The following is a 113,826-nucleotide window of genomic DNA, read 5'->3' as shown; positions in this document are numbered from 1 at the left end:
CCCGTGGTCCGGGGCTTCCCGTCCCGCGTGTACGTCCCCAACACCAATTCCGACACCGTCACCGTCATCGACCCCGCGACCTACCGGGTCATCCGCACCATCCCGGTCGGCCGCCAGCCCCAGCACGTCGTACCGTCCTGGGACCTGAAGACCCTCTGGGTCAACAACGACCTCGGCAACAGCCTCACCCCCATCGACCCCAGGACCGGCAAGGCCGGCGAGCCGGTCGACGTGCACGACCCGTACAACCTGTACTTCACGCCCGACGGGAAGTACGCCGTGGTCATGGCCTCCATGGACCGCCGGCTGGTCTTCCGTGACGCTCACACCATGAAGGTGGTCAAGTCCGTCCCGGTCAGCTGCCACGGCGTCAACCACGCCGACTTCTCCACCGACGGCCGCTACTTCATCGTCTCCTGCGAGTTCAGCGGCGAACTGCTGAAGGTCGACACCGCCCGGATGAAGGTCGTGGCCCAGGAGAAACTGCCGTTCCACGGCGCCATGCCGCAGGACGTGAAGATCTCTCCCGACGGCAAGCTGTTCTACATCGCCGACATGATGGCCAACGGCCTGTGGATCCTGGACGGCGACAAGTTCACCCGGCCCCGTTTCCTCGCCACCGGCAAGGGCGCCCACGGCCTCTACATCAGCCGGGACTCGCGTCAGATGTACATCTCCAACCGCGGCGAGGGCACCATCTCGGTCTTCGACTTCACCCGCGACCGCCTCACCAAGAAATGGGACCTGCCCGGCGGCGGCAGCCCCGACATGGGCGGCGTCTCCGCCGACGGCAAGGTCCTGTGGCTGTCCGGCCGCTACAACGCCGAGGTCTACGCCATCGACACCCGCACCGGCACCGAGCTGGCCCGCATCAAGGTCGGCAGCGGCCCCCACGGCCTCGCCGTCTACCCCCAGCCGGGCCGCTACTCCCTCGGTCACACCGGCATCTTCCGCTGACGCCCGCTCAGCGCTCCGGGGCGAGCAGCAGCGCCTCCGCGCCCACCGGGCGGTAACCGGCCGCCAGGAACGCCCGCAGGCTGCGGGCGTTCCCCGGGGTCACCTGCGCCCACAGCGGCTCGGTGACCAGGTGCCGGGCGGCGGTCACCAGCAGCCGGCCCAGCCCCCGGTGGCGTCCGTCCCCGGTGACCTCGACCGACACCTCCAGGCGGCCGGCGACCCCGCGCCCCACGACCAGCACCCCGCCCTCGGCGGTCCAGGCGCGCACCCCGTCCCGGCGCCCCCGGGCGTACCGGATCCGGGGATGGCCGGCGTCCCGGATCTCCCGCAGCGCCAGCGGCGGTCCCCCCGGCAGCGGGGGGCCCACCAGCAGCGCGTCGACCGTCTCGGCCCGCCGCCCCGTCCGGTCCATGAGGGCGGCCAGGAAGCGGGGGTGCATCGGCGCCGCCAGGGGATCGCAGTCCAGGGCGCCCAGTGTCCGTGCCACCCACGCCGGGTCCTCGTCCGTGAAGACGACCGCGTGCGCGGTGAACGACAGCACCCCCGCGTCCCGCGGTGACGCCTGCGGCAGGATTGTCGTACCGCCGTCGGGTGGCGGGAAGACGCCGGCCGCCGCCGCGCCGAGAACGTCCCGCAAGGTCTTCAAGGCCACCCCTTTCGGTCTCCGCCCACCGTACGACCAGACTCGCAGACGCCGGCTGCGGTGAGGGCGCCCGGGTGGTCGCCGCACTCCGCGTTCCCGGGGGCCGTTAATCTGACCAGCGACAGCACGCCGGTACGGCATGTGACACACGAGTAAAAAGGGGCGGATCGGTGGCGGACATCGAGGAAGCACGCAAGCAGTTCCAGCGGATCGACGCGGACGGTGACGGATTCATCACCGCGGCGGAGTTCAAGTCCGCCCTGGCCCAGCAGGGTGACTTCAACGTCACCGAGACGGTGGCGGAGGCCATCATCCGCACCCGTGACCTCAACGGCGACAAGGTGCTGTCGTTCGACGAGTTCTGGGCCTACCTGAGCAAGTGACGCCGGCAGGGGGTGCCCCGTCCCACGGGGACCGGGCACCCCGCTTCCGGGACCCGGGCGGGGAAGACCGTCGTACGGCCGTGAGCGGTCACCCGGTCGCCGCGGCGGTGGAATAGCCCGCCGCCCCGCACGGTTGTCGACCCACACAACGTATGCACGTGCATCGACAACCCCGAAGGGCATGTCATGAAGATCGGCATCATCGGTGCGGGCAACATCGGCGGCAACCTCACCCGGCGGCTCACCGCCCTCGGCCACGACGTCCGCGTGGCCAACTCCCGCGGCCCCGAAACCCTCAAGGACCTGGCGCAGGAGACCGGGGCGACCCCGGTCCGGGCCGAGGAGGCCGCCAGGGACGCCCAGGTGGTCATCGTCACCGTCCCCCTGAAGGCGGTCCCGGACCTGCCCGCCGGCCTGCTGGACGGCGCCGCCGAGGGCGCCGCGGTCATCGACACCGGCAACTACTACCCGCGGCAGCGCGACGGCCGGATCGCCGCCATCGAGGACGAGGGCCTGACCGAGAGCCGCTGGACCGAGCGGCACCTCGGCCACCCGGTGATCAAGGCATTCAACGGCACCTACGCGCAGGACCTCCTGGACCGCGGCCGTCCCGCCGGCGACCCCGAGCGCATGGCCCTCCCGGTCGCCGGCGACGACGAGGACGCCAAGCGGACCGTGCGTGACCTGATCGGCGAGCTGGGCTTCGACACGGTCGACGCGGGCGGCATCGACGACTCCTGGCGCCAGCAGCCCGGCACCCCGGTCTACGGCCTGCGCGCCGGCACCGAGGCCGTGCGCCGGGCCCTGGCCGAGGCGTCCCCCCGGCGCCCGGCGGACTTCCGGGGCTGACGCCCTCGCACGGCCCCTACGGCGTGGCCCAGGCGCGCAGGTCGGCCTCCCGCGCGAACCGGGCCACGTCCTTGTCGTGCGGCTCGCTGGTGTACTGGTGGAACAGCCAGTCGGCCTTGATGCGGGGCTTGCCGGCCGTGACGTAGTCGGCTATCCAGAGCCCGTCGCCCGCGTACGAGGTGGTGTCGACCGTCAGCCAGAAGTGGCGGTTGCAGTAGAGGACGACCCGGTTGTCCGGACGCAGTTCCTTGAGCCGGCGCAGGAAGCGGTCCTTCTCCGCGTTGCTCGCGTGCGTGCCGTCGCCGGTGGTCTCCCAGTCGACGGCGAGGATGTCGCCCGGCCGGTCGGGGGCGTGCCGGAGGAAGTAGTCGGCCTGGGCGGTGAGGTCGCCGGGCCACAGGAAGTGGTAGAAACCGACGACCAGTCCGGCGTCACGGGCCCGCTTCGTCTGCGCGGCGAGCCGGGGACTGGCGTACGAACGGCCCTCCGTCGCCTTGACGAAGACGAAGGAGAGGCCGTCCGTGGCATAGGAGGAGGACTGGTAGGCGCTGACGTCGATGCCATGGAGCATGCAGGAGTTGTGCCCTGTGCGGCGGTGGCCGGAACCTCAGCCCCGGGTCGTCACCGAACTCAGTACGGCCGGTGGCTTCGCCGACCAGTCCGAGGTGATCAGGCTCGCGTGGTGCTGGGCCAGCAGCGCGAGCCGCGCGGTGACTTCGGCGTCCGTCGGGGTGGTGGAGGAGATGGTGGGGGAGACGTTGTGGGCGTCCGTCGTGATCAGGATGTAGTGGTTCGCGGAGTAGAACGAGGTGTCGTAGCCGTTGTTGACGTAGGTGGCCGCGTCACCGTCGAAGAAGACGAACCAGGGCCGGATCGAGGCGTCGTAGCGGCTGGTGCGCGGGTCACCGGCGGCGGCGCCCAGCACGGCGGGGAAGGCCTGGGCCGCGGAGATGTTCCCGGCCGCGGACAGGTCGCGCAGGTGGTCGCCGTACTCCTCGTCCGTCCAGTAGGTGTCGAACGGGTTGGACTGCTCCACCGTGCCCGGGATCAGTTCGAAGAGGAACTTGCCCCGGAGGGCGTCGCGGGTGGGCCAGGCGTCGGCCTTCGCGGCGGCGTCCAGCGTGCCGTACGTCCCGCCCAGCAGGGCGGCCGGCTTGTACACGCTGCTGCCGAGCTTCTGCGCGACGAGCGTGTCGAACTCGTCCGGTCCGAGGCCGGACCTGTCGTTGAAGCCGACCTTCATCTCGACCTTGACGACGATCGGCGGGTGGTCGGGGTGCAGTTGGTTCCAGGCGGCCATGTTGTCGAGGCAGCTGCCGAGGTCCTGGTTGCGGCTCTTGCCGTACAACTCGGCCGGGGTCTTCGCGGCCTCGCAGTTGTTGTCGTCGCCCAGCGGGTTGCTGTGGCTGACCCGCCAGCGGTGGCTGACCGTGTCCGCGTACACGTCCAGCTCCAGCAGCGAGGCACCCGAGTCCAACGCCTGTGCGAAGTACGTGTACTTGGCCTTGTCGTACGCGTTGTGCGTGCCGACGGCCGTCGTCGCGGAGAACTTGGGCGACGCCGCGTGCGCGTTGCCCGGCGCCATCACCAGCAGAGCGGCGGCTCCCAGCAGCGCCGCCGCCCGTCTCAGTCCGACCATGTGTCAATTCCCCTTCGCAGTCGCCGAGTCGGCGGCAGCGTAGGGGAATGCGGTTACTTCTGGGTAGCCCCTGGGGGAACAGCGGTCAGCACGCGATCGCCACGGTCCAGGGCCGGGCGGCTTCGTCGTCGCTCCCGGTGGGCAGGGCACGGCCGTCCGGGCTGAGAGCGACGGACCTCACCGGAGCCGTATGCCCGGTGATGATCTCGCGGGCCGCATCCGTGAGCAGGTTCTCCCCGTGGCGAGGGTGCGTCCGTCGGGGCTGGACGCCACCGAGTACACCGGTCGGCCGTGGGCCGCGGGACGCCGACGCGGCGGGAGAGCCGCGGCGCCCGGGACCGGTGTCGACGACGTTGCCGGACTTCGCGGTCAGTTGCCGGGACCGGTCTGCCCGTTGCTCGGCCCTGGCTGTCCGCCACTGCCGCGACGCTCCCCCTGCTGCTGCTGCTGCTGCTGCGGCGGCGGCGGCGAGTGCGAGGGCCGGCACGGAGGCCGGGGCGAGCCCCCTACCGCGCCGGAAGAGACGACGCGCTGGTCAGGGCCCGACCGATCAGCACTCGATGATGTTCACGGCCAGGCCGCCCCGCGCCGTCTCCTTGTACTTGACGCTCATGTCGGCGCCGGTTTCCTTCATGGTCTTGATGACCTTGTCCAGGGACACCTTGTGGGAGCCGTCGCCGCGCATCGCCATCTTCGCGGCCGTGACCGCCTTCACCGCGGCCATGCCGTTGCGCTCGATGCACGGGATCTGCACCAGGCCGCCGACCGGGTCGCAGGTCAGGCCCAGGTTGTGCTCCATGCCGATCTCGGCCGCGTTCTCGACCTGCTCGGGGGAGCCGCCGAGCACCTCGGCGAGGGCGCCGGCCGCCATGGAGCAGGCGGAGCCGACCTCGCCCTGGCAGCCGACCTCGGCGCCGGAGATGGAGGCGTTCTCCTTGAAGAGCATGCCGATCGCGCCGGCCGCCAGCAGGAACCGCACGACTCCGTCCTCGTCGGCGCCGGGGACGAAGTTGATGTAGTAGTGCAGGACGGCGGGGATGATGCCGGCCGCGCCGTTGGTCGGGGCGGTGACGACCCGGCCGCCGGCCGCGTTCTCCTCGTTCACGGCCATCGCGTAGAGCGTGATCCACTCCATGGCGTGCGCCAGCGGATCGCCCTCGGCGCGCAGCTGGCGGGCCGAGACGGCCGCGCGGCGGCGGACCTTCAGACCGCCGGGCAGGATGCCCTCGCGGGACATCCCGCGCTGCACGCACTGGCGCATCACCCGCCAGATCTCCAGCAGGCCCTCGCGGATCTCCGCCTCGGTGCGCCAGGCCCGCTCGTTCTCCAGCATCAGCGAGGAGATGGACAGGCCCGTCTCGCTCGTGCGGCGCAGCAGCTCGTCACCGGTGCGGAAGGGGTATTTCAGGACCGTGTCGTCCAGCTTGATGCGGTCCGCGCCCACCGCGTCCTCGTCGACCACGAAGCCGCCGCCGACGGAGTAGTACGTCTTGGAGAGCACCTCGGCGCCGTCGGCGTCGTAGGCCCAGATGGTCATGCCGTTGGCGTGGTAGGGCAGCGCCTTGCGGCGGTGCAGCACCAGGTCGTCGTCGAAGGAGAACGGGATCTCGTGCTCGCCGAGGACGTTCAGCCGTCCCGCCCGCTTGATCGTCTCCACCCGCTCGTCGGCCGTCTCCACGTCCACCGTGCGCGGTGAGGCGCCCTCCAGGCCGAGCAGCACCGCCTTCGGGGTGCCGTGGCCGTGCCCGGTCGCGCCGAGCGAGCCGTACAGCTCGCAGCGCAGGGCCGCGACGGAGCCGAGCAGCTCCTCGTTGCGCAGCCGGCGGGCGAACAGGCCGGCCGCGCGCATCGGGCCGACCGTGTGGGAGCTGGACGGGCCGATGCCGATCGAGAACAGGTCGAAGACCGAGATGGCCACGGATGACTCCTCAATGCGGGGGGTGGTGCGAAAGGCGGTACAGGGTGCGGGCACCGCACACCCGGGGTTCTTCCAGTGTGCGCGGTGCCCGGCGAAAGGGGACTTACTTGTTCAGCCCCGGGTACAGCGGGTGCTTGTCGGCCAGGGCCTTCACCCGGGCCTTGAGCGCCTCGGCGTCGTAGGACGCCTTCAGCGTCTCGGCGATCACGTCGGCGACCTCGGCGAAGTCCTCGGCCGTGAAGCCGCGGGTCGCGAGGGCGGGCGTACCGATCCGCAGGCCGGAGGTGACCATCGGCGGGCGCGGGTCGTCCGGGACGGCGTTGCGGTTGACCGTGATGCCGACCTCGTGGAGCCGGTCCTCGGCCTGCTGCCCGTCCAGCTCCGAGGCGCGCAGGTCCACGAGGATCAGGTGTACGTCGGTGCCGCCGGACAGGACGTTCACGCCGGCCTCGCGGGCGTCCGCCGCCGTCAGCCGCTCGGCGAGGATGCGCGCACCCTCCACCGTACGCCGCTGGCGCTCCGCGAAGTCCGCGGAGGCGGCGACCTTGAAGGAGACCGCCTTGGCCGCGATCACGTGCTCCAGGGGGCCGCCCTGGAAGCCCGGGAAGACGGAGGAGTTCAGCTTCTTCGCGAAGTCCTTCTTCGCGAGGATGATGCCGCCGCGCGGGCCGCCGAGGGTCTTGTGGGTCGTGGAGGTGACCACGTCCGCGTACGGCACCGGGTTCGGGTGCAGACCGGCGGCGACCAGGCCCGCGAAGTGCGCCATGTCGACCCACAGGTACGCCTCGACCTCGTCGGCGATCCGGCGGAACTCGGCGAAGTCCAGCTGGCGCGGGTACGCCGACCAGCCGGCGATGATCACCTTCGGGCGGTGCTCCTTGGCCAGCCGCTCGACCTCGGCCATGTCGACCAGGCCGCTCTCCACGTCCACGTGGTACGCGACCACGTCGAACTGCTTGCCGGAGAAGTTCAGCCGCATCCCGTGGGTCAGGTGGCCGCCGTGCGCCAGGTCCAGGCCGAGGATGGTGTCCCCGGGCCGGGCGAGGGCGAACAGGGCCGCCTGGTTCGCGGAGGCACCGGAGTGGGGCTGCACGTTGGCGTACTCGGCGCCGAACAGCTCCTTGACCCGGTCGATGGCGATCTGCTCGGCGACGTCGACGTGCTCGCAGCCGCCGTAGTAGCGGCGGCCCGGGTAGCCCTCGGCGTACTTGTTGGTCAGGACCGAGCCCTGGGCCTCCATCACCGCGAGCGGCGCGAAGTTCTCGGACGCGATCATCTCCAGCGTGGACTGCTGGCGGTTCAGCTCCGCGTCGACCGCGGCGGCGATCTCCGGGTCCAGCTCGTGGAGGGACGTGTTCAGGACAGTCATGGGGCTACGACTCCTCAGCCGGCGGTGTGGGCGGCGTACTCGTCGGCGGAGAGCAGATCGGCCGGCTCCTCGGTGACACGTACCTTGAACAGCCAGCCGCCCTCGAAGGGCGCGGAGTTCACCAGCGAGGGGTCGTTGACGACGTCCTCGTTGATCTCGGTGATCTCACCGCTGACCGGCGAGTACAGGTCGGAGACCGACTTCGTCGACTCCAGCTCACCGCAGGTCTCGCCCGCCTCGACGGTGGAGCCGACCTCGGGGAGCTGGGCGTAGACCACATCGCCGAGCGCGTTGGCCGCGAACTCGGTGATGCCGACCGTCGCGACGCCGTCCTCGGCGGTCGACAGCCACTCGTGCTCCTTGCTGTAGCGCAGCTGCTGGGGGTTGCTCATGGCCTGGATTCTCCTGTACGCGCGGGAGTGCTGATGAAGGGGGGGACGGTAGGACCTGCTCGTGAGCAGGGGGAATGTGCGCAGGGTCACGTCCGGCGGCGCGGGGCGGGACGCCGGGAGCGCCGCAGCGTTCAGTGTCTACTTCTGGCGCTTGTAGAAGGGCAGCGCCACGACCTCGTACGGCTCGTGGGTGCCCCGGATGTCCACGCCGACGCCCTCGGTGCCCGGCGCCGCGTAGGCCGCGTCGACGTAGGCCATGGCGATCGGCTTGCCCAGGGTGGGGGAGGGGGCACCGGAGGTGACCTCGCCGATCACCTGGCCGCCGGCGACGACGGCGAACCCGGCGCGCGGCACCCGGCGGCCCTCGGCGACCAGGCCGACGAGCACCCGGGGCGCGCTCGCCTCGGCCCGGGAGGCGGCCCCGGCGAGCGCCTCGCGCCCGACGAAGTCCCCCTCCTTCTCGAACTTGACCACCCGGCCGAGCCCGGCGTCGAAGGGGGTGAGCGCGGTGGTCAGCTCGTGCCCGTACAGCGGCATGCCCGCCTCCAGGCGCAGGGTGTCCCGGCAGGACAGGCCGCACGGCACCAGGCCGACGCCCTCGCCGGCCTCGGTCAGCGCCTGCCACAGCCGCACGGCGTGCTCCGGGCGCACGAACAGCTCGAAGCCGTCCTCGCCGGTGTAGCCGGTGCGGGCGATCAGCGCCGGGACGCCGGCGACGGTGCCGGGCAGGCCGGCGTAGTACTTCAGCCCGTCCAGGTCGGCGTCGGTGAGCGACTTCAGGATGCCGGGGGACTGAGGCCCCTGCACCGCGAGCAGCGCGTAGGCGTCCCGGTCGTCGCGGACCTCGGCGTCGAAGCCGGCGGCCCGCTCGGTCAGCGCGTCCAGCACCACCTGGGCGTTGGAGGCGTTGGCCACGACCATGTACTCGGTCTCGGCCAGCCGGTAGACGATGAGGTCGTCCAGGATGCCGCCGTCGGCCCGGCAGATCATGGTGTAGCGGGCGCGGCCGACGCCGACGGAGGCGATGTTGCCGACCAGGGCGAAGTTCAGGAGGGCGGCCGCCCCGGCGCCGGTCACGGTGATCTCGCCCATGTGGGAGAGGTCGAACAGGCCGGCCCGGGTGCGCACCGCGAGGTGCTCGTCGCGCTCGGAGCCGTAGCGCAGGGGCATGTCCCAGCCGGCGAAGTCGGTCATGGTCGCGCCGAGCGCGCGATGCACGGCATCCAGCGCGGTGTGGCGGAGTTCGGTGCTGCTCATCGGTCGGTCGTCTCCCAGGGCATACGGACGGGGCGAGGAACGTTCCTCCCCATCTGTCATCGGAACCTGAGAGGTTCGCCGCGACCGCCACGGGGACGATCACGGCTTGCACCTTGGGTGGGACCACTGGACACAGCGGCCCGCTTTTCAGATGTGCCTCGCCCGCGCGGTAACGGGGCCTGAGAGATTCAAGGGAGGGACTTGCTCCTTCGGCGCCCCAGACGGTCCAAGGGGACCTGGGGACTCTCCCGCGCGGATTCAAGCGGCCGGTATGCAGTTGGCGGGCACATCATCGCACGCGAGCCCGGCTTCTGTAACCGACCTGTGGCACGACCCGCACCGAACCACCGACCACCGGCATTACCTTCTCTTTAACATCGATGGGCAGGACATGACCGAGCCCACAGGGGAGGACATCACGGTGAACAGGACCACGGCGTACGTCACCGCCGCCGCCACCGGCCTCGCGGTGCCCAAGCAGCGCTCCGCCCCCGCCACCGCCCGCGAGCGGCACCCCGCGCGCCCGGTCCCGGTCGTCCGTGACCTGCGCGACCGCGCCGGCCGCAGCCCGCGCGCCCTCGTCTTCGGGCCGCGGGACGTGGTGGTGATCACCGGCCTGCCCGGCAGCGGCAAGTCCACGCTGATGCGCCGCGCGGTCGCCGGCCACCGCGTCGACTCCCAGGACGCCCGCGACCGCTTCGCGGCCCGCCTGCCCCGCCTCCTGCCGTACGCGTTCTACCGCCCCCTGGTCCGCCTCGCGCACTACGCCGGACTGCGCCGCGCGCTGCGCACCGGCGACGGCGTCGTCGTCCACGACTGCGGCACCCAGCCCTGGGTGCGCGGCTGGCTCGCCCGCGAGGCCCGCCGCCGCGGCGGCACCCTGCACCTGCTGGTGCTCGACGTCGCCCCCGAGACCGCCCGCGAGGGCCAGCGGGAGCGCGGCCGGGGCGTCTCCCGCTACGCCTTCCGCCGGCACCGCCGTACCGCCGCCCGGCTGCTGCGCGCGGTCGAGCGGGGTGAACCGCCCGCGGGCTGCGGCTCGGCGCTGCTGCTGGACCGGCCCGCCGCGGACACCCTGCACCGCGTGGACTTCGCCGCCCCTGACCCCGCTGACGCGGCGCGGGATCCCCGGCGGAGCCGCGATGTCACAGCCACCCGATAGCCTTCGCTCTCACAGCAGTGGTTCCCAGCAGGCGGTAGGCAGATGGACTTCCCGGCGGACCTTCCCGCGGACTTCCCGGCACAGACACACCCCCACCCGCACGGCGGTTGGCCCGGCAACGAACTGGAGGAGGTGCTCTCGGCCTCCCTCGGCGTCCCCACGGCGGGCGGCCGGATCATCGAGGTCCTCGGCCGCAGTTTCCTGTGGATCCCGCTGCCGGCCGGCGGCGGCCCGGACAGCGGCCCGCTGGACCTGCCCACACTCGACATCGAGGGCCAGGTGTACGTGCCGGTGTTCAGCTCCGAGGAGCAGTTCCGCCAGGCGGCCGGCTCCCACATGTCGTACACCGTCGCCCCCGCCGTGGAGTTCGCCCGGGGCCTGCCGCCGCAGGCGGGCCTGGCCGTGAACCCGGGCGGTGTGGTCGGCATCCCGCTGCCGCCCGAGGCCGTGGCCGAACTGTGCCGGGTGGGCCGCACCCCGCTCGACGGCCCCGGCAGCGGTGGCCGGGTCCGCCTCTTCGAGCCCGACTGGCAGGACGACCCGGTCGACTTCCTCTCCGCCGCCTCCGCCGAGTTCGCGGACACCGGCGTGGTGGTGACCGCCCGCCGCTGCCTGGCCGCCGTCGAGACGGCCGAACCGGTGATGTTCGTCGGCGTGGAACTCTCCCGGTGGGAGGGCGACCTGCGCACCGTGCCCCTGGAGGCCCTGGGCCGGGCACTCGGCAGGGTCCCGGTGAGGTGGCCGGTCAATCTGATCCTCATGGACGTCACCGACGACCCGGTGGCCGACTGGCTGAAGACGAACGTCCGCCCCTTCTACCGGTTCGGCCACTAGCGGCCGGGCCACCGGAGCGCGGAGCCGGGGCCGGCACGCCGGGACGCGAGACCGGGTCCCGGCACCCGGTGGTGCCCGCCGGGCGCGGCGCGCCACCGCCCGGCCGCCCCCGGCGAACGGCCACGAGGTACCGGGCCACCGGGCGCTTAAGCTGTCCCCCAACGCGGGGCACTCCACGAGAAGGGGCGGTAAGACAGGTGAGCGCGAGCCCGAGCGGCAGCGTCGAGCACATGCTGCGCCAGGTCACGCCTGGACGTTACGACGCCTACGAGGCCCTGCTGCGCGCCCTCGCCGCCCCCTCCTCCGGCCAGGTCTGGATGTTCCTGTGGCACGGCCAGGCCGGCTCCCCGGACGCCCAGTACGGCGACATGGAGGTCGACGGCTTCCACTACGCCCCCTGCGTCACCTCCGCCCAGGAGCTGTCGGCCAGTGGCTGGAACCGCTCCTACGAGGTGGTGGACGGCGTCGACGTGGCCCGCACCCTCTACCCCGACCACTACGGCCTGTGGCTCAATCCGCACGCCCCGGGCGGCGGCGTCGGCATCCCCTGGCTCGACCTGCGCCGCATCGCCACCGGCCTGGACCGCCAGCCCGCCGGCCCCCTGCGCCTGTCGGAACCCGGCATCGAGATCCCGCAGTTCTACGCCCTGCTCGCGCAGAACGCGCACCGCACCCCCGCGCTGCGCTCGCTGCGCCGCGCCTGGGTGCAGCCCGCGCTCGGGGCGCCGTACCTCGCCCTCGGCCTGGAGGTGTACGACACCTCCCCGGCGGCGGTCGACTCGGTGCGCGCGATGATGCAGCAGTCGGTCGGCGCGGTCCCGGAGGGGCTGCCGGTCTCGACGGTCGTGATGACCGACGGCTACGACCCGGTGGTCATGTGGATGCGGGCCAACGCGCGTCCCTTCTACGATCGCGAGGCGCACGCCGCCGCCCCGCCGCCCCGGCCCCCGCTCCAGGTTCCGCCGGCGACCGGCTACGGCTACCCGCCCGCGCACGGCGGCTACTGACCAACAGGCGGACATGTCAAGGGGTTTGAGCAGCACCACGCTGCCCGCGTGAACGAGCCTCTTCTGCGCGCGTAGACATCGCCGGTACGTCCCGTTCCGGGCGAATATGCCGTTCTGCCCCAACTGGCCCACGTCCGGGGGTCGTTACCCACTGTTCGGATAACGGAATCCCCTGCACTGCATCACGGTTGCGCATACTTTCGCCGCCAGCTCTGGCGGGTGATCACAGCGACGCTGAAGACTCGCGACTCAGACGCGAGGCCGAGGCCTCGCGCTCGATGGCAAGTCGACAAAGCCGCAATCCGCGGCAGGCGCAGGCCGGTCACCACCGGCGAGAGGGGTCGCTCACCGTGACCGCACCGATCGAGACCACCGGAGCGGCAGCCGAGGCACAGCCGGAGGCTGTGCTGGAGGGTGTCGGAAAGGGGCAGATCGAGGGTCGTTCCCTGGGCCAGATCGCCTGGACCCGGTTCAAGAGGGACAAGGTCGCCGTCGCGGGCGGCGTCATCGTGGTCCTGCTGATCCTCCTCGCGATTCTCTCGCGCCCCCTCCAGGCCGTGTTCGGGCTCGACCCCAACGCCTTCCACCAGGACCTGATCACCCCCGACACCTCGCTGCCCAAGGGCAGTTGGGGCGGCATGAGCCTGGACCACCCGCTCGGTGTGGACCCGAAGTTCGGCCGTGACATCGCCACCCGAGTCCTGGAGGGCTCCTGGGTGTCGCTGGTGGTCGCCTTCGGCGCCACCGTCCTGTCGAACGTGATCGGCGCGGTCCTCGGTGTCGTGGCGGGCTACTACGGCGGGCGGGTCGACTCGATCATCAGCCGGCTGATGGACACCTTCCTCGCCTTCCCCCTCCTGCTCTTCGCGATCGCCATCTCCGCCACCCTCCAGGGCGGCGCCTTCGGCCTCAACGGGCTGCCGCTCCACCTGGGCGTGCTCATCTTCGTCATCGGCTTCTTCAACTGGCCCTACCTGGGCCGGATCGTGCGCGGCCAGACGCTGGCCCTGCGGGAGCGCGAGTTCGTGGACGCATCCCGCGGCATGGGCGCAAAGGCCCCGTACATCCTGTTCCGCGAGCTGATGCCCAACCTGGTCGGCCCGATCATCGTCTACTCGACGCTGCTCATCCCGACCAACATCCTCTTCGAGGCGTCCCTGAGCTTCCTCGGCGTCGGCATCCAGCCCCCGCAGGCGTCCTGGGGCGGCATGCTCCGTGAGGCGGTCACCTACTACCAGGTCGACCCCCAGTTCATGATCGTCCCCGGGCTCGCCATCTTCGTCACCGTCCTCGCGTTCAACCTGCTCGGCGACGGTCTCCGCGATGCTCTCGATCCGCGCAGCCGCTGACGCCTGCTGCGAAGAGCCTGAAAGTTTGTCAACAATGGAGGGGAAAGCGCCCATCATGCGAAGGTCAGCGCTGGCCGCGATCGCGGCCATCGGCTCCGCCAGCCTGCTTCTTGCGGGTTGCAGCAAGGCCGATGACAACAAGAACGACAACGGCACCAAGTCGGCCGGGGCCAACGCCGCGACCAAGGGCGTCGTCAACGCGTCCGACAAGAAGGGCGGCACGCTCACCTACGAGCTGTCCGACGTGCCGGACTCCTTCGACCCCGGCAACACGTACTACGCGTACATGTACAACCTCAGCCGGCTGTACGCCCGCCCGCTGATGACCTTCCAGCCGGGCGCCGGCCAGAAGGGCAACACCCTCGTCCCGGACCTCGCGGCGAGCAAGGGCGTGCCGAGCGACGGCGGCAAGACCTGGACGTACAAGCTGCGTGCGGGCCTGAAGTACGAGGACGGCTCGCCGATCACCTCGAAGGACGTCAAGTACGCCGTCGAGCGCTCCAACTTCGCGCGTGACGTGCTCTCCCTCGGCCCGAACTACTTCCAGCAGTTCATGGCCGGCGGCGACAAGTACAAGGGCCCGTACAAGGACAAGAGCGCCAAGGGCCTGTCCTCCATCCAGACGCCGGACGACACCACCATCGTCTTCCACCTGAAGCAGGCCTTCCAGGAGTTCGACTACCTGGTCGCCGCCCCGCAGACGGCCCCGGTGCCGCAGGCGAAGGACACGGGCGTCGACTACATCAAGCACATCGTCTCCTCGGGCTCGTACAAGTTCCAGAGCTACCAGGACGGCCGGCAGGCCGTGCTGGTGCGCAACCCGAACTGGGACCCGAAGACGGACCCGCTGCGCAAGCAGCTGCCGGACAAGATCGTCGTCAAGCTGAAGGTCAACGCGGAGACGATCGACCAGGACGTCCTCGCCGGCGACGCGATCGACCTGGCCGGCACCGGTGTCCAGGCCTCCACCCAGGCCAAGGTCCTCACCGACGCCGACAAGAAGGCCAACACGGACAACACCTACGGTGGCCGTCTCGTGTACCTGGCGATCAACACCAAGGTCGCGCCGTTCGACAAGCCCGAGTGCCGCAAGGCCGTGCAGTACGCGATCGACAAGGTCTCGGTGCAGACCGCCGAGGGCGGCCCGATCCGCGGTGACGTCGCCTCCACCGTGCTGCCGCCGGACATCCCGGGCTACGAGAAGTCGGACGTCTACGCCAGCCAGGGCAACAAGGGTGACGCCGCCAAGGCCAAGCAGCAGCTGAAGGCCTGCGGCAAGTCGTCGATCACGACGAACATCGCCGCGCGTTCCGACCGCCAGCCGGAGATCGACGCCGCCACGGCGATCATCGCCTCGCTGAAGAAGGTCGGCATCAACGCCTCCCTGAAGCAGTACCCCTCGGGCAAGTACTTCACCGACTACGTGGGTGTGCCGAAGTTCTCGGAGAAGCAGAACCTCGGCCTGATCATGATGCAGTGGGGTGCCGACTGGCCCTCCGGCTACGGCTTCCTCCAGCAGATCCTGAACGGCAAGGCGATCAGCCAGTCGGGTAACACGAACCTGTCGCAGTACGACAGCAAGTCCGTCAACGAGCTGCTGGGCAAGGCGATCGGCACGCAGGACCTCAACCAGCGCAACAGCATCTACACGCAGATCGACAAGAAGACCATGGACGACGCCGTCCTGGTCCCGCTGACCTACTTCAAGGTCCTGCTGGGCCGCCCGCAGAACTACACCAACCTGGTCTCCACTGCGGCCTTCAGCGGTCAGTACGACTACCTCAACATCGGCGTCGCGTCGAAGTAGCAGCCCCGGAAGGCAGGTGAAGGCATTGGTGCCCGCGGGCTTCGCGGCCCGCGGGCACCAGCGCCGGTCCCCGTGATCTCGTACATCCTCCGCCGGACGTTCGCGGCAGTGATCCTGCTGCTGGTCGTCTCCGCGGTCACCTTCGCCATCTTCTTCCTGCTGCCACGGCTCGTGGGCCAGACAGCGGACCAGCTGGCGCAGCAGTACATCGGCAAGAGCCCGTCGCCGGCGGACATCGCCGCCGTCAAGCACAACCTCGGTCTGGACCAGCCTGTCTACGTCCAGTACTGGCACTTCATCAAGGGGATCGTGGCCGGCGCCTCCTACGACCTCGGCCCCACCACGGTGCACTGCGACGCGCCCTGCTTCGGTTACTCCTTCAAGAACCACCAGGCGGTCTGGCCGGAGCTCACCTCACGCCTTCCGATCACCCTCTCGCTGGCCGCGGGTGCCGCCGTACTGTGGCTGGTCTCCGGCGTGGTGGCCGGTGTCGTCTCCGCGCTGAAGCCGCGCTCGGTACTCGACCGGGGCTTCATGGGCATCGCGCTCGCCGGCGTCTCGCTGCCCATGTTCTTCACCGGCAACCTGGCCATCCTGCTCTTCGAGTACCAGTGGCCGATCTTCGGCAAGAGCTACGTCCCGTTCACCGAGAACCCCTCGCAGTGGGCCAACACCCTTTTCCCCGCGTGGTGTTCCCTCGCCCTGCTGTACTCCGCCATCTACGCGCGGCTCACCCGCTCGGGCATGCTGGAGACGATGAACGAGGACTTCATCCGCACGGCCCGCGCCAAGGGCCTGCGCGAGCGCAACGTCGTCGTCCGGCACGGACTGCGCGCCGCTCTCACGCCGATCATCACGGTGTTCGGCATGGACATCGGTCTGCTGCTCGGCGGCGCCGTGATCACCGAGAGCGTCTTCTCGCTGCCCGGCATCGGCCAGTACGCGGTGCAGGGCATCACCGACAACGACCTGCCCAAGATCCTCGGCGTGACCCTGCTCGCCGCCTTCTTCGTCGTGATCGCAAATCTCCTGGTGGACGTGCTGTACGCCGCCGCCGACCCGCGGGTGAGGCTCTCGTGACCGAACTCTCCAAGACCGGCGCCGCCGTGGGCGAGCCCACGACCGCCGGCAAGGCGCCCGAAGCCTTCCTCGAGGTCCGCGACCTCAAGGTGCACTTCCCGACCGACGACGGCCTGGTCAAGTCCGTCGACGGGCTCAGCTTCTCGCTGGAGAAGGGCCAGACCCTCGCCATCGTCGGGGAGTCCGGCTCCGGCAAGTCGGTCACCTCGCTCGCCGTCATGGGCCTGCACCGGCTCGGCGCGCGCGGCAAGAACGTCCAGATGTCCGGCGAGATCTGGCTGGACGGCAAGGAACTGGTCTCCGCCGCCCCGGACGAGGTGCGCAAGCTCCGCGGCCGGGAGATGGCGATGATCTTCCAGGACCCGCTGTCCGCGATGCACCCGTACTACAAGGTCGGCGACCAGATCGTCGAGGCCTACCGGGTGCACCACGACGTCAGCAGGAAGGTCGCCCGCAAGCGCGCGATCGAGATGCTCGACCGCGTCGGCATCCCCGAGCCCGCCAAGCGCGTCGACGGCTACCCGCACGAGTTCTCCGGCGGTATGCGCCAGCGCGCCATGATCGCCATGGCGCTGGTGAACAACCCTGAGCTGCTCATCGCGGACGAGCCGACCACCGCCCTCGACGTGACCGTCCAGGCGCAGATCCTCGACCTGATCCGCGACCTCCAGAAGGAGTTCGGCTCCGCGGTCATCATGATCACCCACGACCTGGGTGTGGTCGCCGAGATCGCCGACGACGTCCTCGTGATGTACGGGGGCCGGTGCATCGAACGCGGTCCCGCCGACGAGGTCTTCGAGCAGCCGCAGCACCCCTACACCTGGGGCCTGCTCGGCTCGATGCCCCGCATCGACCGCGAGACCTCCGAACGGCTCATCCCGGTCAAGGGCCAGCCGCCGAGCCTCATCAACATCCCCTCGGGCTGCGCCTTCAACCCGCGCTGCCCGTACGCGGACATCCCCAAGGGGAACGTCACCCGCACGGTGCGCCCCGAGCTGGAACAGGTGGACGCCGGGCACTGGTCCGCCTGCCACCTGTCGGCCGAGGACCGCCAGCGGATCTGGACCGAAGAGATTGCGCCGAAGCTGTGAGTGAGACCAAGAAGACGGACGAGGCCGAGGCCGTGATCCCGCAGCAGGCGACGGCCCCCGAGGACCGTGACGTGCTGCTCAGGGTCGAGGGGCTGACCAAGCACTTCCCGATCAAGAAGGGCATCCTCCAGCGTCAGGTCGGCGCGGTGAAGGCCGTCGACGGCATCGACTTCGAGGTGCGCAAGGGCGAGACCCTCGGCGTGGTCGGTGAGTCGGGCTGCGGCAAGTCGACCATGGGCCGGGTCATCACCCGGCTGCAGGACCCGACCGGCGGGAAGATCACCTTCGAGGGCCGGGACATCACGCGGCTGGGCACCGGGCAGATGCGCCCGCTGCGCCGCGACATCCAGATGATCTTCCAGGACCCGTACGGCTCCCTGAATCCCCGGCACACCATCGGCTCCATCGTCTCCGCGCCGTTCCGGCTGCAGGGCGTGGAGCCCGAGGGCGGGGTGAAGAAGGAGGTGCAGCGGCTCCTCGAACTGGTCGGCCTCAGCCCCGAGCACTACAACCGCTACCCGCACGAGTTCTCCGGCGGTCAGCGCCAGCGCATCGGCATCGCCCGCGCGCTCGCCCTGAAGCCCAAGCTGGTGGTGGCCGACGAGCCGGTCTCCGCCCTGGACGTGTCGATCCAGGCGCAGGTCGTCAACCTCATGGACGACCTCCAGCAGGAACTCGGTCTCACCTATGTGATCATCGCCCACGACCTCTCCGTGGTCCGGCACGTCTCGGACCGCATCGCGGTGATGTACCTCGGCAAGATCGTCGAACTCGCCGACCGCAACTCGCTGTACGAGGCGCCGATGCACCCGTACACCAAGGCGCTGATGTCGGCGGTGCCGGTCCCGGACCCCAAGCGCCGGGGCCAGAAGACGGAGCGCATCCTGCTCCGCGGCGACGTCCCGTCGCCGATCGCCCCGCCCTCCGGCTGCCGGTTCCACACCCGCTGCTGGAAGGCGACGCAGATCTGCAAGACGACCGAGCCGCAGCTCGTGGAGCTGAGGCCGGGTCAGCGGGTCGCCTGCCACCACCCGGAGAACTTCGCCGACCAGGCACCGCAGGACACGGTCCTGCTGTCGTCGGCGGTGGCCTCCGCCGGTGCGGGGGGCAAGGAGCCGGTGTCCGAGGTGGCCGCCGGGAAGACGGCGGCGCCGGAGACGGCCGAGGCGACGGAGACGGCGGAGACCTCGGCGGCACCGGAAGCGGTGGCCGCGTCCGAGGCGGCCGGAGGCGCCGGCGCGCACACCGGACCGGGCGCGAAGACGTCGACCACGGAGCCGTCGGCGACCGAAAAGGCCGCGGCGGAGAAGGCTTCGTCCGAGGAGCCGGTGGCGGAGAAGGCTTCGGCTCAGGAGCCGGTGGCGGAGGAGCCCTCTGCCGAGGTGCCTGCTGTCGAGGAGCCCTCGGCGGAGAAGGCCACGGCGGAGAAGCCCTCGGCCACGGAGTCGGTGGCCGGCAAGGCTTCGTCCGAGGAGCCGGTGGCCGAGAAGGCTTCGGCTCAGGAGCCGGTGGCGGAGGAGCCCTCTGCCGAGGTGCCTGCCGTCGAGGAGCCCTCGGCGGAGACCCCTGCGGAGAAGCCCGCTGTCGTCAAGCCCGTGGCGGACAAGCCCGCGGCCGCGAAGCCCGTGGTGGACAAGCCCGCGGCCACGAAGCCCGTGGCCGGCAACGGTGCCGGTGGCGACTCCGCGGAGGTTTCCGACGAGTAGCACGTGACGACTGGGCAAAGTCATGTACATGCCCGGACGGGAGAGCGCAGAGTCGTCCGTGTCAGGCCACTGACCGGCACATGCTCGAAAGGGACGACTCATGGCACTCTCCCGTTCGGCACGTCTGGGGGCCCTCGCCACCGCGGCGGCCTCCTTCCTCGTCATCGCCGCCTCGGCCGCCCCCACCCAGGGCGCCCCCGGCGTCGGCGACTCCTACTTCCCGCGGCTCGGCAACGGCGGCTTCGACGCCCGCCACTACGACCTCGACGTCGCCTACACCCCCGGTACCGGCCGCCTCGACGGCCGCACGACCCTCACCGCCCGCGCCACCCGCACCCTCTCCTCCTTCGACCTCGACCTCCAGCAGCTGGAGATCGCACGCATCGAGGTCGACGGCAGGAGGGCCGAGTTCACGCGCGACGGCGACGAGGTCACCGTCACCCCGCGGCACAGCCTGCGCGAGGGGACGGACTTCCGGGTCACCGTCACCTACGGCGGGGTGCCGCAGGCCCTCGGCGGCCCCATCGTCTTCGGCTCCCGGTACGGCTGGATGAAGACGGACGACGGCGTCTTCGTCGCCTGTGAGCCCAACGCCGCCTCCACCTGGTTCCCGTCCAGCGACCACCCTTCCGACAAGGCCACCTACGACATCCGGATCAAGGCGCCCGAGGGTCTGACGGCCGTCTCCAACGGCCGGCTGGTGTCGACGTACGACTGGGGCGGCTCGACGTACACCCACTGGCGCGAGTCGAGGCCCATGGCGACCTACCTCGCCACCGCCACCATCGGGAAGTTCGACGTGCGCACCGGGCGGACCCCCGGAGGCATCCCGATCTACGTCGCCGTCGACCCCGTGCTGAAGAACGGCAACAGCGTCGACGTGTACGCCGTCACGTCCGCCGCCACCGACTACTGGTCGCAGGTCTTCGGGCCGTACCCCTTCGAGGAGACCGGCGCGATCGTGGACGACATGCCCGAGGCGGGGTTCTCGCTGGAGGTGCAGAGCAAGCCCGCCTACTCGGCCGTGCGCAGCGAGACGACCATCGTGCACGAGCTGGCCCACCAGTGGTTCGGCGACTCGGTGAGCGTGGCGCGGTGGAAGGACATCTGGCTCAACGAGGGGTTCGCCACCTACGCCCAGTGGCTGTGGGCGGAGCACCAGGGCACCCGCACCGCCCACGACTCCTTCCTCGCCGCCTACAACGCCCGCCCCGCCGACTCCGCCTTCTGGCAGATCGAGGTGGCCGACCCGCAGCGGGACACGATGTTCGCCTCCGCCGTCTACCAGCGCGGCGCGATGGCGCTCCAGGCCCTGCGCGAGCGGATCGGCGACACCGCCTTCTTCCGGCTGCTGCCCGCCTGGACGGCGCTGCACCGGTACGGCAACGCGGACACCGCCGGCTTCGTCCGCCTCGCCGAGCGCGTCAGCGGACAGCAGCTGGACGACCTGTTCGACACCTGGCTGTTCACCACAGGGAAACCCGCCCTGTGAGCCTGGCTTTGTAAGGTTCCAGCTCGCCGACAGGTGAGAATGGCAGGGTGCAGCTCCAGCAACTCTTCAGTCCCTCCGTCCAGCACACGCTCGATGTGATCGGCATCTTCGTGTTCGCGATCTCCGGCGCGCTGCTGGCCGTCCGGAAGAACTTCGACGTCTTCGGCATCGCCGTCCTCGCCGAGGTCACCGCGCTGGGCGGGGGGATGATCCGTGACCTGGTCATCGGGGCCGTGCCCCCGGCCGCCTTCACGGACCTCGGGTACTTCCTGACGCCCCTGTTCGCCACGCTCGTCGTCTTCTTCCTGCATCCGCACGTCGAGCGCATCCAGTCCGCGGTGCTCGTCTTCGACGCGGCCGGCCTCGGCCTGTTCTGCGTCAGCGGTACGACGAAGGCGTACAGCTACGGGCTCGGCCTGACCGCGTCGGCCACGCTGGGCCTGGCCACCGCCGTGGGCGGCGGCGTGCTGCGGGACGTGCTGGCCAACGAGGTTCCCTCGCTGCTGCGCTGGGACCGCGACCTGTACGCGGTCCCGGCGATCGTCGGCGCCACCATGGTCGTGCTGTGCATCCGCTACGGCGCCCTCACCCCGTTCACCAGCGGACTGGCGGTCGTCACCGCCTTCGTGCTGCGTCTGCTCGCGATGCGCTTCCACTGGCGAGCGCCGCGTGCGTGGAACCGCCGTTCGACGGTGGCCGAGGAGTAGAACCGGCGAGGGACCCGTCCTGCCCGCCGGCGCGGTTCTGGCCCATCTGGAGGGTCAGCCAGCGGAAGGCCGCGGGGACCTGCGGACGCCACAGCGCCATCGTGTGGCCGCCCGCGCTGCGCGGCAGGAACACCACGTGCACGGTGGTCGGCGCCTTGGCGGCGGACGCCAGGGCCTCGCCCGCCTGGTAGCCGTCGCCGGACTCGCCGGAGAGGTAGAGCGCGACGGGCGGTGGCGCGGCCGCCCTCCTGAGCAGCAGGTAGGGGTTGTTCGCGGCGCGCAGGGCCGGGGTCTGGGCGGCGAGGGAACTGCGTTCGCCGATCGGGTCGTTGTAGCCGGACATGCTCACCGCGGCCCGGTACCGGCCGGGGTGGGCCACCGCCAGTTTGACCGCGCAGTGCGCGCCCGCCGAGTACCCGGCCACCGCCCAGCCCCGGGGCGCGGGCTGGGCCCGGAAGTTGTCCGTGACCATCTTCGGCACGTCGACGCTGAGCCAGCTGTCGGCGTTGACCTGGCCCGGGACGTTGGCGCAGCCGGTGTCCACGCCGGCCAGCAGGTTGGTGCGCGGGGCGACCAGGATGAACGGGGCCACCTGGCCGCTGCGCATCAGCGGCAGCAGCTGCTCATGGGTCCGCATCGACCCGAACCAGGCCTTGGCGGACCCGGGGTAGCCCGGCAGCAGCTCGACCACCGGGAACCGTTTGTGACGGTAGGCGGGGTCGTGGTACTGCGGCGGCAGCCAGACGTACACCTCGGCGTTCACACCGGAGACCCGGCCCCGCAGCTGGGTGACGCGTACTCCGCCGGCCGCGCGCATGCCGGGCCCGTCGGCGGCCCGGAAGGTCTGCCTGACCCGGGGCAGCCGTTTCACGGCGATGCCGCCGGTGCCGTCCCGGCCGAGGTCGGCGGCCTCCTGCACGTGGTTGCCGGTGCCGAGCAGGTCCGCCCAGTTGTCGTACAGGTTGTTCTGGTTGTTGACCAGTACGAAGACCAGGGTGACGGCCGTACCTTGGGCGAACAGCAGCATGAGGACCCGGGCCGCGGCCCGCAGAGGCCGGGGCCCGCGCATCCGCGACCACAGGACGAGCGGCAGTACGAGGGCGACCACCGACAGCACGAGGGTGGTGTAGAGGAACGGAGTCCCGGTGAGGCTCATGTCCCCATAGAGGGGATTCACCGGCCGGGGGTTGTGGACGTGTCCGGACACTTACCGAGAAATTGCCGGAAGCTCACTCGGAGGCCGGAATTCTTACCCTGGGCCGGGTCGCGTCATCAGCCCGCAACACGAAAAGCTACCGCTTAGTAGTTTGCTGTTGTACCGTTTCTCCATGCCAGAAGCGACTTCCGCCCCGGCCAGGCGCGCCGTGATCGGCGACAGCGAGTTCGACCGCGACACCGCGGTCACCCGGCGCGAGCCCGGCGTCTACGACGTCGACCTCTCGGCCGGCTGGACCATCATCAACGCCGTCAACGGCGGCTATCTGCTGGCCGTGCTCGGCCGGGCCCTCGCGGACACCCTCCCGCATCCGGACCCGTTCACCATCACCGCGCACTACCTGACCGCCTCGCAGCCAGGGCCGGCGGTCGTCCGCACCGGAACCGTCCGCACCGGCCGCACCCTCTCCACCGGCCAGGCCTCGCTCTTCCAGTACGACGACGAGGGCGCCGAGGTCGAACGCATCCGCGTCCTGGCCTCCTACGGCGACCTCGCCACCCTCCCCGACGACGTGCGCACGACGGCCACCCCGCCCGCGATCCCGCCGCTGGAGCGGTGTTTCGGCCCGGACGACGCGCCGGCGCCCGTCCCGGGCAGCTCCGCGATCGCCGACCGCCTGATGCTCAAGCTGGACCCCGGCACCCTCGGCTGGGCGCTCGGCGCGCCCTCCGGCAGGGGCGAGATGCGCGCCTGGTTCGGCCTCGCCGACGGCCGCGACGCCGACCCGTTGTCGCTGCTCCTCGCGGTGGACGCCCTCCCGCCCACCGCCTTCGAGATCGGCCTGCGGGGCTGGGTCCCCACGGTGGAACTCACCGTCCACGTCCGCCACCGTCCGGCCCCCGGACCGCTGCGGGTCGCGATCACCACCCGCAACCTGGCCGGCGGTTTCCTGGAGGAGGACGCCGAGGTGTGGGACAGCGAGGACCGTCTGGTCGCCCAGTCGCGCCAGCTGGCCCGCGCCAGACTCGGCTGAGCGGCGCGGAAGCGGGGTGAGGGGCGGCTCCCGGGCCGCCCCTCACGCGTGTGCGCCGAGAAGGGCGGAGCGCCGCGTGCGCGGGGCCGGGGGGAGGGGCGTACCCGCCGGGCGGCTCAGGCGAGCCAGTGGCCGCGGCCGATGGTGATGAGCCGCAGCTGGCGGGTCGCCAGCTGGGTCACCCGCTCGCGCTCCTCCTCGGGAGCCTCCAGCGCCTCCAGGAAGAGGGAGGCGGTGATGAGCATCTGGTCGACGTAGAGGTGCGCGAGCATCAGCAGGTCGTCGTCGCTCCAGCCCGCCGCCTCCGGGTCCCCGGCCAGCTCGGCCTTCACCTCCTCGGCGAACCGCAGCAGCTGGTCCCGGATGGCCTCGCGCACCGGCTGCACCCCGCCGTGCCGTTCCCGGGCGATGAAGCGGACGTGCGCCGGGTACGCCGCGACATGGCAGGCGATCAGCTCGACGGCGCGCGTGATGCGTTCCTCGCTGTCGCCCGTCGTGGACACCGTTGTCCGCACCATCGGATGCAGGCTTCCCAGCGCCTCGTCGACCAGGGCCACACCGAGGTCGGCGGTCGAGCGGAAGTGCCGGTAGAAGGCGGTCGGCGCGACGCCGACGGCCCGGGTGACCTCGCGCAGGCCCAGGCTGCTCAGGCTCTGCTCCTCCAGCAGCGCGAGCGCCGCGTCGAGGAACGCCTGCCGGGTCTTCTGCTTCTGGGCCTGCCGGATGCCGAGGGTGTGACTCATGTCATCCAGTTAACAACTGTTCTCCGGAATTGGAAAGGCGTCGGAGGCGCTAGACTCGAAGTCAGTGAACAACTGTTACTACAACTGTTCACCCAAACTTCACACCGGTCGAACACACCGGCCGCACACGAGGTATTCCTGAGGGGGGATCCGATCCCATGCTGTTCCTCGTCGCCGCTCTCATGCTGTTCGGTGTCGTCCTGGGCACCGTGGCCCACGCGCCGCTGACCGTCACCGCCGCCCTGGCCGCCGTCATCGTCGTCTGGCTCGCCGTCTTCGCGCTCCGCGAGCGCCACGGCCGCCGCCGTCAGCCCTCGGCCAACTGACCGGCCGTGAGGACACCGGGGCCCCGCGGGCACCGGAACCGGCAGGACCGACGGAGCCACGCAGACACCAGGACCGCCAGGATCACCAGGAGTTGACACCCATGCACCTCACCGCACCGGTCGTGCCCCGCACCGACACCCGCCCGCGCATGCGCGACGCCGACGGCATGGCCGTGGCGTCCTTCGTCCTCGGCCTCCTCGGCCTGCTCGTCCTCAACCTCTTCCTCGGGCCGGTCGCCGTCGTCCTCGCCGCGGTCGCCCTGTGGCGCGGCACGAGCCGCCCGGGCCGCGCCTGCCTGGGCCTGGCCCTCGGCGTCGCCGACCTCGCCGTCCTGGTGGCGGCCATGGAGATGTCCGGCACGGTGTCCTGGAGCCTGTGAGGCACCGGACGCCGCCCCGCGCGGCCGGAGCCGGCCGTGGGGGGCACGTAGAATCGGCGTCACGATGGCATACCTCGACCACGCGGCCACGACGCCGATGCTCCCGGAGGCGGCAGAGGCACTGACCGCCCAGCTGAGCATCACCGGCAACGCGTCCGCCCTGCACGCCTCCGGGCGCCGGGCCCGCCGCACGGTCGAGGAATCCCGGGAGGCCCTGGCGGAAGCGCTGGGGGCCCGCCCCAGCGAGGTCGTCCTCACGTCCGGCGGCACCGAGGCCGACAACCTGGCCGTCAAGGGCCTGTACTGGTCGCGCCGCGCCGCCGAACCGGCCCGCACCCGGGTCCTGGCCAGCCCGGTCGAGCACCACGCCGTGCTCGACGCCGTGCACTGGCTCGGCGAGCACGAGGGCGCGACGGTCGAGTACCTTCCCGTCGACTCCCACGGCCGCGTCCACCCCGAGGTCCTGCGCGAGGCCATGGCCCGCAACCCCGACGACGTCGCCCTGGCCACCGTCATGTGGGCCAACAACGAGATCGGCACCCTCATGCCGGTTCGCGAACTCGCGGACGTGGCCGCCGAGTTCGGCGTTCCGCTGCATGCCGACGCGGTCCAGGCCTTCGGCCAGGTCCCGGTCGGCTTCGAGGCCTCCGGTCTCGCCGCGATGACGGTGTCCGGCCACAAGATCGGCGGCCCGTACGGCATCGGCGCCCTGATCCTCGGCCGCGAGCACACCCCCGTGCCCGTCCTGCACGGCGGCGGCCAGGAGCGCCACGTCCGCTCGGGCACGCTCGACGTCCCGGCCGTCGCCTCCTTCGCCGTGGCCGGCCGGCTCGCAGCCGGGCGGCAGGAGCGGTTCGCCCGCGAGATCGGCGCCCTGCGCGACCGGCTGGTCGACGCCGTCCTCACGGCCGTACCGGACGCGCTCCTCGGCGGCGACCCCGCCCCCGGGGGCCGCCTGCCGGCCAACGCGCACTTCACCTTCCCCGGCTGCGAGGGTGACTCCCTGCTGCTCCTGCTGGACGCCCAGGGCATCGAATGCTCCACCGGCTCCGCCTGCACCGCGGGCGTCGCCCAGCCCAGTCACGTCCTCCTCGCCATCGGCACCGATCCGGACCTGGCCCGCGGCACCCTGCGCTTCTCCCTCGGCCACACCTCCACCGAGGCCGACGTCGAGGCGGTGGCCGAGGCGATCGGCCCCGCGGTGGAACGGGCCCGGGCGGCTGGGCTCACCTAGCCGCGGGCGCCCACCCGGTCCCGGGGCTCACCCGGCCGCCGGGGGCCCGGGACGTGCGGCGCGGACCAGGCGCAGATAGCGTTCCCAGTCCCAGAACCGGCCCGGATCCGTGTGGTCCGTGCCCGGCACCTCCGCGTGCCCCACGATGTGCGCACGGTCGGCGGGTATGCCGTAGCGCCGGCATATCGCCGCCGTCAGCCCTGCCGAGGCCGTGTACAGGGCGTCCGTGAAGGACGAGGCGTCTTCCACGAACCCCTCGTGCTCGATGCCGACGCTGCGCTCGTTGTACTCCCGGTTGCCCGCGTGGAAGGCGACGTCCAGCTCCCGGACCAGCTGGGTGACCCGTCCGTCCCGGCGCACGACGTAGTGCGCCGCCGCCCCGTGCGCCGGGTCCTGGAAGACCTTCACCGCCGAGGCGTAGCCGCCCTGGGTGACATGGACGACCACCCGGTCCACGGAGTAGTCGTCCGGCCGGTCCGCCCGCCGGTAGTTCGCCGGGGAGGCCGCCACCCAGCGCGCGCCCCGGAAGTCCACCGCGCCCGCCACCCGGGACCGCTCCACCCCGGGCAGCCGCCACCACAGCCGCGCCAGCTCCTCCCGGGCCAGCACTGCCGTGCCCAGCGCCGCCGCGGCCCCGCCGGCCAGCAGGGCCCGCCGCCCCAGCCGCCGGTCCGAGTCGCCCGTCCCCGTCGCCATCGTCACCCCCTCGTCGCCCCTGCCGTCCTCAACGGCTGCCCGGCCCATCCGGTTCCCACGTCCCCGTACCCTGGAAGGGCTATGACTGACACCCCGCAGCGCACCCGCCCCCTCCGCGTCCTCGCCGCCATGTCCGGCGGGGTCGACTCCGCCGTCGCCGCCGCGCGCGCCGCGGAAGCCGGCCACGACGTCACCGGCGTCCACCTCGCGCTCTCCGCGAACCCGCAGTCCTTCCGTACCGGCGCGCGGGGCTGTTGCACCATCGAGGACTCGCGCGACGCCCGGCGCGCCGCCGACGTCATCGGCATCCCGTTCTACGTCTGGGACCTCGCCGACCGCTTCCGCGAGGACGTCGTCGAGGACTTCGTCGCCGAGTACGAGGCCGGCCGCACCCCGAACCCGTGCCTGCGCTGCAACGAGAAGATCAAGTTCGCCGCGCTCCTGGACAAGGCGCTGGCCCTCGGCTTCGACGCCGTCTGCACCGGCCACTACGCCAAGGTGATCGTGCGCGAGGACGGCTCCCGCGAACTGCACCGCGCCTCCGACATGGCGAAGGACCAGTCGTACGTGCTGGGCGTGCTGGACGAGAAGCAGCTCGCCCACGCGCTGTTCCCGCTCGGCGACACGGTCACCACCAAGGAGGAGATCCGCGCGGAGGCCGAGCGCCGGGGCCTGGCCGTCGCCAAGAAGCCCGACTCGCACGACATCTGCTTCATCGCCGACGGCGACACACAGGGCTTCCTGGCCGGCCGGCTCGGCAGGGCCGAGGGCGACATCGTGGACGAGTCCGGCACCCGGCTGGGCACGCACGAGGGCGCGTACGGCTTCACCATCGGCCAGCGCAAGGGACTCAGGATCGGCACCCCGGCCGCCGACGGCAAGCCCCGCTACGTCCTGGACATCTCCCCGGTGACCAACACCGTCACGGTCGGCCCGGCCGAGGCCCTGGACGTCACCGCCCTCACCGCGATCAGGCCCCGCTGGTGCGGCACCGCGCCCACCGCCGCGGGAACCTACACCGCGCAGCTGCGCGCCCACGGCGGAGAGACCGAGGTGACCGCCGAACCGGTCGACGGCGAGCTGCGCGTCATCTTCACCGAGCCGGTCCGCGGGGTCGCCCCCGGTCAGGCGATCGTGCTGTACGACGGCACGCGCGTGGTGGGTTCGGCGACGATCGCGGCCACCACGCGCGCGTCGGCGGCGGTCTGAGCCCGCCCACCGCGTCCGTCCCCGGCCGTGCGGGCCCCTCCCGCACGGCCCCGGCACCGGCCGGTCAGGACACCTCGGCGTCGTAGAAGCAGAAGTGGTCCTTGATCTCGGCGACACCCGGCTTCGGGTCCGGGTACCCCCAGACGAGGTCGGGCGCGTCCGGCAGGGACCAGTACGACGCCGTGCCCTTGAAGGGGCAGACGGTGTGCGTGTCGGAGGGAGTCAGCAGGTCCAGGCGCACGTCCTCGGCGGGGACGTAGTACCGCACCGGACAGCCCGTCTCCCGCAGCTCCAGCGAGCGGTCGGACTCGGCGAGCACCAGGCCGTCGCGCTCCACGCGCACGTGCCGCCCGCTCTTCTCGATAGTGATCGTGTGTCCTCGGGTCATACCGGGTCAGCACCGCGCGGGCCGCGCTTCTTCCCGCCCGGGCCGGTCACCGTACGGTAGGAGCCATGAACATCTGCGTCTTCCTGTCCGCCGCCGACCTCGACGAGCGGTACACCCGCCCCGCGCGCGCGTTCGCCGAACTGATCGGAAGGGCCGGCCACACCCTGGTGTGGGGCGGTTCGGACGTCGGCCTGATGAAGGTGGTCGCCGACGGTGTGCACGAGGCGGGCGGCAGGCTGCTGGGCGTCTCCGTGGAGTTCCTGGCGAACAAGGCGCGGCCCGGCGCCGACGAGATGGTCATCGCCGCCGACCTCGCCGAGCGCAAGAAGCTGCTGCTGGAGAAGGCCGACGCCGTGGTGATCATGGTGGGCGGCACCGGCACGCTCGACGAGGCCACCGAGATCCTGGAGCTGAAGAAGCACGGCCGCACCGACAAGCCGGTCGTGCTGCTGAACACCGCGGGCTTCTACGACGGGCTCCGGCAGCAGTTCCTGCGCATGGAGGCCGAGGGCTTCCTGCCCCGCCCGCTGTCCGAGCTGGTCTTCTTCGCCGACGAGCCCGCCGCGGCGCTCGCACACCTCCAGTCCGCGACATGACCGGCTGCCGCCGCGGGGTCCGGTGCCCGCTGATGCGAGCATGGCGGGCATGGCTACTCATGTGATCACCGGAGCCGGTTCCGGCATCGGCGCGGCCGTGGCCCGCCGGCTGCACGCGCGCGGGGACGACCTCGTGCTGCACGCGCGCGACGCGGGCCGCGCCAGGGAACTGGCCGCGGAGTTCCCCGGCGCCGCCACCCTCGTCGGCGACCTCGCGGACCCGGACCGGCTGTCCTGGGCGTTCTCCCACCAGACACTCCCGGGCAGCGTGGACTCCCTGCTGCACATCGCCGGCGTCGTCGACCTCGGTGACGTCGGCGAGCTGACCCCGAAGTCCTGGCACCACCAGCTCAATGTCAATCTGATCGCCCCCGCCGAGCTGACCCGGCACTTCCTGCCGCAGCTTCGGGCGGCCCGCGGCCATGTGATCTTCGTCAACTCCGGCTCCGGGCTGAACGCCCACGCCGGCTGGTCCGCGTACGCCGCCTCCAAGCACGGACTGAAGGCGCTCGCCGACTCCCTGCGCCAGGAGGAGCACGCGGCCGGTGTCCGGGTCACCTCCGTCTACCCCGGCCGCACCGCCAGCCCCATGCAGGCCAAGGTCCACCAGCAGCAGGGCGAGGAGTACGACCCGGCCCGGTGGATCGATCCCGAGTCGGTCGCCACGACGATCCTGATGGCCCTGGACCTGCCGCGGGACGCGGAGGTCAACGACCTGACGGTACGACCGGGGCGCTGATCCCGGCCGCCGGGTTCCGTAGGCTGCCCCGGTGAGCGAAAACAGCGTGTTCAGGTTCGGTGGCGCCACCGGTGTCGGGTCCCTGCCCGGTGGCGATGCCCGGGAGGCCGCCAGGACCGCCACCGGGTCCTTCGAGGACTTCCCCTTCCTTGCCGAGCTGCCCGCGCGCGGACCCGGCGCCGACATGATCGGCCGTACCGCCGGCATGCTGGTCGAGCTGTACGCGCGCGTGGAGCCCAGCGGCTGGCGGATCGGCGACCGGCCGGGCCGGGACACCCGGCGGGCCCGGTCCTGGCTCGGCGAGGACCTCGACGCCGTCGAGGAGTTCACGCAGGGCTACGAGGGCGATCTGAAGGTGCAGGCCGTCGGGCCCTGGACGCTGGCCGCGGCCCTGGAGCTGAGGAGCGGCGAGGCCGCCCTGGCGGACCCCGGCGCGTGCCGGGACCTCGCGGCCTCGCTCGCCGAGGGACTGCGCCTGCACCTGGACGAGGTGCGGCGCCGCGTCCCCGGCGCCCGGATCGTCCTCCAGCTCGACGAGCCCTCCCTGACCGACGTGCTGCGCGGACAGGTGCGGACCGCCAGCGGCTACCGCACGCACCGCGCGGTGGACCGGCAGGTCGTGGAGGCCACGCTCCGGGACGTCGTCGCGGTGAACGGCGCCGGGCCCGTGGTCGTGCACTCCTGCGCCCCGGACGTGCCGTTCGCGCTGCTGCGGCGGGCCGGCGCGGCAGCCGTCTCCTTCGATCTCGCGCTCCTCACCGAGCGTGACGACGAGGTGATCGGCGAGGCCGTCGAGGGCGGGACCCGGCTGTTCGCCGGTGTCGTGCCGGGCACGGACGGCCCATTGTCGGACCCTGCCGGTAGCGTCATGGGTGTCAGGACGCTGTGGCGCAGGCTGGGGCTGCATCCGGGGCTGCTCGCGGAGGCGGTCACGGTGACCCCGGCGTGCGGTCTGGCGGGCGCCTCCCCGGGCTACGCACGCCAGGCGCTCGCCCACTGCGCCCAGGCGGCGAGATCCCTCGCGGACAACCCAGAGTAACGGGAGGACAACACGGTGGCCGGCGACAAGCAGGCGGAGACGACGGCGGTGCCCGCCGAGGCCCGCGAGAGGCACGTGCGGCTGGCGGAGCAGATCGAGGAGCACCGCTTCCGGTACTACGTGAAGGACGCTCCGGTCATCAGCGACGCGGAGTTCGACACGCTCCTGAAGACTCTGGAGGCCCTGGAGGAGGAGTATCCGGAGCTGCGCAGCCCGGACTCGCCGACCCAGAAGGTCGCCGGGGCGTACGAGACGGAGTTCACCGCGGTCGAGCACCGCGAGCGGATGCTCTCGCTCGACAACACCTTCAACGACGACGAGCTGGCCGCCTGGGCCGACCGCATCGCCAGGGAACTGGGCGGCCAGGCCTACCACTTCCTGTGCGAACTGAAGGTGGACGGCCTCGCGGTCAACCTCACCTACGAGAAGGGCCGGCTCACGCGCGCGGCCACCCGGGGCGACGGCCGCACCGGCGAGGACATCACCCCGAACGTCCGGACGATCGCGGAGATCCCGGACCGCCTCGCAGGCGACCGGGTGCCGGACGTGGTGGAGATCCGCGGCGAGGTCTACTTCCCGATGGAGAAGTTCCTCGAACTGAACGAACGCCTCGTCGCGGCCGGCGACAAGCCCTTCGCCAACCCGCGCAACGCCGCCGCCGGTTCGCTGCGCCAGAAGAATCCACGGGTCACCGCCACCCGCCCGCTGCACATGGTCGTCCACGGCATCGGCGCCCTGGAGGGCTACACCGGCATGACCCGGCTCTCACAGGCCTACGAGCTGCTGAAGAGCTGGGGACTGCCCACCTCCCCGCACAACCGCGTGGTCGACGACCTGGACGGCGTACGGGAGTTCATCACCTACTACGGCGAGAACCGCCACTCCGTCGAGCACGAGATCGACGGGGTCGTGGTCAAGCTGGACGAGCTGCGCCTGCAGGGGCGGCTCGGCTCCACCGCGCGGGCCCCCCGCTGGGCGATCGCCTACAAGTACGCGCCCGAAGAGGTCAACACCAAGCTCATCGACATCAAGGTGGGCGTCGGCCGTACCGGCCGCGTCACGCCGTACGCCCAGGTCGAGCCGGTCACGGTCGCGGGCAGCGAGGTGGAGTTCGCGACCCTGCACAACCAGGAGGTCGTCCGGGCCAAGGGCGTCCGCATCGGCGACACGGTCGTCATCCGCAAGGCCGGTGACGTCATCCCGGAGATCCTCGGCCCGGTCTACGACCTCCGGGACGGCACCGAGACGGAGTTCGTGATGCCGGGCGAGTGCCCGGAGTGCGGCACGCCGTTGCGGCCCATGAAGGAGGGCGACATCGACCTCCGCTGCCCCAACGCCCGTGCGTGCCCGGCCCAGTTGCGGGGCCGCGTCTCCTACCTCGCCGGTCGTGAGTGCCTGGACATCGAGCACTTCGGCGAGGTGGCCGCCGCCGCGCTCACCCGCCCGCTGGAGCCGGCCGACCCGCCGCTGGTGGACGAGGGCGACCTGTTCGACCTGACGGTGGAGAAGCTGCTGCCCATCAAGGCCCACGTCCTCGATCCCGCCAGCGGGCTGCCCAAGCGCGATCCCAGGACGGGGGAGGAGAAGGTCGTCACGGTCTTCGCCAACCAGAAGGGGGAGCCGAAGAAGAACACCCTGGCGCTGCTGGCCAACATCGAAGCCGCCAAGTCCCGTCCGCTGGCCCGCTTCCTGAACGGACTGTCCATCCGGCACGTCGGCCCGGTGGCCGCGCAGGCCCTCGCGCGCGAGTTCCGCTCCCTCGAGCGCATCGAGCAGGCGACCGAGGCGGAGCTGGCGGCCACCGACGGCGTCGGGCCGATCATCGCCGCCGCGCTCAAGGAGTGGTTCGCCGAGGACTGGCACCGAGAGATCGTCCGCAAGTGGAAGGCCGCCGGAGTCCCCTTGGAGGACCGGTCGTCCGGCGAGGACGAGGGGCCGCGCCCGCTGGCGGGGCTCACGGTCGTCGTCACCGGCACGCTGGAGAGCCACACCCGGGACGGCGCCAAGGAGGCGCTCCAGAGCCGGGGTGCGAAAGTGGTCGGTTCGGTGTCGAAGAAGACCTCGTTCGTCGTTGTGGGTGACAACCCCGGTTCGAAATACGACAAGGCCGTACAGGCGAAGGTTCCGATCCTCGACGAGGGCGGTTTCGGCGTCCTTCTGGAGCAGGGGCCCGAAGCGGCGGCCGAAGTCGCGCTTCCGACCGAGGAGTAGCGGTTGAAGGCCACCCGATCGGCGCATACCAGTTGCATACGGGTGGCCCGGGCGCATTCGGGCAACCGTCGAAGACCGCTGCCCGTGGAAGCCTTCCGCGGCCTACTGTTGAGGTGCGCGCCTGCCGTGCCCAGCTGCGGCTGGGGCATCCCCGTGCTCCGAAGAGGCCCGGGGAGGGTTTCTTCGGCGCGGAGCTGCTGATGGTTGTCGGGCATCGGACCGCGTGGCGTGGGCACCGCCGGCTGTGAGAGGGACGGGAATGGAACCGACCGAGAGCGCCGCCCCGGACGCACGGCTGCGCCTGCGCCGCCGCGCGGGCGCGTGGCGGGGAATCCGGTGGAGCGGGCCGGCCGGCGGACGGACGGGCGGGCAGCCGCGCCCGGCCGGAGTGGGCCCCGCCGCCGAGGCACACGCCCCGCTGAACCGGGCCATGGAGTCCGCTTCCGGCCTGTCCGGCGCCGGCACCGAACGGCACCCGTCCTGGCCGGCGCTGCCCGCGGCCGTCGTCGCCGCCGCCGGCCTCGTCCTGGGAGCAGGCTTCTACCGCGCCTACGCCGGTCACCGCGCCCTCTTCCCCTGCGGCACGCTCGGCTGGGCGCTGGCCCTGCTCACCGGCGTCATCGTCGGCCACCTCGTCATGCTGGGCCGCGCCCGCTGGTCGGGCGGCACCGGATCGGGCGCCGCCCTCACCCTCGCCGTCCTGCTGCTGTACGGCTGGGTGCCCGCCGGTCTGGTCAGCCTCACCGTGGTCGTCCTGGTCGGCATCGCCCGCCGGCACCGCTGGCGGCAGGGCGTCCTGCACGGCGCGGTCGACATCCTCGGCATCGGCGCCGGCGCCCTGCTGCTCGGCGCGTTCGGCCGGGTCCCGAGCGTCGAGCAGCCCTGGCGGCCCGGCACCTGGACCGCCGCGACGGCTCCCCAGGTCGTCCTGGTCGCGTGCGCCTATCTCGCCGTCAGCCGCGGCCTGCTGTGGTACCTCCAGGCCCCGCGCGGCGGCGGGGTGCCCACCGTCGCCCGCACCGCCCTGGTCAGACATGGTCTGGTCGCCGTCGCCCTGCTCGGCATCGCGCCCCTGCTCTGCGTCGTCGCCGACGCCCGGCCGGTCCTGCTCCCGCTGTTCGCCATCCCCCTCGTCGCCCTGGACTCCACGCTGTGGATGGCCCGCGCCCGCGCCGAGGAACAGCTGCGCGACCCGCTGACCGGACTGCCCAACCGGCAGTGGCTGCTGGAGCGGATCTGGACCGCCCTCGACGACGCCGAGCGCATCGGTGCCCGCGCCGCCCTCATGCTGATCGACCTCGACCGTTTCCGGTCGGTGAACGACACCCTGGGACATCTCGCCGGGGACCGGCTGCTGCTCCAGATAGCCGACCGGTTGCGCCTCGCCCTGCCGCGCGGCGCCGAGGCCGCCCGCCTCGGTGGTGACGAGTTCGCCGTCTTACTGCCCGTCGCCGACTCCACCACGTCGGCCACGCGCGTCGCCCGCGGCCTCGTCGCCGCCCTCAGCTCCCCGCTGGACCTCGACGGCCTCACCCTCGTCCTGGAGGCCAGTGCGGGTGTCGCCGTCTTCCCCGACCACGCCCTCGACGCCGAAGGACTGCTGCGCCGGGCCGATGTGGCGATGTACCAGGCGAAGCGGGACCGTACGGGCGTCGAGGTGTACGAGTCCAAGCGGGACTCCAACACCCCCGACCGCCTCGGCCTGCTGGGCGATCTGCGCCGCGCCCTGGACGCGCGCGAGGTGCAGCTGCACTACCAGCCCAAGGTCCGCTTCGACGGACAGGTCGCCGGCCTGGAGGCGCTGGTCCGCTGGGTGCATCCCGAGCGCGGCAAGGTCCCGCCGGACGAGTTCATAGCGATAGCCGAGTCCTCCGGCCTGATGCCGCATCTGACGGAGTACGTCCTCGACACCGCTCTCGCGCAGGTCGCCCGGTGGCGTGCGCAGGGGCTGCGGGTCCCGGTCGCCGTCAACGTCTCCCCGCGCGACGTCCACACCCCCGGATTCGCCGGATCGGTCGCCGCGCGACTCGCCCGGCACGGGGTCCCCGCCGGCGCGCTCCAGCTGGAGATCACGGAACACGTCCTGCTGGAGGACCCGCAGCGGGCCGCCGACACCCTTGCCGGCCTCACCGCGCACGGCGTGAAGATGTCCCTCGACGACTTCGGCACCGGTTACTCCTCGCTGGTGCACCTGCGCCGGCTGCCGGTCAGCGAGCTGAAGATCGACCGCTCCTTCGTGGCCCGGCTGGCCGTCGACGCCGAGGACGCCGAGATCGTGCGCTGCACCGTCGACCTCGCCCATTCGCTGGGTCTCCTCGTCGTCGCCGAGGGCGTGGAGGACGACGAGACGTGGGAGCGGCTGCGGGACCTGGGCTGCGACGCGGTGCAGGGATGGCTGGTCGCCGCGGCGATGCCCCCGGACGAGGCCACCGCCTGGCTGCTGGCCCGCGGCACCCGCGGCTGGCAGCGGCCGCGCGCCGCGCTGCCCGCCGCCGAGTAGCCTTCGCCTTCCCGGAAGCGGCCGTATCCGGGACGGGCGCGGCGCCGGTGCGGACGGTGTCACGGCAAACCGTTTCACGGGCACCCGGGCCCGCCCCATAGGATTGGCCCCAAACCACACACTCTCACCCAGAGGATCGCTGCATGCCTGGCATCACGCGCGAGGAGGTCGCCCACCTCGCCCGGCTGGCGCGTCTGGAGCTGAAGCCCGAAGAACTCGACCACTTCGCGGGACAGCTGGACGACATCATCGGCGCGGTCGCCCGCGTCAGCGAGGTCGCCGACCAAGACGTACCGCCGACCTCGCACCCGCTGCCGCTGACGAACGTCATGCGGCCGGACGAGGTCCGTCCCTCGCTCACCCCCGAGCAGGCGCTCTCCGGCGCCCCGGCCCAGGAGCAGCAGCGTTTCAAGGTGCCGCAGATCCTGGGGGAGGACTAAACCGTCATGACGGACAGCAACATCATCAAGCTCACGGCAGCCGAGATCGCCGCGAAGATCGCCTCCGGCGAGCTGACGGCCGTCGAGGTGACCGAGGCGCACCTCGCCCGGATCGAGGCCGTGGACGAGAAGGTCCACGCCTTCCTCCACGTCGACCGCGAGGGTGCCCTCGCCCAGGCCCGCGCCGTGGACGACAAGCGCGCCCGGGGCGAGAAGCTCGGCCCCCTGGCCGGCGTACCGCTCGCCCTGAAGGACATCTTCACCACCGAGGGCGTGCCCACGACCGTCGGCTCGAAGATCCTCGAAGGCTGGATCCCGCCGTACGACGCGACGCTCACCAAGCGGCTGAAGGCCGCCGACGTCGTCATCCTCGGCAAGACCAACATGGACGAGTTCGCCATGGGCTCCTCCACGGAGAACAGCGCGTACGGCCCCACCGGCAACCCCTGGGACCTCACCAGGATCCCCGGTGGCTCCGGCGGCGGCTCCAGCGCCGCCCTCGCCGCCTTCCAGGCGCCCCTGGCCATCGGCACCGACACCGGCGGCTCCATCCGCCAGCCGGCCTCCGTCACCGGCACGGTCGGCGTGAAGCCGACGTACGGCGCGGTCTCCCGGTACGGCATGGTCGCCTTCTCCTCCTCCCTGGACCAGGGCGGCCCCTGCGCCCGTACGGTCCTGGACGCGGCTCTGCTGCACGAGGTGATCGCCGGGCACGACCCGCTCGACTCCACCTCGATCGACGCCCCGGTCCCGCCGGTCGTCGAGGCGGCCCGCAACGGCAGTGTCGCGGGCATGCGCGTCGGCGTGGTCAAGCAGTTCCGCGGCGAGGGCTACCAGGCCGGCGTCATCCAGCGCTTCGACGAGTCGGTCGAGCTGCTCAAGGAGCTGGGCGCCGAGATCGTCGAGCTGGACTGCCCGTCCTTCGACCTCGCCCTGTCGGCGTACTACCTGATCGCGCCCTCCGAGTGCTCCTCCAACCTCGCCCGTTTCGACGGCCTGCGCTACGGCGCCCGGACCGGCGACGACGGCACGCACTCCGCCGAGGAGGTCACCTCCCTCACCCGTGAGGCGGGCTTCGGCCCCGAGGTCAAGCGCCGCATCATGCTCGGCACGTACGCCCTGTCGAGCGGCTACTACGACGCGTACTACGGCTCGGCGCAGAAGGTCCGCACGCTCATCACGCGGGACTTCGAGAAGGCGTTCGAGCGGGTCGACGTGATCGTCTCCCCGACGACCCCGACCACCGCCTTCCCGATCGGCGAGCGCGCCGACGACCCGATGGCGATGTACCTCGCGGACCTGTGCACCATCCCGACCAACCTGGCGGGCAACGCGGCCATGTCCCTGCCGTGCGGTCTCGCCCCGGAGGACAACCTCCCGGTGGGACTCCAGATCATCGCCCCCGCGATGCGGGACGACCGGCTCTACAAGGTCGGCGCCGCCGTCGAGGCGGCCTTCGTGGAAAAGTGGGGGCACCCGCTGCTCGAGGAGGCTCCGTCGCTGTGAGTGCACTGACCAAGGCCAAGGGCTTCAAGAAGTCCAGGTCCGGTACCTACCTGTCCATGGCCGGGACCGCGTTCGGCGCGTTCGGTGTGGCCAAGCGTCTGAAGAAGGCCCGCGCCGAGCAGGACACGCTGGTCCTGATCGACGCCACCGTGTCCGCCGTCGCGATCGTCACCGGCCTCGCCATCCTCTACCGCGAGCTGAAGCGGCTGGGCGACGACGACGTCCTGCTGGGCTGAGAGGGAAGTTTTCACCGTGACCACCACGACCGACCTGGTGTCGTACGAGGACGCGCTGGCGTCGTACGACCCCGTCATGGGCCTCGAGGTCCATGTCGAGCTCGGCACCAAGACGAAGATGTTCTGCGGGTGCTCGACCGAGCTGGGCGCCGAGCCCAACTCGCAGACATGCCCCGTCTGCCTCGGCCTGCCCGGCGCGCTCCCGGTCGTCAACGCGACCGGCGTCGAGTCCGCGATCAGGATCGGTCTCGCGCTGAACTGCGAGATCGCCGAGTGGTGCCGTTTCGCCCGGAAGAACTACTTCTATCCGGACATGCCGAAGAACTTCCAGACCTCCCAGTACGACGAGCCGATCGCCTTCAACGGCTACCTCGACGTGCAGTTGGAGGACGGCGAGACCTTCCGCGTGGAGATCGAGCGCGCCCACATGGAGGAGGACACCGGCAAGTCCACCCACGTGGGCGGCGCGACCGGCCGCATCCACGGCGCCTCGCACTCGCTGCTCGACTACAACCGCGCCGGCATCCCGCTCATCGAGATCGTCACCAAGCCGATCGAGGGCGCCGGTGAGCGCGCCCCCGAGGTGGCGAAGGCGTACGTCCGTGAGCTGCGCGAGGTCATCAGGGCGCTCGGCGTCTCCGAGGCCCGCATGGAGATGGGCCAGATGCGCTGCGACGTGAACCTCTCGCTGCGCCCGCACGGCCGCGAGAAGTTCGGCACGCGCAGCGAGACGAAGAACGTCAACTCGCTGCGCTCCGTCGAGCGCGCGGCCCGCTTCGAGATCCAGCGGCACGCGGCGGTGCTGTCGTCCGGCGGCACGATCGTGCAGGAGACCCGCCACTTCCACGAGGACACCGGGTCCACGACCTCGGGCCGCGTGAAGGAGGAGGCCGAGGACTACCGGTACTTCCCGGAGCCCGACCTCGTCCCGGTGGCGCCCTCGCGCGAGTGGGTCGAGGAGATCCGCGCGGCCCTGCCCGAGCTGCCGCTGGTCCGCCGCACCCGGCTGCTCGCCGAGTGGGGCATCTCCGCCACCGACATGCAGGCGATCCTCAACGCCGGCGCGCTGGACCTGATCGTCGACACGATCGACGCGGGTGCCGACGCGGCCTCCGCCCGCAAGTGGTGGATGGGCGAACTGGCGCGCAGCGCCAACGAGTCCGGCACCGCGCTGGACGAGCTGGCGATCACCCCGCAGCAGGTGGCCCGGGTCACCGAGCTGGTCGCGAAGGGTGACCTGAACGACAAGCTGGCCCGCCAGGTCATCGAGGGCGTCCTCGCGGGCGAGGGCGGCCCGGACGAGGTCGTCGACAAGCGCGGGCTGAAGGTCGTCTCCGACGAGGGCGCGCTGACCACCGCCGTGGAGGAGGCCATCGCCGGCAACCCGGGCGTCGCGGACAAGATCCGCGGCGGCAAGGTGGCCGCGGCCGGCGCCCTGGTCGGCGCGGTCATGAAGGCCACGCGCGGCCAGGCCGACGCGGCCCGGGTCAAGGAGCTGATCCTGGAGAAGCTGGGCGTCGAGGGCTGAGCCCCGTCGTCGCACGGCTGACCGCACGGCCCCGGAAGCATCGCTTCCGGGGCCGTCGCCGTCTTCGCACCAGGGAAGGCGACGGTCCTCGGGCCCCGCGCGCGGCCCCGCGTCCGGTCTCCCGGACGGGAGGCGCTACGCTCGCCCGCCATGAGTGGACGCACCAATTCCGGCCCCGTGCCCGCGATGACCGAGCCGGACGACCCGCGGCGGACCGCGGCGGACGGCGGGCAGGGGACCGCTGACGGCGCGCCGGAGGACGTCGAGGACGCCCGGCGGGCCCGCTGGACGGCCACCGGCACCGGAGCCCTGCTGACCCTGGCCGGACTGGCCGCCGCGCTCCTGCGGAGCACCGGCACGGCCCCGGCCCTCGTCCCCGCCGCCTACGCCCTCGGCGCCGCGGTGTGCGCCCTCGCCGCGGCCCTCGGCGCCCGGGGCCGTACCCGCAGGGCCCTGTGGCTGCTGATCGCCGGGACGATGGTCATGGCGCTCGGAGACCAGTTCGACTGACGGACCGGGTGCGACCCGCACGCCCCCGGACGATCATTCTCACCCGCAAGAGCCCTCCACACCGGTCCGTGCCCTCGCCGCCGGGTGCCGTGCCGCCCATGAGAGGCTCTCCGCGGTCTCGACGGAGGAACTGCGGAAGGAGCAGCGCCGCGATGTACGCGACATCCCTGGGTGACGACGGAGCCGAACTGCGACCCCTGGAGGTCTGGCACGCCGGGGAACTCCTCGCCCACATCGACCGCGGGCGGGAGTTCATCGGCCGGCACGTCGGGCTGCCGGACGTGGTGTCCGACCTGGACGGGGCCCGGGCGTGGCTGACGTCGTACGCGGACAAGCGCGGCGCCGACGCCGGCAGCGTGCACGGGATCTGGCTGGACGGAACGCTCGTGGGCGGGCTGCTGTTCCGCGTGTGGGACACCCCGAGCGGCGTCTGCGAGGCCGGCTGCTGGCTGGAGCCGGCGGCGGCCGGGCGCGGCCTGGTCACGCGTGGCCTGCGGGTACTGCTCGACTGGGCCTTCGAGGAGCGCGGCATGCACCGGGTGGAGTGGCACGTGTCCTCCGCCAACGAGCCGAGCATCGGCGTGGCCCGGCGGCTGGGCATGAGCCGCGAGGGCGTGCTCCGCGAGAACTACCCGCACCGCGGTGTGCGCACCAGCACCGAGATCTGGGCCGTGCTGGCACCCGAGTGGCGTGCGGCACGCGCGCGCACCCCGCACAGCGGGTGTTAAGAGACCTCTCAGACAGCGTCCGTACGGTGCCGGGCATGGCAACGAAGACATCGGAAGGCGCCGAGGCCGGCCCCGGGGCGCGCACGGACGACGAGACGACCACGGCGGCGGCCGGAACCGCCGGGCGGGCGCAGACTTCCGGGAACACGCAGGCCGGGGACGCGCCGGCTCCCGGCAGCACGGAGGCCGCGAAGCGGGACGCCGAGGTGCGCGACGCGCAGGAGGAGGGCGCGCACGGGGCGCCGTCCGGGGAGGACGGGCACGGGACCAAGGCCGAGGCCGCCGCTGACCGGGCGCCCTCCGGGGTCGGCCAGGGCGCGGGGGCCGTCGTCTCCGCCGCGCTGGGCCTCGTCTCGCTCAGCGGCGGCTGGATCGGCACCGTCGCCTCCGCCCGCGAGCAGCTCGTCGGCCAGCTGCGGACGTCGTCCGCGGCGAGTGTGTCCCGCCAGCTCAAGGAGGTCTACGGCGACGCCTGGCACACCACCGCCCTGTGGGCCGGTCTGTTCGCCCTGGCCGCGCTGTTCACCGGTGTCGTGGTGCTGGCCCGCCCCGCGTTCGGCGTCCCCGGCCGCCCGCAGGCCGCCTGGACCAGGTCGGTCGCCTGGGCGGGCGTCTCGCTCGGCGTCATCGGACTGCTCCTGGCCGTCCTGAAGTATTCCGACGCCCTGCTCGGCCTGCCCTCGGCCGGCTGAATCCCGGCGGATCCCCAGGGGCCTTAGGACGACCGTGCGCGCCGCACGGGCGTCCTAAGGCCCCTTACGCGCGCGTGCGGCCCCGCCGGCCGGCCGAAGATGCGGAACTTCCCCGATGTGGCACGCCCCCTGCGGGGACGAGGGTGGAGTCCGTCGCAGAACGCGACGCACGACACCGCCCGCACCGAAGGATCCGCCGTGTACGAGCTGGAACTGCAACGCATCCGGTCCGCAGAACTGCGCCGCCAGGCCCAGCGGGACCGCCTGGCCCGCGAGGTCGTCCGCGCCCGCCGCGCCGCCCGCCACGACGCCCCGGCCGCCGAGTCCCATACCGAGCGGCCCCGCCGGACCCGGCTGCCGCGCACCGCGTGACGACGCGGGCGGAGGGCGACCGCACGGGGGTCGGCCGCCCACGCCCCGCCGGCCCGGGACGTACGGCTGCCCGGTGCGGCAGCGGGCCCCTTCCGGCCACCGGTACGCCTCCTCGGGCCGGCGGTACGGCTCATGGGACGGCCGGTACGGCTGCTGCGACCGCTGCCGGGACCGCCGGTACGACTCCCCGGGCTGCCGGTGCGTCCTTTTCGCCCACCGGTACGCCGCCTCCCCCTGCCGGTACGACCATCGCATCGGGGGTGTGGAAAACCGGTGCCCGGCCGCACCGGCCCCGTGCGATGCTCGGGCCCGTGGAGACCTGGTTCGTCAGTCCCGTGTTCGTCGGCCGCACCGACGAGCTGGGCACGCTGCAAGACGCGCTCGCCCGTGCCGCCGAGGCCGAGCCGCAGGCGCTGCTGCTCGGCGGTGAGGCGGGCGTCGGCAAGACCCGCCTCGTCGAGGAGTTCGCCACGGCCGCCGCCCGCCGTCATGCCGTCGTCGCCGTCGGCGGCTGCGTGGAGGTCGGTGCCGACGGACTGCCGTTCGCTCCCTTCTCCACCGCGCTGCGCGCCCTGAGAGACGCCCTGCCCGAGGAGTTCGCCGCCGCGGCGGCGGGCCAGGAGGAGGAGCTGGCCCGGTTGCTGCCCGACCTCGGCGAGGCCGGTGCCGGCCGTCACGACGAGCAGGGCATGGCCCGCCTGTTCGAGCTGACCGCCCGGCTGCTGGAGCGGGTCGCCGCCGCACACACCGTCGTGCTCGTCCTTGAGGACCTGCACTGGGCCGACGCCTCCACCCGCCACCTCCTCGCCTACCTCTTCCGCACCCTGCGCGCCGGCCGGCTCCTGGTCCTCGCCACCTACCGCTCCGACGACATCCACCGCCGCCACCCGCTGCGCCCCCTGCTCGCCGAGCTTGACCGGCTGCGCACCGTCCGCCGTATCGAGCTGGCCCGCTTCACCCGCGACGAGGCCTGCCGTCAGATCGCCGGCATCCTCGCCGCCGAACCCGACCCCGCCCAGGTCGACGAGATCTACGACCGCTCCGACGGCAACGCCTTCTTCATCGAGGAACTCGCCGTCGCCGGCCGCCAGGGCGGCTGCGCCGGCCTCACCGACTCCCTGCGCGATCTGCTGCTGGTCCGGGTCGAGGCCCTGCCCGAGAGCGCCCAGCGGGTCACCCGCGTCGTCGCCGAGGGCGGCTCCACGGTGGAGTACCGGCTGATCGCCGCCGTGGTCCAGCTCTCCGAGGACGACCTCATCGAGGCGCTGCGGGCCGCCGTCGGCGCCAACATCCTCACCGTCACCCGGGCCGGCGACGGCTACCGCTTCCGGCACTCCCTGGTCCGCGAGGCCGTCGCCGACGACCTGCTGCCCGGCGAACGCTCCCGGCTCAACCGCCGTTACGCCGAGGCCCTGGAGGCCGACCCCGGGCTCGTCCCGGCCGACGCCCGGGTGATGCGCCTGGCCAGTTACTGGTACCACGCGCGCGACGCCGCGAAGGCCCTGCCCGCCGTCCTCGCCGCATCCGTCGTGGCCCGTCGCCGGCACGCCTACACCGAGCAGCTGGGCCTGCTGGAGCGGGCGATGGAGCTGTGGGACGGCGCCCCGCGGGAAGTGCGCCGAGCCCTGCGCCCCGTCGACTGCACCGAGGCGTACCCTCCGTGCGGCTGCGACCCGGCCACCACCCCCCTGCGCTATCTCGACCTGATGGCCGAGGCCGCCGTGGCCGGCCGCTTCGGCGGCGAGCGGGAACGCGCCCTGAAGATAACCAAGCGGGCCCTGAGTCTCCTGGACGACGAGCCGGACCCCCTGCGCGCCGCCTGGTTCTGGGTGCAGCGCTCCCGGCTCGTGCAGGCCCAGGCACGCGGCGACGGCCGGCACGAACTGGCCACCGCGCAGGACCTGGTACGCGGTCTGCCGCCGTCCGAGGTGCACGCCGAGGTGCTGGCGGTCGCCGCCAACTGGTCGATGCAGCACCGGCCCGGCCCCGAGGCGTTCGCCGCCGCCGAGCGGGCCGTGGAGTACGCGCGGATGGTGGGCGCCCGTGAGACCGAACTGCACGCCCGCCTCACCCTGGGCGGCCTGATCGTCGACTCCGGCGATCCCGAGACCGGCCTGGCGCAGATGCGGCAGGTCCTGCGGGAGACCCGGGCGGAGGGCATGCACCCGGTCGCTGGCCGCGCCTACGTCAACCTGCCGTCCGCGTTGCAGAGCATCGGCCGGGACCGGGAGGCCGCCCCCCTGCTGCGCGAGGGCGTCGACTTCTGCCGGCGGTACGGGCTGCTGGACTCCGAGGCCTGGGTGTGGGGCAACCTGTCCGACGCGCTGTACTCGCTCGGCCGCTGGACGGAGGCCGCCGAGGCCGCCGCCCACGCGACCCGGGTCGGTCACAGCGCCAAGCCCCGGGGCGCGGGTGCCCTGCGTCTGGCCCACCTCGCCCTGGCCCGGGGTGACCTCGCCGAAACAGCCCGGCAGCACGCCGCCGCCCGCGCCCGGTACGGCACCCACGACCCGATTCCCCAGCAGTCGCTGCCGCTGGCCCGGATCACCGTCGGTCTCGCCGCCGCGGAGGGCCGTCTCGCCGACGCCCGCGCCGCGCTGCTCCAGGCCCTGGACGCCGGCCTGCCGCCCGGCACCCACCGCTACGGATGGCCGCTGCTGCTGGCCGCCGCCACCGCCGAGGCCGACGCCCGCTCCCTGCCCGCCGCCCAGCCCGGCCGCGCCGAGTTCCTCGACCGCCTCTCTACGGCCGTGGGCACGCTCACCACCGGCGTCCCCCTCTGGCAGGCCTACGGCCGGTGGACCCGCGCCGAACTGCTGCGCGCGCGGGGCCGGGACACCGCCGGCACCTGGTCGCCGGTCGTCGCCGCCTTCGAGTGCCTGGACCGCCCCTACGACCTCGGCCGGGTCCGCCACCGTCTCGCCGGGGCGCTGCTGGCCGAGGGCGGCGAGGACGAGCGCGACCGCGCGGTGGAGCTGCTCCGGCTGGCCGCGGCGGTCGCCGCCCACCTGGACGCCCGTCCGCTGGCCGACGCCGTCGCCCGGCTCGCCCAGCGCGCCCGCCTCAGCCTGACGCGGGCGCCCCGGCAGGACGCCGTCCCGGCCGACCCGGTCGCGGCACTCGGCCTCACCAGCCGGGAGCGGGACGTCCTCGGCCTGGTCGCGGCCGGCCGCACCAACCGCCAGATCGCGCAGGAGCTGTTCATCTCCCCGAAGACCGCGAGCGTCCACGTCTCCCACATCCTCGGCAAGCTCGGTGTCTCGGGCCGGGGCGAGGCGGCGGCGGTGGCGCACCGGCTGGGACTGTTCGCCACCGAGCCCCTGGCCGCCGAGGCGCGGGGCTGAGACCTGTGCCGGAGATGACCGGCAGAGAGGGGGAGCCGTGTTCGAGGCCTTCGACGACCTGTTCGCACCCGGCCGCAAGCACACCCGGGACGAACAGAACCGGCTCGCGCTGACCCGCGAGGAAGCCGGCGACAACGACCCCGGCCGAGGCCCCATAGACCTCACGTCCGGAAAGGCACTCATACGCCTGCCCGAGCCCAAACCGACGGGGCCCAAACCGGCGGGGCCGGAAGCGGCGGGGCCGGAAGCGGCCGAGCCGTCCGCCTGACCCGACCGCCGAGCCGCGGCCCGCCACGGCCCTCGGCCCGCCGAGCCGCAGCCCTCCGCCCTCCGACTCGCCGCCCCCGCCCGCCGGAACAGCGCCGGACGAGCAGTGACCGGGCTGGTGGGGGCTACCGGACCCGGGCCTCCAGCAGGCGGTCGTCGCCCTTCTTCGGGGTGCCGCGGCCGTCCGTGTTGCTCGTCATCAGCCAGATCCGGTCGCCGCCCGCCGGCACCACCGTACGAAGGCGGCCGTAGACGCCCGTGAGGAACGCCTGGGGGGCGGCCGACGCCGTCGTGCCGCGCAGCGGGACCCGCCACAGCCGCTGGCCCTTCAGGGCCGCCATCCAGACCACCCCGCCGACGGCGGCGATGCCGCTGGGGGAGGCGTCGTCGGTGTGCCACTGGGCGACCGGGTCGAGGAACCCCGGCTTGGCGGACCTGCCCTCGGCGACGGGCCAGCCGTAGTCGCCGCCGGGCCTGATCGCGTTCAGCTCGTCCCAGGTGTCCTGGCCGAACTCGGAGGCGAACAGACGCTGTCGGCGGTCCCAGGCCAGGCCCTGGACGTTGCGGTGGCCGTAGGAGTACACCACGGAGCCGGGGAATGGGTTGCCGGGCGCCGGTTCGCCGTCCGGGGTCATGCGCAGGATCTTTCCGCCCAGGGACTTCTTGTCCTGTGCCAGGCCCCGCCGCCCGCTCTCGCCGGTGCCCGCGTACAGCATGCCGTCCGGGCCGAAGGCGATCCGGCCGCCGTTGTGGATGAAGCCCTTGGGGATGCCCTTGAACACCGTGTCCGGAGCGCCGAGTTGTTCACCGGCCGGCCTCCGCTCGTCGTAGCGCATGCGGACGACGCGGTTGTCCGAGGCCGACGTGAAGTACGCGTAGATCATGCGGTCCGCGGCGTAGTCGGGGGAGAGGGCGATGCCCAGCAGGCCGCCCTCGCCGGCCGGCGCGACCCCGGAGACCGTGCCCAGTTCCGTCTTCCGGCCCGTCCGCCGGTCGATCCGGAGGATCGTGCCCTCGTCACGGGAGGAGACCAGCAGATCGCCGCCGGGCAGCGGCGCCAGTCCCCATGGGGTCTTCAGGCCCTCGGCCACCGTGCGCAGTACCTTCACCGAGCCCTTGGCCGGGGGCGCGGGGAAGGCGGTTCGCGGCGAGGAGGCACCGGGCGCCGCGCCCGTCGCCGTACGTCCGTCGCCCGGCGTCGGCCCGGCTCCGCCGGCGGAGCAGCCGGCTGCCAGCAGGAGGGAGGCCGCGGCCAGCACGGCCGTCACAGCTCGACGTTGCACGATCATGGTCCCTTCGACACGGCGGTCCGGCGGCACGCTCTCCCTCTCTGCCCGCCCGCGCCCTCCCGGGTTCCCGCTCCCCGGTGGCCCATGGCGGGAACGTCAGTCCCACGACTCCTGTGCCGGCGGCAGCCGGGACACCTCCGCCAGGTCCTCCCCGGTCAGCCGCAGTCCGCCCGCCGCCGCGTTCTCCGCCGCCCAGCGTTCCCGCTTGGTGCCCGGCAGGGCGATCACATGGCGGCCCTGCGCCAGCACCCAGGCCAGGGCCACCTGGGCCGGGGTGACGTCGTCGCCGTACCGGCGGGCGATCCGGCGCAGGCCCGCGACGATCGGCTGGTTCGCCGCCATCATCTCGGCCGTGAACCGGGGGTGACGGGCCCGTACGTCATCCGGTTCGAAACCCTGCCCCGGCGTGAGCGTGCCGGTCAGGAAGCCGTTGCCGAGCGGCATCGCCGCCAGCAGGCCCACGCCGCGCGCCTCGCACCACGGCAGCAGCGCCTGAAGCGCCTGCGGCGACCACACCGACAGCTCCGCCTGCACCGCGCTCACCGGGAACACCTGCTGCACCCGCCGCAACTGCCGCAGCGTGGTGTCGTACAGCCCGGCACCGGGGCGGCGCCCGCCGCGCACCCCCATCGCGCACAGGCCCAGCGCCCGTACCTTCCCGGCGCGCACCAGGTCCGCCATCGCGCCCCAGGTCTCCTCGACGGGCACCTCGGGGTCGGCGCGGTGCAGCTGGTACAGGTCGATCACGTCCGTCTGCAACCGCCGCAGCGAGGCGTCGCAGGCCCGCTTCACATAGCCGGGACGGCCGTTGGCCACGAGGTGCTGGTCGCCCACCAGCAGGCCCGCTTTCGTGGACACGAACGCGTCCCGGCGCCGCTCCTTGAGCGCCCGGCCCAGCAGCAGCTCGTTGGTGAACGGGCCGTACATGTCCGCGGTGTCCAGGAGGTCGCAGCCCAGGTCGAGCGCCCGGTGCACGGTTCTGAGCGACTCGTCGCCCCGCCGCCGGGATCCGCTGTACGCCCAGCTCATCGGCATGCACCCGAGTCCGACGGCCCCCACCGCGAGTGCCCCCGCGCCGATCGTCCTGCGCTCCACCTGCTCGTGACCCTCCCTCTGCCCGGCCACCAACCTAACCTCTGCACGCGCGCGTGCCTGACATAGCCTCCTGGCATGACTTCAGACGTGTGGCTGCCCCTTCCGCCCGACGGGATCGAGGGGCTTCCCGAGGGGCCCCGGTACCTGTACTGGGACGGGGGCGAGGACGGTGAGCAGCCGTTTCCCGGCGACCCGGCCCGGTGCGCGGTGTACGTGGTGCCGTACATGAGGCCGTATCCCGTCAGGGTCCGCCCGCTGGCGCAGCTGACCGGCGTCCGGGTCATCCAGACGCTCACCGCCGGCGTCGACGACATCACCGCCCGGCTGGCGGACATCGCGCCGGGCGTCCAGTTGTGCAACGCGCGCGGTGTGCACGAGACGAGCACGGCCGAACTGGCCCTCACGCTGACCCTTGCCGCGCTGCGCGGCATCCCCGGCTTCGTCCGCGCCCAGCAGCGGGAGCGTTGGGAGAGCGGCTTCCACCCCGCGCTCGCCGACAGGAACGTCCTCATCGTCGGCTACGGATCCATCGGTGCCGCCGTCGAGGACCGGCTCGCGCCCTTCGAGGTCGCGCGGGTGGCGCGCGTCGCGCGCTCCCAGCGCACCACGGCGCGCGGTCCCGTGCACCCGATCACCGATCTGCCCTCGCTGCTGCCGGACGCGGATGTCGTGATCCTCTGCACCCCGCTCACGGAGGCCACCCGGGGGCTCGTCAACGCCGGTTTCCTCGCCCGGATGAAGGACGGCGCGCTGCTCGTGAACGTCGCGCGCGGACCCGTCGTCGACACGGAGGCCCTGCTCGCGGAGGTGGAGACGGGCCGGATCAGCGCCGCCCTGGACGTGACCGACCCCGAGCCGCTGCCGCCGGGCCATCCGCTGTGGCAGGCGCCGGGCGTGCTGATCAGCCCGCATGTGGGCGGCCCGTCCTCGGCCTTCCTGCCGCGCGCCCGGCGGCTGCTCGCCGACCAGTTGACCCGGTTCGTGAACCACCGGCCGCTGCGGAACGTGATCCTTACGACGGGGGACGGCAGCGCGGGATCAACCGGGCGGTAACCCGCTTCCGGCACCCTCCGCAACCTTTCGGACGCGGGCTGTACCGGCATATCCGCTGGTCGTCACGGAGCGTAGAGGAACTATGTCCCTGAGTGACGATCCTGGTGTATCGTCCCGACAGGGGCTGCGCCGCTGACCGTTCGGCGCGGGGGATGGACATTTCAGATTTGTGAGGGGGGCGACGGGCGATGCACGGCCTATGGACCAACGATCCGACGCGGCGGGGCCGTCGACGGCGACCCTGGCGGACGGCCTCGCGCAGGCGCGGCCACCACACCCACCACACGTACCAGCAGTGCCGGCCCGGCGGCCGTCGCAGGCACGCCCGTCCGGCGCACCGGGACCGTCGGGACCCGGGGACGACGCTCACCGGGAGGCCCCGGTGAGCGCCCCGCCCTCGGTGACGAGCACCCGGGACGAAGCCGTGCGCGCACCGCACCCGTACCAGCCGCCGCCCCGGCGGCCGGCCCCCGGTGAGAGTGCCCGCCTGGTGGAGCAGCTCGTTCTCGCCCTGGTCTGCGCGGCCTATGCCGTCGGCGCCGCGTCCGGCTGGGGCACGAAGGCGGCCGCGGACGTCATGGGCGACTTCGGGCTCAGCGCGGCGGCCGGCACCGCCGCCGTCTCCTGCTTCCTCTACGCCCGCGGCCCGCGCGTGCGCTTCCGGTCCGCCTGGCTGCTGTTCGCCCTCTCCGCGACGATGACGGCACTGGGCAACGCCGTCTGGGGGTGGTACGAGGTCGTCCTGGACGTGGACGTGCCCAGCCCCAGCTACGCCGACCTGTTCTTCCTGTGCTTCGCGCCGCCCGCCATCGTGGGTCTGCTGGTCCTCGCCAAGCGGCCTGCCAGCCGGGCGGGCTGGATCTGTCTGGGCCTGGACGCCTGGCTGATCGGCGGCTCCCTGCTCACCCTCTCGTGGAGCCTCGCGCTCGCCCAGACGGCCAGGTTCGACGGTTCGAGCGTGTCCCACGCCGCGCTGTCGCTGGCGTACCCGCTGCTGGACATCGCGCTCGTCAGCATGGTCCTCGCGCTGCACTTCCGCCGCGCCCCGGGCAACCGTACGGCGGTGAACACCGCGATCGGCGCGCTCGCCCTGACCGTCATGTGCGACGCGCTGTTCACCTCGCCGCTGCTGCACAGCAGCTACCGCTCGGGACAGCTGCTGGACGCCGGCTGGTTCGCCGGCTCCCTGCTGCTGGCGTACGCGCCCTGGGCCACCCCCCGGCGGCCGTCCGGCGGCCCGGGGACGCGCGTGCCGGACGGACACACGCGCGTGGTCCACGAGCACGTCCCCGGGCAGCGTGGCGCGGCCCACCACCCGGTGTCCCCGCCCGCCCCGGGCGGCGAGCACTGCCGCTATCCGGCCGGCCGGCCGATCACCGGCTCCCTCGCCGCGCTCACCCCGTACCTCGCCGCCGCCGTCTGCACCCTGGGCATCCTGTACAACGTCCTGAACGGCCGCAGGCCCGACCACGTCGTGCTGATCACCGCGGGCTGCGTGGTGCTGGCACTCGTCATCCGCCAGGGCATCATGCTGCTGGACAACATCACCCTCACCCAGGAGCTCGCGCAGAAGGAGAACCACTTCCGCTCCCTGGTGCAGGGGTCCAGCGACGTCATCATGATCGCCGCGCCCAACGGCATCCTCCGGTACGTCTCACCGGCCGCCGCCGGGGTGTACGGCCGGCCCGCCGAGGACCTGGTCGGCAGTGAGCTGGCGAGCCTGATCCACCCGGAGGACCTGGGCTGCGTGGTGCACGAGGTGCGCCGCTTCCTCGCCGCCAGCCCGGTCGAGGAGCCGACCACGCGCATCGAGTGCCGGTTCCGGTCGGGCGCCGGCGGCTGGCTCAACGTCGAGTCCACCGTCAACCGGCACCACGGCGGACTGATCTTCAACAGCCGGGACGTGACCGAGCGGGTGCGCCTCCAGGCGCAGTTGCAGCACAACGCCGAGCACGACCCGCTGACCGACCTGCCCAACCGCGCGCTGTTCACCAAGCGGGTCCAGCAGGCCCTGTCCGGCCGCCGCGCCACCGACCGGGGCGCCGCCCTGCGCGGTACGGCGGTGCTCTTCATCGACCTGGACGGCTTCAAGGCCGTCAACGACACGATCGGCCACCAGGCCGGGGACGAGCTGCTGGTGCAGGCCGCCCGCCGGCTCCAGGACGCGGTCCGGCAGGGGGACACCGCCTCCCGGCTGGGCGGCGACGAGTTCGCGGCCCTGATCGTCGGGGACGGCACCAGGGACCGGGCGGCCAGGGAACGGAACATCCTGGAACTGGCCGACCGCCTCCGGTTGACCCTCTCCCAGCCGTACGCCATCGGCGGCAACGATGTCCGGGTCAACGCCTCCATCGGTGTCGCCTTCGCCGAGCCGGGCCTCGGCGCGGGTGAGCTGCTGCGCAACGCCGACCTGGCGATGTACCGCGCGAAATCGGCCGGCAAGGGCCGGGTCGAGCTGTACAGACCGCAGATGCAGCAGGACGTCGTCCGCAAGGCGGAGCTGGCCACCCGGCTGCGCGCCGCGCTGCACGACGGTGAGTTCGCGCTGCTGCACCAGCCGGTGGTGTGCCTCCAGAACGGCAGGATCACGGCGGTCTCCGCGCAGGCGCGCTGGCGCTCCTCGCAGGGGGTGCTGTTCACCCCGGCCGAGTTCCTGCGGGTGGCGGAGGACGGCGACAAGGTGGCCGAGCTGGACCGCTGGGTCCTGCACGAGGCCGTGGAGCGGGCCGCCGAGCGGGCCGGCACCGGGGCCGCCGTCCCGGTCGCCGTCCGGATGAGCGCCCGGCGTCTACTCGACCGCTCCACTCCGCTCGGCTCCGTCGAAGCGCTGCTCACCCGGCACGGGCTGCCGCCCGGGGCGCTGGTCCTGGAGCTGTCCGACACCGACCCGCGGGTCTCCCTGGACGAGCTGGAGCGCCGGCTGACCGCGCTCAGCCGGCTGGGGGTGCGGATCGCGCTGGACGGCCTCGGCAGCGGCTACGCGGCCATCACGGCGCTGCGCAGGCTGCCCGTGGACATCCTCAAGCTCGACCGCGGCCTGGTCGAGGGCGTGGTCGAGTCCGCGCGGCTGCACAAGATCACCAGTGGTCTGCTGCGGATCGCGGGGGACCTCGGGCTCCAGTCGGTCGCCGAGGGCGTGGACCTGCCGGAGCAGGTGGTCGCGCTGCGCGCGATGGGCTGCACGCACGGCCAGGGCATGGCGTTCGCCGGCGCGCTGGACGAGCTCCGCCTGCGCCGGGCGCTCGGTTCCGGTCACTATCCGGTCCCGCACGCCCCCGCGGAACCGGCGTTCGCGGGCGGTGTGCGCGAGCCGTCCGCCGCGCCCGGGAGGTGAACGGCTCCCGGGGCGGGGTACGGAGAGGTACACGGAGGGTGCGGCCGCGGTCCGCGGAGGCGACCGCACCCTCTGTTCACATTCTGAGACTCCCGTCCCACCTACTTGACACGTGGTGCGTGCCGGGGGGAGGGTCAGTGCCATGCGCACCCGAATTCTCGTACTTGGACAGCGCGTCGGCTGAGCTGGGACCCACCGGAGGACGATCCGGAATCCCCAGCGACCACACCCGGCGCGCTCCCCTCGCTTGCCTTGCGGCACGAGGGGTTTTTTGTTGCACGAGCACCGTTCGTGCAGCGCCCGAACTCCGCCCGAACCTCGCAAAAACCCTCAGCATCGAGAAGAGAATGCCGATGACCGAGCAGGCCACCGGGGCCCACCATCCGCAGCCGCGGCCCCGTTCCGGAGGACACTCCGCCCCCGTCGAGCACGTCACGGGTGCGCAGTCCCTCATCCGCTCCCTCGAGGAGGTCGGCGCGGACACGGTGTTCGGCATTCCCGGCGGCGCGATCCTCCCCGCGTACGACCCGCTGATGGACTCCACCCGGGTGCGCCACGTGCTGGTCCGGCACGAGCAGGGCGCCGGCCACGCGGCCACCGGCTACGCGCAGGCCACCGGCCGGGTCGGTGTCTGCATGGCGACCTCGGGACCGGGCGCCACCAACCTGGTCACGCCCATCGCCGACGCGCACATGGACTCGGTGCCGCTCGTGGCGATCACGGGACAGGTCGCCTCCAAGGCGATCGGCACCGACGCCTTCCAGGAGGCGGACATCGTCGGCATCACCATGCCGATCACCAAGCACAACTTCCTCGTCACCAAGGCCGAGGACATCCCGCGGGTCATCGCGCAGGCGTTCCACATCGCCTCCACCGGCCGCCCGGGCCCGGTCCTGGTCGACATCGCCAAGGACGCCCTGCAGGCGAAGACGGTCTTCTCCTGGCCGCCCACCATGGACCTGCCCGGCTACCGCCCGGTGACCAAGCCGCACGCCAAGCAGATCCGCGAGGCGGCCAAGCTGATCACCGCCGCCAGGCGGCCCGTGCTGTACGTCGGCGGCGGTGTCCTCAAGGCCGGGGCCACGGCCGAGCTGAAGGTCCTCGCCGAGCTGACCGGGGCGCCGGTCACCACGACGCTGATGGCGCTCGGCGCGTTCCCCGACAGCCACCCGCTGCACGTGGGCATGCCCGGCATGCACGGCAGCGTCGCCGCGGTCACCGCGCTGCAGAAGGCCGACCTGATCGTGGCCCTGGGCGCCCGCTTCGACGACCGCGTCACCGGCAAGCTGGACAGCTTCGCGCCGTACGCCAAGATCGTCCACGCCGACATCGACCCGGCGGAGATCGGCAAGAACCGCACCGCCGACGTGCCGATCGTCGGTGACGCCCGCGAGGTCATCGCCGACCTGGTCCAGGCGGTCCAGAAGGAGCACAGCGAGGGCCACCAGGGCGACTACACCGCCTGGTGGAGCGACCTGAACCGCTGGCGCGAGACCTACCCGCTCGGCTACGACCTGCCCGAGGACGGCTCGCTCTCCCCGCAGCAGGTGATCGAGCGCATCGGGCAGCTGGCGCCGGAGGGCACGGTCTTCGCCGCGGGCGTCGGCCAGCACCAGATGTGGGCCGCGCACTTCGTCCAGTACGAGCGCCCCGCCACCTGGCTGAACTCCGGCGGCGCCGGCACGATGGGCTACGCGGTCCCGGCCGCCATGGGCGCCAAGGCCGGCGTGCCGGAGCGGACGGTCTGGGCGATCGACGGCGACGGCTGCTTCCAGATGACCAACCAGGAACTGACCACCTGCGCCCTGAACAACATCCCCATCAAGGTCGCCGTCATCAACAACGGCGCCCTCGGGATGGTCCGCCAGTGGCAGACCCTCTTCTACAACCAGCGCTACTCCAACACCGTGCTGCACAGCGGCCCCGACGACATCAACCCGCAGGCCCGGGGCACGCGCGTGCCGGACTTCGTGAAGCTGTCCGAGGCGATGGGCTGCGTGGGGCTGCGCTGCGAGCGCCCCGAGGACCTGGACCGGGTCATCGCGGAGGCGAACGCCATCACCGACCGCCCGGTCGTCGTCGACTTCATCGTCCACGAGGACGCGATGGTCTGGCCGATGGTCGCCGCCGGTACCTCCAACGACGAGATCATGGCCGCCCGGGACGTCCGCCCCGACTTCGGCGACAACGAAGACGACTGAGCGAGAGAGACGTAAGAAGACATGTCCAAGCACACGCTCTCCGTCCTGGTGGAGAACACGCCGGGCATCCTCGCCCGCATCGCCGCCCTGTTCTCCCGCCGCGGCTTCAACATCGACTCGCTCGCGGTCGGTGTCACCGAGCACCCCGACATCTCCCGCATCACCATCGTGGTGGGTGTCGAGGAGCTGCCGCTGGAGCAGGTCACCAAGCAGCTCAACAAGCTCGTCAACGTGCTGAAGATCGTCGAGCTGGAGCCCGGCCAGGCCGTCCAGCGCGAACTGGTCCTGGTGAAGGTCCGCGCCGACAACGAGACCCGGTCCCAGATCGTGGAGATCGTCCAGCTGTTCCGCGCCAAGACCGTGGACGTCTCCCCGGAGGCGGTGACGATCGAGGCCACCGGCTCCGGCGAGAAGCTGTCCGCCATGCTCAAGATGCTGGAGCCGTACGGCATCAAGGAGCTCGTCCAGTCCGGCACGATCGCGATCGGCCGCGGCGCCCGTTCGATCACGGACCGCTCGCTGCGCGCGCTCGACCGGACCGCGTAGGGACCCGGACGGGCGGCCGGCGCGCCACGCCGCCGCCCGTATACCGAGACCCCGAAACTTCTGTCCCGCCCACCGTCATACGGTGGGACGCATCACCCGCACACAAGGAGAGAACCCAAAGTGGCCGAGCTGTTCTACGACGCCGACGCCGACCTGTCCATCATCCAGGGCCGCAAGGTCGCGGTCATCGGCTACGGCAGCCAGGGTCACGCCCACGCGCTGTCGCTCCGTGACTCCGGTGTCGACGTGCGTGTCGGCCTGCACGAGGGCTCGAAGTCCAAGGCCAAGGCCGAGGAGCAGGGCCTGCGCGTGGTGACCCCGGCCGAGGCCGCCGCCGAGGCCGACGTCATCATGATCCTGGTCCCGGATCCCCTCCAGGCCCAGGTCTACGACGAGTCCATCGCCCCGAACCTGAAGGACGGCGACGCGCTGTTCTTCGGCCACGGTCTGAACATCCGCTACGGCTTCATCAAGCCCCCGGCGGGCGTGGACGTCTGCATGGTGGCCCCGAAGGGCCCGGGCCACCTGGTCCGCCGCCAGTACGAGGAGGGCCGCGGCGTGCCCTGCATCGCCGCCGTCGAGCAGGACGCCTCCGGCAACGCCTTCGCCCTCGCGCTGTCCTACGCCAAGGGCATCGGCGGCACCCGCGCCGGCGTCATCAAGACGACCTTCACCGAAGAGACCGAGACCGACCTGTTCGGTGAGCAGGCCGTGCTGTGCGGTGGCACGGCCGCGCTGGTCAAGGCGGGCTTCGAGACCCTGACCGAGGCCGGCTACCAGCCGGAGATCGCCTACTTCGAGTGCCTGCACGAGCTGAAGCTGATCGTGGACCTCATGTACGAGGGCGGCCTGGAGAAGATGCGCTGGTCCATCTCCGAGACCGCCGAGTGGGGGGACTACGTCACCGGTCCGCGCATCATCACCGACGCCACCAAGGCCGAGATGAAGAAGGTCCTCGCCGAGATCCAGGACGGCACCTTCGCCCGCGCCTGGATGGACGAGTACCACGGCGGTCTGAAGAAGTACAACGAGTACAAGCAGCAGGACTCCGAGCACCTGCTGGAGACCACTGGCAAGAAGCTGCGCAAGCTGATGAGCTGGGTGGACGAGGAGGCGTAAGCCTCGGGACAGGGGCCGGGGCGGACGCTCCGGCCCCTGTTGTCCGCCGTGTCCTGCCACGGACGGGTGATCCTTCCGCGGAGGCGCAATCCGGTTCCCGGCACGCCACTAGACTTCTGCACAACACGCGTCAGGCCCACAGCGTCGTGCGTCTTCCGCGGCTAGCCCCCCTCCACCGCCTGCGGCCGTCGGGACGGCCGTCCGCATCGCACCTGTGAGGACTCACGTGAGCTCGTACCCCAGTAAAAAAGCCACGGTACTCATCGCTGAGGAGCTGTCGCCTGCCACCGTCGACGCACTCGGTCCGGACTTCGAGATCAGGCACTGCAACGGAGCGGACCGCTCCGAGCTGCTTCCGGCCATCGCCGACGTGGACGCGATCCTCATCCGTTCGGCCACCAAGGTCGACGCCGAGGCCATCGCCGCCGCGAAGAAACTGAAGGTCGTCGCGCGTGCCGGCGTCGGCCTGGACAACGTCGACGTCTCCGCCGCCACCAAGGCCGGCGTGATGGTCGTCAACGCCCCCACCTCCAACATCGTGACCGCGGCCGAGCTGGCCTGCGGTCTCATCCTCGCGACCGCCCGCAACATCCCGCAGGCCAACACCGCCCTGAAGAACGGCGAGTGGAAGCGCAGCAAGTACACGGGTGTCGAGCTGGCCGAGAAGACGCTGGGTGTCGTGGGCCTGGGCCGCATCGGCGCCCTCGTCGCGCAGCGCATGTCCGCCTTCGGCATGAAGGTCGTCGCCTACGACCCCTACGTGCAGCCCGCGCGGGCCGCGCAGATGGGTGTCAAGGTGCTGTCGCTGGACGAGCTGCTGGAGGTCTCCGACTTCATCACCGTCCACCTGCCCAAGACCCCCGAGACCCTCGGCCTGATCGGCGACGAGGCGCTGCGCAAGGTCAAGCCGAGCGTGCGTGTCGTCAACGCCGCGCGCGGCGGCATCGTCGACGAGGCGGCGCTGTACGCGGCGCTGAAGGAGGGCCGGGTCGCCGGCGCCGGCCTCGACGTGTACGCCAAGGAGCCCTGCACGGACTCCCCGCTGTTCGAGCTGGACCAGGTCGTGTGCACCCCGCACCTCGGCGCCTCCACCGACGAGGCCCAGGAGAAGGCGGGCATCGCGGTGGCCAGGTCGGTGCGGCTCGCGCTCGCCGGTGAGCTGGTGCCGGACGCGGTGAACGTCCAGGGCGGTGTCATCGCCGAGGACGTCAAGCCGGGCCTGCCGCTCGCCGAGCGTCTGGGCCGTATCTTCACCGCGCTGGCCGGCGAGGTCGCCGTCCGCCTCGACGTCGAGGTCTACGGCGAGATCACCCAGCACGACGTGAAGGTGCTGGAGCTGTCCGCGCTCAAGGGTGTCTTCGAGGACGTCGTCGACGAGACGGTGTCGTACGTCAACGCGCCGCTGTTCGCGCAGGAGCGCGGTGTCGAGGTGCGCCTGACCACCAGCTCCGAGTCGGCCGACCACCGCAACGTGGTGACGGTGCGCGGCACGCTGGGCACCGGCGAGGAGGTGTCGGTCTCCGGCACGCTGGCCGGCCCGAAGCACGTACAGAAGATCGTCGCGGTCGGCGAGTACGACGTCGACCTCGCGCTCGCCGACCACATGGTCGTCCTGCGCTACGAGGACCGTCCGGGTGTCGTCGGCACCGTCGGCCGGGTCCTCGGGGAGGCCGGCATCAACATCGCCGGCATGCAGGTCGCGCGTGCGGCGGTGGGCGGCGAGGCGCTGGCGGTGCTCACCGTGGACGACACGGTGGCCCCCGGCGTGCTGGCCGAGCTGGCCGCGGAGATCGGGGCGGCCTCGGCCCGGTCCGTGAACCTGGTCTGAGCACACGACGGACGCCGGGCGGGCCGACTTCCATCGGCCCGCCCGGCGTTCCGCGTATCCGCTACCGGTCGCCGCCGGTCGTCCGCAGGGCCAGTGCGGCGCCGACCGCCGCGAGCGCCAGCAGCACCGCTCCGGCGACCGCCACGCCGTGCATTCCGCCGGTGAACGCCTCCCGGGCGGTGGCGAGCAGGGACGCGCCGGGCCGGCCCGGCAGCCGGGCGGCCGCGGTGAGGGCGCCGCCCAGGGTCTCGCGGGCCTCGGCCGGGGCCGTGTCCGGCATGGCGTGGCGGTAGACGGCCGTCCCGATGGAGCCGAGGACCGCCATGCCGAGCGCCCCGCCGAACTCGGTGCCGGTCTCCAGCAGGGCGGACGCCGTGCCCGCCTGTTCCGCCGGGACGCCGCTCATGGCCAGGTCGGTCAGCTGGGACAGCACCATGACCACGCCGCAGGCGAGGACGCCGGCCGCGGCCAGGACCAGCCACAGGGAGTCGGTGCCGGTGAGGGCGAGCAGGGCGTACCCGGCCGCGCTGACCGCGAAGCCGGCGGTGACGACGTAGCCGCGGTGGACGCCCCGCTGGACGAGCGCGGTGGTCAGGGGCCCGGCGGCCCCGATGAGCACCGACGGGAGCAGGCTCCACAGAGCCGCCGCCAGCGGGCTCTTGCCGAGGACCGACTGGAGGTACTGCGTGGTGAAGATGGCGGAGCCCATCATCCCGAACGCGGACACCAGGGTCAGGACCAGCGACGGGGTGAAACCGCGGCCCCGGAAGAGGGCCGGCGGGACCAGCGGGGAGGCGCCGGTGCGCTGGCGCCGGACGAAGAGCGCCGCGAAGAACAGGCCGGCGACGACCGGGACGACGTAGCGCAGGTGCCAGCCCTCGGACGGGATCTCCTTGAGGCCGTAGACCACCGGCAGTACGGCGGCCATCGACAGGGGCACGCTCGCCAGGTCGAAGCGGCCGGCCCGGTGATTACGCGTCTCCGGCAGCAGGACCGGGCCGAGGACCAGCAGCAGCCCCATCGCGGGCAGGTTGACCAGGAAGACCGAGCCCCACCAGAAGTGCTCGACCAGGACGCCGCTCATCACCGAGCCGAGGGCGACCCCGCCGGTCATCACTCCGGACCACAGGCCGATGGCCTTGGCCCGCTGGGCGGGGTCGGTGAACATCGTGCGCAGCAGGGCCATCGTGGACGGCATGAGGGTCGCGCCGCCGACGCCGAGGAGCGCGCGGGCCGCGATCAGGGTCCCGGCGCTGTTCGCGCAGGCCGCGAGCAGGGAGGCCGCGCCGAAGGCGGCGGCCCCGGTCAGGAGCAGCTTGCGGCTGCCGACGCGGTCGCCGAGCGAGCCCATCGTCATCAGCAGGCCGGCCAGGACGAAGCCGTAGATGTCGAAGATCCACAGTTGCTGGGTGCCGGTGGGGTGCAGGTCGGCGCTGATGGCGGGGGCCGCGAAGTAGAGGACCGACACGTCCATCGAGACCAGCAGCAGCGGCAGCATCAGCACCCCGAGCGCGGTCCACTCGCGGCGTCCGGCGCGGACGGGGGCGCGTTCGGCGCCGACGGGGACGGTGGTGCTCGTCGAGTTCGTCATGCCGAGGAATGTACGGCTGTATTAAACGTCTGTCTAGAACAGTTGTATAAGTCAGTCGTCTAGGACGGATGTATGGATGGCCGTTAGGCTGGCGGACATGGGACACCGTGAGGATCTGCTCGAAGGCGCCAAGCGCTGCCTGCTGGAGAAGGGCTTCGCGCGGACGACGGCGCGCGACATCGTCAAGGAGTCGGGGACGAATCTGGCCTCGATCGGCTACCACTACGGGTCGAAGGACGCGCTCCTCACCCGGGCCTATGTCTCCCTGCTCGAAAGGGTCGGCGAGGGCTTCGGCCCGGGCCTCGGCGGGGAGGCCACCCAGCCCCCGGGATCGCTGGCGCGCTTCCAGGAGATGTGGGCGAGCGTCCTGCGCACCGTCCCCGAGTCACGTGCCATCTGGCTGCTCAGCTTCGAGCTGATGTTCCAGGACGAACGGGTCGCGGAGGTGCGCAAGCTGCTGGCCGAGGCGCAGGAGGAGGGCAGAACAGGGCTCGTGGCACTCTTCAGCGGCGTGCCGGAGACGGAGATCGACCAGGAGACCACGGACAGCGAGGGCCGCCTCTACCAGACCCTTCTCAACGGCCTCATGGTCCAGTGGCTCTTCGACCCCGGTTCGGCGACCACCGCGGAGCAGCTCACCGAGGGGCTCAGGCGCGTCATGCGGCAGGCCGCGCAGCACTGACCCGCGGTCACAGCCGCGCCCGTTTCAACGTCATGTGCAGCAGCAGCCGGTCCTCCCCGTCGTCCAGGTCGAGCCCGGTCAGCTGCTCCACGCGGGACAGGCGGTAGTACAGCGTCTGGCGGTGGATGCCCAGCTCGGCGGCGGTGCGGCCGGCCTGTCCCGCGCAGTCCAGGTAGACCTCCGCGGTGCGGGCCAGCTCCCGGTGGGCGGGGGAGAGCAGCGGGCCGGCCACGGGGTCGTACGCGGCCTCGGGGGGCAGCGCGGTCAGCAGCCGGTACGGCCCGATGCGCCCCCACTCCGCGATCGGCGCGAACCGCGGCTCGGCCAGCGCGGCGCGCGCGGCGGCCCGCGCCTCCTGCCAGACCGTGCCCAGCTCGGCGAGACCGGTGCGGGGCTCGCCGATCCCGGCGGCGCACCGCGCCCCGGCGGCGAACCCGGACACCCGGCCGGCCCCGGCGGCTGCGGCCCCTGCGGTGCCCGCGGTCCCGGCGGGGGCGGCAGGCCCCGGCTGCCGTGCGGCCACGGCGGCGGCCGTACGCGCCCCCGCTCCCCGCGCCTTCGCTCCTCCCGCGCCCTCGGCGTCCCTCAGCAGCCGTGCCGCCGCCGTCAGCGCCGGCGTCGGCACAGCCGTCGTCCGCAGCCGCACCAGCACCGCGAGGGTCAGCCCGGTCAGTCCCCAGGGCAGCGTGCACAGGGCGGTGGCGTGCGGGACCGTACGCGGGGCCGGGGCGTCGTCCGGGTCGGCCGAGGGCCAGGGTGCCACGCAGACCAGCGTGTGCGGGCCGTCCGCGCGGGGGCCCAGGGCGGTGCGCAGGTCGGCCACCGCCATGTCCCGCTGCCAGCCGCGCTCGGCCGTGAGCACCGCCCGCAGCTCCCGGCTCAGCCCCGCCCCGGCCTCCGCCTCGTCGGCGAGCAGCGCCCCGATCCGGTCCGCCACCCGCAGCGCGGCGGCCAGCTGGGCGTCCGTCGGCCCGGGGTCGCCGTCCAGCAGCCAGACGTAGCCGAGGACGACACCCCGATGGCGTACGGGGAGGCAGATCCGGCCGCGGTACACACCGGCCTCCGGGCTCGGCGGGATGCGTACCGGCCCGGTCGCGCGCGTGATGCCGAAGCCCTCGAACCAGGTGCGGACCGCCGCCGTGGAGCGCCGGGTCAGGATCGAACGGGTGCGGACCGGGTCCAGCGCGGACGGGTCCAGCTCGTCGTCGCTGTCGTACGCGCCGAACGCGATCAGCTCGAAGTCGCGGTTCTCCAGGGTCGCCGGAACCCCCAGCAGCTCGGAGATCTCGTCCACCAGCTCCTGGTAGTCACCCATTCTTCCGAAGGATGCGGCATCGGCCTTCACCCGGGCATTCTCCCCCATTCCCCGGCCGCCCTCATACACCTGTCTGAGAACCCGTGCACGGATGCGTGACAGCTGTCGATGGCTCAGGATCGGAGGGATCCATAGGTTTCACGGTGGTTCTCCGTGCCGTACCCGAATCGCCGGGTAGGGCCGTTTCGGTGCTTGTCTGTGGAGGTGCCCCGTGCTGGGTCCCGTGATTCTCGCCGCGTCGCGCAGCGACCGGATGCGTCGTCTGATCTCGGCGGCCCCGGTGACCAAGCAGGTCGTCGACCGGTTCATCCCCGGCGAGACCGTCACCGACATCGTCCCGATCATCGAAGAACTCACGGCCAAGGGCCTGGAGCTGACGATGGACGTCGTCGGCGAGGACATCACCACCCCGGAGCAGGCCGCCGCCGCCCGGGACGCCTACCTGGCGCTGGTCGGCCACCTCGAGCGGCTGGAGCTGGGCGAGAAGGTCGAGATGTCGGTCAAGCTGTCCATGTTCGGCCAAGCGCTGGAGGGCGGCCACGAGCTGGCCCTGGCCAACGTCCGGCCGGTCGTCGAGGCCGCCGCCGCCATCGGGACGACCGTGACGCTCGACGCCGAGGACCACACCACCCTCGACTCGATGTTCGCCATCCATGAGGAGCTGCGGAAGGACTTCCCGCAGACCGGTTGCGTCATCCAGGCCTACCTCTTCCGCACCGAGGCCGACGCCCGCCGCCTCGCGGAGTCCGGCAGCCGCGTGCGCCTGGTGAAGGGCGCCTACAAGGAGCCCGCCGAGGTCGCCTACCAGCAGAAGCACGAGATCGACAAGGCCTACGTGCGCATCCTCAGGACGCTCATGGAGGGCGAGGGCTATCCGATGATCGGGTCCCACGACCCGCGTCTGATCGCCATCGCCCAGGAGCTGGCCCACAAGGCCGGCCGCAAGCTCGACGAGTACGAGTTCCAGATGCTGTACGGCATCCGGGGCGAGGAGCACCTGCGGCTGGCCGCCGAGGGCCACCGCATGCGCGTCTACACCGCCTACGGCACCGACTGGTACGGCTACTTCATGCGCCGCCTCGCCGAGAAGCCCGCCAACCTGCGCTTCTTCCTGCGCTCGATGGTCAGCAAGGGCTGAGCCCGAACACCCGCTCACGTACAAGGAGTTACGGATCTCATGGACGCTGTGACCCAGGTCCCCACCCCCGTCAACGAGCCGGTGCACGGCTACGCCCCCGGCTCGCCCGAGCGCGCCCGCCTGGAGGTCAAGCTCAAGGAGCTGGCCGACAACCCGATCGACCTGCCGATGACCATCGGCGGCGAGAAGCGCATGGGCGGCGGTGAGACCATCCAGGTCGTCCAGCCGCACAACCACAAGGCCGTCATCGGCACCCTGCGCAACGCCACCCAACAGGACGCGCAGGACGCCATCGACGCGGCCCTGGCCGCCGCCCCGGCCTGGCGCGCGATGGCCTTCGACGACCGCGCCGCGATCATCCTGCGCGCCGCCGAGCTGCTGGCCGGCCCCTGGCGCGAGACGATCGCCGCCTCCACCATGCTGGGCCAGTCCAAGACCGCCCAGCAGGCGGAGATCGACAGCCCCTGCGAGCTGGTCGACTTCTGGCGCTTCAACGTGCACTACGCCCGCCAGATCCTCGCCGAGCAGCCTCCGGCGAACTCCCCGGGTGTCTGGAACCGCCTGGACCACCGCCCGCTGGAGGGCTTCGTCTACGCGATCACGCCGTTCAACTTCTCGGCGATCGCGGCGAACCTGCCCACCGCGCCCGCCCTGATGGGCAACGTGGTGCTGTGGAAGCCGTCCCCGACGCAGACCCACGCCGCCGTCCTGCTGATGCAGCTGCTGGAGGAGGCGGGCCTGCCCAAGGGCGTCATCAACCTCGTCACCGGCGACGGCATCGAGGTCTCCAAGGTCGCCCTGGAGCACCGCGACCTCGCCGGCATCCACTTCACCGGTTCGACCAAGACTTTCCAGTACCTGTGGAAGACGGTCGGCAACAACATCGAGAAGTACCGCTCCTACCCGCGCCTGGTCGGCGAGACCGGCGGCAAGGACTTCCTGGTCGCCCACCCGAGCGCCGACCGCGCGATCCTGAAGACCGCCCTGACCCGCGGTGCCTTCGAGTACCAGGGCCAGAAGTGCAGCGCCACCTCCCGCGCCTACATCCCGGCCTCCATCTGGAACTCGGGCTTCAAGGAGGAGTTCGCCGCCGAGGTCGACTACCTGACCATGGGTGACGTCACCGACCTGTCCAACTTCATGGGCGCGGTGATCGACGAGCGGTCCTTCGCCAAGAACAAGGCGGCCATCGACCGCGCCAAGCAGGACCCGACCTGCACCGTCGTGGCCGGCGGCAGCTACGACGACTCGGTCGGCTACTTCGTCCGTCCGACCGTCATCGAGTGCACCGACCCGGAGAACGAGGTCTTCACCACCGAGTACTTCGGCCCGATCCTCGCCGTGCACGTCTACGAGGACGACGCGTACGAGGAGATGCTGACCCAGATGGAGTCGGTGTCGGACTACGCCCTCACGGGTTCGGTCATCGCGGGCGACCGGGCGGCCGCGGCCCACACGATGGAGAGGCTCCGCTTCGCCGCGGGCAACTTCTACATCAACGACAAGTCGACCGGCGCCGTCGTCGGCCAGCAGCCCTTCGGCGGCGGCCGTGCCTCCGGCACCAACGACAAGGCCGGCGCCCCGCAGAACCTGCTGCGCTGGACCCTGACCCGGGCCATCAAGGAGACCCTGGTCCCGCCGACCGACTACGCCTACCCGCACATGGGCTGACGGTCCCACGAGCACGGCCCGGGAGGCCCGACATCTGGTCGGGCCTCCCGGGCCGTTCCCATTCCACGGGTACGGACGCGGTCCGCGCGACCCCGGCAGGGCGATACCGGCCTCGTGCCTCCCCGCCCCCGGCTCGTCCGCACCGCCGAGCCGACCCGGGCCCGGCGCCGTGAGCCCCGTGCCCGCAGCACCCTCACCGCGTACCCCCTGAACACACGAACGCCCAGTTCAGGGCGGGGTGAGTCGGTGCGCCGTCTCAGATAGTAGGAAGTCCGAGTAATGATGCAGACAGACGCGGACGGCTCCCTTAGCGTGGAGGGAGCCGAACGTCTCGCTCCATCCAGCGAATGGCGGTCGTGAGCCGGGCCCCGTGCAGGCAACCCCTGCGGCCATCGTTTCCCGCCCCTTTCCGGGGTCCCCCTCCCACGCCTCCATGAGGCAGCGGGAGGAGCCGTGCCCCCACACCGCCGTACTCCGCGTCTGCCGAAGGAGTCGATTGCCATGGCCGAGACGACCGTCCGCCGCGTCCGCCACGTGCCCCGCACGAGCGAGTCCGACCGCAAGAACGCCGCCGCCGCCCTCCAGCGCGCCCTGGACCGCCGGGACAACGGCGGTGCGACCGGCCACTGAGCCGGCACCGGACCGGGCCACCAGCCGGGAGCCGCACCCGAGCGGGGTGCGGCGCGGCCCTCATCCGCCGCGCCGCACCTCGAAGTGGTCGATCCGCCGCCCGTCGTGCGCCAGCGCCGACACCGCGAGCCGCGGTGCCGCGCCGGCTCGCACCTCCACCGAGAGCAGCGAGAAACCGGTGTAGCGGACCCGCGACCACTCCACCGTCTCCGGCGCGCGGTCCCGCTCCTTCGTCCACGCGAAGGTGCCGACCGGCTCGTGCCGGGTGACGTGTCCCTCGTAGCTGTCCCGGACGCCCGGAGGGAACGCGTACAGGTCCCGCCCGCCGCCGCCCGCGGTGACGTACACCGTGCCGTCCCGGGCCGGGTCGGTGGAGCCACCGACGGGCACGGCCCGGCCCACCCGCCCGCCGCGGACCGCGTCGGTGCGCTCGTAGACGTGGTTGTGCCCGTTGATCACCAGGTCCACCCGGTGCTCGGCGAACAGCGGCAGCCACTGCGCGCGCACGCCCCCGTCGGACGCGTGCTGCGAGGTGGAGTAGGCGCAGTGGTGGAAGAAGACGACCACGAAGTCGATGCCGCCGGCCGCGCGCAGCGAACCCAGGGTCCGGTCCAGCCAGGCCGTCTGCCGGCCGCCGCTGTGCCCGAGGTTGGCGGGGATCTCGTACGACACGTCGTTGGCGTCCAGCGCGACGAAGGCGGCGTTGCCGTAGGTGAACGCGTACGCGCCCGGTGTGCCGTGCGGGTCGAAGCCGTTGTCCGGCAGGGAGAACCGGGCCAGCTGGCCGCCGTAGCCGTCCGGCGAGTACCAGGCCTCCATGTCGTGGTTGCCGGTCGTCACCATCCACGGCACCGACCGGGCGACCGGCTCGTTCTGCTTCAGGAACAGGTCCCAGAAGGCGGGGTCGTAGCCGTCCGACCGCCGCCCGGTCCCGTTGACGTCGGCGTAGCAGAGGTCGCCGGCGTGCAGATGGAACGCGGGCTCCTGGCGCAGCATCAGGTCGTCGCCCGCGTGCGCCGCCCGGCTCACGCCCTGGTCGCCGAACGCCGTGAACACGAACCGCTCCGGGTGCGCGGGTGCCGTGCGGAAGGAGGTGAGGGCCGCGCGGTGCGCGGGCGCGGTGGGCTCCCAGCCGTCGTGGCCGACGCCGTAGTAGTAGGTCGTGCCGGGCACGAGGCCGTCCACGGCCGCGTGGACGTAGTACTGCTCCAGCGCCGGACGCACCCCCGCCACCCCGGGCGTGCGCAGCGGGCGCACCTCGGCCGCCACGCGGGGGCCGAGGCCGTCGGGGCGCAGGCCCAGCCGGACGTACGGCCGGCGCACCGCGGAGCGCACCTGCCAGGCGATCCGCATCTGGGTCCGGGGATCGGCGCCGAAGGCGAGATGCCGGCCGAACGGGCGGGCCGCCGCGCCGTACGCCCGTGGACCCGCCGTGCCGGGGGCGCGCCGGGAGCCGGTGCCGCAGCCGGTCAGCAGGCCGCCCGCCACCGCGCCCGCCGTCACCAGCGTGCGCCGGCGCACCACGCGGTCGCGCAGGTAGGCGTACTGCTCGGCCATGCTCAGCCGTTCCGCGAGCCGCCGCGGGATGCCGACATCGGGAGTGTCCATGGCCGGAACCTTCCACCCGGGCCCGACGCCCGCGCCACCCACGGGTGAACGCCGCCCGGCGGGAGGGCACCGGCCACCCGTCGAGCTGTCCGCATGTCGGACAGGGCGTGTCATCCCCTGGGACGAGGAGTAGGGTGCCCGCATGTCTCGCAGCCTCAATCTCGCAGTGATCCCCGGTGACGGCATCGGCCAGGAGGTCGTGGCCGAGGGTCTGAAGGTCCTCTCCGCCGTCCTGCCGCAGGATGTGAAGCTGGAGACCAAGGAGTACGACTTCGGTGCCCAGCGCTACCACGCCACCGGTGAGACCCTCACCGACGCAGACCTCGACGCGCTGAAGCGGCACGACGCCATCCTGCTCGGCGCCATCGGCGACCCGTCGGTGCCGTCCGGCGTCCTGGAGCGCGGCTTCCTGCTCAAGCTCCGCTTCGCCTTCGACCACCACGTGAACCTGCGTCCGTCGAAACTGCTCCCCGGTGTCGCCACCCCGCTCGCCGGCCAGCCGGAGATCGACTTCGTGGTCGTGCGCGAGGGCACCGAGGGCCCGTACACCGGCAACGGCGGCACCATCCGCAAGGGCACTCCGCACGAGGTCGCCACCGAGGTGTCCGTCAACACCGCCTACGGCGTCGAGCGCGTCGTCCGTGACGCCTTCGCCCGCGCCCAGGCCCGCCCGCGCAAGAAGCTCACGCTGGTCCACAAGAACAACGTGCTGACCTTCGCCGGACACCTGTGGACGAACGTCTTCACCAAGGTGGCCGAGGAGTTCCCCGAGGTCACCACCGACTACATCCACGTCGACGCGGCCACGATCTACCTGGTCACCGACCCGGGCCGGTTCGACGTCATCGTCACCGACAACCTCTTCGGCGACATCATCACCGACCTCGCCGCGGCCGTCTCCGGCGGTATCGGCGTGGCCGCCTCCGGCAACATCAACCCCGGCCGCGAGTTCCCGTCCATGTTCGAGCCCGTCCACGGCTCGGCCCCGGACATCGCCGGCCAGGGCAAGGCGGACCCCACCGCCACCGTCCTGTCCGTCGCCCTGCTGCTGCGCCACCTCGGCTACGACGCCGAGGCGGACCGCATCGACGCGGCGGTCACCGCGGACCTCACCGAGCGGGGCTCCCTGCCCGCCCGCCGCACCTCGGAGATCGGCGACGCGCTCGCCGTACGCGTAGCCGGCTGACCCGCCGCGCTCCACCCAAGCCGCCGGGTCGCTACCGCACCCGGCGGCTTTTCCTGTGCCTCGCCGGGTGCCACCATCAATCCCTGGACCGCTTCACCCCGATTCCGTCGGCCGCCGCTCCCGCGCGATAATCGAACGCGGAGCCGCGATATGAGGGAATGCTCGGACGTCCTAGCACTGACGACCCGCAGTACAGGTGTGAGCGCGGCCCGTCACTACAACCGGTGAAGGACAACCACTCATGACGACGCCCACGATCGAGCTCAAGCCCTCCGCCAGCCCGCTCGCCGCCGCAGAGCGCGAGGCGATCCTGGCCAACCCCGGGTTCGGCCGCCACTTCACCGACCACATGGTGACGATCCGGTGGACCGAGGGGCTCGGCTGGCACGACGCCCAGCTCGTCCCGTACGGCCCGATCTCCCTGGACCCCTCCACCCATGTCCTGCACTACGGGCAGGAGATCTTCGAGGGTCTGAAGGCCTACCGCCAGCCCGACGGCTCGATCGCGCTGTTCCGGCCCGAGGCCAACGCCCGCCGCTTCCGCAACTCCGCCCGCCGCATGGCCATGGCCGAGCTGCCCGAGGAGCTGTTCATCGCGGCGCTGGACGCGCTGCTCACCCAGGACGCCGGCTGGGTCCCGCCGCACGGCGGCGAGGAGGCGCTGTACCTGCGGCCGTTCATGTTCGCCACGGAGGCCGCGCTCGGCGTGCACCCGGCGAACGAGTACCTGTTCATGCTGATCGCCTCCCCGTCCGGCGCCTACTTCGCCGGCGGCGTGAAGCCGGTCACCATCTGGGTCTCGGAGGACCACGTCCGCGCCGTCCCGGGCGGCACCGGCGACGCCAAGACCGGCGGCAACTACGCCGCGTCCCTGCTGCCGCAGGCCGAGGCCGCCGCGCACGGCTGCGACCAGGTCGTCTACCTCGACGCGGTCACCCGCACCAAGGTCGAGGAGAGCGGCAGCATGAACGTCGCCTTCGTCTACGGCGACCGGATCGTCACCCCGTCCCTCACCGGCTCCATCCTGGAGGGCATCACCCGCGACTCCCTCCTCCAGGTCGCCCGCGACCTCGGCTACACCGCCGAGGAGGGCGTGATCACCCTGGAGCAGTGGCGGGCGGACGCTGCCTCCGGCGCGCTCACCGAGGTCTTCGCCTGCGGCACGGCGGCCGTGGTCACCCCGATCGGCCACGCCAAGACGAAGACGGACCAGTGGACCCACGGCGACGGCACGCCCGGCCCGGTCACCCGGCGGCTGCGCGAGGCCCTGCTCGGCATCCAGCGCGGCCTGACCGAGGACGAGCACGGCTGGATGCACCGCATCGGCTGACGCCCACCGCGCACGAGAAGAGGGCCGCCCCGGACGGGTCACCGCCGGGGCGGCCCTCGGTGTTTTGAACGACGCTCGATGTGACCCATACCGCCGTCGGCGGTCGGCCCTTCTCTTCGAACGACCCTACGTTTAGAGTGATGCTCTAATCAGGGAAGCCAAGGAGGTGCCGCGGCGTGAGACTCACCCCGACGGAACGTGACCGGCTGCTGCTCTTCGGAGCCGCCGAGCTGGCCCGGGCCCGCCGGGCGCGCGGCCTCAGGCTCAACGTGCCGGAGGCCACCGCGCTGATCGCGGACACCGTCTGTGAGGCCGCCCGGGACGGCCGGCGGCTCGCCGAGGCCGTCGAGGCGGCCCGGTCGGTGCTCGGCCCCGACGACGTGCTGCCGGGCGTCGCCGACGTCGTCACCGAGGTGATGGTCGAGGCCGTCTTCGACGACGGATCCCGGCTCGCGGTGGTCTCCGACCCCATCGGCGGCGGCCTGGGCGAGCACGCCCCCGGCGCGCTGCTGCCCGGTCCGGAGCACGCCGACCCCGAGCCGGCCGTCCGGCTCCGTGTCACCAACACCGCCACCGTGCCGGTCTCCGTCACCTCCCACTTCCACTTCTTCGAGGCCAATCCGCGCCTCGACTTCGACCGCCGCCTGGCCTACGGCATGCGGCTCGCCGTGCCCGCCGGGTCCTCGGTCCGCTTCGGGCCGGGTCAGAGCGAGGAGGTCGGGCTTCTCCCGATCGGCGGCGAACGGATCGCGATCGGCTTCGCCGGCCTGGTCGACGGGCCGCTGGACGCGCCCGGAGCGCGACAGGAGGCCCTGCGCAGGGCCGCCGCCTGCGGGTATCTCGGAGCCGGAACACAAGGAGGCGTGCGATGAGCCGCTCGAAGGGGCGCGAGGTCAGCCGGTCGGTCCACATCGACCCGCGGGCCTACGCGGCCACCCACGGCCCCCGCGCCGGTGACCGCGTCCGCCTCGGCGACAGCGGGCTCACCGTCCGCGTGGAGTCCGACTCCCAGCGGTACGGCGACGAGTTCCTCGCCGGATTCGGCAAGACCGCCCGCGACGGACTGCACCTGAAGGCCGCCGCCGTCCGGGCGACCTGCGACGTCGTGATCAGCAACGTCGTCGTGATCGACGCGGTGCAGGGCATCCGGAAGGTGTCGATCGGTATCCGCGAGGGGCGGATCTGCGCGATCGGGCGGGCCGGCAACCCGGACACCCTCGACGGTGTGGACGTCGTCGTCGGCACCGGCACCTCGATCGTCTCCGGCGAGGGACTCATCGCCACCGCCGGGGCCGTCGACACCCACGTCCACCTGCTGTCGCCGCGCATCATGGAGGCATCCCTCGCCTCCGGCGTGACCACGATCATCGGGCAGGAGTTCGGCCCGGTGTGGGGCGTCGGGGTCAACTCGCCCTGGGCGCTGCGCCACGCGTTCAACGCCTTCGACGCCTGGCCGGTCAACATCGGCTTCCTCGGCCGGGGTTCGTCCTCCTCGGACGCGCCGCTGGTCGAGGCGCTCGCCGAGGGCGGTGCCTGCGGCTTCAAGGTGCACGAGGACATGGGCGCCCACACCCGGGCGCTGGACACCGCGCTGCGCGTCGCCGAGGAGCACGACGTCCAGGTGGCCCTGCACAGCGACGGGCTGAACGAGTGCCTGTCGGTGGAGGACACCCTGCGCGTGCTGGAGGGCCGCACGATCCACGCCTTCCACATCGAGGGCTGCGGCGGCGGACACGTCCCCAACGTGCTGAAGATGGCCGGTGTCGCGAACGTCATCGGCTCCTCCACCAACCCCACCCTGCCCTTCGGCCGGGACGCGGTCGCCGAGCACTACGGCATGATCGTCTCCGTCCACGACCTCAAGCCCGACCTGCCCGGTGACGCGGCCATGGCCCGCGACCGCATCCGCGCCGGCACGATGGGCGCCGAGGACGTGCTGCACGACCTGGGCGCGATCGGCATCACCTCCTCCGACGCGCAGGGCATGGGCCGGGCCGGGGAGACGGTCCGCCGCACGTTCGCCATGGCCGGCAAGATGAAGGCCGAGCTGGGCCCGCTGGAGGGCGACGGCGACGGCGACGACAACGCCCGCGTCCTGCGCTACATCGCGAAGCTCACCATCAACCCGGCCATCGCGCACGGACTGTCGCACGAGGTCGGCTCGATCGAGGTCGGCAAGCTCGCCGACCTCGTGCTGTGGCGCCCGGAGTACTTCGGCGCCAAGCCGCAGCTGGTCCTCAAGTCCGGCTTCCCGGCGTACGGCGTGACCGGTGACCCCAACGCGGCCACCGACACCTGCGAACCCCTCGTACTGGGGCCGCAGTTCGGCGCGTACGGTGCCACGCCCGCGGACATCTCGGTCGCGTTCGTCGCCCGGGCCGCCGCCGAGGGGGGCGAGGACCTCATGCCCACCCGCCGCAGGAGGGTCGCCGTGCGCGGCACCCGCGGCATCGGCCCCGCCGACCTGCGTCTCAACGCCCGCACCGGGGCGGTCGACGTCGACCAGCGCACCGGCCTGGTCACCCTCGACGGTGACCCGCTGCGCTCGGAACCCGCCGACTCCGTCTCGCTCAACCGCCTCTACTTCCTCTAGGACCCCGGGACCTCACATGACCACCCCCGCCGCCGACGGCTTCCGCATGCCCGCCGAGTGGACCCCGCACGAGCGCACCTGGATGGCGTGGCCGGGCCCCAACCCCACCTTCGACGATCCCGAGGGCCTCGCGGCCTCCCGGATGGCCTGGGCGTCCGTGGCACGCGCCGTCCGCCGCTTCGAGCCGGTCACGGTCGTGTGCGGGCCCGGCCGGTCCGCGGAGGCGCGGGCGCTGCTCGGCCCCGGCATCGACACCGTCGAGCGGGACCTGGACGACGCCTGGATGCGGGACGTCGGGCCCACCTTCCTCACCGACGACCGGGGCGGACTGGCCGCCGTGGACTGGACGTTCAACGGCTGGGGCGCGCAGGAGTGGGCCCGCTGGGAGCACGACGCGAAGATCGGCGCGTACGTCGCCGGCCTGGCCGGCGCGCGGACGTACGCCTCGAAGCTGGTCAACGAGGGCGGGGCGATCCATGTCGACGGCGAGGGCACCGTGCTGCTCACCGAGACCGTGCAGCTCGGCCCCGAGCGCAACCCGCACTGGTCGCGCCAGGAGGTCGAGGCGGAGATCCACGCCCACCTCGGCACCCGCAAGGCGATCTGGCTGCCGCGCGGCCTGACCGGCGACTACCCTCCCCACGGCTTCGGCACCCTCGGCCACGTCGACATCGTCGCCGCGTTCGCCCGCCCCGGGGTCGTGGTCGCCCACCACCAGCCGGACCCGGCCCACCCCGACCACGAGGTCACCAAGGAGGTCATCGGCCTGCTGCGGTCGGCGACCGACGCCCGGGGCCGCCGTCTGGAGGTCGTGGAGGTGCCCGCCCCTGCCGTCCTGGAGGCCGACGGCCACTGGGCCGACTACTCCTACATCAACCACTACCTGTGCAACGGCGGCCTGGTGCTGTGCGGTTTCGACGACCCGCGCGACGAGATCGCCGCCGGGATCTTCCGCCGGCTCTTCCCCGAGCGGACGGTGACCCTGGTCGACGCCCGCACGATCTTCGCCGGCGGCGGCGGCATCCACTGCATCACCCAGCAGCAGCCGAGGACCCGGTGACGGCCGGCGTCGGGTAGAACGTACGGGTGAACGTCCAGGTGTGCGCGGCCCGCGGCCGCCGTCCCAGCCCGCCGCCGCGCCCGCGGCGGCCCGAACGCCCGTCGCGCGGTGTGCGGCAGGCCCCCGGCGGCCTCCGGCCCGCCCCCCGCGCCGCCGGGGCGCCCACGGCGCCGCCGTCCGCCGGCCGCCGCGGGGCCCGCGCGCGACGGGTCCGGCCCGGTGCCGTACGGACGGTCCCGGCATGAGCACGCCCCCCGCACCCCGCCGCCGCACCCCGGCCCCGCCCCGCGAGGACGTCCTCGCCGCGGCCATGGACATGATCGCCGAGCGCGGTCTGGAGAAGCTCACCATGGCCGCGCTCGGCCGCGAGGTCGGCATGAGCAGCGGGCACCTGCTCTACTACTTCCGCTCCAAGGACGAGCTGCTCCTGCGGACCCTGGAGTGGAGCGAGGGCCAGCTCGGCGCCGAGCGCGGCCGGCTGCTGACCCGGTCCGCGCCGGCCCTGGACCGCCTGGCCGCCTACGTCGACCTGTACGTCCCCGACGGCCACCGCGACCCGCACTGGACGCTCTGGCTGGAGGTCTGGAACCGCTCGCAGAACGCCGACGACGACGCCCGCGCCCGGCAGGCCGCCATCGAGGGCGCCTGGCACCGCGACCTGGTCGCCCTGGTCGCCGAGGGCATCTCGCGCGGCGAGTTCCGTCCGGTCGACGCGGACCGCTTCGCGGCCCGGCTGCGGGCGCTCCTCGACGGGTTCTCCATCCACGTGGCGATCGGGCTGCGCGGCACCGACCGGGACCAGGTGCTCGCGCACGTACGGGAGTTCGTCGCCGGCACGCTTCTCGCCGGCGGCTCCTGAAGGAATCGTTCCCATGGCCGCCGGGCAGGTAAGGGCGCATGGGACGACAACACTGGAAGAAGATCTGGGTCGGCTCGGCGGGCAACATGGTCGAGTGGTTCGACTGGTTCGTGTACGCGAGCTTCGCCCCGTACTTCGCGGGCGCCTTCTTCCCCAGCGGCAACCCGACCGCGCAGCTGATGAACACCGCCGGCATCTTCGCCGTCGGGTTCTTCATGCGCCCCGTGGGCGGCTGGCTGCTGGGCAGGGTCGGTGACCGCAAGGGCCGCAAGGCGGCGCTCACCCTGACCGTGACACTCATGTCGGCCTCGGCCGTCCTGATCGCCGTCGCCCCCACCTACGGGGTCGCCGGCTACGGCGGCGCCCTCGTCCTGCTCGTCGCCCGCCTGCTCCAGGGCCTGTCGGTCGGCGGCGAGTACGCGGCCAGCGCCACCTATCTGACCGAGGCGTCGGATCCGCGCAGGCGCGGCTTCGCCTCCAGCTTCCAGTACGTGTCCATGACCGCCGGCCAGATCGCCGGTCTCGGCCTGCTGATCCTGCTCCAGCGCACCCTGTCCGACGACGCCCTGCACGACTACGGCTGGCGCATCCCGTTCGCCGTCGGCGCTCTCGGCGCGGCCGTCGTCTTCTACCTGCGCCGCAGCATGCTGGAGACCGAGGTCTACGAGGAGGACACCTCCCGCTCCGGGGAGCGCGGCACCCTGCGCGCCCTGTGGCGGCACCGGCGGGAGGCGTTCCTGGTCGTCGCCCTGACGATGGGCGGCACGGTGGCGTACTACACGTACACCACCTACCTCACCAAGTACCTGTCCAACTCGGCGGGCCTGTCCAAGGAGACCGCGACCCTGGTCTCGTTCACCGCGCTGATCGTCTTCGCCTGCCTCCAGCCGCTCGCCGGCGCCCTGTCCGACCGCATCGGCCGCCGCCCGCTGCTGATCACCTTCGCGGTGGGCTCCACGGTCCTGACGGTCCCGGTCATGGCGCTGCTCCGGCACGTCCACGGCTACTGGTCCGCCCTCGACCTCGCCCTGCTCGCGCTGACCGTGGTCACCGGCTACACCTCCATCAACGCCTGTGTGAAGGCCGAGCTGTTCCCGACCGGCGTGCGCGCGCTCGGCGTCGCCCTGCCCTACGCCCTCGCCAGCGCCCTCTTCGGCGGCACTGCCGAGTACGTCGCCCTGTGGTTCAAGAAGGCCGGTGCCGAGTCCGGCTTCTCCTGGTACGTGGCCGGCTGCGCAGCCGTGTCCCTGGTGGTCTACGTCACCATGCGCGAGACGAAGGACCTGGACCTGGCCCGGGTCGAGGCCGCCGAGGACGCGGGGGAGTCCAGCTTGACGCCCGCATCCTGAGACGGCCGGTGAGCCGGGGGCCGCGCTGTGCCAAACTGCCCCCGTGTTCTCGTTCGCCGTGATTATGGGCAGCAGGCGCGCCGGTCCGCAGTGACCACCTCGTACGACCAGGTGCGGGTGGCCACCGTCGTCCTCGACCCGCGCGCATACCTCTCGCACCCGCGAGGGGTTTTTTCGTTTTCCGGCCCACCCGCAGCCGGCGGCGGAGCGCGAGGGACCATGGGAGGAACGGTGGAGCCGGTCATTCCGGTAAAGACCGAAGATCCACAACAGGAGCCTTGAGATAATGACCGAGACGGCTACCAGCAGGCTCGACGACTCGTTCCACGTCTTCGACACCACGCTGCGCGACGGCGCGCAGCGCGAGGGCATCAACCTCACCGTCGCGGACAAGCTCGCGATCGCCCGGCACCTGGACGACTTCGGCGTGGGCTTCATCGAGGGCGGCTGGCCCGGCGCGAACCCCCGCGACACCGAGTTCTTCGCCCGGGCCCGGGAGGAGATCGACTTCCGGCACGCCCAGCTGGTCGCCTTCGGCGCCACCCGCCGCGCCGGCGCCACGGCCGCCGAGGACCCGCAGGTGAACGCGTTGCTCGACTCCGGCGCCCCGGTGATCACCCTGGTCGCCAAGTCGCACGACCGGCACGTGGAACTGGCGCTGCGCACGACCCTGGACGAGAACCTGGCGATGGTGCGCGACACCGTGTCGTACCTGCGCGGCCAGGGCCGCCGTGTCTTCGTCGACTGCGAGCACTTCTTCGACGGCTACCGTGCCAACCCGGAGTACGCGAAGGCGGTCGTCCGTACGGCCGCCGAGGCCGGCGCCGACGTCGTCATCCTCTGCGACACCAACGGCGGCATGCTCCCCGCCCAGGTCCACGCGGTCGTCGCCACCGTCCTCGCCGACACCGGCGCCCGGCTCGGCATCCACGCCCAGGACGACACCGGCTGCGCGGTCGCCAACACCCTCGCCGCCGTCGACGCGGGCGTCACCCACGTCCAGTGCACGGCCAACGGCTACGGCGAGCGCGTCGGCAACGCCAACCTGTTCCCGGTCGTCGCGGCCCTGGAACTGAAGTACGGCAAGCAGGTGCTGCCCGAGGGCAAGCTTCGTGAGACGACCCGCATCTCCCACGCCATCGCCGAGGTCGTCAACCTCACGCCGTCCACCCATCAGCCCTACGTCGGCGTCTCGGCGTTCGCGCACAAGGCCGGCCTGCACGCCTCCGCCATCAAGGTCGACCCGGACCTGTACCAGCACATCGACCCCGAACAGGTCGGCAACACCATGCGCATGCTGGTCTCCGACATGGCGGGCCGCGCCTCGATCGAGCTCAAGGGCAGGGAACTCGGCATCGACCTGGGCGGCGACCGGGAACTGGTCGGCCGGGTGGTCGAGCGCGTCAAGGAACGCGAACTCAGGGGCTACACCTACGAGGCCGCGGACGCCTCGTTCGAGCTGCTGCTGCGCGCCGAGGTCGAGGGCAGGCCGCTGAAGTACTTCGACGTCGAGTCCTGGCGCGCGATCGTCGAGGACCGGCCCGACGGCACCCACGCCAACGAGGCCACGGTCAAGCTGTGGGCCAAGAGCGAGCGGATCGTCGCCACGGCCGAGGGCAACGGCCCGGTCAACGCCCTCGACCGCGCGCTGCGGGTCGGGCTGGAGCGGATCTATCCCCAGCTCGCCCGGCTGGAGCTGGTCGACTACAAGGTCCGCATCCTGGAGGGCAAGCACGGCACCCAGTCCACCACCCGCGTCCTGATCTCCACGTCCGACGGCTCGGGCGAGTGGTCCACGGTCGGCGTGGCCGAGAACGTCATCGCCGCCTCCTGGCAGGCGCTGGAGGACGCGTACACGTACGGCCTGCTGCGGGCGGCCGTGGAACCGGCGGAGTAGCAACCGCGCCCGCCCGCTCCGGGGATCGCCACGGCGCCGCTCCGGGGATCGCTACGGTGCCCGCCAGATGTTGTCGAAGGCGATGTTCTCGATGCGGCGCCGTTCGCGCACGGCCTCCAGTTCCGTCACCGCGTCGCCGACCGCGGCCAGCACGGTGATGACCGCCTCGTCGCCGGGCTCGTCACCGGCCGGCCGGTCGTCCTGGATGCCCAGGGCCGTGGCGAGGCCGGTGAGGACCGGGTCGCGGGACTCCCAGCGGTCGCCGGCGTGGCGGCGGGCCGCGGTGTCGGCGGGCGCGGCGGCCCCGGCACGGCGCGGCAGCCAGCGGTTGCCGCGCCTGCCGTCCAGCTGCCCCGCGGCCTCCAGGGTGTCGTGGTAGGCCACGGCCAGGCCCTCTCCCCGCCGCCACAGCCAGTCCGCGACCGTCTCGTGCGGCCCCTCCCGGACGAGAGCCGCCCCCGCCTCGTCCAGCATCCGGTCGCCCGTGGTCAGCACCGGCCCCGGGACGATGCGCTCGCCGTCCAGGGTCAGTGCCCGGACGCCGAGCAGGTCGATCAGCTCCGCCCCGGCGAGCGCGAGCGACAGGTCACCCTGCTCGACCGGGTGCTCGCCGGGGACGTCCAGCGTGACGAGGAAGAGATCCTGCGGTGTGGTCATACCCCCACGATGGTCCGCGGGCGGCCGATTCGCAGCACGGCACACCGTCCGCGTCCGGCAAAGGTCCCCGTCACCTCAGTGTCCACTTCTGGTTCGCGGCTCCGGTGCACGACCAGATCTGGATCCGGGCCCCGCTCGCCGGCGAGTTGTCCGTGACGTCGAGGCACTTGCCGGCCGCCGTGTTCACCACGTCGCCCGTGGCCGCGTCGTACGACCACCGCTGGGCGCCGGTGCCGTTGCAGTCGTACAGCTGGACCTTGGCTCCGTCGGCCGTCGAAGCCGACGTCACGTCCAGGCACTTGCCGAGCGCCTGCACCGCCCCGTCGGCCGTCAGCGTCCACTGCTGGGCGGCGGAGCCGTTGCAGTCGTAGAGCTGCACCGCGGTGCCGTTGGCGGCCGAACCGCCTGCCACGTCCAGGCACTTGCCGGCGAGCCCGGTGAAGGCCCCGCTCCGGCCGCCGCCGCCGGACTGGGTGCCGGACCAGGTGAAGGTCGCCGAGGTGCGGCCGGGCAGCGAGTAGGTGGCGTGCTGGGAGCCCCAGTTCACCGTCACCGTGCGGGCCGACGAGGAGCCGTTGTAGGCGATCAGCGCCTTGCTGCCGTCGGGGTTGCGCCAGGCCACGTTGGGCACCGCGGTGGAGGCGGTGGAGGCGATCCGCTGGGCGCCGGGGCGGACGAACTTCGTGAGGTGGCCCATGGTGTAGTACTCGACGGTGTAGTCGACGGACCCGCTCGCGCCGTCCCCGTTGTGCACGGTGATCAGCCCCGTGCAGGTGCCGCAGCCGCCGTTGTGCGGGCCCATGTTCTGGTCCACGGCGAGCGACCACTTGGTGACCGACTTCGCCCAGTTGCGGGTGTAGTCGATGATGTTGGTCATGTCCTCGCGCTGCTGGTCGGCGATCCAGGTGCCGCCGGAGTGCTCGGTGCCGAAGGCGTCCAGGGTGGGGTACTGGTCGTGCACGGCCGCCTGCTTGGTGACGTCGCCGCCGTAGCCGTGCCAGGCGATGCCGCCGAAGTTGGGGTGGTTGCGCACGGCCGGGTCGTTCACGGTCTGGGCGGCGTAGGAGTCGTAGACGTCCCAGTTCCAGTCGTGGGCCAGCACCTTCGTGGTGAGGCCGGCCGCCTGGAGCTTCGGCAGCAGTTCGTTCTTGGTGAAGTAGGTGAGGCCGTCGGCGTTCCAGCTCATCGACGGGTAGCCGGAGCAGCAGGTCGGCTCGTTCTGCGCGGTGACGTACGAGACGTTGACGCCCTGGTCGCGGTAGCCCTGGAGGTACTTCACGAAGTACGAGGCGTACGCCCCGTAGTCCTCGGCCTTGAGCCAGCCGCCGTTGAGCGAGCCGCTGTCCTTCATCCAGGCCGGCGCCGTCCACGGGGAGGCCATCACGGTCAGCGACGGGTTCAGCTGGAGGGCCTGTCGGGTGAGCGGGACGACGTCGGCCAGGTCGTGGGCGAGGGTGAACTTCGCCAGCGCCGGGTCGCTCTGCCCGGCGGGCACGTCGTCGTAGGTGTAGCCGTAGCGGGCGAGGTCGGAGGCGCCCATCGGGTTGCGCAGGAACGACAGGCCGATGCCGTCGGTGGGGGAGAACAGCTTGCGCATGGTTGCGTCCCGGGTCGCCTGGGACAGTGCTCCGCTGCTGTTCATGAGCCAGGCCGCGGTGTCCGTGAACGAGGCGCCGCCGCCGGTGAAGGTCTGGTAGCGGGTGTTCTCGTCCACGGTGATGTTCTCGCCGGCGCCGCCCGTCCCGGACTGGAAGGCGAACGGGGTCTGGGGCGCCAGGCCGCGGACGACGTGCCGTCCTCCGGAGTCGTCGGTGGTGGTGAGCCAGGCCGTGACCTGTTCACCGGCGGCGTGCGCGGGGGGCACGGCGGCGGTGACGCCGGCGGCGGAGAGCAGTCCGGCGAGCAGCAGCCGGACGGTGCGGGGGGTTCTCCTCATGGTGCGTCGCTCTTCCTGTAGGGGGCGAAGGAGCTGACGGGCCGTCTTGACGGGGTTGGGGGCCCCTAGTTAACTCACGGCGTGATCTAAGTCCTGAGTGAACCAGAGAGCCGAGGGAAGGTAAATGCGAAGAACCGCCCTGCTCGCTTCCGCCGCACTCCTTGCCGGTCTGCTGCCCTGGGCGACCGCGCACGCCGCGGACGCACCAGCTCCCGTCCCCGTCGACCGCTTCGAGGGCGAGGTCCCCTTCGCCTCCCAGCCCGCCGAGGGCATCTTCACCTGGGGCGGCGACGCCGACGACCCACCCGCCCTCCGGCTCACCGGCCGCGCCGACGCCCCCGAGGGCGGCAAGGTCCTCACCGGCACCTACGACATCAGCGGCTACGGAGGCTTCACCCACGACTTCGCCGCCACCGCGCCCGCCCACGACTGGTCCGCCCACCGGGGCATCCGCTTGTGGTGGGACGGCCGGAACAACGGCAAGAAGATCGTCTTCGAGATCAAGGACGGCGGCGCCGGCGGCGAGGCCTCCGAACTCTGGAACACCTCCTTCACCGACGACTTCACCGGCTGGAAGCAGATCGAGCTTCCCTTCACCGACTTCGCCTACCGCACCGACTACCAGCCCGTCGGCGGCATCGACCACGTCCTCGGCCTCAAGGAGATGTGGGGCTACGCCGTCACCCTCCCGCCCGGCGCCAAGGGCGACTTCGCCCTGGACGACGTAAAGTTGTACGGCACGGCCGACCCGTCGCTGAACGCCGCCGTCACCACCGACGCACCCCTCTACCCGGTCAGGGAGGGCGGGACGGCCAGGGTGAAGGTCACCGTGGCCACCACCGGCTCCCAGCCCCTCACCGCCCCGGTCACCGTCGCCTACGCCACCGCCGGCGGCACCGCGGACCCCGGCGGCGACTACACGCCCGTCTCCGGCACCCTCACCTTCCCGGCCGGCACCGCGTCCGGTACCGCGCGGACCGTCGAGGTGCCCACCCGCCGGGACCGGACGGCCGAACCCGCCGAGACCGTCCCCCTGAGGCTCACCGTCACCGGCGCCAAGGCCCCCGCCGAGACCCCGCAGATCGTCCTCGACGCCCACGGACTTCCCTACCTGGACGCGAGGTTGCCGGTGAAGAGGCGGGTGAAGGACCTGCTGAGCCGCATGTCCCTGGCCGAGAAGGCCGGCCAGATGACCCAGGCCGAGCGCGGCGCGGTGGGCCGGGGGAGCGACATCACCGCCTACGCCCTCGGCTCCCTGCTCTCCGGCGGCGGCTCCACGCCCACGCCCAACACCCCCGATGCCTGGGCCCGGATGATCGACGGCTTCCAGCTCCGCGCGCAGGCCACCCGCTTCCAGATCCCGCTGATCTACGGCGTCGACGCCGTGCACGGGCACAACAACCTGTCCGGCGCCACGGTCATGCCGCACAACATCGGCATCGGCGCGACCCGTGACCCGGAACTCGCCGAACGGACCGGCTCGGTGACGGCCGCCGAGGTCCGCGCCACCGGCGTCCCCTGGGACTTCGCACCCTGCCTGTGCGTGAGCCGCGACGAACGCTGGGGCCGCGCCTACGAGTCCTTCGGTGAGGACCCGGCCCTCGTCGAGTCCATGGAGACCGTCATCCAGGGCCTCCAGGGCCGCGCCGACGGACGGGACCTGAAGCGCGACGACAAGGTCCTCGCCACGGCCAAGCACTTCGTGGCCGACGGCGGCACCGCGTACGGCTCCTCGACCACGGGCACGTACACCATCGACCAGGGCGTCACCCATGTCACCCGCGAGCAGCTGGCGGACATCCACCTGGCGCCGTACCGCACGGCCGTCGACCGGGGCGTCGGCACGGTCATGCCGTCGTACTCCTCCCTGGACATCGCCGGTGACGGCAAGGGCGCGGTGAAGATGCACGCCCGCGGCGACATGATCAACGGTGTGCTCAAGGACCGGCTGGGCTTCGACGGCTTCGTCATCAGCGACTGGAACGCCATCGACCAGCTCCCCGGCGACTACGCGTCCCACGTCCGCACGTCCGTCGACGCGGGCCTGGACATGATGATGGTGCCGTACGGCTACAAGGACTTCACCGCCACGCTCACCGACCAGGTGCGGGCGGGCCGGATCGGCGAGGCCCGGATCGACGACGCCGTCTCCCGCATCCTCACCCAGAAGTTCCGCCTCGGCCTCTTCGAGCACCCGTACGCCGACACGAGCGGCGCCGCGCGGATCGGCTCGCCCGCACACCGCGAGGTCGCCCGCCGGGCCGCCGCCGAGTCGCAGGTGCTGCTGAAGAACGCGGGCGGCCTGCTGCCGCTGAAGAAGTCGCAGAAGGTGTACGTCGCCGGGTCCAACGCCGACGACATCGGCAACCAGACCGGCGGCTGGACCCTCACCTGGCAGGGCGCCTCCGGGAACACCGTGCCCGGCACGACCATCCTCCAGGGCCTGCGCGCGGCGGGCGGGGACGTCACCTACTCCAAGGACGCCTCCGCCCCGACCGGCGGCTACGACGCCGGTGTGGTCGTCGTCGGCGAGACCCCGTACGCGGAGGGTGTCGGCGACGTCGGCAACGGCCACGACCTGCGGCTGTCCGCCGCCGACCAGGCCGCCGTGGACAAGGTCTGCGCGGCCATGAAGTGCGCGGTGCTGATCGTCTCGGGCCGCCCGCAGCTCCTCGGCGACCGGCTGGAGGGGATCGACGCCCTGGTCGCCTCCTGGCTGCCCGGCACCGAGGGCGAGGGCGTCGCCGACGTCCTCTACGGCCGCCGCCCCTTCACCGGGCAGCTCCCCGTCACCTGGCCGAAGTCGGAGGCGCAGCTGCCGATCAACGTCGGTGACGCGTCGTACGACCCGCAGTACCCCTACGGCTGGGGCCTGACCACCCTCACCCGGGTCCCGAAGGGTTCCGCGGCCACCCTGCGCTCCCTCGCCGCCCGGGCGGCGGCGGCCGAACGCCACGGCGACGACCGGGCCGGCCGCACCCTGGTCGACACGGCGCGGCTGCTCGTCCAGCGCGAGGCGGACGGCCATGTCACCGAGGCCGTGGCCAAGCCCTTCGCCGACGCCGACCACCTGCTCCTGACCGGCAGGTACGGGAAGGCGGTGGAGAAACTGGCGGAGGCCTACCGCGCCGCCTGAGGCCACAGCGGTACGAATGAACGGTGCGGGGGAGGCCCCGGGGACTTTCGGGGTACTTTCGGAGTATGAAGGCCGTGCTGCGGACCCGGAGTCTCCCCGCCCTGCTGCTGGCCGTCCTGGCCCTGATGGCGGCGACCGCGTTCGCGCCCGCGGCCAGGGCGGACAGCAGCGTCTCCACCATCGCCCGGGCTCTGCGCGAGAGCCCCGTCTACGTCGACCCGGCGGCCAGGGACCAGCTGTCCGCCGCGGACGCCGACACGCTCGCCCGGCGGATCAAGGACGCGGACAAACCCGTGTTCGTCGCCGTCCTCCCGGCCGGCTACCCCACCGCGGACCTCTTCTACCACCTGCGCGCCGCGACCGGGATCACCGGCCTCTACGGCATCCGCCTCGGCGACCGCTTCGACGCCCGCGCCGACGAGAGCGTCATGTCGGTCACGGCCCGGAAGAACCTGGTCGGCAGCGTCCAGGGTGAGGACGCCAAGGCTCAGCTGACCGATTTCACCGACCGCGCCCTGGCCAACATGGGCGGCCACGCCCCGGAGAGCTGGGGTGGCTCGGACGGCGGCGGCGGCGTCTCCGACACGGGGCTGATCACGGCCGGCGTGGTGGTGGTGGCCGGCGGCGCGGGCGCGTACGCGCTGGTCCGCCGCAACCGCCGCCGCCGCGAGGAGGAGCAGCGGGCCGCCCTGGACCGGCTGCGGGTCGTCGTGGACGAGGACATCACCGCCTTCGGCGAGGAACTGGACCGCCTGGACTTCCGGCCCTCCGAACCGGGCGCCGACGACGCGATGCGCGCCGACTACGCGAGCGCCCTGGACGCCTACGAGACCGCGAAACAGCGCATGGCCGCGGCCCGCCGCCCGGAGGACGTCCGGACGGTCACCGAGGCCCTGGAGGACGGCCGCTTCTCCCTCGCCCGGCTGGCCGCCCGCCGCGAGGGCCGCCCCCTGCCGGAACGCCGCCCGCCGTGCTTCTTCGACCCCCGCCACGGCCCCTCGGTCACCGACGCCACCTGGACCCCGCCCGGCGGCGCGCCCCGCCAGGTCCCGGTGTGCGCGGCCGACGCCACCCGGCTGGCCGACGGCCTCGACCCCGCGGTCCGCGAGGTCGACACCGAGTACGGCCGCCGCCCCTATTGGGACGCGGGCCCGGCCTACGGCCCCTGGGCGGGCGGCTACTTCGGCGGCGGCCTGCTGCCCGGCCTCCTCGTCGGCACCGTGCTGGGCGGCATGATGGCCGGCCCCGCGTACGCCGCCGACTACGGCACCGGGTACGGCGACTTCGGCGGTGGCGGGTTCGACGGCGGCGGCTTCCAGGGCGGCGACGTCTCCGGCACCGACTTCGACCCCGGGGACTTCGGCGGCGGCTTCGGTGACGGCGGAGGCGATTTCGGCGGCGGCGGAGACTTCGGCGGCGGTGGCGGTGGCGGCGGGGGCGGAGACTTCGGCGGCGGGTTCTAGGGCAGGCCCTGGCGGGCGGCGCGCCGATCGGGGAGGATCAGGCGTCGATCAGGGGGAGGGATCATGCGTGTCGGGGTCTACCTGGCGCATCCGCGTCCGGGCAGCTTCAACCACGCGGTGTTCGACGCCGTCGTGCGGGAACTGGGCGACCGGGGGTGCGACGTGCTCGCGCACGACCTGTGCGCCGAGGGCTTCGCACCCGTGCTGACCGCCGACGAGACGGAGACGGTCCGGTCGGCCGCCCCCGCCCGTGACGCGCTGGTGGAGCTGCACCGGGCCGAGGTGGCCACCCTCGACGCCCTGGTGCTGGTCCACCCGAACTGGTGGGGCATGCCGCCCGCCGTCCTCACCGGCTGGGTGCAGCGCGTCCTCGTGCCCGGCGTCGCCTACAAGCTGGGCACCGCGGACGGAGAGCCCGCCGGGCTGCTGAGGGCCGGCCGGGCACTCGTCCTGAACACCTCGGACACCCCGGCCGACCGCGAGGACGACGAGTTCGGCGACCCGCTGCAGAGGATCTGGGCGGCGTGCGTCCTGCCGTACGTGGGTGTCGCCGACGTCCGCCGAGTCGTCTTCCGCACGGTCACCGACTCGGCCGACGAGACGCGCGCGTCCTGGCTGTGCCAGGCACGCCGGGAGGCCGCCGCGCTGCTGGTCTGACCGTGTCAGCGGGCGAGGCCGTCCAGGAACTCGCTCCAGGTGGCGGGGGAGAGGGTGAGGACCGGCCCGGCGGGAGCGGCCTTGGAGTCACGGATGTGGACGGCGGCGGGGTGGGCGGCCACCTCGACGCAGTTGCCGCCCTCGCTACTGCTGTAGCTGGACTTGCGCCAGGTGCAGGCGAGTTCGAGACAGTCACCTCCCTGGCTGCCGCTGTAGCTGGACTTGAACCACGCCAATGCTGCGGTGTTCATGACTCTCCTAGCAGTCCGTTCAGCAGGCGCACGCTCTCGTCCGGTGAGAGGGCCTGTGACCGCAGCATTCCATACTGGAGGTGATAGTCGCTGACCTCATCGGGATCGGTGACCAGAAAGCTGGCGCGCTGCACTTCGAGGTAGACCAAGCGCTCGTATTCGGGCGTCTCCAGCAGCACCACGGGTCCGTCGAGGCATGCGTGTGGCGTTCGGTTCTCCGGCATGATCTGGAAGCTCATGTGGACTGGCTTGGTGTACTCCAGAATCTGCCGGATCTGCTCCCGCATCACCTCCGGGCCCCCGACCTCTCGCCGCAGGATGCTCTCCTCCAGGACGAAATGCCCGACGGGAGGCCGTTGCCGCTGCCAGATCAACTGCCGTTCCAGGCGGGCGTTCACCCACTGCTCGGCGGTCTCGCTTCCGAGCGCCGGATAGCGATAGTCGAAGACGGCTCGACAGTAATCCCGGGTCTGAAGGAGTCCTGGAACCACCAGGCTTTGGTACGAGAGGACACTCACCGCCTCCTGCTCATGGTCGACCAACCCTTGCGCGAACTGAACGATCTTCTCCCGCACCGGCAGCTTCTCCAGCAGCACGGTTAACGCCCCACCCGTCTCCAACACCTCGTCGAACTGCTCGGCCCGGTACGGCTGGAGGGCCAGCCGCCCCTGTTCGATGGAGGCCACGGTGTCGACGTGGAGGTGTACGCGCTCGGCCAACGCCTCCTGCGAGAGGCGGGCCTTCTTCCGGTAGTGCGCCACCAGCGCGCCGACCGCCTGCCAGGTACCGACTTTCTTGGGCATGCGTCTGCGATTCCCCCGTGCCGAGCGGAAGTCCTCGTAGTGGAGTCGTAGAGGATGTCTCTACGACCTCACCCGGTGGTCCACCGTAGTCACGCACCGTGACCCTCGTCGCATGAACCAGGAAACCCAACCCCTCGAAACACGCGTCGCGTTCTTCCGGAAGGACCGCAGGTCGGTCGGGTCGGCGCGGCAGTTCACCCGGGCGGTGCTCACGGACTGGCGGCTGCGGCGGCGGGCGGAGGACGTGCTGCTGTGCGTCAGCGAGCTGGCGACCAACGCGCTGCTGCACGGCGTGCCGCCCGGCCGGGGTTTCTCCGTGCGGTTCGACCTCGCGCGGGGCGAGGACCGGTTGCGGATGGAGGTGCACGACAGCGGCCCGGGCATCGTCCGGCTCCGTGAGGCGGACCCGGAGTCGGAGGGCGGCCGGGGACTGCTGCTCGTGGCGGCGCTGGCGGACAAGTGGGGGGTGGGGGAGCGCAATCCGGGCAAGGTCGTGTGGTGCGAGTTCGAGGTGCGGGCCGGTCGCGCCTGAGCCGAGGGCCGCGTGATCCCCGGGCGAGCACTCCGGTCGCCGGGCACGCCGGAGCGCCCGCCCTCTCCTTGGGGGGAGTGGAGGGCGGGCGCGCTCAGGGGGCGAGTGCTCCGAAGTCGGCTGGGCCGCCGGAGGCTCAGGCGTTCTTGATGGCCGAGATGTCGAAGGCCAGCTTGATCTTGTCGGACACCAGGACGCCGCCGGTCTCCAGCGCCGCGTTCCAGGTGAGGCCCCACTCGGAGCGCAGCAGTTCGGTCTTGCCCTCGAAGCCGACGCGCTCGTTGCCGAACGGGTCCGTGGCGGAGCCGTTGAACTCCAGGTCAAGGGTGATCGACTTGGTGACGCCGAGCAGGGAGAGGTCACCGGTGACGCGGTAGTCGTCGCCGCCGAGCGCCTCCGCCTTGGTGGAGCGGAAGGTCATGACCGGGAACTCCTCGATCCGGAAGAAGTCGGCCGACTTCAGGTGGCCGTCGCGGTCGGCGTTGCCGGTGTCGATGCTCTCCATCCGGATGTCGAGCGTGGCGGTGGACCTGGACGGGTCGGCGCCGTCCAGGTGCAGGGTGCCGGTGAAGTCCTGGAAGCCGCCCGTGACGTTGGTGATCATGGCGTGCCGGGCGACGAAGCCGATCGTGCTGTGGCTCGGATCGATCGTGTAGTCGCCGCTCAGCGCGGTGAGGTCGGCGCCGGCGGTGGCCTGCGGAGCGGGGGCGGCGATGGTGGCGGTGGCGGTGGCCTTGCGGCTGAAGATACCCATGACGAGCTCCTTGGTTGAACGTTGAACTAGCTGACGACCCTGAAGATAGACCTATTCTGTTGAGGATTCAACATAATCCCCCGGGTGATCGTCCGGACGCGAAGAGTGATGCCGTACGCCCTCTGGCGCGGTCGCGGAGCGCTCGGGCACCATCTGGCTGCACCACCTGCACAGCCGCCCCCCACGACACACGGCCCACCGCAGGAAGGCAGCCCCATGAAGGTCCGCTCCGCCCTGACCGCGCTCGCCCTGGTCGTCGCCCCCGGCGTCGCCGTCCTCGGCACCGCGACCGACGCGTTCGCCGTCACGAAGATCAGTCAGGCGACCGCCACCCAGATGTTCCGCAGCGCCGGCATCACCTGGTCGTCCTCCGGTAACTGCTCCGACCGGAACAACTCCACCTGTACGTCCTTCGAGCAGCTCAACCTCGCCACCGCCCAGGGCGCCCAGACCCTCAAGGCGGCCAGCGGCTGCGCCCTCAACATCACCGGCGGCACCGAGACCGGCCACGCCTCCGGCACCTACTCGCACTGGAACGGCTACAAGCTCGACTACGGCAAGAACACGTGCGTGACGTCGTACATCAAGAACAACTTCACGTACATCGGACTGCGCGGCGACGGCTATCCGCAGTGGCAGTCCGGCTCCGGAAACGTCTACGCCGACGAGGGCAGCCACTGGGACGCGCTCTACTACAACTGCGGCGGCTGCTGAGCCGGAGAGGGCGGTGACCGGCCCCATGGGCATGACCCGACGCACACTGCTGCTGGCCGCCGCCCTCGCCGCCGCCCCCGCGCCCGGCGCGCGGGCGGCGGCCGGCGACCCGTACGACGCCCTGCGCCGCCGCTGGCTGGCCATCGCGCTCGGCGCGGGCTACGACCCGGGCGCCGAGCCCTACGCCTCCCGGCTGGCGGAACTCGGCGCGCGGGCACGGGACTTCCGGGCCACCATGGCCCCCGCCCCGGCCTCCCTCTGGCCCGGCCACCCCTTCGATCCGCCGTCGGGCATCACCTTCTCCTACGGCCGCCTGTGGACCATGGCCCAGGCCCACGCGCAGGACGGCACCGGCTCCACCGGCGACCCCGGCCTCCTCGCCGACGTGCTCCGCGGCCTCGACCACCTCTCCGCCACCGTCTACCACCCCGGCACCACCCCCTACGGCAACTGGTGGGAGTGGCAGATCGGCAGCCCCCGCCTCCTCATGGACATCACGGCCGCCCTGTACGGCCCGCTCGGCCCGGACCGCGTCGCCGCGGCCTGCGCGGCCGTCGGCCACTTCCTGCCGGACAGCCTGCTCACCGACTACTCCGGCACCTCCACCGGCGCCAACCGCGTCGACCTGTGCCGTTCGGTGGCCCTGCGCGGCCTCCTCGGCCGGGACCCGGGCCGGATCTCCCTCGCCCGGGACGCGCTCTCGCCGGTCTTCCCGTACGTCACCCGGGGCGACGGCCTCTACGCCGACGGCTCCTTCGTCCAGCACACCTCGGTCGCCTACACGGGCACCTACGGGCAGGTCCTGCTCGACGGCCTCGGGCGGTTGCTCGCGTTGCTCGCCGGCTCGGAGTGGGAGGTGACGGACCCGGCCCGGCGGAACGTCCTGGACGCCGTCGAACACGCCTGCGCGCCCCTGATCCACGACGGGCTGGTGATGGACTGCGTCAACGGCCGCGCCATCAGCCGGGGCCGCTCGCGGGGCGACGACCCGGAGGTCGTGCGCAGCGACCACTACCACGGGCACGCCCTGATCGCGGCCGTCGCCCTCCTCGCGGGCGGCGCGGACACGGCCGAACGGGAGCGGTGGCACGGGCTCGTCAGGGGCTGGATCGAGCGCGACACCGTGGTCCCCGTGCTGACCTCGCCCCAGTTCGGCGTCGCCGACCTCGCGCGGCTGCACGCCGTCGCCCAGGCCCCCGGCCCCGCCACCCCCGAACCCCTCGGCCACCGCCTCTTCCCGGCCATGGACCGCGCCGTCCACCGAGCCCCCCGCTTCACCGCCGCCCTCGCCATGGCGAGCGACCGCATCGCGCACTACGAGTGCGGCAACGGCGAGAACCCGCGCGGCTGGCACACCGGCTCCGGCATGCTCTCCTGGTGGCCCCGGGGCGCCGGTGACCAGTACACGGACTGGTACTGGCCCACCGTCGACTGGTACCGGCTGCCCGGCACCACCGTGTCCACCCGGCGGCTCGCCGACCGGGCCGGCGGCGAGTGGGGCGCCCCCCGGCCCGACGTGCGCTGGGTCGGCGGCACCACCGACGGCACGTACGCGGCCGTCGGCCAGCACCTCAAGGGCCTCGGCTCCACCCTGGAGGCCCGAAAGTCCTGGTTCTTCCTGCCCGACGCCGTCGTCTGCCTCGGCGCCGGGATCGACTGCGCCGACGGCGTCCCGGTCGAGACGGTCGTGGACAACCGCAACCTCGGCGAGGGGGGCACCCAGCGCTTCGTACGCGGCCGGAACTGGGCGCACCTCGCGGGCCACGGCGGCTGGGTCCTGCTCGGCGACGGCGAGCTGCGCACCCTGCGCGAGGACCGCACCGGCGCCTGGTCCGACATCAACACCACCGGCGACGACGAGCGGCGCACCCGGCGCTGGCAGACCCTGTGGCTCGACCACGGCACCGACCCGTCCGGTGCCCGGTACGCCTACGTCGTCCTGCCCGGTGCCTCCCGCGCCGGGACCGCCGCCCGGGCCGCCGACCCGCACCGGCTGTCCGTCCTCGCCAACGACACCACCAGCCAGGCCGTCGCCGTACCCCGGCTGGGGCTGACCGCGGCCACCTTCTGGCAGGCCGGTACGGTGGGGGAGCTGACCGTCTCCGCCGGCGCGAGCGTGCTCGTCGTCCGCCGGGGCCGCGCGGCCACCCTCTGCGTCAGCGAGCCGCCCCGCACCGGAGTCCCGCTGGAACTCGTCTGGGACCGTCCGGTGCGTGCCGTCGTACGGGCCGGGGACGGGGTCGAGGTCCTTTCGGCCGACGGCCGTCTGAGGCTCCGTGTCACTCCGGGGATGGCATGTTCCACCCACGAATGTGAGGTGGCTCTCAGGTGATGTCTTTGTGGCACACCTACAACTGTCCGGCCTCCTGAGCAGTCGGAACGGCTGCATGCGGGGATGGTTCTGTTCACTGGTACCAGGAAAACGGGCCGGAGACTGTGCAGAGTCAACGGCTCGCTTTCCTTGGTCTCCTTCGTATGGTCACTACATGACCGTTTTGGAAGAGACGACGGGTGAGCCGACCGGCGAGCCGACGGACGCGCGCGGGCGGGTCGCCGAGCTGCACGAGATTCGTGCGCAGGCCGTCGCCGGCCCCAGCGAGAAGGCGACCGAGGCGCAGCACGCCAAGGGCAAGCTGACGGCGCGGGAGCGGATCGAGCTGCTCCTCGACCCCGGGTCCTTCCAGGAGGTCGAGCAGCTGCGCCGGCACCGGGCGACCGGCTTCGGCCTGGAGGCCAAGAAGCCGTACAGCGACGGTGTCATCACCGGCTGGGGCACGGTGGAGGGCCGTACGGTCTTCGTCTACGCCCACGACTTCCGGATCTTCGGCGGAGCGCTCGGCGAGGCCCACGCCACCAAGATCCACAAGATCATGGACATGGCCATCGCGGCCGGCGCCCCGCTGGTCTCCCTCAACGACGGCGCGGGCGCCCGCATCCAGGAGGGCGTCAGCGCCCTCGCCGGTTACGGCGGCATCTTCCAGCGCAACACCAAGGCGTCCGGCGTCATCCCGCAGATCTCCGTGATGCTCGGCCCGTGCGCGGGCGGCGCGGCCTACAGCCCCGCCCTGACGGACTTCGTCTTCATGGTCCGCGAGACCTCCCAGATGTTCATCACCGGCCCGGACGTCGTCAAGGCGGTGACGGGCGAGGAGATCACCCAGAACGGCCTGGGCGGCGCGGACGTCCACGCGGAGACCTCCGGCGTCTGCCACTTCGCGTACGACGACGAGGAGACCTGCATCGCCGAGGTGCGCTACCTCCTCTCGCTCCTCCCGCAGAACAACCGCGAGAACCCGCCCCGGGTGGACTCCTCCGACCCGCTGGACCGCCGCGGCGACGTCCTGCTCGACCTGGTCCCGGCGGACGGCAACCGGCCGTACGACATGGCCAAGGTCATCGAGGAGATCGTCGACGACGGCGAGTACCTGGAGGTCCACGAGCGCTGGGCCCGCAACATCATCTGCGCCCTCGCCCGTCTCGACGGCCAGGTCGTCGGCATCGTCGCCAACCAGCCCCAGGTGCTGGCGGGCGTCCTGGACATCGAGGCGAGCGAAAAAGCTGCGCGCTTTGTCCAGATGTGTGACGCTTTCAATATCCCGATCGTCACGTTCCTGGACGTCCCCGGGTTCCTCCCCGGTGTCGACCAGGAGCACGGCGGAATCATCCGCCACGGCGCGAAGCTGCTGTACGCCTACTGCAACGCGACCGTGCCGAGGATTTCGCTCATCCTGCGCAAGGCGTACGGAGGTGCCTACATCGTCATGGACTCCCAGTCGATCGGCGCCGACCTCACCTACGCCTGGCCGACGAACGAGATCGCCGTGATGGGCGCGGAAGGCGCGGCCAACGTCATCTTCCGCCGGCAGATCGCCGAGGCCGAGGACCCCGAGGCCATGCGCCAGAAGATGGTCAAGGAGTACAAGGCCGAGCTGATGCACCCCTACTACGCGGCCGAGCGCGGCCTGGTCGACGACGTCATCGACCCCGCGGAGACCCGCGAGGTCCTGATCAGGTCCCTGGCGATGCTGCACACCAAGCACGCCGACCTGCCCTCGCGCAAGCACGGCAACCCCCCGCAGTAACCCAGCGGACCCGCCGCGGCAACCCCGCGGACCTCTCTCTGACGGAGACTGACATCCATGAGCACTCCTGACATCCGCGTCGAGAAGGGCCACGCCGAGCCCGAGGAAGTCGCCGCCATCACGGCCGTCCTCATGGCCCGCGCCGCCGCCCGCCCCGCGCCGTCGGCCACGCACCGAGCCCGTGCCAAGGCGGGCTGGCGCCGCCTGGAACGCGAACCCGGCTTCCACGCCCCGCACAGCTGGCACTGAGCCCGTACGTCCCGAAGGGGGCCCACCCGCCCGGGTGGGCCCCCTTCGGCGTGCCGGGGCCGGGGCGACATGCGGACAAAGGGGGGTGCCCTCTCCGATCCGGAGAGGGCACCCCCCTTGGTCCACCGACCGCGCGGCAGTGCTATCGCAGGCGCGCCATCAGGGCGTGCTCGACCAGGGTGATGAGTGCCGACTTGGCGTCCGCGCGGTGGCGGGCGTCCGTGGTGATGATCGGGGTGTCGGGGCCGATCTGGAGGGCCTCGCGGACCTCGTCCGGCGAGTACGGCTGATTGCCGTCGAAGCCGTTGAGGGCGATGACGAACGGCAGGCCGCTGTTCTCGAAGTAGTCGACCGCGGGGAAGCAGTCGGCGAGGCGCCGGGTGTCCACGAGGACGATCGCGCCGATCGCGCCGCGGACCAGGTCGTCCCACATGAACCAGAAGCGGTCCTGGCCGGGGGTGCCGAACAGGTACAGGATCAGGTCCTGGTCCAGGGTGATACGGCCGAAGTCCATGGCCACCGTGGTGGTGGTCTTGTCCCCGGTGTGGGTCAGGTCGTCGATGCCGGCCGAAGCGGACGTCATGACGGCCTCTGTGCGCAGCGGGTTGATCTCCGAGACGGCGCCGACGAACGTGGTCTTGCCCACGCCGAAGCCGCCCGCCACCACGATCTTCGCGGAGGTGGTGGAGCGGGAAGGACCGCCGCTAGAGCTTGCGAAGTCCACTGAGCACCCTTTCGAGCAGTGTCACGTCTGGCTGGCCACCGGCGTTCTCGTCGCCGCCGGGCTGATGGATGGCGACCAGGCCCGCCTCCGCCAAGTCGGCGACGAGAATCCTGGCCACGCCGAGGGGGATCGTCAGGAGGGCCGAGACCTCGGCCACCGACTTGATCTCCCGGCACAGGTTGCAGATCCGCTGATGCTCGGGCAGCTGGCCCTGCATCTGGTGCGGAGCGGCGGTGGTGTGCACCAGTGCCTCGATGGCGAGCTGGTAGCGCGGGCGGGTCCGGCCGCCGGTCATGGCGTACGGACGCACCAGGGGGTTGTTCGCCGCCGGGGCCGGCTCGGGGCGGCGCTGCGGCTGTACCGGCTGGATGCGCGGGGCCGGGGGCTGGTCGTACGGGGACGGTCCCGGGCCCTGCGGGGCGTACGGCTGCCGGTGGCTGGGAGCGGAGGGGAAGTTGTACCCGTTCGCCGAGCCGTCGCCCTGACCCTGGGCAGGGCCGTACGACCAGTTGCCCGAAGACGAACTGCCTGGGGGTGTTGCCACTTTCTCCTCCTCCTACTGCGCCGGGCGCCCAAAAAAACTGTGGAGCCGCGTCCCGAAACCTTACGGCCCCGGGACACGCAAACGCACCGTCCGATTACTAGTTGAGAAGGCTGCCCTGGAGCTCCGCGCGGAGATCCGGGGTCAGGACCGTGCCCGCGCGGTCCACCAGCAGCGCCATCTCGTACCCGATGAGGCCGATGTCCGCTTCCGGGTGGGCCAGGACCGCGAGCGACGAACCGTCGGAGATGGACATGAGGAACAGGAATCCCCGCTCCATCTCCACAACCGTCTGGTTCACGCTCCCGCCCTCGAAGATGCGCGAGGCACCGGCGGTCAGCGAGGTCAGACCGGAGGCGACGGCAGCGAGCTGGTCGGCGCGGTCACGGGGGAAGCCTTCGGACATCGCCAGAAGGAGTCCGTCGGCGGAGACCACCACCGTGTGGGACACCCCCGGGGTGTTGTCCACGAAGTTGGTGATCAACCAGTTCAGGTTCTGTGCCGCCTGGCTCATCGGGCTCACACTAACGCTCCTGGTTGTAGGTGCTGTCAGGGCCACCGTGCTGATCGGTGGTTGCCTGGCCGTTCGATTCACTGCCTGCGCTGCGTCCGCGCTGGACGCCCCGGCGCAGGTTGCTCAGCCTGCCCCGGACGTCCTCCGGAGCGCGGGAGACCTGTGGGCCGCCCTGGGGGGTGTTCTCGGCGGCGCCCTCGACCAGGTTGGCCTTGGGTACCCGCCGCGGCAGGCCGGAGGCGGTGACCCCGCCCGCCTTGGGCTTGCGGAGCTGGGCGGCCTGCTGCCAGCGCTCGTCGTTCGCCGAGCGCCAGTCGGCGTTACCGCCCACCGCCGGTGCCTTCGAAGCATCGGCCGGTGCGGGAGCGGGCGTCTCCTGCCGCGCCCGCGCCGTGCCGTTCGCGGAGCCGGCGCCCTGCGGGCCGCCCGCGGCACCGCGGCGCGGCAACCCGGCCTCGGTCAGCGGGGGCGCGGCGGCGGAGGCCGTGTCCGGACGGTCGAAGCCTACGTGGTTCCGCTCACTCGCGTCAGCGGCCTGTGGGGCTTCCGCTTCCGGAGCGTACTGGTCCGGGTAGCCGTTCTGGTAGCCGTCCTGCTGCGGCCAGTCGTCCTGGTAGGACGGGGCCTGAGCCGGTTCCGCGTACGCGGACGAGGGCTCGCCGTAGCCGCCGTTCGGGGAGAAGCCGTCGTTCTGCTGCTGCTCGGCTTCCGGCGCGTAGTACTGCTCGTCGTACGGCTTCTCGTACGACCCCGAGTACGTCTCCTGGTACGGCTGTTCCTGGTACGCCTGCGGGGCCTGGTACTGCTGCTGCTCCTGGTACGGCTGCTCCTGGTAGGAGGTCTGCTGCCGTTCCCCGTACGCGGACTCCTCGTACGGCGACTGCTGCGGCTGCTCCCGGTAGGACTGCTGCTGCTGCTGTCCCTCGAAGCGCGGGTCCCCGTAACCGGCTGTGTCCTGCTGCGGCTCGGCGGGACGCTCGTCGGGGGACGGGGTCTCCAGGGCGGCGCGCCGCCCCTCCCGCATCAGGGAGCGGCCGACGGGGTCCAGGTCACGGGCGTCGTCGGGGACCTCGGTGTACCGACTGTCGTCGAAACCGAGTTCGGCGGCGGTACGCAGCTGTTGCTGCTGCTGTTGCGGGGCGAAGCTCTCACCCTGGAACTGCTGTTCCGGGATGATCTGCGAGACGGTGAACTCCTCGCGGTCCAGCGGGACCTCGCCGCCACCACCGTGCGTGATCGCGTCCGGCAGCATGACCAGCGACGTCGTACCGGCCTGTTCGCCGGAGGGACGCAGCTGGACGCGGATGCCGTGCCGGTCGGACAGCCGACCGACCACGAACAGGCCCATGCGCTGGGAGATCGCGGCATCCACGGTCGGGGGGTTGGCCAGCTTGTGGTTGATGTCCGCGAAGTCCTCGGCCGTCAGGCCGATGCCCTTGTCGTGGATCTCGACCATGACGCGGCCGTCGGGCAGCCGGGTCGCCGTGACACGCACCTTGGTCTGCGGGGAGGAGAACGTGGTGGCGTTCTCCAGCAGCTCGGCCAGCAGGTGCACGAGGTCGGTGACCGCGCGGCCGTGGATCTCGGCCTCCGGCACGCCCGACAGCTCGATGCGCTCGTACTGCTCCACCTCGGAGGAGGCGGCGCGCAGCACGTCGACCAGCGGGACCGGCTGGTCCCAGCGGCGGCCGGGCTCCTCGCCGGCGAGGACCAGGAGGTTCTCGCCGTTGCGGCGCATACGGGTCGCGAGGTGGTCCAGCCGGAAGAGGTTCTCCAGCTGGTCCGGGTCGGCCTCGTTGTTCTCCAGGTCGGTGATCAGGGTCAACTGGCCCTCGATCAGCGACTGGTTGCGGCGCGAGAGGTTGGTGAAGATCGCGTTGATGTTGCCCCGCAGCAGCGCCTGCTCGGAGGCGAGCCGCACCGCCTCGCGGTGGACCTGGTCGAAGGCGCGGGCGACCTCGCCGATCTCGTCCTTGGTGGTGATGGGGATCGGCGCCACCCGGGTGTCGACCCGTCCGGGGTCGGTGCGGGACAGCTGGTCGACCAGCATCGGCAGCCGCTGCTCGGCGATGCCGAAGGCGGCGTTGCGCAGCTGGCGCATCGCGCGGCTCATCTGGCGGGCCACCAGGCCGGCCAGGATGAACGCGGCCAGCAGGGCGATGACGACCACGGCACCCGTGATGAACGCCGAGGTCTTGGCGTCGTCGGCGATGCCCGACGCCTCGTTCACGGCCCGGTCCGCCATGGCGGACTCGATCTGGCGGTAGGCCTTGTACTTCAGCGTGTTCAGCGCCCACCAGTTCTCGGCGGTGATACCGCCCTGGGCGAGCCCCTGACGGGTGACCTCGCTGGTGTCCTTCATCGTGGCCAGCGCGCCGACGAACTTGGACGGGTCGGCCGGCGGGGCGACGTACCTCGGGTTGCGCCCCTTGGCCTCCTCGGCCAGCGCGGCGGCGTCCGACTTGATCTTCGTCTCGGCGTCGGTCAGCCGCTGCGCGTCGGCCTCGGTGCCACCACCTATGTACTCCTCCCGGGCGATGCGCTCCAGGTAGGTGTACGAGGACAGGGAGACCCGCTGGGTCGCCAGGTTCGGCGCGTCGGGACCGGGGTTGACCAGCAGATGGGTGCCGATCGACCGCTCCAGCGACAGGGCCGCCTTGGTCAGCGACATCGCGTAGACGGTGCGGCCGTAGGAGGTGATGTTGCCGGTGCCCAGGCCGAGTTCGTTGGCGAACTCCATCAGGGGGTGCGCGAGGGTGACGTACCCCTCCTCCGTCTCCACACCGTGCATCTTGGAGGTGTACGCGGCCTGGCGCAGCGTCGCCAGCTGGGGCTCGGCCTCGCGGAACAGCTTCAGCCGGCGCACCAGGCCCGACGTGCGCGGCATGCTCTTGGTCGCCTCGGTGAACGTGACGGCGGCCTGGTCCGTGGCCTTGCGGGCCGTGTCGACGGTCTGCTTGGCGGCGGCGTCCTTCTTGTGCTGGAGCAGGGGAGCCGCGGAGACGTCCCGCTCGTTCTCCAGGGCGTCGGCGTAACCGAGGGCGGCGCGCACCAGACGGGCGGTGCTCTCGGCGTCACGGGCCTGCTGCCAGGTGTCGATGGAGTTCTTCACCTGGAAGCCGCCCATGACGAGGCCGACCATCACGGGTATGAGCAGGATCGCGTTCAGACGGGTGGGTACCCGCCAGTTCCGCGGGGAGAGACGGCCGCCGCTGGACACGGGAGTGGCCGACGGCTCCGCTCCGGGCGCGGGGGTGGGCGCCGCAGCGCGCGGCGGCGGGGTGAAGTTGCCCCGCGCCGACGGCTCGGGACCGTTCTTGCTTCGCCTCACTCGACCAACAACCTTCCGGCGGTCGGCACCTTCGTCGTGCCGCAGTCTCTCAGAACCCGGTTCGTCATCGACCACTCAGTACGCACTCAGTACGTCTTTGACCATTGGGCAGTTCAGGCATTCCAGCACGTGGACCAGTGCACATCCAAACACTGCAAATTCGGTAGTGGTGCAGTTGTAAACGCAAGATAAAACGGTCATAAAGAGCGAGCCCCGCCAAAAGGCGGGGCGTTCGTGCGCGCAGCGGCACCACGCGACCGCGTCGCGTGGCGGGACCGGACGATTCCTCTGCCGAACTGTTATGAACGCCGGAGCCGACCGTGTCTAAGGCCACAGCCGGCTCCGGAACCTTCACGGCAACTGCCCTGTCGCCCGTCGTGTCCGAGTGCTATCGCAGGCGAGCCATCAGGGCGTGCTCGACCAGGGTGATGAGTGCCGACTTGGCGTCCGCGCGGTGGCGGGCGTCCGTGGTGATGATCGGGGTGTCGGGGCCGATCTGGAGGGCCTCGCGGACCTCGTCCGGCGAGTACGGCTGGCTGCCGTCGAAGCCGTTGAGGGCGATGACGAACGGCAGGCCGCTGTTCTCGAAGTAGTCGACCGCGGGGAAGCAGTCGGCGAGGCGCCGGGTGTCCACGAGGACGATCGCGCCGATCGCGCCGCGGACCAGGTCGTCCCACATGAACCAGAAGCGGTCCTGGCCGGGGGTGCCGAACAGGTACAGGATCAGGTCCTGGTCCAGGGTGATGCGGCCGAAGTCCATGGCCACCGTGGTGGTGGTCTTGTCCCCGGTGTGGGTCAGGTCGTCGATGCCGGCCGAAGCGGACGTCATGACGGCCTCTGTGCGCAGCGGGTTGATCTCCGAGACGGCGCCGACGAACGTGGTCTTGCCCACGCCGAAGCCGCCCGCCACCACGATCTTCGCGGAGGTGGTGGCCCGACCCGTGTCAGAGCTTGCGAAGTCCACTGAGCACCCTTTCGAGCAGCGTCACATCAGGAGCGCCGCCGTTGTTCTCGTCGCCACCCGGCTGATGGATGGCGACCAGGCCGGCCTCGGCGAGGTCGGCGACCAGGATCCGGGCCACTCCGAGCGGCATGGCCAGCAGCGCGGAGACCTCCGCGACCGACTTGACCTCGCGGCACAGGTGGCAGATCCGCTGATGCTCAGGGAGCAGTCCCATGAGCGCTGCCGGATCGGCCGTGGTGCTGATCAGCGCCTCGATGGCCAGCTGATACCGCGGCCGGGTCCGGCCGCCGGTCATCGCGTACGGCCTTACCAGCGGCTGATCGCCCTCATCTCCGTACGGCTCCGCGTACGGATCATGATGAGCGGTGGGCGGGGTCATGAATCCTCCGGGCGGGACAGCAAGTCGGTCAGTCAAGCCGTCTGACGGGGCCGGTGGGGGGATTGTGGCGGCCGGACGGTGTTTTTGTGAGGTGGGTGGTGCTGCGGGCGGTCAGTGAAGCAGACTGCCCTGGAGTTCGGCGCGCAGGTCCGGGGTGAGTACCGCACCCGCGCGGTCGACGAGCAGTGCCATCTCGTAGCCGACGAGGCCGATGTCGCACTCGGGATGGGCCAGAACCGCGAGGGACGACCCGTCCGAGACGGACATCAGGAAGAGGAACCCGCGTTCCATCTCGACGACCGTCTGCGCCACCGTGCCGCCCTCGAAGATCCGGGACGCCCCGGCCGTCAACGAGGTCAGCCCGGACGCGACGGCCGCCAGCTGGTCGGCGCGGTCCCGCGGGAAGCCTTCGGACATCGCCAGCAGAAGGCCGTCGGCGGAGACCACCACTGTGTGGGACACCCCGGGGGTGTTGTCCACGAAGTTGGTGATCAACCAGTTCAGGTTCTGTGCCGCCTGGCTCATCGGACTCAACTAACGCTCCTGCTGGTGAGTGGGGCTCGGGAAGCTGCCGGTCTGGCCGCTGCCGGCCTGACGGCCCTGAGCGATGCCCCGACGAAGATTGGTCAGCCGTCCGCGTACGTCGTCAGGCGCACGCGAGACCTGCGGACCGGCTTGGTGCTGTTGCTGCTGAGCGGTCCCCGGGACGAGGTTCGCCCGGGGCACGCGGCGCGGCAGGCCGGAGGTGGTGATCCCGCCCGCGGCGGGCTGCCGTACGCGCTCGGCCTGCCGGACGAGTTCGTCGTTCGGCGAGGTGCGCCAGGAACCGGTGTTCGAGGCGGACCGCTGGGGAGCCGGGGCGGGTGCCTGCGGCTGCTGCGGCGCGGGCGCGTTCTCCTGCTGCTGGGTGCCGTGGAACCAGTTGGTCTCCAGCGTGTCGTACAGCGGGGTACGGCCGTCACCCGGTCCACTCGCCGGCGGCAGCGCCTCCGGCTCCTGGCGGACCGGACGCTGCTGCGGCTGCTGGCGGGCCGGACGCTGCTGCGGGGCCGGCGGGCGCGGGGCGCCGAACTCGTCCCGGCCGGCCTGCTGCGGGCGCTCGAACTGCCCGGTCTGCGCGGGATTCTGGCGGCCCGGCAGGGCGTGCTGACCGGTGGAGCCACCGTCGTAGCCGCCGTCGAAGCCCTGCGGCGCCTGGGGGGCCTGGGGGGTCTGGGGTGCCTGCGGGGCCGGGAACCGGCCCGCGGGCCGGTCGCCGTCGTCCTGCCGCGCGGGCGCCGCCGACGTGCCGAACACGTCGGAGCGGACGAACGGGTCGGAACCCTGCGGGCTGCCGGCGTCGGGACGCGCGTACCGGCCCGGCTGCTGCGCGGCGTCCGGGCGGCCGAACTGGCCCGTGTGCGCGGCGGAACCGGGGCCGTCGGACAGCTCCGGGCGCGTGTACTCGCCCGTGCCGGACGGACCCGGACCCTGCCGGTCGTCCACGCGCGGCATGGGCGCGGTCTGCGCCGGGTCCTGCTCGTCGTGGCCGCGCGGGGTGTCCAGCGAGGCACGCGACAGCGGGGCCTGGGAGGTGCCCCAGTCGGGCGTACGGCCCTGCTGCGGGGCACCGCCGGGCAGCTCGGCCCGCGGACCGCCGCGCGGCGGCAGCTGGGGCTGGCGGCCCTGGCCGGAGCCGGCGGGCCGCTGCGCGTCACGGCCGCCGAAGGCGTCCTGCTGCGGTCCGCCCGGGTGAGCGGCCTGGAGGCCCTGCGGGCCACCCGGCACCTGACCGCCGAAGGAACCGGCGGCGGGGGGCGTGCCCTGCTCGAACGCCGGCGCGGGCCTGGGGCCCTGCCGGCCCTGCTGGGGACCACCGGCGCCGCCCTGCGGGCCACGCGCTCCGCCCGGCGCGCCGGGACGGCCGCCTTGGCCCACGCCGGGCAGCGCGGCCCGGTGACCCTGGCCGGAACCGACCTGGCCACGCGGGCCGGGGCCGCCACCGAGCAGACCGCCACCGCCAGGGGCGCCACCGAGGGCACCACCGTTGTTGCCGTTCGCCCGCCGGGCCGCGGCCGCGCCGGCGGCTGCCTGCGCGGCGGCCGGACCACCGCTCGACACGGGCGCGCCGGACTTGCCCGGGGCAGGCTTCTTGCCGCCCTGGGCGACGTCCACGGGCAGCATGACCAGCGCGGTCGTACCACCGGAGTCGGAGGGGCGCAGCTGGATGCGGATGCCGTGGCGCTGCGACAGACGGCCGACCACGAACAGACCCATGCGGCGGGAGACGGAGACGTCCACGGTGGGCGGCGCGGCGAGCCGCTCGTTGATGGCCGCGAGGTCCTCGGGGGAGAGGCCGATACCGGTGTCGTGGATCTCGATCAGCACCCGCCCGTCGGGCAGGGCGTGGCCGGTGACCTTGACCTTGGTCTGCGGCGAGGAGAACGACGTCGCGTTCTCCAGCAGCTCGGCGAGCAGGTGGACGAGGTCGTTGACCACGCGGCCGGCCACCTCGGTGGTCGGCACGGAGGCCAGCTCGATGCGCTCGTACTGCTCCACCTCGGACGCGGCGGCACGCAGCACGTCGACCAGCGGCACCGGACGGGTCCAGCGGCGGCCGGGCTCCTCACCCGCGAGGACGAGGAGGTTCTCACCGTTACGGCGCATACGGGTGGCGAGGTGGTCCAGCTTGAACAGCGAGGACAGCTGGTCCGGGTCGGCCTCGCGGGACTCCAGCTCGGAGATGAGCGACAGCTGACGCTGGATCAGGCCCTGGGAGCGGCGCGAGAGGTTGGTGAACATCGCGTTGACGTTGCCCCGCAGCAGCGCCTGCTCGGCGGCGAGGCGGACCGCCTCGCGGTGCACGTCGTCGAAGGCCGCGGCCACCTGGCCGATCTCGTCCCGGGAGTGCACACCGACCGACTCCACGGAGGTGTCGACGTCCTGCGGGTCCGTCTCCGACAGCTGCTTGACCAGCTCGGGCAGCCGGTCCTGGGCGACCCTCGTCGCGGTCTCCTGGAGCCGGCGCAGCGACCGGATCATGGACCGGGCCACGACGAACGCGCCGACCAGCGACACACCGAGCACGAGCAGGATCAGCGCACCGGAGATGATGGCGTCACGCTGGGTCGCGCTCTTCAGCTCGCGGGCCTTCTGCTCCATCTCCTCGAGCAGCGTGTGCTCGATCTTCTTCATCTGCTCGAGCTTGGTCGAGCTGGCGTCCACCCAGTCGCGGTACGAACGCGCCGGCAGCTGCTGGAGGCCGTCCGGGGACTCGAAGGAGCGCTTGGCGTACGTGTCGGCCGTCTTGATCGTCGCGTTGCCGTCGTCGATCGGCTGGAGGAGCTGCTCGGCGTCCTGGTTGGCGTAGATCTTCCGGAAGATCGCCAGCTCGGAGCCCTCGCTCTCGTAGGCCGACTGGCCGTAGAGGCGGTCGTTCTCGGAGAGGTCGCCCTTGGTGGCGGTGGTCGCGGGTAGGGCGGCGGCGATCATGGCCCGCTGCACGGACGCGTACTCCTTGGCGGTGGAGAAGGCCGCCAGGGCGCGGGTGCGCGAGATCATCTCCGGATTGCTGGACGCCTCGGCCATGTCCTGGGAGAGGCCGATCAGCTGGGTGATGAGCCGGTGGTACGACTCGACCGTCTGGGTCGCGTTGTCCTTGGACGCGTACGCCTTGTCGCGGATCTTCGCCAGGTCGTCCAGCTGGTTGGCGAGACCGACGAGCGCGTCACGCACGCCCTGGAGGTTGCCGTCCTTGCTGGCCGCGTCGATCTGCTCGGAGGCGTCCAGGAAGTTGTCGCGGGCCCGGTTGGTCTTCTGCTGGTACGCCTTGACCTGGTAGTCGTTCGTCTTCAGGCCGCCGTGCGACAGGGGACCGGCGGACTGGTCGCGCTCGTCCTGGAGCGCGGCGGCCAGCTCGGTCGCCTGCTTGGTCATGTCCGTCAGCAGCTTCATGTTGTCGAGCTGCTGGATGTCGTTCATGTTCTGGTCGATGCGCAGCGCGCCCAGCGAGGTCGCCGCGACCACGGGCAGGGCGAGCAGCGACACCAGGCGCGTGGAGATGCGCCAGTTGCGCAGCAGCAGGCGTGAACCGGCGGTCGGGGCCTGCGTGGACTTCGCCGCCGGCGCGGGGCTGCCCGCGGAGGCCGCCGTCGTGGCGCCCGAGGAGGCCGGCCCGCCGGGGCGCCCGCCACGCGCACCGCCGTCTCCGGACGGGCCCGGACCCTGGCTGTGGGCGTGCTGGGGCGAGGAGCTGCCCTTCATGGGGCCAGTCCCGTCGTGCGGCTCCGGCTCCGCCGAAGCGCTGCCATCCCTCTTGAAACGTCCCTGCACTAGCGTCGCAACCTCTGGACCAGGCGCCCCTCCGGGTGAACGGAGGGACACGGTGTCGGCGTCGTGGAGAGCGCCCTGAATACGCCCCCCGGGTGGTCTTGAGTGACCGGCGCTGGTTCCCCCCTTGTCCCACCGCCGCTCGGCGCTGCGTAGCGCCCCCTGCACCGGCTCGATCCCGCGGCGGTCCGTGGAATTCCAGCACAGTGCAGGATCTCCAACAAGGGCAGTGGACCGAGCTGTGACCTACGTGACGGGGTGTGAGGGAGGGGTTACCAGCCGTGGGACCGATCTCGGTGCAAACCGGGCGTACCGCTGCGAGTCGCCGCTGGGTACGAGGTGTCCCAGTCGCCATGATCAGGAGCGGAATGATGGCTTCAGGGGGTCAATGTCCGTTTCGCTGAGGCAGGTTGGCGGCCGGAATTGACCGGTTTGCCCGTGAGTTCGTGAGCAAACTCACAGGCGTGTCGTGCGCGGTCGGCGCCTTCGGCGGGGAATCGGATGTTTAGCCTGACGCTTTACAAGAGCGGCCACTCCGACCAGAGGCACAGGACGACAACGGTGAAGACGACGATGATGTTCCGCCCGATTGCCAACCCGCGGCGCACGACCCTGGCACACCTCGACGACGCCGGCGACCTGGCCACGCCCGAGCTGCCGGAGCACACGATCGACCTCCCCGCCCAGACGGCCAACCCCCGGCGCACCGTCCTCATGGAGGTCCCGGCCGGCGCCGGAGCCCCGGCCGGCGCATAGTCGGACAGCATCGCCGGGCGCGGCCGCAGGGATCGCACGACCGATCCCTGCGGCCGCGCTCTGTTCTTTCCCGGCGGACCCCGCCGACCTGCGGGGAAGCCCCCGGAATCGCATTCCTCCGCGCCGGTTCCCGTGGTCGGGAAACGCCCGGCCGGCCGTCGTACCAGCCGAACGCGAGGCCGTCCGACCGGTTAACCTGGGGCGTCAGTACGCCGGTTCTCAGTGAGGGGCGCAAGGATCCCGTGCGCATCGCCAGGTTCTCCATCGACGGGAACGTCGCCTTCGGCGCGGTCGAGGGCGACAAGCAGGACGAACTCGTCCTCGACATCATCAAGGGCATCCCGTTCGCGGACTACGAGCTGTCCGGGACGAAGGTGCCGCTCGCCAAGGTCAGACTGCTCCCGCCGGTCCTGCCCAACAAGGTCGTGGCGTTCGGCCGCAACTACGCCGAGCACGCGCGCGAACTGGGCAACGAGGTGCCCGAGGCGCCGTTCGCCTTCTTCAAGCCCTCCACCTCGGTGATCGGCTCCGGTGACGACATCCAGTACCCGTCGTTCACCGAGGAACTCCACCATGAGGCCGAGCTGGCCGTCGTCATCGGCCGCATGTGCCGCGAGGTGCCGCGCGAGCGCGTCAAGGACGTGATCTTCGGCTACACCTGCGCCAACGACGTCACCGCCCGCGACGTCCAGCGCCGGGAGAAGCAGTGGGCCCGCGCCAAGGGCTTCGACACCTCCTGCCCGCTCGGCCCGTGGGTCGAGACGGACCTCGACCTGGAGCGCGCGAACGACCTGACGATCCAGCTCACGGTCGGTGGCGAACAGCGCCAGCTGGGCCGTACGAGTGACATGCTCCACTCCATCGAGGACCTGGTCGTCAACATCTCCGAGGCGATGACGCTGCTCCCCGGCGACGTCATCCTCACCGGCACCCCGGCGGGGGTCGGCCCCCTCCACGTCGGCGACGAGGTCGCCGTCACCATCGAAGGCATCGGCACTCTCACCAACAAGGTTGTCAAGCGTGGCTAGCGCACCCGGTTCCCCCGTACGCGTCCGTTTCTGTCCCTCGCCCACCGGTAACCCCCACGTGGGTCTGATCCGTACCGCGCTGTTCAACTGGGCGTTCGCGCGGCACCACCAGGGCACCCTGGTCTTCCGCATCGAGGACACCGACGCGGCCCGCGACTCGGAGGAGTCCTACCGGCAGCTGCTCGACGCGATGCGCTGGCTCGGCTTCGACTGGGACGAGGGCCCCGAGGTCGGCGGCCCCCACGAGCCGTACCGCCAGTCGCAGCGCATGGACATCTACCGGGACGTCGCCCGCAAGCTGCTGGACGCCGGCCACGCCTACCACTGCTACTGCTCCCAGGAGGAGCTGGACACCCGCCGCGAGGCCGCCCGCGCCGCCGGCCGGCCCTCCGGCTACGACGGCCACTGCCGCGACCTGAGCGCCGGGCAGGTCGAGGAGTACAAGGCCCAGGGCCGCACCCCGATCGTCCGCTTCCGGATGCCCGACGAGACGATCACCTTCACCGACCTGGTCCGCGGCGAGCTGACCTTCACCCCGGAGAACGTGCCGGACTACGGCATCGTCCGCGCGAACGGCGCGCCGCTGTACACGCTGGTCAACCCGGTCGACGACGCTCTGATGGAGATCACCCACGTCCTGCGCGGCGAGGACCTGCTCTCCTCCACCCCGCGCCAGGTCGCCCTGTACCGGGCGCTCACCGAGCTGGGCATCGCCAAGGGGACCCCCGCCTTCGGCCACCTGCCGTACGTGATGGGCGAGGGCAACAAGAAGCTCTCCAAGCGCGACCCGCAGGCGTCCCTGAACCTCTACCGCGAGCAGGGCTTCCTGCCCGAGGGCCTGCTCAACTACCTGTCGCTGCTGGGCTGGTCGCTCTCCGCGGACAAGGACATCTTCACGATCGACGAGATGGTCGCGGCCTTCGACATCGCCGACGTGAACCCCAACCCGGCGCGCTTCGACCTGAAGAAGTGCGAAGCGATCAACGGCGATCACATCCGCATGCTGGAGGTGAAGGAGTTCACCGAGCGCTGTCGCCCGTGGCTGCGGGCGCCGTTCGCCCCGTGGGCGCCGGAGGACTTCGACGAGGCCAAGTGGCAGGCGATCGCCCCGCACGCCCAGAGCCGGCTGAAGGTCCTCTCCGAGATCACCGCGAACGTCGACTTCCTCTTCCTTCCTGAGCCGGTCTTCGACGAGGCGTCGTGGACGAAGGCGATGAAGGAGGGCTCGGACGCGCTCCTGCGTACGGCCCGCGAGAAGCTGGAGCAGGCGGACTGGACCTCCGCGGAATCCCTCAAGGAGGCCGTCCTTGCCGCCGGTGAGGCGCACGGCCTCAAGCTCGGCAAGGCCCAGGCGCCGGTCCGCGTGGCCGTCACCGGCCGCACCGTCGGCCTGCCGCTCTTCGAGTCCCTGGAGATCCTGGGCCGTGAGCGGACGCTGGCCCGCATCGACGCGGCGCTGGCGAAGCTCGCGTAACCGGGTGGACCACGGCAGGGGCGGCACCCGGAGTACCGGGCGCCGCCCCTGCGTCGTCGGTACGGGTGTCCGGGCCGTCGGTACGGGTGTCCGGGCCGTCGGTACGGGTGTCCGGTGCCCCGGCCGCGGACCCCGCCGCGGAGGCCGGCGCCCAGCGCGTCCCGCCCCGCCGGACTCGCGCCGCTCCTCCGCGCGGATACCCGTTTTGGAGCCCCGTCCACCTTCGGGTAATGTTCTTCCTGCGCCGAGGGGAGCGGGCCGGAAGGCCGGAACCCCACGGAGCACGCTAGAACGAGATCCCCACAGGGGCTTGAGTTCCAGTGGCCTATGGTGTAATTGGCAGCACGACTGATTCTGGTTCAGTTAGTCTTGGTTCGAGTCCAGGTAGGCCAGCTCGCAGAGCTCATCTGCAAAGCCCCCGTTGTGTAGCGGCCTAGCACGCTGCCCTCTCAAGGCAGTAGCGCCGGTTCGAATCCGGTCGGGGGTACTGATCTCGACGATGTCGGGATCGCTAGGGCCCCCGTTGTGTAGCGGCCTAGCACGCCGCCCTCTCAAGGCGGTAGCGCCGGTTCGAATCCGGTCGGGGGTACTGTCTGGTCTAAACCATCATTGGTCTATGGTGTAATTGGCAGCACGGCTGATTCTGGTTCAGTTAGTCTTGGTTCGAGTCCAGGTAGACCAGCTCGGATCTGCGGAAACGTAAGATCCAGGCCCCCGTTGTGTAGCGGCCTAGCACGCCGCCCTCTCAAGGCGGTAGCGCCGGTTCGAATCCGGTCGGGGGTACACACAGGTAAGGCCCTCCACTTCGGTGGGGGGCCTTCGCCGTTTCCGCCCCCCATAACTCCACGCGCGCCATGACGCGGCAGCGATCGGACGTGTCGGTCGGGAAGTCACGCGCGCGGAGAGGTGAGGGTGCTGTCGTGTGCGCCACCGGGCGGCGCAGACGCGGAGCGCGATTCCCACGCCCCCCCGCGCCGGGGACACCGGACGCCGGAACGGCGGCCATGGCGGATGCGGGCCACCGGCGTTCGCGGGTAGAAGGGGATGGGGCACCGTCATGCCCCCCACGTCGGCGGAACAGACGCGCAGAGCACTTCAGGGATGTGATCACGATGGATGTCCGGCACGACGCCCGGCCTGACCCGGCCGCGACGCGGCTGACGCCGGAGCCTGCCGGTCCCGCGGCCACGATCACCGACCTGGAGCGGGAAAAACTCCAGCTGCAGGAGGCCATCGCCTCCCGCGCCCTGATCGACCAGGCGATCGGCGTGGTCGTCGCCCTCGGCGGACTGCACCCAGGGCAGGGCTTCGACGTCCTCCGGGACGTCTCCCAGCACACCAACAGGAAGCTGCGTACGGTCGCCGGTCTCGTCGTCGACCGGGCGAGCGGCGGACCGCTGTCCGACGACGTGCGGCAAGCCCTGGACGGCGCCCTGGCGAGGGCGCGCGCCCGGTCCCGCTGACCGGAGGTCCACCGGTCCGTCCGTTCACGTCGGAGAAGGGCCGCCGCGGCGTCGGGGCCGCCCCTTCCCGGCGGGAGTGGACCGGCCGCTCTCAGCCCGAGCGGCGCAGGGCCTCGGAGAGGCGGCCGGCGGCGTCGATGACCGCCTGGGCGTGCATCCGGCCCGGGTGGCGCGTCAGGCGCTCGATGGGCCCGGAGACGGACACGGCCGCCACCACCCGGTTGGACGGCCCGCGTACCGGCGCGGAGACGGACGCGACCCCCGGCTCGCGCTCGCCGATCGACTGCGCCCAGCCCCGCCGCCGTACGCCCGACAGGGCCGTCGCCGTGAAGCGGGCGCCCTGGAGGCCGCGGTGCAGGCGCTCGGGCTCCTCCCAGGCCATCAGGATCTGCGCCGAGGAGCCGGCCTTCATCGTGAGCGTGGAGCCGACCGGGACGGTGTCCCGCAGACCGGACAGACGCTCCGCCGCGGCCACGCAGATCCGCATCTCACCCTGGCGGCGGTAGAGCTGCGCGCTCTCGCCGGTGACGTCACGGAGGTGGGTGAGCACGGGTCCGGCCGTCGCCAGCAGGCGGTCCTCGCCCGCCGCCGCCGCGAGTTCCGCGAGGCGCGGGCCGAGGATGAACCGGCCCTGCATGTCGCGTGCCACCATGCGGTGGTGTTCCAGGGCCACGGCCAGGCGGTGGGCCGTGGGTCGTGCCAGTCCGGTGGCCCCGACCAGACCCGCGAGGGTGGCCGGACCGGACTCCAGAGCGCTCAGGACGAGGGCCGCCTTGTCCAGAACGCCGACGCCGCTACTGTTGTCCATGCAACGATACTCACGTCTCACTCTGTGAAACGCAAGTTCAATTTTCGGTGGAACGCGCCACCCTGGAATCACACAGCGGCCCGCACACCGACGGGCCCGGCGGTGCACGCCCGGAATCACGACTTCAGGGGCCCGAGAAGGGCAGTCGCCGCTCCTCAAGATCTCTAGTTGGGCCGGTGGATGTTCGCCGGCCGGAGGGAAAGCGATGGGTAGGACACTCGCGGAGAAGGTCTGGGACGACCACGTCGTCCGGCGCGCCGAGGGCGAGCCCGACCTCCTCTACATCGATCTGCACCTGCTGCACGAGGTGACCAGCCCCCAGGCCTTCGACGGGCTCCGCAAGAACGGCCGCCCGGTCCGCCGCCTCGACCTCACCATCGCGACCGAGGACCACAACACCCCGACCCTCGACATCGACAAGCCCATCGCCGACCCGGTCTCCCGCGCCCAGCTGGAGACGCTGCGCAGGAACTGCGCCGAGTTCGGGGTGCGCCTGCACCCGCTGGGCGACATCGAGCAGGGCGTCGTCCACGTCGTCGGCCCGCAGTTGGGCCTGACCCAGCCCGGCACCACCGTGGTCTGCGGCGACTCGCACACCTCCACGCACGGCGCCTTCGGCGCGCTGGCGTTCGGCATCGGCACCTCCCAGGTCGAGCACGTGCTGGCCACCCAGACGCTGCCGCTGGCCCGCCCCAAGACCATGGCCATCACGGTCGACGGCGAGCTGCCCGAGGGCGTCACCGCCAAGGACCTGATCCTGGCGATCATCGCGCGGATCGGCACCGGCGGCGGCCAGGGCTACATCCTGGAGTACCGCGGCTCGGCCATCGAGAAGCTCTCGATGGAGGCCCGGATGACCATCTGCAACATGTCGATCGAGGCCGGCGCCCGCGCGGGCATGATCGCCCCCGACGAGACGACCTTCGCCTACCTCCAGGGCCGCCCGCACGCCCCCGAGGGCGCCGACTGGGACGAGGCCGTCGCCTACTGGAAGACCCTGCGGACGGACGACGACGCGGTCTTCGACGCCGAGGTGGTCATCCGCGCCGACGAGCTGTCGCCGTTCGTCACCTGGGGCACCAACCCCGGCCAGGGCGCGCCGCTTTCGGCGGACGTCCCCGACCCGGCTTCGTACGAAGACGCTTCGGAGCGCGTCGCCGCCGAAAAGGCCCTGGAGTACATGGGGTTGGCGGCCGGACAGCCGCTGCGGACCATCACGGTGGACACCGTCTTCGTAGGTTCCTGCACCAACGGCCGCATCGAGGACCTGCGCGCCGCCGCGGACATCCTGCGGGACCGCAAAGTCGCCGACGGCGTACGGATGCTGGTCGTGCCGGGCTCCGCGCGCGTGGGTCTCCAGGCCGTCTCCGAGGGGCTGGACGTCGTCTTCAAGGAGGCCGGCGCCGAGTGGCGGCACGCGGGCTGCTCGATGTGCCTGGGCATGAACCCCGACCAGCTGGCCCCGGGCGAGCGCTCCGCCTCCACCTCCAACCGCAACTTCGAGGGACGGCAGGGCAAGGGCGGCCGTACCCACCTGGTGTCGCCGCAGGTAGCGGCGGCCACCGCCGTCCTGGGACACCTGGCCTCCCCGGCCGACCTGACCGACGACCGTACGCCCGCTGGAGTCCGATAACCATGGAAGCCTTCACCACCCACACCGGCCGGGCCGTGCCGCTGCGCCGCAGCAACGTCGACACCGACCAGATCATCCCCGCCCACTGGCTCAAGAAGGTGACCCGGGACGGCTTCGAGGACGGGCTGTTCGAGGCCTGGCGCAAGGACCCGGAGTTCATCCTCAACCGCCCCGAGCGGCAGGGCGCCACGGTCCTGGTCGCCGGCCCCGACTTCGGCACCGGCTCCTCCCGTGAGCACGCCGTCTGGGCACTCCAGAACTACGGCTTCAAGGCCGTGATCTCCTCCCGCTTCGCGGACATCTTCCGGGGCAACTCGCTGAAGAACGGCCTGCTCACCGTGGTCCTGGACCAGAAGACCGTGGACGCGCTGTCGGAGCTGACCGAGGCCGACCCCACGGTCGAGGTCACGGTGGACCTCCAGGCCCGTGAGGTGCGCGCCCCGGGTGTCACCGCCCCCTTCGAGCTGGACGAGAACTCCCGCTGGCGGTTGCTGAACGGCCTGGACGACATCTCGATCACGCTCCGGGACGAGCCCGACATCGCCGCCTACGAGGCCGGGCGGCCCGCCTACAAGCCGCGGACGCTCCCGGTCTGATCCGGCGCCGCCCAGGCCCCCGAGCGGGTCGGGTTTCGGCCACCCCAACACCCCGCCTGTACCCCCGATCGCCACGATCGGGGGTACAGCCATGTCTGCACCCGAACGACCCCGCGCATCCCCCCTGGTACACCCAACTTCCCACGTTACGACGGCTGTTGCTCGGGTAGGTGAGTGCTGTGTTCGCGCCCTCCGCAAGTGCCTGCAAAGCCATTTGAGGCGGCAGTTGCCCCCTGCGCAGGCGACAACTCGCCCCAGATGGCACAATCTGTGCATGGGACACGACGGCCAACTCCAGCTCTATGCGGCGGTCGCGAACCAGCTCAAGGAAGCGCACTCGAAGGTGCGCGCACTGCAAGTCCCGGAGGGCGTACGGATGGCGCTGACCCGGAAGCTGCTGGTCATTACGGCCGCGGCCAAGCACGATCTCGCCGACGCGGCAAGGCGGCTCGATCGGTTCACGGCGGACCTCGACGCGGGTCGGATCCCCGGAGAGGACCGCTGAACCGTCCGGGACGGCCGAGTCCGTTGCGGCACAAGGGTGATAAGCCCGTTTCGTGTTTGATTTGCGGTATATATCTGCCTAACGTGCGAAAAAGCTTGAACACTTTCGTTCTGGCGATGTCTCCGAAGGGGAAGACGTGAACAAGGCGCAGCTCGTAGAAGCGATTGCCGACAAGTTGGGCGGCCGCCAGCAGGCCGCCGACGCCGTCGATCATGTCCTGGACGCCATCGTCCGCGCGGTCGTCGCGGGCGAGCGGGTCTCGGTCACCGGCTTCGGCTCCTTCGAGAAGGTGGACCGCCCGGCCCGCTACGCCCGGAACCCGCAGACGGGCGAGCGGGTTCGGGTCAAGAAGACCTCCGTGCCGCGCTTCCGCGCCGGTCAGGGCTTCAAGGACCTGGTGAGCGGCTCGAAGAAGCTTCCCCGCGGCGGCGAGGTGGCCGTCAAGAAGGCGCCCAAGGGCAGCCTGTCCGGCCCGCCTCCCACCATCGCCAAGGCCGCCGGCAAGAAGGCCGCCGCCAAGAAGACCGCGGGTACGGCGAAGAAGACCGCGGGCGCCGCCAAGAAGACGGGTGCGGCGAAGAAGGCCACGGCCACCGCCAAGAAGGCCCCGGCGAAGCAGGCGCCCGCCAAGAAGACCACGGGAGCCGCCAAGACCACCGCGAAGAAGGCCACGGCCAAGAGCGCTCCGGCGAAGAAGGTCACCGCCAAGAAGGCCCCGGCCAAGAAGTCGACGGCCCGCAAGACCACCGCTAAGAAGACCACCGCCCGCAAGGCGACGTCGTAAGGCCGCCGGGGCGACACACGCCGGGCCGGACTCCCCGAGGGAGTCCGGCCCGCGGCGTGTGCAGGGGCAGTTGCAGCGTTGGGGCAGTTACAGCGTGTGAAGGGTCACGAGGGTGATCCGCGCGGCGTCGCCCTCGCCCTCCGTCTCGATCCGCACCCGCTGCCCGGGCCGCAGCAGCCGCAACCCGCCCCGGTCGAACGCCGCCGTGCCGAAGGGCACGGGCGTGCCGTCGTCGAGCAGCACCTGCCCGCTGCGGGTGCCGGGGTCGTACGTGTACGCGGTCGCCTGCATGACAGCCAGCGTAGTGCCTCACGCGGCGCACCGCCGGGCCCCGGGCCCGGCTGCCGGCCGCGGGCCCGTCGTGGCAGCGCACGCGGTTTCCCGCCCCCTCCCGGGATTTGTCAGCACTCCGGGATCAGCAGCCCCGCGGACACGGCCGCCGTATACCGGCCCACCCCCAGCGCCAGTGCCGCGCGCAGATCCGCGCCGGTGTCCACGTCCTGCCGTACCGAATCGACTCCCGTCAGCACGAGTTCCGTCGCGCCCGACGCCCGGTGCCGGGATCGGGAATCGACGCCGAACGCCGGCCGCAATTCCCGGCCCGGCGCAGCGGCGAGCAGTGTGGTGCCCAGTGCCGCCGCATCCGCGAGAAAAGCGCGCGGGAATTGCGCGGCCGACTCCAGTACCCGCGACAGTTCCGGCGGGCGCAACGCCGGCAGATCGGCGTTCAGGGCCGCCACGGCGGCGCGGGGGAGTCCTTCCCGTACGACGGCCGCGCCGTGCGCCAGGGCGGCGTTCAGGCCGCCGCCCGGAGCGTCCGGGACGATCCGCGCCCCCAGCGCCGCCAGCTCCCGGCCGGCCAGGCGGTCGTCCGTGACGACCGCCACATCCGCGACCGCCGCGCAGGCCAGCGCCGCGGCCACCGTGTCCTGCGCGAACGCGAGGGCCAGGCCCGGGCGGACGCCGTCGTCGGCGGTGTCCGCGAGCCTGCTCTTGGCCCGCGTGAGGGGCTTCAGGGGGATGACCAAGGTCCACTGCACCGGCGTACCGTCCCTCTCTTGTCGCGCTCATTGTCACCCGGGGGCCTCGGGCCGCCCGCGTGTCGGGGCGTACGGTGTTCTCGACAGACCGGCGGCCCGGGGCCAGACTTGGGCAGCCCCCGCCGGGATGGCAGTCCTAGAGGAAGGTGTCCTTGTGCCCCGCCGCAGAATCGGCTTCTGGTACCGCTTCGCCGCGGTGCTCTGCAAACCGCCGCTGGTGGTTCTGCTCAAGCGGGACTGGCGTGGAATGGAACACATTCCGGCCGAGGGCGGATTTATCACCGTGGTGAACCACAATTCCCACGTGGACCCCTTCGCCTACGCGCACTATCAGTACAACACCGGGCGGGTTCCGCGATTCCTGGCGAAGAGCGGGCTTTTCCGGAAGGGATTCGTCGGCGCCGCCATGCGCGGCACCGGGCAGATCCCCGTCTACCGCGAGAGCACGGACGCGCTCAGTGCCTTCCGGGCCGCGATCGCCGCCGTCGAACGCGGTGAGTGCGTCGCCTTCTACCCCGAGGGCACCCTCACCCGCGACCCCGACGGCTGGCCCATGACCGGCAAGACCGGAGCCGCCCGCGTGGCCCTCCAGACCAAGTGCCCGGTCATCCCGGTCGCCCAGTGGGGCGCCAACGAACTGCTCCCGCCGTACGCCAGGAAGCCGAACCTCTTCCCGCGCAAGACCCACCACGTACTGGCGGGGCCGGCCGTCGACCTGTCCCGTTTCTACGACAGGGAGATGACCCCGGACGTGCTGAAGGAGGCCACCGAGGTCATCATGGCGGCCGTCACCCGGCAGCTGGAGCTGATCCGCGGCGAGAAGGCGCCCGAGACGCCGTACGACCCGCGCCGTGA

99 protein-coding genes, 5 tRNA genes, 1 pseudogene and 1 riboswitch (2 of these 106 only partly in view) are annotated in these 113,826 nt (G+C 71.9%); of the genes and pseudogenes, 73 read left to right on the top strand and 32 right to left on the bottom strand.

The window, feature by feature from the left end:
* Nucleotides 1-957 carry the 3' portion of a beta-propeller fold lactonase family protein gene (locus ACGFT1_RS19650; RefSeq protein ID WP_373910222.1) on the top strand. Its footprint begins 228 nt before the window's first position, so 957 of the gene's 1,185 nt are visible here — the last part of the coding sequence; its start codon lies off the left edge, out of view; the stop codon is at nt 955-957.
* 7 nt (nt 958-964) lie between these two features.
* On the opposite strand, the gene ACGFT1_RS19645 is transcribed toward ACGFT1_RS19650, so the two are convergent.
* Nucleotides 965-1,603, bottom strand: a complete 639-nt coding sequence (locus ACGFT1_RS19645) for a GNAT family N-acetyltransferase (RefSeq protein ID WP_373910221.1) — start codon at nt 1,601-1,603, stop codon at nt 965-967.
* A gap of 167 nt (nt 1,604-1,770) precedes the next feature.
* Here ACGFT1_RS19645 and ACGFT1_RS19640 point away from each other — a divergent pair, with 167 nt between their 5' ends.
* Together ACGFT1_RS19640 and ACGFT1_RS19635 are read left to right on the top strand one after the other, a co-directional pair.
* Complete coding sequence (locus ACGFT1_RS19640; RefSeq protein ID WP_373910220.1) at nt 1,771-1,983, top strand: EF-hand domain-containing protein; 213 nt, start codon at nt 1,771-1,773, stop codon at nt 1,981-1,983.
* Between the two features lie 186 nt (nt 1,984-2,169).
* Nucleotides 2,170-2,832 carry an NADPH-dependent F420 reductase gene (locus ACGFT1_RS19635; RefSeq protein ID WP_373910219.1) on the top strand — a complete coding sequence of 221 codons (663 nt, stop codon included), beginning with the start codon at nt 2,170-2,172 and terminating at the stop codon, nt 2,830-2,832.
* 16 nt (nt 2,833-2,848) lie between these two features.
* Here ACGFT1_RS19635 and ACGFT1_RS19630 read toward each other — a convergent pair whose 3' ends face one another.
* The 6 genes from ACGFT1_RS19630 to gcvT form a co-directional block, all read right to left on the bottom strand.
* Nucleotides 2,849-3,403, bottom strand: coding sequence for a glycoside hydrolase family 25 protein (locus ACGFT1_RS19630; protein WP_373910218.1), 555 nt, complete (start codon nt 3,401-3,403; stop codon nt 2,849-2,851).
* Between the two features lie 36 nt (nt 3,404-3,439).
* Nucleotides 3,440-4,471 (bottom strand): phosphatidylinositol-specific phospholipase C domain-containing protein, encoded by a 1,032-nt coding sequence (locus ACGFT1_RS19625; RefSeq protein ID WP_373910217.1) that lies wholly within the window; start codon nt 4,469-4,471, stop codon nt 3,440-3,442.
* Nucleotides 4,472-5,021: 550 nt separating this feature from the next.
* Nucleotides 5,022-6,389, bottom strand: coding sequence for an L-serine ammonia-lyase (locus tag ACGFT1_RS19620; protein ID WP_373910216.1), 1,368 nt, complete (start codon nt 6,387-6,389; stop codon nt 5,022-5,024).
* 103 nt (nt 6,390-6,492) lie between these two features.
* Entirely contained in the window at nt 6,493-7,758 is a 1,266-nt protein-coding gene (glyA, locus tag ACGFT1_RS19615; protein WP_373910215.1) for a serine hydroxymethyltransferase, read from the bottom strand.
* Nucleotides 7,759-7,772: 14 nt separating this feature from the next.
* The gene (gene gcvH / locus ACGFT1_RS19610) at nt 7,773-8,150 is read right to left on the bottom strand and encodes a glycine cleavage system protein GcvH (protein ID WP_361997268.1); all 378 of its coding nucleotides are present in this window, start codon (nt 8,148-8,150) and stop codon (nt 7,773-7,775) included.
* Nucleotides 8,151-8,288: 138 nt separating this feature from the next.
* Nucleotides 8,289-9,407: a glycine cleavage system aminomethyltransferase GcvT gene (gene gcvT, locus ACGFT1_RS19605; protein ID WP_373910214.1), complete on the bottom strand. Its 1,119-nt coding sequence runs from the start codon at nt 9,405-9,407 to the stop codon at nt 8,289-8,291.
* A 157-nt stretch (nt 9,408-9,564) separates the two neighbouring features.
* Nucleotides 9,565-9,668, bottom strand: a riboswitch (glycine riboswitch).
* A gap of 160 nt (nt 9,669-9,828) precedes the next feature.
* On the opposite strand from gcvT, the gene ACGFT1_RS19600 reads away from it, so the two are divergent.
* The 10 genes from ACGFT1_RS19600 to ACGFT1_RS19555 all read left to right on the top strand — a co-directional run bounded on the left by ACGFT1_RS19600 (nt 9,829) and on the right by ACGFT1_RS19555 (nt 21,642).
* Nucleotides 9,829-10,569, top strand: a complete 741-nt coding sequence (locus tag ACGFT1_RS19600; RefSeq protein WP_373910443.1) for an AAA family ATPase — start codon at nt 9,829-9,831, stop codon at nt 10,567-10,569.
* Nucleotides 10,570-10,611: 42 nt separating this feature from the next.
* Nucleotides 10,612-11,403 (top strand): enhanced serine sensitivity protein SseB, encoded by a 792-nt coding sequence (locus tag ACGFT1_RS19595; RefSeq protein WP_373910213.1) that lies wholly within the window; start codon nt 10,612-10,614, stop codon nt 11,401-11,403.
* Between the two features lie 230 nt (nt 11,404-11,633).
* Entirely contained in the window at nt 11,634-12,410 is a 777-nt protein-coding gene (locus ACGFT1_RS19590) for an enhanced serine sensitivity protein SseB C-terminal domain-containing protein (protein ID WP_373910442.1), read from the top strand.
* Nucleotides 12,411-12,760: 350 nt separating this feature from the next.
* Nucleotides 12,761-13,759 carry an ABC transporter permease gene (locus ACGFT1_RS19585; protein WP_373910212.1) on the top strand — a complete coding sequence of 333 codons (999 nt, stop codon included), beginning with the start codon at nt 12,761-12,763 and terminating at the stop codon, nt 13,757-13,759.
* 34 nt (nt 13,760-13,793) lie between these two features.
* Nucleotides 13,794-15,566 (top strand): ABC transporter substrate-binding protein, encoded by a 1,773-nt coding sequence (locus ACGFT1_RS19580; RefSeq protein WP_373910211.1) that lies wholly within the window; start codon nt 13,794-13,796, stop codon nt 15,564-15,566.
* Between the two features lie 72 nt (nt 15,567-15,638).
* Nucleotides 15,639-16,646 carry an ABC transporter permease gene (locus ACGFT1_RS19575; RefSeq protein ID WP_373910210.1) on the top strand — a complete coding sequence of 336 codons (1,008 nt, stop codon included), beginning with the start codon at nt 15,639-15,641 and terminating at the stop codon, nt 16,644-16,646.
* Complete coding sequence (locus ACGFT1_RS19570; RefSeq protein WP_373910209.1) at nt 16,643-17,737, top strand: ABC transporter ATP-binding protein; 1,095 nt, start codon at nt 16,643-16,645, stop codon at nt 17,735-17,737. Before ACGFT1_RS19575 ends, ACGFT1_RS19570 begins: the two co-directional genes overlap by 4 nt.
* Nucleotides 17,734-19,443 carry a dipeptide ABC transporter ATP-binding protein gene (locus ACGFT1_RS19565; protein ID WP_373910208.1) on the top strand — a complete coding sequence of 570 codons (1,710 nt, stop codon included), beginning with the start codon at nt 17,734-17,736 and terminating at the stop codon, nt 19,441-19,443. Before ACGFT1_RS19570 ends, ACGFT1_RS19565 begins: the two co-directional genes overlap by 4 nt.
* 100 nt (nt 19,444-19,543) lie before the next feature.
* Entirely contained in the window at nt 19,544-20,935 is a 1,392-nt protein-coding gene (locus ACGFT1_RS19560) for a M1 family metallopeptidase (RefSeq protein WP_373910207.1), read from the top strand.
* 47 nt (nt 20,936-20,982) lie between these two features.
* The gene (locus tag ACGFT1_RS19555; protein ID WP_373910206.1) at nt 20,983-21,642 is read left to right on the top strand and encodes a trimeric intracellular cation channel family protein; all 660 of its coding nucleotides are present in this window, start codon (nt 20,983-20,985) and stop codon (nt 21,640-21,642) included.
* Here the strand turns inward: ACGFT1_RS19555 and ACGFT1_RS19550 are convergent.
* Entirely contained in the window at nt 21,551-22,798 is a 1,248-nt protein-coding gene (locus tag ACGFT1_RS19550) for an alpha/beta hydrolase (protein ID WP_373910205.1), read from the bottom strand. The two genes, ACGFT1_RS19555 and ACGFT1_RS19550, sit on opposite strands and share 92 nt — an antisense overlap.
* Before the next feature lie 172 nt (nt 22,799-22,970).
* On the opposite strand from ACGFT1_RS19550, the gene ACGFT1_RS19545 reads away from it, so the two are divergent.
* Nucleotides 22,971-23,831, top strand: coding sequence for a thioesterase family protein (locus ACGFT1_RS19545; RefSeq protein WP_373910204.1), 861 nt, complete (start codon nt 22,971-22,973; stop codon nt 23,829-23,831).
* Nucleotides 23,832-23,947: 116 nt separating this feature from the next.
* Here the strand turns inward: ACGFT1_RS19545 and ACGFT1_RS19540 are convergent, their stop codons facing one another.
* On the bottom strand, nt 23,948-24,574 hold the full coding sequence (locus ACGFT1_RS19540; RefSeq protein WP_373910203.1) for a TetR family transcriptional regulator: 627 nt from the start codon (nt 24,572-24,574) through the stop codon (nt 23,948-23,950).
* A 158-nt stretch (nt 24,575-24,732) separates the two neighbouring features.
* On the opposite strand from ACGFT1_RS19540, the gene ACGFT1_RS19535 reads away from it, so the two are divergent.
* The 3 genes from ACGFT1_RS19535 (at nt 24,733) to ACGFT1_RS19525 (ending at nt 26,514) form a co-directional block, all read left to right on the top strand.
* Nucleotides 24,733-24,900, top strand: coding sequence for a hypothetical protein (locus ACGFT1_RS19535; RefSeq protein WP_361997240.1), 168 nt, complete (start codon nt 24,733-24,735; stop codon nt 24,898-24,900).
* Nucleotides 24,901-25,001: 101 nt separating this feature from the next.
* On the top strand, nt 25,002-25,280 hold the full coding sequence (locus ACGFT1_RS19530; protein WP_373910202.1) for a DUF4190 domain-containing protein: 279 nt from the start codon (nt 25,002-25,004) through the stop codon (nt 25,278-25,280).
* 64 nt (nt 25,281-25,344) lie between these two features.
* Entirely contained in the window at nt 25,345-26,514 is a 1,170-nt protein-coding gene (locus ACGFT1_RS19525; RefSeq protein ID WP_373910201.1) for a cysteine desulfurase family protein, read from the top strand.
* Nucleotides 26,515-26,541: 27 nt separating this feature from the next.
* On the opposite strand, the gene ACGFT1_RS19520 is transcribed toward ACGFT1_RS19525, so the two are convergent.
* Complete coding sequence (locus ACGFT1_RS19520; RefSeq protein WP_373910200.1) at nt 26,542-27,210, bottom strand: N-acetylmuramoyl-L-alanine amidase; 669 nt, start codon at nt 27,208-27,210, stop codon at nt 26,542-26,544.
* Between the two features lie 81 nt (nt 27,211-27,291).
* Here ACGFT1_RS19520 and mnmA point away from each other — a divergent pair, with 81 nt between their 5' ends.
* Nucleotides 27,292-28,419: a tRNA 2-thiouridine(34) synthase MnmA gene (mnmA, locus tag ACGFT1_RS19515; RefSeq protein WP_373910199.1), complete on the top strand. Its 1,128-nt coding sequence runs from the start codon at nt 27,292-27,294 to the stop codon at nt 28,417-28,419.
* A 64-nt stretch (nt 28,420-28,483) separates the two neighbouring features.
* Here the strand turns inward: mnmA and ACGFT1_RS19510 are convergent, their stop codons facing one another.
* Entirely contained in the window at nt 28,484-28,807 is a 324-nt protein-coding gene (locus tag ACGFT1_RS19510) for a DUF427 domain-containing protein (RefSeq protein WP_373910198.1), read from the bottom strand.
* 65 nt (nt 28,808-28,872) lie between these two features.
* On the opposite strand from ACGFT1_RS19510, the gene ACGFT1_RS19505 reads away from it, so the two are divergent.
* The 15 genes from ACGFT1_RS19505 to ACGFT1_RS19435 all read left to right on the top strand — a co-directional run bounded on the left by ACGFT1_RS19505 (nt 28,873) and on the right by ACGFT1_RS19435 (nt 45,516).
* Complete coding sequence (locus ACGFT1_RS19505) at nt 28,873-29,403, top strand: TIGR00730 family Rossman fold protein (protein ID WP_373910197.1); 531 nt, start codon at nt 28,873-28,875, stop codon at nt 29,401-29,403.
* 40 nt (nt 29,404-29,443) lie between these two features.
* Nucleotides 29,444-30,142 (top strand): SDR family oxidoreductase, encoded by a 699-nt coding sequence (locus ACGFT1_RS19500; protein ID WP_373910196.1) that lies wholly within the window; start codon nt 29,444-29,446, stop codon nt 30,140-30,142.
* A gap of 31 nt (nt 30,143-30,173) precedes the next feature.
* Complete coding sequence (locus ACGFT1_RS19495; RefSeq protein WP_373910195.1) at nt 30,174-31,181, top strand: methionine synthase; 1,008 nt, start codon at nt 30,174-30,176, stop codon at nt 31,179-31,181.
* Between the two features lie 15 nt (nt 31,182-31,196).
* Complete coding sequence (gene ligA, locus ACGFT1_RS19490) at nt 31,197-33,392, top strand: NAD-dependent DNA ligase LigA (RefSeq protein WP_373910194.1); 2,196 nt, start codon at nt 31,197-31,199, stop codon at nt 33,390-33,392.
* Between the two features lie 259 nt (nt 33,393-33,651).
* Nucleotides 33,652-35,892, top strand: coding sequence for a putative bifunctional diguanylate cyclase/phosphodiesterase (locus ACGFT1_RS19485; protein ID WP_373910193.1), 2,241 nt, complete (start codon nt 33,652-33,654; stop codon nt 35,890-35,892).
* A 143-nt stretch (nt 35,893-36,035) separates the two neighbouring features.
* The gene (gatC, locus tag ACGFT1_RS19480) at nt 36,036-36,332 is read left to right on the top strand and encodes an Asp-tRNA(Asn)/Glu-tRNA(Gln) amidotransferase subunit GatC (protein ID WP_031117542.1); all 297 of its coding nucleotides are present in this window, start codon (nt 36,036-36,038) and stop codon (nt 36,330-36,332) included.
* A 6-nt stretch (nt 36,333-36,338) separates the two neighbouring features.
* A complete protein-coding gene (gene gatA / locus ACGFT1_RS19475; RefSeq protein WP_373910192.1) occupies nt 36,339-37,838 on the top strand; it encodes an Asp-tRNA(Asn)/Glu-tRNA(Gln) amidotransferase subunit GatA in 1,500 nt (499 codons plus the stop codon).
* Entirely contained in the window at nt 37,835-38,074 is a 240-nt protein-coding gene (locus ACGFT1_RS19470; protein WP_356824359.1) for a hypothetical protein, read from the top strand. Before gatA ends, ACGFT1_RS19470 begins: the two co-directional genes overlap by 4 nt.
* 16 nt (nt 38,075-38,090) lie before the next feature.
* Nucleotides 38,091-39,602 (top strand): Asp-tRNA(Asn)/Glu-tRNA(Gln) amidotransferase subunit GatB, encoded by a 1,512-nt coding sequence (gatB, locus tag ACGFT1_RS19465; protein WP_373910191.1) that lies wholly within the window; start codon nt 38,091-38,093, stop codon nt 39,600-39,602.
* Between the two features lie 150 nt (nt 39,603-39,752).
* Nucleotides 39,753-40,112 carry a hypothetical protein gene (locus tag ACGFT1_RS19460; RefSeq protein ID WP_373910190.1) on the top strand — a complete coding sequence of 120 codons (360 nt, stop codon included), beginning with the start codon at nt 39,753-39,755 and terminating at the stop codon, nt 40,110-40,112.
* Between the two features lie 152 nt (nt 40,113-40,264).
* Nucleotides 40,265-40,840, top strand: a complete 576-nt coding sequence (locus ACGFT1_RS19455) for a GNAT family N-acetyltransferase (RefSeq protein WP_373910189.1) — start codon at nt 40,265-40,267, stop codon at nt 40,838-40,840.
* A 35-nt stretch (nt 40,841-40,875) separates the two neighbouring features.
* Entirely contained in the window at nt 40,876-41,532 is a 657-nt protein-coding gene (locus tag ACGFT1_RS19450; protein ID WP_373910188.1) for a hypothetical protein, read from the top strand.
* A gap of 198 nt (nt 41,533-41,730) precedes the next feature.
* Nucleotides 41,731-41,904 carry a hypothetical protein gene (locus tag ACGFT1_RS19445; protein ID WP_373910187.1) on the top strand — a complete coding sequence of 58 codons (174 nt, stop codon included), beginning with the start codon at nt 41,731-41,733 and terminating at the stop codon, nt 41,902-41,904.
* Between the two features lie 299 nt (nt 41,905-42,203).
* Entirely contained in the window at nt 42,204-45,248 is a 3,045-nt protein-coding gene (locus ACGFT1_RS19440) for an AAA family ATPase (protein WP_373910186.1), read from the top strand.
* A 37-nt stretch (nt 45,249-45,285) separates the two neighbouring features.
* The gene (locus ACGFT1_RS19435) at nt 45,286-45,516 is read left to right on the top strand and encodes a DUF6191 domain-containing protein (protein ID WP_373910185.1); all 231 of its coding nucleotides are present in this window, start codon (nt 45,286-45,288) and stop codon (nt 45,514-45,516) included.
* Between the two features lie 124 nt (nt 45,517-45,640).
* On the opposite strand, the gene ACGFT1_RS19430 is transcribed toward ACGFT1_RS19435, so the two are convergent.
* Together ACGFT1_RS19430 and ACGFT1_RS19425 are read right to left on the bottom strand one after the other, a co-directional pair.
* Nucleotides 45,641-46,804 (bottom strand): sorbosone dehydrogenase family protein, encoded by a 1,164-nt coding sequence (locus ACGFT1_RS19430; RefSeq protein ID WP_373910184.1) that lies wholly within the window; start codon nt 46,802-46,804, stop codon nt 45,641-45,643.
* 96 nt (nt 46,805-46,900) lie between these two features.
* Nucleotides 46,901-47,899, bottom strand: coding sequence for an aldo/keto reductase (locus ACGFT1_RS19425; RefSeq protein ID WP_373910441.1), 999 nt, complete (start codon nt 47,897-47,899; stop codon nt 46,901-46,903).
* 75 nt (nt 47,900-47,974) lie between these two features.
* Here ACGFT1_RS19425 and ACGFT1_RS19420 point away from each other — a divergent pair, with 75 nt between their 5' ends.
* From ACGFT1_RS19420 to serA, 6 genes and pseudogenes are all read left to right on the top strand, one after another.
* Nucleotides 47,975-48,952 carry a 2-hydroxyacid dehydrogenase gene (locus ACGFT1_RS19420; protein ID WP_373910183.1) on the top strand — a complete coding sequence of 326 codons (978 nt, stop codon included), beginning with the start codon at nt 47,975-47,977 and terminating at the stop codon, nt 48,950-48,952.
* 199 nt (nt 48,953-49,151) lie between these two features.
* Nucleotides 49,152-52,395: pseudogene (locus ACGFT1_RS19415) on the top strand (putative bifunctional diguanylate cyclase/phosphodiesterase).
* Nucleotides 52,396-52,639: 244 nt separating this feature from the next.
* Nucleotides 52,640-54,487 carry an acetolactate synthase large subunit gene (locus ACGFT1_RS19410; protein WP_373910182.1) on the top strand — a complete coding sequence of 616 codons (1,848 nt, stop codon included), beginning with the start codon at nt 52,640-52,642 and terminating at the stop codon, nt 54,485-54,487.
* Nucleotides 54,488-54,508: 21 nt separating this feature from the next.
* A complete protein-coding gene (gene ilvN / locus ACGFT1_RS19405) occupies nt 54,509-55,033 on the top strand; it encodes an acetolactate synthase small subunit (protein WP_121786755.1) in 525 nt (174 codons plus the stop codon).
* 120 nt (nt 55,034-55,153) lie between these two features.
* Nucleotides 55,154-56,152 carry a ketol-acid reductoisomerase gene (gene ilvC / locus ACGFT1_RS19400; protein ID WP_373910181.1) on the top strand — a complete coding sequence of 333 codons (999 nt, stop codon included), beginning with the start codon at nt 55,154-55,156 and terminating at the stop codon, nt 56,150-56,152.
* 226 nt (nt 56,153-56,378) lie between these two features.
* Complete coding sequence (gene serA, locus ACGFT1_RS19395) at nt 56,379-57,980, top strand: phosphoglycerate dehydrogenase (RefSeq protein ID WP_356824372.1); 1,602 nt, start codon at nt 56,379-56,381, stop codon at nt 57,978-57,980.
* A gap of 61 nt (nt 57,981-58,041) precedes the next feature.
* On the opposite strand, the gene ACGFT1_RS19390 is transcribed toward serA, so the two are convergent.
* Nucleotides 58,042-59,571: an MFS transporter gene (locus ACGFT1_RS19390; RefSeq protein WP_373910180.1), complete on the bottom strand. Its 1,530-nt coding sequence runs from the start codon at nt 59,569-59,571 to the stop codon at nt 58,042-58,044.
* A gap of 97 nt (nt 59,572-59,668) precedes the next feature.
* Here ACGFT1_RS19390 and ACGFT1_RS19385 point away from each other — a divergent pair, with 97 nt between their 5' ends.
* Nucleotides 59,669-60,253 carry a TetR/AcrR family transcriptional regulator gene (locus ACGFT1_RS19385; RefSeq protein WP_373910179.1) on the top strand — a complete coding sequence of 195 codons (585 nt, stop codon included), beginning with the start codon at nt 59,669-59,671 and terminating at the stop codon, nt 60,251-60,253.
* Between the two features lie 7 nt (nt 60,254-60,260).
* Here the strand turns inward: ACGFT1_RS19385 and ACGFT1_RS19380 are convergent, their stop codons facing one another.
* Complete coding sequence (locus ACGFT1_RS19380) at nt 60,261-61,616, bottom strand: PucR family transcriptional regulator (RefSeq protein WP_373910178.1); 1,356 nt, start codon at nt 61,614-61,616, stop codon at nt 60,261-60,263.
* 163 nt (nt 61,617-61,779) lie between these two features.
* On the opposite strand from ACGFT1_RS19380, the gene ACGFT1_RS19375 reads away from it, so the two are divergent.
* The 3 genes from ACGFT1_RS19375 to ACGFT1_RS19365 all read left to right on the top strand — a co-directional run bounded on the left by ACGFT1_RS19375 (nt 61,780) and on the right by ACGFT1_RS19365 (nt 65,007).
* Entirely contained in the window at nt 61,780-62,706 is a 927-nt protein-coding gene (locus ACGFT1_RS19375; RefSeq protein ID WP_373910177.1) for a proline dehydrogenase family protein, read from the top strand.
* Nucleotides 62,707-62,745: 39 nt separating this feature from the next.
* Nucleotides 62,746-64,377: an L-glutamate gamma-semialdehyde dehydrogenase gene (gene pruA / locus ACGFT1_RS19370; protein WP_373910176.1), complete on the top strand. Its 1,632-nt coding sequence runs from the start codon at nt 62,746-62,748 to the stop codon at nt 64,375-64,377.
* 501 nt (nt 64,378-64,878) lie between these two features.
* On the top strand, nt 64,879-65,007 hold the full coding sequence (locus ACGFT1_RS19365) for a hypothetical protein (protein ID WP_121786747.1): 129 nt from the start codon (nt 64,879-64,881) through the stop codon (nt 65,005-65,007).
* 60 nt (nt 65,008-65,067) lie between these two features.
* On the opposite strand, the gene ACGFT1_RS19360 is transcribed toward ACGFT1_RS19365, so the two are convergent.
* A complete protein-coding gene (locus tag ACGFT1_RS19360; protein WP_373910175.1) occupies nt 65,068-66,615 on the bottom strand; it encodes a purple acid phosphatase family protein in 1,548 nt (515 codons plus the stop codon).
* Between the two features lie 142 nt (nt 66,616-66,757).
* Between ACGFT1_RS19360 and ACGFT1_RS19355 the strand changes: the two genes are divergently transcribed.
* The 8 genes from ACGFT1_RS19355 to cimA all read left to right on the top strand — a co-directional run bounded on the left by ACGFT1_RS19355 (nt 66,758) and on the right by cimA (nt 76,889).
* On the top strand, nt 66,758-67,801 hold the full coding sequence (locus tag ACGFT1_RS19355; protein WP_356824378.1) for a 3-isopropylmalate dehydrogenase: 1,044 nt from the start codon (nt 66,758-66,760) through the stop codon (nt 67,799-67,801).
* A 241-nt stretch (nt 67,802-68,042) separates the two neighbouring features.
* Nucleotides 68,043-69,131 (top strand): branched-chain amino acid aminotransferase, encoded by a 1,089-nt coding sequence (locus ACGFT1_RS19350; protein WP_373910174.1) that lies wholly within the window; start codon nt 68,043-68,045, stop codon nt 69,129-69,131.
* A 176-nt stretch (nt 69,132-69,307) separates the two neighbouring features.
* Complete coding sequence (gene ureA / locus ACGFT1_RS19345; RefSeq protein WP_373910173.1) at nt 69,308-70,003, top strand: urease subunit gamma; 696 nt, start codon at nt 69,308-69,310, stop codon at nt 70,001-70,003.
* Nucleotides 70,000-71,724, top strand: a complete 1,725-nt coding sequence (locus tag ACGFT1_RS19340; protein ID WP_373910172.1) for an urease subunit alpha — start codon at nt 70,000-70,002, stop codon at nt 71,722-71,724. The genes ureA and ACGFT1_RS19340 overlap by 4 nt, the downstream gene beginning before the upstream one ends.
* Nucleotides 71,725-71,740: 16 nt before the next feature.
* A complete protein-coding gene (locus ACGFT1_RS19335; protein WP_373910171.1) occupies nt 71,741-72,784 on the top strand; it encodes an agmatine/peptidylarginine deiminase in 1,044 nt (347 codons plus the stop codon).
* Nucleotides 72,785-73,025: 241 nt separating this feature from the next.
* Nucleotides 73,026-73,643 carry a TetR/AcrR family transcriptional regulator gene (locus ACGFT1_RS19330; protein ID WP_373910170.1) on the top strand — a complete coding sequence of 206 codons (618 nt, stop codon included), beginning with the start codon at nt 73,026-73,028 and terminating at the stop codon, nt 73,641-73,643.
* A 38-nt stretch (nt 73,644-73,681) separates the two neighbouring features.
* Nucleotides 73,682-74,992 carry an MFS transporter gene (locus tag ACGFT1_RS19325; RefSeq protein WP_373910169.1) on the top strand — a complete coding sequence of 437 codons (1,311 nt, stop codon included), beginning with the start codon at nt 73,682-73,684 and terminating at the stop codon, nt 74,990-74,992.
* 286 nt (nt 74,993-75,278) lie between these two features.
* Nucleotides 75,279-76,889 carry a citramalate synthase gene (gene cimA, locus ACGFT1_RS19320; RefSeq protein WP_373910168.1) on the top strand — a complete coding sequence of 537 codons (1,611 nt, stop codon included), beginning with the start codon at nt 75,279-75,281 and terminating at the stop codon, nt 76,887-76,889.
* Nucleotides 76,890-76,940: 51 nt separating this feature from the next.
* Here the strand turns inward: cimA and ACGFT1_RS19315 are convergent, their stop codons facing one another.
* Both ACGFT1_RS19315 and ACGFT1_RS19310 read right to left on the bottom strand, forming a co-directional pair.
* Nucleotides 76,941-77,546 carry a GPP34 family phosphoprotein gene (locus tag ACGFT1_RS19315; protein WP_373910167.1) on the bottom strand — a complete coding sequence of 202 codons (606 nt, stop codon included), beginning with the start codon at nt 77,544-77,546 and terminating at the stop codon, nt 76,941-76,943.
* A gap of 70 nt (nt 77,547-77,616) precedes the next feature.
* On the bottom strand, nt 77,617-79,482 hold the full coding sequence (locus ACGFT1_RS19310) for a ricin-type beta-trefoil lectin domain protein (protein ID WP_373910166.1): 1,866 nt from the start codon (nt 79,480-79,482) through the stop codon (nt 77,617-77,619).
* Between the two features lie 124 nt (nt 79,483-79,606).
* On the opposite strand from ACGFT1_RS19310, the gene ACGFT1_RS19305 reads away from it, so the two are divergent.
* From ACGFT1_RS19305 to ACGFT1_RS19295, 3 genes are all read left to right on the top strand, one after another.
* Nucleotides 79,607-82,618: a glycoside hydrolase family 3 N-terminal domain-containing protein gene (locus ACGFT1_RS19305; RefSeq protein WP_373910165.1), complete on the top strand. Its 3,012-nt coding sequence runs from the start codon at nt 79,607-79,609 to the stop codon at nt 82,616-82,618.
* Nucleotides 82,619-82,683: 65 nt separating this feature from the next.
* Nucleotides 82,684-84,081, top strand: a complete 1,398-nt coding sequence (locus ACGFT1_RS19300; protein ID WP_373910164.1) for a hypothetical protein — start codon at nt 82,684-82,686, stop codon at nt 84,079-84,081.
* 63 nt (nt 84,082-84,144) lie between these two features.
* On the top strand, nt 84,145-84,738 hold the full coding sequence (locus tag ACGFT1_RS19295) for an NAD(P)H-dependent oxidoreductase (protein ID WP_373910163.1): 594 nt from the start codon (nt 84,145-84,147) through the stop codon (nt 84,736-84,738).
* Between the two features lie 5 nt (nt 84,739-84,743).
* Here ACGFT1_RS19295 and ACGFT1_RS19290 read toward each other — a convergent pair whose 3' ends face one another.
* Nucleotides 84,744-84,989, bottom strand: a complete 246-nt coding sequence (locus ACGFT1_RS19290) for a DUF397 domain-containing protein (protein ID WP_373910162.1) — start codon at nt 84,987-84,989, stop codon at nt 84,744-84,746.
* Nucleotides 84,986-85,792: a helix-turn-helix domain-containing protein gene (locus ACGFT1_RS19285; protein ID WP_373910161.1), complete on the bottom strand. Its 807-nt coding sequence runs from the start codon at nt 85,790-85,792 to the stop codon at nt 84,986-84,988. The genes ACGFT1_RS19290 and ACGFT1_RS19285 overlap by 4 nt, the downstream gene beginning before the upstream one ends.
* A 112-nt stretch (nt 85,793-85,904) precedes the next feature.
* Here ACGFT1_RS19285 and ACGFT1_RS19280 point away from each other — a divergent pair, with 112 nt between their 5' ends.
* Nucleotides 85,905-86,324 (top strand): ATP-binding protein, encoded by a 420-nt coding sequence (locus tag ACGFT1_RS19280; RefSeq protein WP_373910160.1) that lies wholly within the window; start codon nt 85,905-85,907, stop codon nt 86,322-86,324.
* A 136-nt stretch (nt 86,325-86,460) separates the two neighbouring features.
* On the opposite strand, the gene ACGFT1_RS19275 is transcribed toward ACGFT1_RS19280, so the two are convergent.
* Nucleotides 86,461-87,078, bottom strand: a complete 618-nt coding sequence (locus tag ACGFT1_RS19275; RefSeq protein WP_373910159.1) for a YceI family protein — start codon at nt 87,076-87,078, stop codon at nt 86,461-86,463.
* Between the two features lie 216 nt (nt 87,079-87,294).
* Between ACGFT1_RS19275 and ACGFT1_RS19270 the strand changes: the two genes are divergently transcribed.
* From ACGFT1_RS19270 to ACGFT1_RS19255, 4 genes are all read left to right on the top strand, one after another.
* Nucleotides 87,295-87,792 carry a hypothetical protein gene (locus ACGFT1_RS19270; protein WP_373910158.1) on the top strand — a complete coding sequence of 166 codons (498 nt, stop codon included), beginning with the start codon at nt 87,295-87,297 and terminating at the stop codon, nt 87,790-87,792.
* Nucleotides 87,793-87,817: 25 nt separating this feature from the next.
* On the top strand, nt 87,818-90,124 hold the full coding sequence (locus ACGFT1_RS19265) for a polysaccharide lyase 8 family protein (protein WP_373910440.1): 2,307 nt from the start codon (nt 87,818-87,820) through the stop codon (nt 90,122-90,124).
* A 154-nt stretch (nt 90,125-90,278) separates the two neighbouring features.
* Nucleotides 90,279-91,874, top strand: a complete 1,596-nt coding sequence (locus ACGFT1_RS19260; RefSeq protein WP_373910157.1) for an acyl-CoA carboxylase subunit beta — start codon at nt 90,279-90,281, stop codon at nt 91,872-91,874.
* 57 nt (nt 91,875-91,931) lie between these two features.
* Nucleotides 91,932-92,123: an acyl-CoA carboxylase subunit epsilon gene (locus ACGFT1_RS19255; protein ID WP_361997141.1), complete on the top strand. Its 192-nt coding sequence runs from the start codon at nt 91,932-91,934 to the stop codon at nt 92,121-92,123.
* A 142-nt stretch (nt 92,124-92,265) separates the two neighbouring features.
* Here the strand turns inward: ACGFT1_RS19255 and ACGFT1_RS19250 are convergent, their stop codons facing one another.
* From ACGFT1_RS19250 to ACGFT1_RS19215, 8 genes are all read right to left on the bottom strand, one after another.
* Nucleotides 92,266-92,847, bottom strand: coding sequence for an ATP/GTP-binding protein (locus ACGFT1_RS19250; protein WP_029183992.1), 582 nt, complete (start codon nt 92,845-92,847; stop codon nt 92,266-92,268).
* Nucleotides 92,828-93,391: a DUF742 domain-containing protein gene (locus ACGFT1_RS19245; protein WP_373910156.1), complete on the bottom strand. Its 564-nt coding sequence runs from the start codon at nt 93,389-93,391 to the stop codon at nt 92,828-92,830. The genes ACGFT1_RS19250 and ACGFT1_RS19245 overlap by 20 nt, the downstream gene beginning before the upstream one ends.
* 97 nt (nt 93,392-93,488) lie before the next feature.
* Nucleotides 93,489-93,902: a roadblock/LC7 domain-containing protein gene (locus tag ACGFT1_RS19240; protein WP_030948713.1), complete on the bottom strand. Its 414-nt coding sequence runs from the start codon at nt 93,900-93,902 to the stop codon at nt 93,489-93,491.
* 10 nt (nt 93,903-93,912) lie between these two features.
* Nucleotides 93,913-97,233, bottom strand: a complete 3,321-nt coding sequence (locus tag ACGFT1_RS19235) for a nitrate- and nitrite sensing domain-containing protein (protein WP_373910155.1) — start codon at nt 97,231-97,233, stop codon at nt 93,913-93,915.
* A 388-nt stretch (nt 97,234-97,621) separates the two neighbouring features.
* Nucleotides 97,622-98,197: an ATP/GTP-binding protein gene (locus ACGFT1_RS19230; RefSeq protein ID WP_121786724.1), complete on the bottom strand. Its 576-nt coding sequence runs from the start codon at nt 98,195-98,197 to the stop codon at nt 97,622-97,624.
* A complete protein-coding gene (locus ACGFT1_RS19225) occupies nt 98,178-98,576 on the bottom strand; it encodes a DUF742 domain-containing protein (protein WP_009190816.1) in 399 nt (132 codons plus the stop codon). The genes ACGFT1_RS19230 and ACGFT1_RS19225 overlap by 20 nt, the downstream gene beginning before the upstream one ends.
* Before the next feature lie 111 nt (nt 98,577-98,687).
* Nucleotides 98,688-99,101: a roadblock/LC7 domain-containing protein gene (locus ACGFT1_RS19220; protein WP_023546525.1), complete on the bottom strand. Its 414-nt coding sequence runs from the start codon at nt 99,099-99,101 to the stop codon at nt 98,688-98,690.
* 9 nt (nt 99,102-99,110) lie between these two features.
* Nucleotides 99,111-102,887, bottom strand: coding sequence for a nitrate- and nitrite sensing domain-containing protein (locus tag ACGFT1_RS19215; RefSeq protein WP_373910154.1), 3,777 nt, complete (start codon nt 102,885-102,887; stop codon nt 99,111-99,113).
* 558 nt (nt 102,888-103,445) lie between these two features.
* Here ACGFT1_RS19215 and ACGFT1_RS19210 point away from each other — a divergent pair.
* From ACGFT1_RS19210 to ACGFT1_RS19170, 9 genes are all read left to right on the top strand, one after another.
* The gene (locus ACGFT1_RS19210) at nt 103,446-103,640 is read left to right on the top strand and encodes a hypothetical protein (protein ID WP_356822545.1); all 195 of its coding nucleotides are present in this window, start codon (nt 103,446-103,448) and stop codon (nt 103,638-103,640) included.
* A gap of 242 nt (nt 103,641-103,882) precedes the next feature.
* Nucleotides 103,883-104,668 (top strand): fumarylacetoacetate hydrolase family protein, encoded by a 786-nt coding sequence (locus tag ACGFT1_RS19205; protein WP_373910153.1) that lies wholly within the window; start codon nt 103,883-103,885, stop codon nt 104,666-104,668.
* Nucleotides 104,661-106,142, top strand: coding sequence for a glutamate--tRNA ligase (gene gltX, locus ACGFT1_RS19200; RefSeq protein WP_373910152.1), 1,482 nt, complete (start codon nt 104,661-104,663; stop codon nt 106,140-106,142). Before ACGFT1_RS19205 ends, gltX begins: the two co-directional genes overlap by 8 nt.
* Nucleotides 106,143-106,463: 321 nt before the next feature.
* Nucleotides 106,464-106,535 (top strand) — tRNA-Gln (locus ACGFT1_RS19195).
* A gap of 21 nt (nt 106,536-106,556) precedes the next feature.
* Nucleotides 106,557-106,629: transfer RNA gene (locus ACGFT1_RS19190), tRNA-Glu, on the top strand.
* A gap of 29 nt (nt 106,630-106,658) precedes the next feature.
* A tRNA-Glu gene (locus ACGFT1_RS19185) sits at nt 106,659-106,731 on the top strand.
* Between the two features lie 21 nt (nt 106,732-106,752).
* Nucleotides 106,753-106,824 (top strand) — tRNA-Gln (locus ACGFT1_RS19180).
* A 28-nt stretch (nt 106,825-106,852) separates the two neighbouring features.
* A tRNA-Glu gene (locus ACGFT1_RS19175) sits at nt 106,853-106,925 on the top strand.
* Between the two features lie 329 nt (nt 106,926-107,254).
* Nucleotides 107,255-107,605: an ANTAR domain-containing protein gene (locus ACGFT1_RS19170; protein WP_373910439.1), complete on the top strand. Its 351-nt coding sequence runs from the start codon at nt 107,255-107,257 to the stop codon at nt 107,603-107,605.
* A gap of 91 nt (nt 107,606-107,696) precedes the next feature.
* On the opposite strand, the gene ndgR is transcribed toward ACGFT1_RS19170, so the two are convergent.
* Nucleotides 107,697-108,413, bottom strand: a complete 717-nt coding sequence (ndgR, locus tag ACGFT1_RS19165; protein WP_356822533.1) for an IclR family transcriptional regulator NdgR — start codon at nt 108,411-108,413, stop codon at nt 107,697-107,699.
* Nucleotides 108,414-108,618: 205 nt separating this feature from the next.
* Here ndgR and leuC point away from each other — a divergent pair, with 205 nt between their 5' ends.
* The 4 genes from leuC to ACGFT1_RS19145 all read left to right on the top strand — a co-directional run bounded on the left by leuC (nt 108,619) and on the right by ACGFT1_RS19145 (nt 111,931).
* Entirely contained in the window at nt 108,619-110,046 is a 1,428-nt protein-coding gene (gene leuC / locus ACGFT1_RS19160) for a 3-isopropylmalate dehydratase large subunit (RefSeq protein ID WP_373910151.1), read from the top strand.
* Between the two features lie 2 nt (nt 110,047-110,048).
* Entirely contained in the window at nt 110,049-110,642 is a 594-nt protein-coding gene (gene leuD, locus ACGFT1_RS19155; RefSeq protein WP_373910150.1) for a 3-isopropylmalate dehydratase small subunit, read from the top strand.
* Between the two features lie 274 nt (nt 110,643-110,916).
* Nucleotides 110,917-111,147, top strand: coding sequence for a hypothetical protein (locus ACGFT1_RS19150; RefSeq protein WP_373910149.1), 231 nt, complete (start codon nt 110,917-110,919; stop codon nt 111,145-111,147).
* 136 nt (nt 111,148-111,283) lie between these two features.
* Nucleotides 111,284-111,931, top strand: a complete 648-nt coding sequence (locus tag ACGFT1_RS19145; protein WP_373910148.1) for an HU family DNA-binding protein — start codon at nt 111,284-111,286, stop codon at nt 111,929-111,931.
* Nucleotides 111,932-112,018: 87 nt separating this feature from the next.
* Here ACGFT1_RS19145 and ACGFT1_RS19140 read toward each other — a convergent pair whose 3' ends face one another.
* Nucleotides 112,019-112,222: a hypothetical protein gene (locus tag ACGFT1_RS19140; protein WP_373910147.1), complete on the bottom strand. Its 204-nt coding sequence runs from the start codon at nt 112,220-112,222 to the stop codon at nt 112,019-112,021.
* A gap of 110 nt (nt 112,223-112,332) precedes the next feature.
* Nucleotides 112,333-112,971 carry a 2-phospho-L-lactate guanylyltransferase gene (gene cofC, locus ACGFT1_RS19135; RefSeq protein ID WP_373910146.1) on the bottom strand — a complete coding sequence of 213 codons (639 nt, stop codon included), beginning with the start codon at nt 112,969-112,971 and terminating at the stop codon, nt 112,333-112,335.
* A gap of 154 nt (nt 112,972-113,125) precedes the next feature.
* On the opposite strand from cofC, the gene ACGFT1_RS19130 reads away from it, so the two are divergent.
* Nucleotides 113,126-113,826: the 5' portion of a lysophospholipid acyltransferase family protein gene (locus ACGFT1_RS19130; RefSeq protein WP_373910145.1), read on the top strand. 184 nt of this gene lie beyond the right edge of the window; only the first 701 of its 885 coding nucleotides appear in the window; the start codon lies at nt 113,126-113,128; its stop codon lies beyond the right edge, outside the window.

The organism is Streptomyces sp. Y20 (genome assembly GCF_043195475.1).
In the GTDB taxonomy this organism is placed as follows: domain Bacteria; phylum Actinomycetota; class Actinomycetes; order Streptomycetales; family Streptomycetaceae; genus Streptomyces.
This window is presented reverse-complemented; position numbering and strand designations above follow the sequence as displayed.

Excerpts from the sequence above, each read along its gene's own strand:
- ACGFT1_RS19635 (WP_373910219.1), top strand. The coding sequence starts at position 2,170 with ATGAAGATCGGCATCATCGGTGCGGGCAACATCGGCGGCAACCTCACC.
- ACGFT1_RS19630 (WP_373910218.1), bottom strand. The coding sequence starts at position 3,403 with ATGCTCCATGGCATCGACGTCAGCGCCTACCAGTCCTCCTCCTATGCC.
- ACGFT1_RS19625 (WP_373910217.1), bottom strand. The coding sequence starts at position 4,471 with ATGGTCGGACTGAGACGGGCGGCGGCGCTGCTGGGAGCCGCCGCTCTG.
- glyA (WP_373910215.1), bottom strand. The coding sequence starts at position 7,758 with ATGACTGTCCTGAACACGTCCCTCCACGAGCTGGACCCGGAGATCGCC.
- gcvH (WP_361997268.1), bottom strand. The coding sequence starts at position 8,150 with ATGAGCAACCCCCAGCAGCTGCGCTACAGCAAGGAGCACGAGTGGCTG.
- gcvT (WP_373910214.1), bottom strand. The coding sequence starts at position 9,407 with ATGAGCAGCACCGAACTCCGCCACACCGCGCTGGATGCCGTGCATCGC.
- ACGFT1_RS19595 (WP_373910213.1), top strand. The coding sequence starts at position 10,612 with ATGGACTTCCCGGCGGACCTTCCCGCGGACTTCCCGGCACAGACACAC.
- ACGFT1_RS19590 (WP_373910442.1), top strand. The coding sequence starts at position 11,634 with ATGCTGCGCCAGGTCACGCCTGGACGTTACGACGCCTACGAGGCCCTG.
- ACGFT1_RS19580 (WP_373910211.1), top strand. The coding sequence starts at position 13,794 with ATGGAGGGGAAAGCGCCCATCATGCGAAGGTCAGCGCTGGCCGCGATC.
- ACGFT1_RS19560 (WP_373910207.1), top strand. The coding sequence starts at position 19,544 with ATGGCACTCTCCCGTTCGGCACGTCTGGGGGCCCTCGCCACCGCGGCG.
- ACGFT1_RS19550 (WP_373910205.1), bottom strand. The coding sequence starts at position 22,798 with ATGAGCCTCACCGGGACTCCGTTCCTCTACACCACCCTCGTGCTGTCG.
- ACGFT1_RS19545 (WP_373910204.1), top strand. The coding sequence starts at position 22,971 with ATGCCAGAAGCGACTTCCGCCCCGGCCAGGCGCGCCGTGATCGGCGAC.
- ACGFT1_RS19540 (WP_373910203.1), bottom strand. The coding sequence starts at position 24,574 with ATGAGTCACACCCTCGGCATCCGGCAGGCCCAGAAGCAGAAGACCCGG.
- ACGFT1_RS19535 (WP_361997240.1), top strand. The coding sequence starts at position 24,733 with ATGCTGTTCCTCGTCGCCGCTCTCATGCTGTTCGGTGTCGTCCTGGGC.
- ACGFT1_RS19530 (WP_373910202.1), top strand. The coding sequence starts at position 25,002 with ATGCACCTCACCGCACCGGTCGTGCCCCGCACCGACACCCGCCCGCGC.
- ACGFT1_RS19525 (WP_373910201.1), top strand. The coding sequence starts at position 25,345 with ATGGCATACCTCGACCACGCGGCCACGACGCCGATGCTCCCGGAGGCG.
- ACGFT1_RS19520 (WP_373910200.1), bottom strand. The coding sequence starts at position 27,210 with ATGGCGACGGGGACGGGCGACTCGGACCGGCGGCTGGGGCGGCGGGCC.
- mnmA (WP_373910199.1), top strand. The coding sequence starts at position 27,292 with ATGACTGACACCCCGCAGCGCACCCGCCCCCTCCGCGTCCTCGCCGCC.
- ACGFT1_RS19510 (WP_373910198.1), bottom strand. The coding sequence starts at position 28,807 with ATGACCCGAGGACACACGATCACTATCGAGAAGAGCGGGCGGCACGTG.
- ACGFT1_RS19505 (WP_373910197.1), top strand. The coding sequence starts at position 28,873 with ATGAACATCTGCGTCTTCCTGTCCGCCGCCGACCTCGACGAGCGGTAC.
- ACGFT1_RS19500 (WP_373910196.1), top strand. The coding sequence starts at position 29,444 with ATGGCGGGCATGGCTACTCATGTGATCACCGGAGCCGGTTCCGGCATC.
- ACGFT1_RS19485 (WP_373910193.1), top strand. The coding sequence starts at position 33,652 with ATGGAACCGACCGAGAGCGCCGCCCCGGACGCACGGCTGCGCCTGCGC.
- gatC (WP_031117542.1), top strand. The coding sequence starts at position 36,036 with ATGCCTGGCATCACGCGCGAGGAGGTCGCCCACCTCGCCCGGCTGGCG.
- gatA (WP_373910192.1), top strand. The coding sequence starts at position 36,339 with ATGACGGACAGCAACATCATCAAGCTCACGGCAGCCGAGATCGCCGCG.
- ACGFT1_RS19460 (WP_373910190.1), top strand. The coding sequence starts at position 39,753 with ATGAGTGGACGCACCAATTCCGGCCCCGTGCCCGCGATGACCGAGCCG.
- ACGFT1_RS19455 (WP_373910189.1), top strand. The coding sequence starts at position 40,265 with ATGTACGCGACATCCCTGGGTGACGACGGAGCCGAACTGCGACCCCTG.
- ACGFT1_RS19450 (WP_373910188.1), top strand. The coding sequence starts at position 40,876 with ATGGCAACGAAGACATCGGAAGGCGCCGAGGCCGGCCCCGGGGCGCGC.
- ACGFT1_RS19440 (WP_373910186.1), top strand. The coding sequence starts at position 42,204 with ATGCTCGGGCCCGTGGAGACCTGGTTCGTCAGTCCCGTGTTCGTCGGC.
- ACGFT1_RS19430 (WP_373910184.1), bottom strand. The coding sequence starts at position 46,804 with ATGATCGTGCAACGTCGAGCTGTGACGGCCGTGCTGGCCGCGGCCTCC.
- ACGFT1_RS19420 (WP_373910183.1), top strand. The coding sequence starts at position 47,975 with ATGACTTCAGACGTGTGGCTGCCCCTTCCGCCCGACGGGATCGAGGGG.
- ACGFT1_RS19410 (WP_373910182.1), top strand. The coding sequence starts at position 52,640 with ATGACCGAGCAGGCCACCGGGGCCCACCATCCGCAGCCGCGGCCCCGT.
- ilvN (WP_121786755.1), top strand. The coding sequence starts at position 54,509 with ATGTCCAAGCACACGCTCTCCGTCCTGGTGGAGAACACGCCGGGCATC.
- ACGFT1_RS19390 (WP_373910180.1), bottom strand. The coding sequence starts at position 59,571 with ATGACGAACTCGACGAGCACCACCGTCCCCGTCGGCGCCGAACGCGCC.
- ACGFT1_RS19385 (WP_373910179.1), top strand. The coding sequence starts at position 59,669 with ATGGGACACCGTGAGGATCTGCTCGAAGGCGCCAAGCGCTGCCTGCTG.
- ACGFT1_RS19380 (WP_373910178.1), bottom strand. The coding sequence starts at position 61,616 with ATGGGGGAGAATGCCCGGGTGAAGGCCGATGCCGCATCCTTCGGAAGA.
- pruA (WP_373910176.1), top strand. The coding sequence starts at position 62,746 with ATGGACGCTGTGACCCAGGTCCCCACCCCCGTCAACGAGCCGGTGCAC.
- ACGFT1_RS19365 (WP_121786747.1), top strand. The coding sequence starts at position 64,879 with ATGGCCGAGACGACCGTCCGCCGCGTCCGCCACGTGCCCCGCACGAGC.
- ACGFT1_RS19360 (WP_373910175.1), bottom strand. The coding sequence starts at position 66,615 with ATGGACACTCCCGATGTCGGCATCCCGCGGCGGCTCGCGGAACGGCTG.
- ACGFT1_RS19355 (WP_356824378.1), top strand. The coding sequence starts at position 66,758 with ATGTCTCGCAGCCTCAATCTCGCAGTGATCCCCGGTGACGGCATCGGC.
- ACGFT1_RS19350 (WP_373910174.1), top strand. The coding sequence starts at position 68,043 with ATGACGACGCCCACGATCGAGCTCAAGCCCTCCGCCAGCCCGCTCGCC.
- ACGFT1_RS19340 (WP_373910172.1), top strand. The coding sequence starts at position 70,000 with ATGAGCCGCTCGAAGGGGCGCGAGGTCAGCCGGTCGGTCCACATCGAC.
- ACGFT1_RS19335 (WP_373910171.1), top strand. The coding sequence starts at position 71,741 with ATGACCACCCCCGCCGCCGACGGCTTCCGCATGCCCGCCGAGTGGACC.
- ACGFT1_RS19330 (WP_373910170.1), top strand. The coding sequence starts at position 73,026 with ATGAGCACGCCCCCCGCACCCCGCCGCCGCACCCCGGCCCCGCCCCGC.
- ACGFT1_RS19325 (WP_373910169.1), top strand. The coding sequence starts at position 73,682 with ATGGGACGACAACACTGGAAGAAGATCTGGGTCGGCTCGGCGGGCAAC.
- cimA (WP_373910168.1), top strand. The coding sequence starts at position 75,279 with ATGACCGAGACGGCTACCAGCAGGCTCGACGACTCGTTCCACGTCTTC.
- ACGFT1_RS19315 (WP_373910167.1), bottom strand. The coding sequence starts at position 77,546 with ATGACCACACCGCAGGATCTCTTCCTCGTCACGCTGGACGTCCCCGGC.
- ACGFT1_RS19310 (WP_373910166.1), bottom strand. The coding sequence starts at position 79,482 with ATGAGGAGAACCCCCCGCACCGTCCGGCTGCTGCTCGCCGGACTGCTC.
- ACGFT1_RS19305 (WP_373910165.1), top strand. The coding sequence starts at position 79,607 with ATGCGAAGAACCGCCCTGCTCGCTTCCGCCGCACTCCTTGCCGGTCTG.
- ACGFT1_RS19300 (WP_373910164.1), top strand. The coding sequence starts at position 82,684 with ATGAAGGCCGTGCTGCGGACCCGGAGTCTCCCCGCCCTGCTGCTGGCC.
- ACGFT1_RS19295 (WP_373910163.1), top strand. The coding sequence starts at position 84,145 with ATGCGTGTCGGGGTCTACCTGGCGCATCCGCGTCCGGGCAGCTTCAAC.
- ACGFT1_RS19290 (WP_373910162.1), bottom strand. The coding sequence starts at position 84,989 with ATGAACACCGCAGCATTGGCGTGGTTCAAGTCCAGCTACAGCGGCAGC.
- ACGFT1_RS19285 (WP_373910161.1), bottom strand. The coding sequence starts at position 85,792 with ATGCCCAAGAAAGTCGGTACCTGGCAGGCGGTCGGCGCGCTGGTGGCG.
- ACGFT1_RS19280 (WP_373910160.1), top strand. The coding sequence starts at position 85,905 with ATGAACCAGGAAACCCAACCCCTCGAAACACGCGTCGCGTTCTTCCGG.
- ACGFT1_RS19275 (WP_373910159.1), bottom strand. The coding sequence starts at position 87,078 with ATGGGTATCTTCAGCCGCAAGGCCACCGCCACCGCCACCATCGCCGCC.
- ACGFT1_RS19270 (WP_373910158.1), top strand. The coding sequence starts at position 87,295 with ATGAAGGTCCGCTCCGCCCTGACCGCGCTCGCCCTGGTCGTCGCCCCC.
- ACGFT1_RS19265 (WP_373910440.1), top strand. The coding sequence starts at position 87,818 with ATGGGCATGACCCGACGCACACTGCTGCTGGCCGCCGCCCTCGCCGCC.
- ACGFT1_RS19260 (WP_373910157.1), top strand. The coding sequence starts at position 90,279 with ATGACCGTTTTGGAAGAGACGACGGGTGAGCCGACCGGCGAGCCGACG.
- ACGFT1_RS19255 (WP_361997141.1), top strand. The coding sequence starts at position 91,932 with ATGAGCACTCCTGACATCCGCGTCGAGAAGGGCCACGCCGAGCCCGAG.
- ACGFT1_RS19240 (WP_030948713.1), bottom strand. The coding sequence starts at position 93,902 with ATGAGCCAGGCGGCACAGAACCTGAACTGGTTGATCACCAACTTCGTG.
- ACGFT1_RS19225 (WP_009190816.1), bottom strand. The coding sequence starts at position 98,576 with ATGACCCCGCCCACCGCTCATCATGATCCGTACGCGGAGCCGTACGGA.
- ACGFT1_RS19220 (WP_023546525.1), bottom strand. The coding sequence starts at position 99,101 with ATGAGCCAGGCGGCACAGAACCTGAACTGGTTGATCACCAACTTCGTG.
- ACGFT1_RS19170 (WP_373910439.1), top strand. The coding sequence starts at position 107,255 with ATGGATGTCCGGCACGACGCCCGGCCTGACCCGGCCGCGACGCGGCTG.
- ndgR (WP_356822533.1), bottom strand. The coding sequence starts at position 108,413 with ATGGACAACAGTAGCGGCGTCGGCGTTCTGGACAAGGCGGCCCTCGTC.
- leuC (WP_373910151.1), top strand. The coding sequence starts at position 108,619 with ATGGGTAGGACACTCGCGGAGAAGGTCTGGGACGACCACGTCGTCCGG.
- leuD (WP_373910150.1), top strand. The coding sequence starts at position 110,049 with ATGGAAGCCTTCACCACCCACACCGGCCGGGCCGTGCCGCTGCGCCGC.
- ACGFT1_RS19150 (WP_373910149.1), top strand. The coding sequence starts at position 110,917 with ATGGGACACGACGGCCAACTCCAGCTCTATGCGGCGGTCGCGAACCAG.
- ACGFT1_RS19140 (WP_373910147.1), bottom strand. The coding sequence starts at position 112,222 with ATGCAGGCGACCGCGTACACGTACGACCCCGGCACCCGCAGCGGGCAG.